Origin of the sequence: Alteromonas sp. B31-7, assembly GCF_015767655.1 — a bacterium.
In the GTDB taxonomy this organism is placed as follows: Bacteria; Pseudomonadota; Gammaproteobacteria; order Enterobacterales; family Alteromonadaceae; genus Alteromonas; species Alteromonas australica.
On the sequence record NZ_CP065233.1, the window covers coordinates 634384 to 749726 of the forward strand.

Here is a 115343-nt window from a genome sequence, read left to right on the forward strand (position 1 = left end):
TTAATTCGTTTATTTATAAAGGGTTAAGTGACTACCTTATATGGTATGAAAGTGCGCTCCAGGTACAAGCGTTAGAGTCATTACTCGCCACAGTTTCTGAGCGTGAAAATGCCATTGCGACGCGGGTAAAACAGGGCGACTTAGCACAAATAGCGCTAACAGAATTTAGGGCAAATGTACTGCAACAAACCTTATTGGTAGAAAAGCTAAAACAAAAGAGAGATGGTTATGCGCACGCGTTGTCCTACTATCTGCGAGATAGTAACGGCAACATTATTGATTTACGCCACGCCACCCTAGCCCCTAACGATATTGAATGGCCATTTTGGGTGGGAGAAGCACAGGTAAACACTTTACGTAGTCAGCTATTAGCGCACCCTACGTTGAAAAGCATGCGTTTGGCACAGTCACAAAATCAGAATAAAGTGCGATTAGCTAACAATGCTTTGTTGCCCAAGTTAGATGTTAAAGCCTCTATCGCCCAAGACTTCGGAGGGGGATCTACCACCCTTGATGATACCGAAAGTAAAGTTGGCTTGTCGTTCTCTTACCCTTTAGGCAACCGCCAGGCTAAGGCGGAGGTGACTAAAGCACAGAGCAAGAATAGGGAATTGGCGTTTAAGATAGATGCATTGCAACAAAGATTAGTTCAGTCATTCGAGCAAGCCTATACATATTGGCAACAAGCCAAACGTGTTGTGAAGCTGCAGGAAGAAAATGCAGAGTTAGCGCGGGAGTTATCGAGTATGGAACGCCAGCGATTCAATGAAGGTGATAGTGATATGTTCGTGCTAAATGCAAGAACTTCAGCAGAAATAAAAGCCCAAATGAAAGAAATTGAAGCGAGAGTCGATTTACTCAAGGCAGAGTTAACACTCTATAACGTTGCCGCGGCATTGCCTTTATATGCAAGTACCGCCGAATAACTGCGTTGTCTTATTGACTACGCGGAATGGCTATCTAATCGTAATCGCGCTATTAAAATCGTCTTCACTTAGACCAGCGGCAAGTGCGTAACCTTTTAACTTCGCGTTATCAACACCAGCATGTTGAGCAGTACTGAGGATTTTCATGACCTGTTCACGCTGTTCAACCGACTCTCGTACTGCAGTTTCTACTACCGTTTGTGCGCGGTTAGGGAAGACCGCTAATAATGCATCTACGACATACTCACCTACAAAAGGAACAGTATTGATGGCAGTTGTCATTATTTCAACTAGCTTGTTGGGATGTTCTTGAGACAAAGTTTGCACAATGCTATCTGCCGCATCAGGCTGGGTGAGTACGGCTACCCGTACTATTTCGTCTAACTCGTCAGGTGTAGCCACTGCCGCTGCTTGTACAACAAAGTCGACGTACGTAGGCTCGGCCTTAATAGCTAGCTGAACAATGTTAGGGCAAGAGCTTACTTCTTTTTCTATCGCGAGCTTAACAATCTCTTCAGTAGACGAAGGTTGGGCAGAAATTGCAGCGAAAATAATCTCGCGGTATTTGTCGGGATAATAATCTAATGCTAAATCCACAACAGAAACTACTTCCTGTGGGTAATGACCAGCAATAGAGCTAATTGCTCTGCCTACCGACATATTCTGATCCACTTGTCGTCTTAAAAACGATAGTTGGATGTCATTATTTCGTTTAGCTTGAGATGACGTTTCTAATTCTGAATCCTTTGGCGAAGCAGTTTCTGCATTCGCGGTTTGTGCAAATACGTTTGCGCTTAGGGTAAGCGCTAGCGCACAAAGCGAAAGCTGTTTATTAATACGAAACATAAAACCACCTTATAATTATTGCGTAGCCACAATATAAATACTTTTATACGACTACTACTTTATAGGAATTAACCACCCATCCTATTAGTAATTAGTCCATATTGTCTACTAATTATCACATCTGACTAGAAAGTAACCGTGTAGTTCACTTTTATCAACTTTTTCACGTATTAGGGTTGACCTTTAGTTATAGATCTCTACAATGCGCATCCGCTTCGGGGGAAAAGCAAAACAGCCAACCTTCTGAAGTTAGTCTCTACTTGCTTTATCGGCCAGTAAAGACGGGAGTTTAGAAGAAACGCTTCAGAAAATAAATTTTCAAAAAGTGTTGACAACAAAAACTTCCAGCGTATAATGCGCACCTCACTCGAACAGGGTGAGCCACTAAGAAGCAAAGCGCTTCGCGGTGAGCAAGGAAAACGAATCAACTGAGAGTAATGTTGGTCCTCCTTGCGCAGAAGTCACGACAAAAAGCGTCATGATTCTGCACGATGTTCTTTAACAATTTAGACAAGACAATCTGTGTGGGCACTCGTTAAGAGTGTCACAACGACGATTCATATTTCGATATATTTAATTGAAGAGTTTGATCATGGCTCAGATTGAACGCTGGCGGCAGGCCTAACACATGCAAGTCGAACGGTAACAGGAAGTGCTTGCACTTCGCTGACGAGTGGCGGACGGGTGAGTAATGCTTGGGAACTTGCCTTTGCGAGGGGGATAACAGTTGGAAACGACTGCTAATACCGCATAATGTCTACGGACCAAACGGGGCTTAGGCTCCGGCGCAAAGAGAGGCCCAAGTGAGATTAGCTAGTTGGTAAGGTAATGGCTTACCAAGGCAACGATCTCTAGCTGTTCTGAGAGGAAGATCAGCCACACTGGAACTGAGACACGGTCCAGACTCCTACGGGAGGCAGCAGTGGGGAATATTGCACAATGGGGGAAACCCTGATGCAGCCATGCCGCGTGTGTGAAGAAGGCCTTCGGGTTGTAAAGCACTTTCAGTTGTGAGGAAAAGTTAGTAGTTAATACCTGCTAGCCGTGACGTTAACAACAGAAGAAGCACCGGCTAACTCCGTGCCAGCAGCCGCGGTAATACGGAGGGTGCGAGCGTTAATCGGAATTACTGGGCGTAAAGCGCACGCAGGCGGTTTGTTAAGCTAGATGTGAAAGCCCCGGGCTCAACCTGGGATAGTCATTTAGAACTGGCAGACTAGAGTCTTGGAGAGGGGAGTGGAATTCCAGGTGTAGCGGTGAAATGCGTAGATATCTGGAGGAACATCAGTGGCGAAGGCGACTCCCTGGCCAAAGACTGACGCTCATGTGCGAAAGTGTGGGTAGCGAACAGGATTAGATACCCTGGTAGTCCACACCGTAAACGCTGTCTACTAGCTGTGTGTGCCTTTAAGGCTGTGCGTAGCGAAGCTAACGCGATAAGTAGACCGCCTGGGGAGTACGGCCGCAAGGTTAAAACTCAAATGAATTGACGGGGGCCCGCACAAGCGGTGGAGCATGTGGTTTAATTCGATGCAACGCGAAGAACCTTACCTACACTTGACATGCTGAGAACTTTCCAGAGATGGATTGGTGCCTTCGGGAACTCAGACACAGGTGCTGCATGGCTGTCGTCAGCTCGTGTCGTGAGATGTTGGGTTAAGTCCCGCAACGAGCGCAACCCTTGTCCTTAGTTGCCAGCCTTAAGTTGGGCACTCTAAGGAGACTGCCGGTGACAAACCGGAGGAAGGTGGGGACGACGTCAAGTCATCATGGCCCTTACGTGTAGGGCTACACACGTGCTACAATGGCATTTACAGAGGGAAGCGAGACAGTGATGTGGAGCGGACCCCTTAAAGAATGTCGTAGTCCGGATTGGAGTCTGCAACTCGACTCCATGAAGTCGGAATCGCTAGTAATCGCAGGTCAGAATACTGCGGTGAATACGTTCCCGGGCCTTGTACACACCGCCCGTCACACCATGGGAGTGGGATGCAAAAGAAGTAGTTAGTCTAACCTTCGGGAGGACGATTACCACTTTGTGTTTCATGACTGGGGTGAAGTCGTAACAAGGTAACCCTAGGGGAACCTGGGGTTGGATCACCTCCTTACCATTACGTCGAAAGACGCACTTGATGCAGTGCCTACACAGATTGTTTTGTTCGTAAATGAACAAACTTGGATACTTACGATACTCCTGAGAGTACTGTGAGTCCTCCTTGCGCAAAAGTCATGACAAAAAGCGTCATGATTTTGCACGATAGTTCTTTAACAATTTGGAAAGCTGATATTAATAGTAATCAATCAAAATTGAGTAACTGAGAAGTCGAAAGACGTACTTTTTACTCTACTTGACTTGAATTGCTTGTTATCAACATTGATTGATAGCAAGGCAATTCTTCCGATTAGCTTGTCATGCATACAACATTACCCTTGTCCGATTTCAAAAGGCGGACATGAGGCCGATACTCAAGGCTTTTTAGGGTTGTATGGTTAAGTGACGAAGCGTATACGGTGGATGCCTTGGCAGTTAGAGGCGATGAAGGACGTGTAAGTCTGCGAAAAGCTGTGGTGAGCCGACAAAATGCATTTGAGCCACAGATGTCCGAATGGGGAAACCCACCTGTTTACAGGTATCGTTACATGAATACATAGTGTAACGAGGCGAACGAGGGGAACTGAAACATCTAAGTACCCTTAGGAAAAGAAATCAAACGAGATTCCCCTAGTAGCGGCGAGCGAACGGGGAACAGCCCTTAAGCTGTTTAGTGTGTAGTGGAATCCTTTGGGAAGAGGAGCGATACAGGGTGATAGCCCCGTACACAAAGCGTGCTTTACAGTGAAATCGAGTAGGTCGGGACACGTGTTATCTTGACTGAATATGGGGGGACCATCCTCCAAGGCTAAATACTCCTAACTGACCGATAGTGAACCAGTACCGTGAGGGAAAGGCGAAAAGAACCCCTGTGAGGGGAGTGAAATAGAACCTGAAACCGTATACGTACAAGCAGTGGGAGCCCTTCGGGGTGACTGCGTACCTTTTGTATAATGGGTCAGCGACTTATATTTAGTAGCAAGGTTAAGCGAATAGCGGAGCCGTAGCGAAAGCGAGTGTTAACTGCGCGTTGAGTTGCTAGGTATAGACCCGAAACCCGGTGATCTAGCCATGAGCAGGTTGAAGGTTGAGTAACATCAACTGGAGGACCGAACCCACTAACGTTGAAAAGTTAGGGGATGACTTGTGGCTGGGGGTGAAAGGCCAATCAAACCGGGAGATAGCTGGTTCTCCCCGAAATCTATTTAGGTAGAGCCTCGGACGAATTCCATTGGGGGTAGAGCACTGTTTAAGGCTAGGGGTCATCCCGACTTACCAACCCTTTGCAAACTCCGAATACCAATGAGAACTATCCGGGAGACACACGGCGGGTGCTAACGTCCGTCGTGGAGAGGGAAACAACCCAGACCGCCAGCTAAGGTCCCAAAATATTGCTAAGTGGGAAACGATGTGGGAAGGCACAGACAGCTAGGAGGTTGGCTTAGAAGCAGCCACCCTTTAAAGAAAGCGTAATAGCTCACTAGTCGAGTCGGCCTGCGCGGAAGATGTAACGGGGCTAAGCAATATACCGAAGCTGCGGCAGCACAGTTTACTGTGCTGGGTAGGGGAGCGTTGTGTAAGTGGATGAAGGTGAGTTGTAAAGCTTGCTGGACATATCACAAGTGCGAATGCTGACATGAGTAACGATAATGGGAGTGAAAAACTCCCACGCCGGAAGACCAAGGTTTCCTGTCCCATGCTAATCAGGGCAGGGTAAGTCGGCCCCTAAGGCGAGGCAGAAATGCGTAGTCGATGGGAAACGGATTAATATTTCCGTACTTATATAATCAGTGATGGAGGGACGGAGAAGGCTAGGCAAGCTTGGCGTTGGTTGTCCAAGTGAAAGTGCGTAGACCGAGAACTTAGGTAAATCCGGGTTCTTAAAGTCGAGACACGAGACGAGCCACCAAGGTGGTGAAGTTGTTGATGCCCTGCTTCCAGGAAAAGCTTCTAAACTTATGATTATATGAACCGTACCCCAAACCGACACAGGTGGTCAGGTAGAGAATACTAAGGCGCTTGAGAGAACTCGGGTGAAGGAACTCGGCAAAATTGTACCGTAACTTCGGGAGAAGGTACGCCTCTGTGTGTGAAGACTTCGCGTCGTAAGCACATGGAGGCCGCAGTGACCAGGTGGCTGGGACTGTTTATTAAAAACACAGCACTCTGCAAACTCGTAAGAGGACGTATAGGGTGTGACACCTGCCCGGTGCCGGAAGGTTAATTGATGGGGTTAGTTTTCGGACGAAGCTCTTGATCGAAGCCCCGGTAAACGGCGGCCGTAACTATAACGGTCCTAAGGTAGCGAAATTCCTTGTCGGGTAAGTTCCGACCTGCACGAATGGTGTAACCATGGCCACGCTGTCTCCACCCGAGACTCAGTGAAATTGAAATCGCAGTGAAGATGCTGTGTACCCGCACCTAGACGGAAAGACCCCGTGAACCTTTACTACAGCTTGGCACTGAACATTGAACCTACATGTGTAGGATAGGTGGGAGGCTTTGAAGCATTGTCGCTAGATGATGTGGAGCCGTCCTTGAAATACCACCCTTGTATGTTTGATGTTCTAACATAGTTCCCTTATCGGGAATGTGGACAGTGTCTGGTGGGTAGTTTGACTGGGGCGGTCTCCTCCCAAATAGTAACGGAGGAGCACGAAGGTTAGCTAATCACGGTCGGACATCGTGAGGTTAGTGCAATGGCATAAGCTAGCTTAACTGCGAGACAGACACGTCGAGCAGGTACGAAAGTAGGTCATAGTGATCCGGTGGTTCTGTATGGAAGGGCCATCGCTCAACGGATAAAAGGTACTCCGGGGATAACAGGCTGATACCGCCCAAGAGTTCATATCGACGGCGGTGTTTGGCACCTCGATGTCGGCTCATCACATCCTGGGGCTGAAGTCGGTCCCAAGGGTATGGCTGTTCGCCATTTAAAGTGGTACGCGAGCTGGGTTTAGAACGTCGTGAGACAGTTCGGTCCCTATCTGGTGTGGGCGTTGGATGATTGATGGGAGCTGCTCCTAGTACGAGAGGACCGGAGTGGACGAACCGCTGGTGTTCGGGTTGTCATGCCAATGGCATTGCCCGGTAGCTACGTTCGGAACGGATAACCGCTGAAAGCATCTAAGCGGGAAGCCGGCCCAAAGATGAGTCATCCCTGACCTTTAAGGTCTGGAAGGGTTGTTATAGACGATGACGTTGATAGGCAGGGTGTGGAAGCGTTGTAAGGCGTTAAGCTAACCTGTACTAATTGCCCGAGAGGCTTAACCATACAACGCCTAAAAGGCTTCGTGAGAAGTTGGCGTTGTAAGCAAAGACAAGCTAAAAGCAAGATAGAGTAAAAAGTAAGTTACTCACTGATTGAATTAATATTATCTTTCCCGAATTGTTAAACAGTTATTTCTTGGCAGCCATAGCGATACGGTACCACCTGATCCCATTCCGAACTCAGAAGTGAAACGTATTAGCGCCGATGGTAGTGTGGGGTTTCCCCATGTGAGAGTAGGACACTGCCAAGTCCCTATTAGAAAAACCCGCCTTACGGCGGGTTTTTTGCTTTCTGGCGTTTAGAAATAAACCTCACCGAACATTCAAAGTCAGATGAAAGCGGTTTATTATCTGGCTACCTTTGCGGTATTATTAGCGACTACACCTTAAAAGGAATTCAACGGTCGGTGGCCGCTTATATAAGAGAGTAAGGCTTGATTGCTAAAAATTTTGTACGCATGTTGAAAGACGTTAATGCGAAAAAGAAAGCTGCTACTCAGTATTTTAATAGACTGCTGAAGAGTAATAAAAACGAAAATATAAAGCTTATTGCCGTAGCGAAGAATGAATCACCCTATTTATTAGAATGGATCTTTCATCACCTCTATTTTGGCTTTAAAGAGATTGATATCTACTATAATGGTTGTACTGACAATACTACCGATCTCATCCCCTTATTAGCAGACTTCCCCGTCAATTTTATAAACTGTGATGATACTTTCAATGGTGAAGTGCAAGCTCCACAAGTGTATGTGTATAGACAAGCATTTCATCTAACACCGAATAAAGTATTCGATGCACTCTTATTTTTGGATATTGACGAGTTTTGGGTGCCTTCCGATTTCACGCAAACAATATCTGATGTCTGTAATAATGTTGGGGCTTTCGACACGCTTTCGTTTCAATGGCGAAACAAGCTTGAGAAGCAAAGCAAATTCAAGCCAGCAATTGAGGGTGAATTTTCCTATGAGCCTCTCAGGCAGGTAAAAACACTTTATCGAACGTATGTGTCTCCTGCACAGTTAAACCCACACAACACACTGGATGAAGGTTTACGTCAGTTGTTTGAGGACGGCAGTCCTTTGGCGCCTTTAAACGATCAAAAGTCACAGGTTGAGGTAGCGGATAACGTTAAAAATGCCTATATACTTCACAGAAAAGAGCGCTCTGAATACGAGTATATAGCGATGTTGCTACGCGGCCGGCCTGTTACCCAACACGCCGAAGGGCTTCCATTAAAAGCAAATAGAGAAGGGTTCAAACCCAACTATAAGTGCGAAACCATAACCTATAGCGGTGAGGATTTTGATGCTTACCGTGCGTACATGAATCAGCATATGAATGAAAAGCGATTTACAACTTTTCAGAAAGAAGCGCAAGAACACGTGAATAACCGTTACCAATTGGTGCGTGATCTTATTGAGAACGCTGAAGTGCGTGATAAGCAACTTATTGACAGATTATTGCGAGGCGTAGAGCTTCCAGATATCTTGCTTGCTTACAATAAATTCCAAGAAGAAATGAATATAGCCAAATAGTGTATTTGCACTGCTCGGTAAAAGGTGTGACGCTATCCAAACTGAATCTGTTAAATATCTCGCTATTCGTGCAATTGAATGCGCCAGTTCAAAGAGGTTCGTATCGCTCATCTCTGAACATTTAATCAAAGAAAATTACTGCCCTTTGTTAGTATCGGCAAAGGGGCAGGAACAGCAAATTGCGGGTGCAAAACAACTCATATTTTTTGATAGCCCAGCCAATATACTTCTTGAAGAGTTTAGCGCTGCCCGTGAATCAGAAAACTACACGGGGTCTTTTTCGTCGTATTATCGTGAAACTAACACGGTCAACGCTTTCTTTAAGCACATTTCTACGTTGCTGGTGAATCACAACCAGCTATTAGTCTCTCCTGACAATTTATTCAAATCTCTTTTATTACTAGAAGACACGTTTGAACTAAGCTTTGATAAGGTGCCGTATGGGAAAGTGTTTAACGAAAATAGTACGCGGGAACTCGATGACCATACTCAACAGGAAATAGAACGGCTTTACGCTAAAGAGTATGAGGTATATCAAGCGCTAGCACGGCACTTTTCTCACCGCTGGGATGAGTTTAGACAAAGGACAAAGGCTAATTATGCCAGGTTTAGCAATGCGGTGATTCACGTTGGACCGCCAAAAACAGGTACATCGGCGATTCAATCTTGGTTAAACCAGAATCGAAAAGCATTAGGTGACAAGGAAATTGATTACCCTGCCCATGGGAGTGATTCAAATGGAATAAGTGCGGGAAACTTTGCGCAGTTAATTTCTTACACTAAATCAAAAACACCCTATTTTGATAAACAGCGCTTAGACACCTTGTTGAACAAGATGGGTAGAAAGCCTACGAGTACGGTATTGTTATCATCTGAACATTTTTACTATTTTTTGCCGTGGCTGTTCACTTATCTACCCAGCGCTCAATATATATTCTTTATTCGCCATCCTATTCCGCTATTTGAGTCAGGTTATCATCAACAAATAAAACGGCATCGACGTACTAATGAGTACCGTGCGCCTAACCAAATGTTTTTTAATAACTTGAATGTGATTAGCCATCTATCAAGAGAGTTCGGAGTCACCGTTACGTATAAGTTTTACGATCAAATAGTGCCGGGTTCCCAAGGAATTTATGAAGCCATCGCGTCTTGCTTCAAGACGTTTATTGACCCGCCTGCGGTTGACACCAAAATTAACAGTAAGTTTACCCCTGGCGCACTTACACTCATGCGCGAAGCAAATAAGTTTGCTAGCAAGAATATGCGATTTGAGCTAGACCGCTGGTTGCAATGCTATAGTGAGGGAAAACCCGACTTTTCTTTAACTTCAAAAGACGCGTTAAATAAAATAAGTCAGCACTTAATGGAGCAGGTAGAAAAGCTTACCGCTAGCGACCCTTCATTGGAACGTGAGCAATTGCTGGCATTAATTAAAAACTACCAGACATCATCGGTGGCCGAGTTAGCATCGTCCATTGATAATGTTCAATCGGTACTTCAGACGCTAAAACGAGACTATCCAGCATTAGCTTATACGCTGATAGCAGGTGCGGTGCAGAGTAAAAAGTCAGATATATTGGGTCAACACAGCGTCGTAGAGAGTCTCTATGGGAGTAGTGGCAAGCTCAAGCTGCCTTTGGCTTACTTCTTAGCGGAGAAGTGGGTAACGCTACAGGCACTAAGAAGAAAAATTCTCAAAAAAATGAAAGACTGATTGTGCTGCATTGCGGTTGAAAAGGTGCAAACACCTTTCCTTTAACTCAGCCATACCCTACCATTAGCGAATTGTTCGCGGTTCGTAAAGTTTTATGCCTTCACTACAAAATTACAGCACGTTTGGATTAGATTCTTCATGTGCGTCACTTCAGACGTTTACAGATATTCCTTCATTTTTGTCTCTTTATCGCAAAGATAAGCCGACTTATATTTTAGGCGGTGGCAGTAACTCCATTTTTACGGAGGATTTTGAAGGCACCGTATTGGTGAACAAAATTAAAGGTATTAGCCATTATGATACCGACAGCCATCACTTTTTAAGAGTGGGAGCAGGAGAGAACTGGCACAACTTTGTTACCTTGTGTATGCAAGAGAAATGGTATGGTTTTGAAAACCTCGCACTTATCCCAGGTTCCGTGGGGGCGTGCCCCATTCAAAATATTGGGGCCTATGGCCGCGAGGTCAATACGCTAATCGATACAGTGGAAGTCGTGCTCTTAGACACGGGTGAGCAACTATTGATAAACAATCATGAATGCGAATTTGGCTACCGAGATAGCATTTTTAAACATGGGTTAGCCAATAAGGTACTTATTACCCATGTAAACTTTAAATTGCCCAAAGTTTATCAACTCGATACCAGCTACGGCGAACTTGCCCAATTAAATGCCCCTACCGCAGATGATGTTTATCAAACCGTCATTTCCATCAGAAAGAGCAAATTACCCGATCCCGCCGATTTAGGGAACGCGGGGAGCTTTTTTAAAAACCCAGTGGTGAGCAAGGACGTTTTTGAAGACATTGCGATGCAATTTGATGTAGTCCCACACTTTATCGTAAATGCTGATGCTTCAGAAAGGCCTGAAAAAATAAAAATTCCAGCCGCCTGGCTTATCGATAAAGCGGGTTTTAAAGGCAAAACGTTAAATAATGTACGTTGTCACCCTACACAGCCATTGGTGTTGACGAACTTAGGTGGTGCCACCGGAGAAGATGTAATGACGATGGCTAACGATATCATAGCAAGCGTACGTGATAAGTTTGGTATTCAGCTAGAGCCAGAAGTGCGTTTAATAGGAAGCAAAGGACTTATTTCGCTATGAGACAGGCATCAAAAGCAATAAGAAAGCATATTCTCGCGTTACTGTCCGACGGACAATTTCATTCAGGCGAGACGATAGCGCAGCAAGTTGGCTTGTCACGTACTGCTGTAGCGGGTCATATTTCTCAGTTATCCGACTGGGGGTTAGATGTATTTAAAGTTAAAGGCAAAGGCTACAGACTGGAAAGAGGTTTTCCCTTGTTAAGTGCAGATCAAATTAAAAAGCATCTAGGTACAACAAAGCGTGCTGTGATTGATGTTGAGTCAGTATTGCCTTCTACCAATACTGAAATGAAAAAGCGCATCGCAAATGCACGCCATGATTTAGCCGATGGCGATGTGGTGTTTGCAGAAGTGCAAACCGCAGGGCGGGGCAGGCATGGGCGTACATGGCTAGCACCAGTAGGGGGAAGCTTAACCTTTTCTATGTACTGGTCGTTTCCCGATGGCTATCAAAGTATGGCGGGCTTATCGTTACTGGTAGGGCTCGCTGTGTGCGATGCACTCAAAGAGTTTGGCGTTAATGACGCAGAATTGAAATGGCCCAATGATATTTATTTGCAAGGTAAAAAGCTTGCGGGTGTCTTAATTGAAGTAGAAGGGCAAATTGGTGCGACCGCACATTGCGTTATTGGTGTGGGCCTAAATGTATGCATGCCAGATAATCAATATGATATTGGCCAGCCCCATAGTGACTTAGCCACCTTTTTAGGGCATACGCCCGATAGAAATGTATTGGCTGCACAAATTATTAAGTCACTTTGGACATTGTTGCCCAAATTTACCCAACAAGGGTTCACGCCGTTTGTTCCCCATTGGGAAGCGTTAGACTTGTATGCGGATAAACGTATTGTGTTACAGATGGGTGATAAGCGTTTTTCTGGTATAGACAGAGGGGTAGATGCTAGCGGTGCATTGTTAGTGGAAACACAGGATGGCATTACCCGCTTCCATGGTGGTGAGGTCAGTTTGCGTGGTAACTAGCTCAAGCTTTATTAGCGAAAATAACGTATTGCTCGTTGATATTGGCAATACGCGTATAAAATATTCTCTGCTTTGCGACACGCAACGCGAGCCTAATGGGTGTGACTCAGCCCTTTCTTTGTTTCGCTTTGTAGATTCTCAGGAAAAAATAACCCATTTATATGTGGCGTCAGTTAGAAATAAAGACTGGGTTGATGAAATATTCGCCATGTGTGAGGCCCGTGGCATTATTTTTGTAGAAAAGCACACAGAAAAAGAAGCCTTCGGCATAAAAAATAGTTACGCCAATGAGCAAAAAATGGGCGTTGATCGATGGCTTGCCATGATTTGTGCTGCAGAAAAAACAAAAAAAGCATTTTTTGTGATGGATGTGGGTACGGCTATTACGGTTGATTTTGTGGTGGGTGGTCAACATTTAGGCGGTTGGATAGTGCCAGGCTTCCAAGTCATGCGAAATGCGTTGGTGGCTTCTACCCAAAAAGTGTTCGCAAATGATGAAATTCCAACCACCTTTGGGGTTGGGACAGATACTGAAGATTGTGTGGCAACAGGGTGTCATGCTGCTCTGTATGGTGTTTATTTGAGCGCCGTTGATTATATATCAAGCAAACAAACAGATTTTGACGTTATTTTAGGGGGTGGAGACAAAAAAGTGTTTGCATTCTTAGAATCCGCTGCTAATATTCGCCCCGCTCATTTGGTGGTGCAAGGTCTTGCCCGCTACGCCAGAAAAGAACTTAGTGACTTTCTAGCGTAACCTTCTGATTGGTTGAGAAATCGGTTAGAAAAGAAAATTGAAAAATTTTCAAAAAGACACTTGCACTGAGTAAATCATTACTCTAGAATGCGCACCCACTTGATGTAGTGCCGACTTAGCTCAGTTGGTAGAGCAACTGACTTGTAATCAGTAGGTCGCCAGTTCGATTCCGGCAGTCGGCACCATCATCAATCTGGAGGGGTACCCAAGCGGTCAACGGGAGCAGACTGTAAATCTGCCGGCTCAGCCTTCGCAGGTTCGAATCCTGCCCCCTCCACCACTTTCTTATGAGGTGGCCAGAGAATTAGGATTTGCGGGCATCGTATAATGGCTATTACCTCAGCCTTCCAAGCTGATGATGCGGGTTCGATTCCCGCTGCCCGCTCCAAATCAGTGCTGATATAGCTCAGTTGGTAGAGCGCACCCTTGGTAAGGGTGAGGTCGGCAGTTCAAATCTGCCTATCAGCACCAGTTTTTCTCCCCAGCTCATGTTTGTTTAGATTTTCAAAATTTTTAATATAACTTTGCTGGGATAAGAGAAATGGCAAAAGAAAAGTTTGAACGTACGAAACCCCACGTAAACGTGGGTACTATCGGCCACGTTGACCACGGTAAAACTACGCTAACTGCAGCTATCACTACAGTTCTTTCTAAAACTTACGGCGGTTCTGCTCAGGCTTTCGATCAAATCGATAACGCGCCTGAAGAGAAAGCACGTGGTATCACCATTTCTACTTCACACGTAGAGTATGACACTCCTACTCGTCACTACGCTCACGTAGACTGCCCAGGACACGCTGATTACGTTAAAAACATGATCACCGGTGCTGCTCAGATGGACGGTGGTATCCTAGTAGTTGCTGCGACTGATGGCCCTATGCCTCAGACTCGTGAGCACATCCTACTTGGTCGTCAGGTTGGTATTCCTTACATCATCGTATTCATGAACAAATGTGACATGGTTGATGATGAAGAGCTTCTAGAGCTAGTAGAAATGGAAGTTCGTGAACTTCTTAACGAATACGAATTCCCTGGTGATGACCTTCCAGTTATCCAAGGTTCTGCGCTTAAAGCCCTTGAAGGCGACGCAGAATGGGAAAAGAAAATCATCGAGCTTGGTGAAGCGCTTGATTCATACATCCCAGAGCCAGAGCGTGCAATCGACAAGCCGTTCATTCTTCCAATTGAAGATGTTTTCTCAATCTCAGGCCGTGGTACTGTTGTAACAGGTCGTGTTGAGCAAGGTATCGTTAAAGTAGGTGAAGAAGTAGAAATCGTTGGTATCAAAGATACAACTAAGACGACTTGTACTGGTGTTGAGATGTTCCGTAAGCTTCTTGACGAAGGCCGTGCTGGTGAGAACGTTGGTGTTCTTCTACGTGGTACTAAGCGTGACGAAGTTGAACGTGGTCAAGTACTAGCTAAGCCTGGTTCAATCACGCCACACGTTAACTTCGAAGCAGAAGTATACGTACTGTCTAAAGATGAAGGTGGTCGTCATACTCCATTCTTCAAAGGTTACCGTCCACAGTTCTACTTCCGTACAACTGACGTAACTGGTGCTGTAGAGCTTCCAGAAGGCGTAGAAATGGTAATGCCTGGTGACAACCTTAAATTTAAAGTTGAGCTAATTGCTCCGATTGCGATGGAAGAAGGTCTTCGTTTCGCAATCCGTGAAGGTGGTCGTACAGTAGGTGCTGGTGTTGTATCTAAGATCCTAGACTAATCTAGACTTAGCAACACAAGCCAAAAAGCGCACTTAGGTGCGCTTTTTTTATGCCTGCGATTTAGTTCGTGAGTGTATGCCCTCCGAAACACGCCGTAAACCCATCCATGGGGGCTCCGACACCGCTTCCCTGCGGTGTAGGGTTTCAGAGGGCACAGCACTCACTCCCTTTACTCTGCGTAAAACGAAATATTATGGAAGAGGGGAGCACGCCGTAAAGCCATCATGGCGACTTCGCAGCTGCTTCCATGCAGCTGAGAGTTCTAGATTGAACACGCGCCCCCTTTTACATCTATTGAACCTGTGCGGTGAGTAAGAAACACGCCGTGGGCCCATCGCTTCTATTATATGGCAGCTCCGACACCGCGTCCCTGCGGTGTCGGGTTTCAGAGGGCACAGCACTCACTCCCTTTACTCTGCGTAAAACGAAACATTATGGAAGAGGGGAGCACGCAGTAAAGCCTTCCATGGCGGCATCAATCAGCATCCCTGCTGCGATGAGTTTTTGTTGGGGCTTCACCCCCTCCTTAAACTGCATAGTAAAAAGTTTGAGGGGGAGTAACACGCCGTGAACTCGTCCCTCTTTAGCATTAATTTACCTTATCTACTGTTTAGGCTTCTTGTAGATCGCTGCTGGCTGTGTTGTTATATTGTAACAATTGAAGGGTAGGCTCTTCCTTTTTTATTTCGTCTTCGATATGCGAGTTAAGTATGATTACGCGGCGTCAATTTATAGTGGGTTCTATGGCATTTGGTGGCTTGGCGACCAGTGCCTTCGGGAAGAAGTTAAATATGGCGTCTATGCCAATTAGCGAGGGGTACGACGCTTTGGTGTCCGACTCGGCTAAACTTCTCGACTTGCCGAAAGGTTTTAGCTATACCGTTATTTCATCATTAGGGGATGAAATGGCTGATGGTATGCATGTGCCTGATAGGGCCGATGGTATGGGCTGTCTGCCGGTGTCTAACGACATTGTTGCCCTTATTCGTAATCATGAGTTACATCCAAAGCACATTAGCGCTCAGCCTGAATCGATACAGCAGCATAAAAGTGACTTAGCCTACGATAGCTACGCAAGTGGCGTGGCTTTACCGGGTGGCACGACGACCCTTTTGTACAACACGAAAACGCAATTGGTTGAACGTGAATTTATTAGCTTGTCGGGGACTGTACGGAACTGCTCGGGTGGTATTACGCCATGGGGCACTTGGTTAACCTGTGAAGAGTCGGTAGACCGGCCTAATGGGGTTGTACAGAAAGATCATGGTTATATTTTTGAGGTGCCTGCCAGTGCAACCAGTATGGTAGAAGCAAAACCTCTTAAAGCCATGGGGCGTTTTAATCATGAAGCGGCCTGTGTAGACCCTGCTACGGGTATTGTCTATTTAACTGAGGATACGGGCGATAGTTTGCTATATCGCTTTGTTCCGAATGAATACGGGAACCTGGCGAATGGCGGTCAATTGGAAGCCTTGGTGGTAAAAGGGAAGCCTAAATTTGATACCCGTAACTGGAATGCTACAACCATGCCTCTGTCACAGTGGTTTGATGTGGAGTGGGTGGCGCTGGATAACCCCGAAAGCCCCAATAATGATTTACGAATACAAGGTTATAAGAAAGGCGCGGCCGTATTTGCCCGCGGCGAAGGGATACATTGGGGGGAAGATGAGCTTTACTTTTGCTGCACTAATGGCGGCGCCAAACAGCTAGGCCAAGTAATGCGTTTGGTGCCCTCAGAAGATGGCACACAAGACAAACTGCAATTGTTCTTAGAAAGCCAAGACAAAAACCTTTATAACTTTGGTGATAATTTAACGGTATGTCCAAATGGCCATTTATTGGTCTGTGAAGATCAATATACCGATATTGTGGATAATCACCTTCGTGGCGTTACGCCTACCGGGGAAGTCTACAATTTTGCCCGCCTACATGCGCAAACTGAACTTGCCGGCGCGTGTTTTTCTCCTGACGGAGAAACGCTATTTGTAAATACTTACTCACCTTCAAGAACGCTAGCAATAAAAGGTCCTTGGTTTAAAGCTTAATCGGCTTTGCTTCGCTTGCTATTCGCACCCCTCCCATCAAATTACAGTGAGTACTCATAAAAGGTACTCACTTATCTTGTCGTTTAACCAACGTAAATACACAACTCTTTGCTGAAATCTAGCATCTTTACTATCGATAAATTCAATCAACTTAATCATATTAAGTCGTTTTAATAGTTTTTCTGAATTATGAATAATGCTCGCATCTTATCAAGGAGAGCGAAATGAGCACAATTTTAAAAAAACTAACAATGACGAATACGCCCCGTTCATCGTTTATTCCGAATCAAACTCAATGCAACTACGCGAACAATTACTATGGCGACCAAGTATGCGTTGAAGTGAAAAGAACTATTAGTAGTGAAGTCAATAGTCTAGCTAGTCAGTCAGGAGCTGCATAATGAAAACCACCTTGTCTAAAGTCATTTTAGGCTGTGTTACAGCCGGTATGTTATCAATGGGAGTGGGCGCCGACACGCTTACTCGCCAAAACGGTGCGCCAGTAGGCGATAACCAAAACTCTCAAACAGCGGGTCCTTGGGGTCCTGTATTGCTACAAGATTCTCATTTAATTGAGAAGCTTGCAGCGTTCGACCGTGAGCGTATTCCAGAGCGTGTGGTTCACGCACGTGGTGTTGGTATTCACGGTTACTATGAAAACTATGTTGATCTATCTGACGACACCGTTGCTGCGCCTTTCCAAGGTGAAGGTAAGAAAACGGAAGTATTTGTACGCTTTTCGTCTGTCGTACACGGCCACCTTTCCCCTGAAACCTTGCGCGACCCTCGTGGTTTCGCCGTTAAGTTTTACACTGAGCAAGGTAACTGGGACTTGGTAGGTAACAACTTCCCTGTGTTCTTTATTCGCGATGCGATTAAATTTCCAGATATGGTTCACGCTTTTAAACCTTCTCCGGTAACGAACAAGCAAGATGCTAAGCGTATCTTCGACTTTTTCTCACACGTACCAGAGTCTACGCATACGTTAACGATGCTTTTCTCTGATTACGGCACGCCAGCAAGCTATCTCAATATGGATGGTTCAGGTGTGCACGCGTTTAAATTTGTCGATGACGAAGGGAATTACAAGTACGTGAAATTCACGTGGAAAGCGAACCAGTCAATTAAAAACTTCACCGCTGAAGAAGCAATGAAGATGCAAGGTATGGACTTCCAGCCACACACCACTGACGTGTATACCCGTATAGGTGAGAAAGGTGAAACAGCTTCTTGGGATTTATACTTACAAGAGCTAGAGCCGGAGCAGTTAGATGACTTCGACTTTAACCCACTTGATACCACTAAAATTTGGCCTGAGTCGCTTGTACCTGCAAAGAAAATTGGTCGCTTAGTGCTTAACCGTGTACCAGATAACTTCTTTGAAGAAACTGAACAAGCCGCCTTTGCACCAAGCAACTTAATTCCGGGTATTGAGCCGTCAGAAGACAGAATGCTGCAAGGTCGTCTGTTCTCGTATGCTGATACACAGCGCTATCGTTTAGGTGTGAATGCGTATCGCATTCCTGTAAATGCGCCTAAGAATGTTGAAATCAACAACCACGAGCAACATGGCCAGCTTCGTACAACATCAACGAACCGTGATGTTAACTACCAGCCTAGCCGTCGCTTAGACTTGAATGAAGACCCAGCATACCGTTACTCAAGCAAGCCGCTTGCAGGTATGACACAACAAATTCCTTTCTATAAGGAGCAAAACTTCAAACAAGCAGGTGAGTTTTATCGCAACCTTGATAAGCAAGGTCGTAAGAACCTAATCAACAACCTTGGCGGTGCGTTGGCATCAGTACCAGAAGAAGAAATTCGCGTCATCATCAGTGCATTTATGTACAACGCTGATAAAGACTATGGTAAGGGCGTTGCTAAGCTAGCGAAAGCACCTATGTCTAAAGTACGTCAGGCTGCGAAAGACCTGATGGAAGAGCAAGCTGCTCGTGCAGCGAAAGCGAAGAAAGTTGCTGAAAGCCTAACCGCACTCATGCAGTAATACGCTTATCTTCCTATAATAATGGGCGTGCTCTTTTGAGTGCGCCCCTTTCTTAACCCAAGCTACACATTTCACCCATGCGTTAGCGAGTTAAAAAGGTAATTAAAGATGATGTCATTATTTAAAAAGTCGTTGATTGTTTTTTCGTTTTTAATTGTCACATTTGCTAGCCAAGCAAATACCGACTTGGCGTCTTTAAAAGCGCGCTATTTTGATGCGGCTCGAGAAGGCAACCAGGCTATGCTTGAGGCATTTTACGATGCCGGGTTAGATGCTAACGTTGCAGATGAAAAAGGCTACACGGCCCTTATTTTAGCCGCATATCACGGGCATACTGATACCGTTGATTATTTAATAAATACTGCTAAGGCGAATCCTTGCCAAGAGGACAATCGCGGCAATACGGCCCTGATGGGCGCAATATTCAAAGGTCATGTTTCGGTTGCTAATCAACTGGTATTTGCAGACTGCAACATTGACGAAGAAAACGAGCAAGGCCAAACGGCACTTATGTTTGCTAGCTTGTTCGATAGGCAAGAAATCATCAATACCTTGATTGACAAAGGTGCAGATACCCACCATAAAGACAAAGCCGGTAACACGGTTGCCGATATCGCGCTATCTCAAGGTAACTACGCTTTAGCGAAAGCGCTAAAAGACGGTGAGTAACTCATCCATTAGTCGCTATTTCTCGCACTGACATACGAAAGTCATAACAACACACTAAAATTGAAATAAGCCTTTTTGATTACAGATTAAAAAGGCTTATTTTTTAGGTATCTCGTGGAGTGTGTTTCAGTATGAAATTTGATTCTATAAAGTCTAGGTTAGTTCTGATGACGCTTATTTGCGTTATTGGAATGGGCATGTTGGTGGCAAGCCAACATTATTTTACCCAGCGCCTCATTAACCTAAATCAACAGCGGGATTTACTGTTGAGGATGGGACAAGATTTACTGCAAATGCGTCGCCATGAGAAAGATTTTCTATTAAGGCACCAAGAAAGCTACTTTCATCAGTTTAATGGCCGTGCAGAAACGTTCAGCGAAAAGTTAAATACCCTTAGCCCTTTATTTGCCCAGTACCAGGTGTCGAACGACTTAGGCGGCGACCTGGCTGAAGCACTAAATGAATATCAACAGCTGTTTCGACGTGTTGTCAATCTGCAAACAGAAATAGGGTTAACCTATAACAGCGGATTATTAGGCCATCTTCACGAGCTAGAAGAAAGCCTGCTCAACGACCCTTACTTTGGGCTTGGCTCCGAGGCGTTAGTGCAACTTGATGCGGCTCGTTTAGCGCTGCGTGATTTTCAACTAACGAAAGACCAATTCCACGCTACTCACGCATTACAACTGGTAGACTATCTTAAAAGCAGAATAGATAATGGTAATGAACCGCTACGTCAGCGTATTGTGGCGTATCAACTCGCGGTGACCACATTGGTGTCTCATTATCAAGATTTAGGACTTTCCCACAATGAGGGATTACAGGGTACGTTTCGCGCTGAAGCTCACAATGTGGAGTCGCGATTGGGCAACATTGATAAAGCACTACAGCCCCTAATTACAGAACAAGAAAACAGAGTAAAGGTGTACAGCATAAGCATTGCTGTCATGACTTCTATCGTATTAATACTGGTGCTTATCAAGAGTTTTGCGACATTTCATCGCGCTTTTGCTAACTTCGTTATGTTCTTTTATCGCTGTAAGCGACAATATCAAAAAATTGATACCAGAAAGTTAGGGTTTGCTGAATTCAAATCCTTGGCAGAATTAGCCAATGAGATGGTGGAATCGCGTAAAAGTATTGAAGACCGGCTAGCAAGTGTGGAAGCCGAGCTTGCCCAGCAAACCAAAGCCAGTGCAAAGAAATAATAGGAAGTAGAATGCAATACCATGTATTAGGCAGTAGCGGCCTGAAAGTGTCTGATGTGTGTTTAGGTACCATGACCTGGGGCATACAAAATACGCAAAGTGATGCGGATGCTCAGCTCGCTATGGCGTTAGAACGGGGCGTGAATGTTATCGACACGGCGGAAATGTACCCCGTGCCACCTAACAGCGATACCTATGGCGACACAGAGCGTATTTTAGGGAACTGGCTTTCTCGTCATAGTGACAAGCGCAGTGAACTTGTTGTGATGACCAAAATAGTCGGCAGTGGGTTTACCTATATCCGTAATGGCGGTCCAATTACACGCACAGGCATTGCAACCGCGCTAGACGCCTCTTTGGCTCGGCTGAAAACAGACTACATCGATGTGTATCAATTGCATTGGCCAAACAGAAGCACACCACATTTTGGTAAGCATTGGCCCAATCGACTTACGCCAAGTCGCATTAACCGAGAGCAAGAAGTTGAAGGCATGCGCGATATTTTGCGTGGAATCAAAGCGGCTTTGGACGCAGGTAAAATTATACATTGGGGGTTATCAGACGATACCCCTTGGGGGATTCATACTTTTCTTATGCTGTGCCATGAGATGTCTGTGCCGAAACCCGTGTCTATTCAAAACGAATTTAGTTTGTTGCATCAAAAAGACTGGCCCTATCTTATTGAAATGTGCGCTATCGAAGACATTGCGTATTTACCTTGGTCGCCTTTAGCAACAGGAATGTTAAGTGGTAAGTATCAAAATGAAGCGCGCCCAGCTGGATCGCGATGGACATTGCCGCAGCGCCAAGGGCTGTTTAGAAATAAACCCCAGGCGCAAGAGGCCACCGCGCGGTATGTAAAATTAGCACAAGATGTCGGTATCACGCCGGCACAACTCGCACTGGCCTGGTGTAAGCAAGTTGATGGTGTTACTTCTACCATTATTGGTGCTACGTCAGAGGCGCAGTTGAGTGAAAATATCGATGCCTTTTCACTTCATTTAGAAGCGCCGGTATTAGATGAAATCTCTAACATCATACGCCAATATCCAGCGGGTTTTTAATTGCTTTTGGGCGTTCATTTATCTGTCATAACTTCGTCATAGTATGAGTTCTAATCTACTCGATACACTATAAAAATTATGTCAGTAACTGAAACGCCCTTTACACTTGAATCAGAGTCCCCTCAACGCAACTGGATGCGATGGTTACTTCTTGCTGCGTTAGTTTATGTGATGTTGCTTGCGGTAAGCATGATTGGCAGCGGCTTCAAAGTGGCTACCGGCGATCACGCCAAAGAGTTATTTTCATTTGCCTCCAACCCTATTATGGGGCTAATCATCGGTATGGTTGCCACGGCACTGATCCAGTCATCAAGCACAGTAACATCAATTATTGTCGGTATGGTCGCGGGTGGTTTGCCCATTACCATAGCCATCCCAATGATGATGGGGGCCAATATTGGTACCAGTATTACCAATACTCTGGTGAGCTTAGGCCATGTAGCACGTAAGGATGAATTTCAGCGCGCCTTCAATGCCGCCACTATTCACGACTTTTTCAATGTTATGTCGGTGCTTATCTTTCTGCCATTAGAAATGGCTTTTGGCGTTCTCGAATACCTGTCAGGTGCCATTGTGGCGCTACTCGATACGGGAAGTACATCGGGAATGGACGGATTCAACCCCATAAAAGCCATCACCCAACCGGCTCTTGACGTGGTATCTGGAATGTTGAGTGCCTTACCTTCCGTGTATCCCGGCGTGTTTAAGATCCTTATTGGTATTGGCCTTATTGTGCTCTCTATTACTTACATGGGTCGAATCATGAAATCGCTGATGGTGGGTAAAGCGAAAGAGATTCTGCATAGAAGTATTGGTAAAGGGCCGCTTTCAGGCATAACTTCCGGGGCGCTAATGACAGTGCTAGTTCAATCTTCCTCAACAACAACTTCGTTGGTGGTTCCTCTGGTTGGCAGTGGCATTTTAAAAGCGAAAGATATTTATCCGTTTACCCTAGGTGCTAATGTGGGTACTTGTATAACAGCGCTTATTGCTGCACTAGGTGTGGTGGGCGTTAATGCGGGGTTTGCACTGCAAATTGCCATCGTGCATTTGCTCTACAATGTGATAGGGGTCACCCTCATTTATGGTCTGCCAATGCTAAGAAACATCCCATTAGATCTTTCATATAAACTCTCCGTTATGGTGGCAGACACTAAGCTTTATGGCGTGGCCTATATCGGTGGGTTATTTTTCTGTATGCCGTTAGGTATTATTTTTGCGTCAGTGTAAATAAAGCCAAGGCGCGCCATTCACTGACGCGCCTTGTTACGTGTTTTACGACCCTGTGGTATAGCGCTTAAAACGCATATTTTGCAGAGACTTGAATGCGGTTCATATCGCCTTCTAGCCCAGATTCTACTTCTCTATGAGCATACGCATATTCAGCCCCAAAGGTGAGTACTTTCGTTGGCGAATACAATAGGTTAACCCGTGTGCTATAGGTGCTGTCTGTAACGCTGTCACCCGTTAACTCAATGTCGTTATCTGCTTCATACGCAGAAAACATAATGCTGCTGCGGGTTTTTTCGTTCCATACGTGACGGTAAGCAATGGCATATCCTGTCGAGTCGATAGCTTCTAAGTCACCGTCAGGCGTAATAACAGCGCCATTTGATGCATTTAATGCAGAATAGCGGCCCAACCCAGAGCCAGTATTAAACATAAAGCGAATATCATCGCCATTGTTTAGCATGTATTTTCCTGACACCGCCACACCCATGCTGGTCTCGTCAGCATCAATATCTGCGCCATCATCATAGGATAACTGTCGCACAAGCCCGGCAAGCTTTACGTAGCCCCAGTCTTGTTTAACGGTATAGGCCGCAATGAGATCCGGTACGGCATTATCGTCAGCCACAATTCGGCTTCCCCCACCGTTGGGAGTCACTGTGGTTTCAGGGTTCTCTAACGCAATTTGAAGCCCGCCACTGGTGTACCTCACCATGACTTGACGACCAAATGTAATACCGTCAGTCGTCCCAATGAAATCAAGAGATTCTGGTAGCGAACCCACGTCCATGAACGTGGTCCAAGTTTGACCAATAAGCCAGTTTTGATATTTGATGAAGGCATGGCGGATTCGGGGGACATAGGAGTTACTTATTCTTTCATCACCGCCGCTAGTGACGATGAAGTCGAGTTCTAGCACCCCAGTAATACTGTTCTCATCATCAACGGGAGTATTTGTGGTAAAACGAAAGCGGGATTGCTTAATGTGCGCATCAAGTTGCGTGCCTTCGTCACCACCGGAAACCGGGGTGAGTGACGGTATGTAGAAGTCTCGGCCAATACTGCCTGAGGCCAAGGAGCCCTCAGAGTAGTTGCTTATCATGGCGTCGGCTTTGACATAACCGGTAAATTTAACTTGAGTGTCTCCTACTGTGGCAGCGCTTGCGACTCCCGCACTAAGGCAAAGACTGACTGCTATCGCCGAATTTTTTATTGTAGCTTTCATCATATTATTTCCAGAAGTGTGGTTAAATGTATGTAAATGCAACGTTAACAAGGTTGATTTTGACAACCTATTCGCAGATGTGAATAGGCCAATAGTCGCATAAGACTATAGTATGATCTCCTTTGTATGGTATTGCTAAGACCAAAGTCTCATTTTTCTTTGTTGTCGAATGACTAGAGTGTGTAGCCATTATATTCGTGAATTTACCTTATTGATAATTGGAGGCAATTGAATGACTGCCAGCAAGACGTATCCTGTTCCAGAAGCCATTAAGGCATCCACACACCTTACTGCTGAAGCCTATGCTGAGATGTACACGCGCTCTGTCGAAGAGCCTGAAGCGTTTTGGGCAGAGAGTGCCAGCATGTTGGAGTGGTACAAAACGCCAGAAACCATTAAAAATACGCATTTTGGTAAAGACGACGTTTCTATTAAGTGGTTTGAAGATGGGCAGTTGAACGCGAGTTATAATTGCATCGACAGACACTTAGCCGACAACGCAAAAAAGGTGGCCTTTCACTGGGAAGGCGACGAACCAAGCGACAGCTTAGATGTGACCTACCAAGAAGTGCATTATGAAGTGTGTAAGCTTGCCAATGCCCTAAAAGACATGGGTGTTACCAAGGGCGATAGAGTGGCCATTTACATGCCTATGGTGCCAGAGGCCGCTTATGCAATGTTAGCCTGTGCCCGTATTGGCGCGGTACACTCTGTTATCTTTGGCGGCTTTTCTCCAAATGCTATTGCCGATCGTATTAACGACAGTTCGGCAAAAGTCGTGATCACCGCAGATGAAGGCCGTCGAGCAGGGCGTAGCATTCCATTAAAAGCGAACGTTGATAAAGCCTTAGCTGATGGCGCGTGCCCGTCAATTAGCCATGTGGTAGTGCATAAGCTTACGGGTGGTGATGTTAGCTGGAACCCAGATTATGACGTGTGGTGGCAAGATGCCGTTGAAGGTTGCTCAGCCCAGTGCGAACCCGAAGTGATGAACGCAGAAGATCCCCTCTTTATTCTTTACACTTCGGGCTCTACTGGCACGCCGAAAGGGGTGGTGCATACCACGGGCGGTTATTTACTTTACAGTGCCATGACGTTTAAATATGCCTTTGATTACAAAGAGAATGATATTTACTGGTGTACCGCTGACGTTGGTTGGGTAACCGGCCATAGCTACATGGTTTATGGCCCAATGGTTAATTGTGCCAGCCAAGTTTTCTTTGAAGGTGTACCTACCTATCCCGATGTTAAGCGCATAGCGCAAGTTGTGGAAAAGTATAAAGTCAACAGCCTTTACACCGCACCCACGGCAATTCGTGCGTTAATGGCACATGGCGACCTACCTGCCGAAGGCTGTGATTTATCGTCACTTAAACTGTTAGGCACCGTGGGCGAACCTATTAACCCAGAAGCGTGGGAATGGTATCACCGGGTCATTGGTGAGGGTCGTTGCCCTATTATCGATACCTGGTGGCAAACAGAAACCGGTGGTCACATGATTCTTCCGCTTCCGGGGGCGACTCCCCTTAAACCAGGTTCAGCCACGCGCCCTTTCTTTGGTATTCAGCCGGCCTTGTTTGACGCTGATGGCCGAGAACTAGACGGCGTAGCTGAGGGCAACTTGGTGATTAAAGACAGTTGGCCGGGCCAAGCGCGCACCGTATATGGAGACCATCAACGCTTTATTAATACCTACTTTAGCGCGTATGAGGGTGTTTACTTCACCGGAGATGGAGCACGCAGGGATGAGGATGATTTCTTTTGGATCACCGGCCGCGTTGATGACGTGTTAAATGTGTCTGGGCACCGTCTTGGAACTGCTGAAATTGAAAGTGCGCTGGTGGCACATCCTAAGGTGGCCGAAGCCGCGGTTGTGGGCTTCCCCCATGACATTAAAGGGCAGGGCATCTACGTTTATGTAACACCAAACGAAGGTGTAGAGGCCGATGACGCATTAACCAAAGAATTGAAAGCGTGGGTAAGGCAGGAACTTAGCCCTATTGCCACACCTGATATGATTCAGTGGTCTCGTGGGCTGCCGAAAACGCGTTCAGGAAAAATTATGCGTCGTATCTTGCGTAAGATTGCAGCTAATGAGCACGAGCAATTAGGTGATACATCGACATTGGCCGATCCCTCGGTTGTTGATACACTTATTGAAGAGAGGCTGAATAAATAGAAAACAAAGGAAATGCAATGATAACGTTGTTAATCGCCGATGATCATCCGCTGTATCGGGATGCCCTGAAAGGGTCGTTATCATTGTCCTTGCCCGCACTGACTCTTAAAGAGGCGGGAGACTTAACCACCACGGTCGATATTCTTAAGCAGGAGGATATCGACTTACTCCTTCTCGACCTGCATATGCCCGGCAGCAACGATTTGTTTGGCTTATTGCATATTCGTAAGCTTTTCCCTCATGTGCCCGTGGCCGTAGTGTCAGGTACAGAGGATAGCACTATCATATCTAAAATCATCAGTGCTGGGGCGCTGGGCTTTATCCCTAAAACCACCAGCTCTGGCAATATAGCACAGGCAGTGCAAGCTATTTTAGATGGCGATGTTTGGTTGCCTGAAGGGTTAAGTGACAGTGTTGAAGAAGTTGATGAAGCCTTTTCTCAGCTTGCCGATAATGTTGCCTCACTCACACCGTCGCAGTATAAGGTTTTATGCTATATGCGTGATGGCTTGTTAAACAAACAAATTGGATACAATTTAGATATCGCAGAAGCCACAGTGAAAGCACATGTGACGGCAATCTTTAAGAAGCTGGGTATTAACAACCGAACTCAAGCCGTGTTGATTGCCTCTCAGTTAGAATTGGAACCACCTAAGTAAAACCGTTGCAGGGTATCACATTGCCCTGACGCAGAAGCGCGCTTCACCTTCTCTTAATGAATGCTGACAGAGGCACTATGGCTTAGGTGTGCCGGTAAAATAAGGAAGGTAGGTGGCGAGTGCTTGACGGCTTTGTTCGCTTAATAACGGGTTTTCAAGTTCAATACGTTGCCTATTTTCCAATAATGCCAAGCTTTGCTTGTATACCTCTAAGGCATAGAGGCTTTGCTGTAATTCGCCTGTTTCTAAAAGTATGAGTAACCCCTTGGCTATGCGAGTGGCTAAATCTTCTCTATCTGAACTGACAAAAAAGAACATAGGGCTATCATAATGAATGACAAGGTGAGGCTCGATGGCCAAATTATCGCCAGGAGAAAGGTTATCCCATTCATTTTGTATTTCCAGCACGCTACGTGGAAACATATCAGCAAAGCCTTCAGCAACAATTCTAAACGAGGCGCGATAGGTGGTTTCCAGTACGGGTATATTGTTGTGGCGAAAAATGCGAGTATCTGGCCAATCGTAGCCTTGAACTGCCCGCATCGTTTTTAACGCTGCCAGGCTTAAGGGGTCATTAAAGCGCGTATCGTTTGCGCGGATAAATAAGGTACGCATACCGAATAAGCCGCCCATCAGTGGAATTCTAATCGCTTTATGTTGTTTTTCTCTTTCAATAGACGTGACGCTCCAGGTCACATCCAACATACTGTGTTCTAAGCTTCGTAATTGCCGCTCTTGTGCGACTTCCTGTTCGCTCACAATAAGCTCGAAGGTCCCGTATTCATCTGCTGTTGCATCGAGTGCCATAGTAAGCACCTGCTTCGCATAGGCGTATATCGGGTCTCTACCTGGGTGAACATTGGGTAAACGTAAAACGCTATGGGGTAAGTTTGAGGCTGCCTCTACCGCGGGTTCTTTTATTGTAGTGGCAAACGCTAAGTTCCCAACCACGGCACTGGTGGCAGTGATTAGCGTTGCGCTTAATACAGAAACGAGCAGGCTACGTATAAACATTACCTTTGCCTTTAGTCTTTGCTGGTGAGTAAAAAATCATGTTCAGGGTCAACGATGAAGCGACCACTCATGGCCTCTCTGCCTAACAACATCATATAGGTCATTTCTGACCTGTCAGTGAGTGTGAGCTGAATTTCCCATTCCACACCATCCATAATAATAGGGGTGACTATAACGTAACGCTTTTCACGGGTAGCCGTCGAGCTTTTTACCCGTTTTTGGCCTTCTACTTTGGCTTTACTTCTCACCACTTTATCGACGTTGTAAATATCAGGGTGAATATCAAAACTAATCCAAAGCTCTTCATCCACCTCTATCTCTTCGATATTATCAACATGCAGAGAGGAAGTGGCCGCACCAGTATCCACTCTTACGTTCAGGTCAGTAATGAACAGTGCGGGTAAATCGCACCATTCTACTGCACCTACAATTTTCTTTTGCGTCATTAAGGTATTCTCATTCAACCATGTTTTGTTCGGATGGAAGTAAGTTATCCTGAAGCCGTTCCACATGTTCAGCCACGCTATCAGGTTGCGAGAAATACGCAATGTGATAAACGGCTTCACCTTCTTGCGTTAACGGAATGTTTTGTTTTCCAATGACCACGCCTTCCGCTGGACTTTCAATACTGCTTAAAAAGGTACCAAAAGGGTCGGCAATATTAGCCAGTTTGTCGCCTTTATTCACATGATCGCCCAATTGCGCCAGATGGGTAACAAAGCCACTTTCCACCGCACGCACCCAACCGCTTTGACGCGCAATAAAGCGCTTAATATTGTGCCCTTTACTACGGCTTTTATTTAGCATGCCTAAATGCCGCATGGTATTGATAATGCCTTTAAATCCCGCACGAATGGAAAACTCGTCATACCTAAGGGCTTGCCCAGCCTCGTAAAGTAAAATTTTAACGCCGGCTTCGCTCGCCGCTTCTCTAAGGGATCCATCTCGTAACTCTGCATTCAGCAACACGGGTACGCCAAACGCCTTAGCCATCTCTAGTACGTCTGGGTCGTCTAAGTCGGCGCGAATCTGAGGTAAATTACTACGGTGAATTGCCCCTGTGTGCAGGTCTATGCCTACGTCGCATTTACTGACTACCTCTTTAAAGAACAGGTTCGCTAAACGACCGGCTAAGGAGCCTTTTTTACTGCCTGGAAAACTACGGTTTAAGTCTCGTCTGTCGGGTAAATAGCGTGACTGATTAAGTACACCGTATACATTAACCATGGGCACGGCAATTAAAGTACCGCGTAACCGAGTAATCGCGCTAGAACGAATAAGCCTGCCCACAATTTCAATGCCGTTTAATTCGTCACCGTGTATTGCGGCACTGACAAACATCACTGGGCCAGGGCGTTTTCCACGTTTAACGTATACAGGAATGCTCATGTTGGTGGCGGTATATAGCGGTGGCATTTCCAAATCAATTTTAACGGTTTCGCCAGGAGCAATAGATTGCCCCCCAATCACTAATGTATCCGTGGTCACTTAGCCTTTACCTCTTGTTTTTGTTTTAAATGGCTCAGCACTTTTTTCAATAAAATCGATAATCATGCCAGCCACATCTTTGTTGGTGGCTTTTTCAATGCCCTCAAGGCCAGGCGATGAGTTGACTTCCATGACAACAGGGCCATTGTTTGAACGCAGAATATCTACACCACAGCAGTTTAGCCCCATCGTTTTAGCCGCGTCTACCGCTGTTTTTCGTTCTGCTGGGCTTAGTCGAACTAAGCTGGCTTGGCCGCCTCGATGCAAGTTTGAACGAAACTCTCCAGGTGCGGCCTGTCGCTTCATTGCGGCCACTACTTTTCCTCCCACAACGAAACAACGAATATCACACCCGCCCGCTTCTTTAATAAATTCTTGCACCAATATGCTGGCGTTAAGCCCCATAAAAGCCTCAATAATAGATTCTGCGGCTTTGTGGGTATCTGCAAGTACAACGCCGATGCCTTGGGTGCCTTCTAATAGCTTAATCACTACCGGAGCGCCGCCTACGGTTTTAATGACATCGTCTATTTTGTCGGGGTGATGAGCAAAGCCTGTACGAGGCATGCCAATACCTTTGCGAGATAGCAATTGTAACGAACGCAGTTTATCTCGAGAGCGGCTAATGGCCACTGACTCATTTAGGCTGTACGTTCCCATCATTTCAAATTGGCGTACAACGGAGGTGCCATAGAATGTCACTGAAGCCCCAATACGTGGGATTACGGCATCATAGTGGGGCAGTTTCTTCCCCTTATAACGAACAGATGGTCTTGCACTGGTGATGTCCATGTAGCAGTGCATGGTGTCAATCACATCCACTTCGTGGCCTTTTGCAATACCCGCTTCAACAAGACGCGATGTAGAATAAAGGCGAGGGTTACGAGACAAAATCGCAATGCGCATGGTGTTATTACCTTAAAAGTTTGTTTATATCGAGATAAAGGGTAGCGCTAGTTCTAGCTAGCTTAGGTGTTAGGATGAAATTTAGCCACCTAATTTGCGCGCATAGTAATGGAGCGGAGCGGGTCTGTCCTATGAAAAATTATTGTGGTTTCGATTTTAATAATTGAATGAAGGTCAGCAAGCTTAAGCGTAGTATGCGCCGCTTTGGTTTTACTGTTTAAACCAAGGCTAGGGTAGTTTATCTTAGTACAACGAACGACAAGTACCTGGAGTAGGGAAAAGCAAATGGCATGGTGGCAAGGCGGGGTCAATTGGGTTATTGAGTATCAAAGCAATCTTATCTGGAGCCTAGTGGTACTGGTTTTTTACCTCAGTGTTTCGCGTAAACTTTTACCTAAACTTGAAACCAACATCGAGAAAACAAAATTAAAGTCGACCAGTGCTATCAAGGGGGTTTTTGCTGCAAGAGTGCTGGTGGCAACTTTATCCCTATCTTTACTGCTACTGGCATGGGGCATTGATTTTTCTGGCTTGCTGGTGCTATCAACCTCTATATTGACCGTAACGGGCGTCGCACTGTTTGCCAGTTGGTCATTGTTAAGCAACATTACCGCCTACTTTATTTTGCTTACCAATGTGGCGTATAGAAGAGGTAATTTTGTCCGTATTCTTGACGGTGACAATTATATTGAAGGCTACATCGCTGATGTGGGGCCTTTTAGTACTCGCTTGCTGACTACTGAGCGGGAAACCTTAATGTACCCGAATAATTTAATTTTGACGCGCCCTGTATTGATTAACCCCAAACAAGCATGGGGAACCATGGGCAAAGTTGGGCTAAAAAGCAGAGAAGCCGACACCGACTCAGCGCTCCCCACAGCAAAGGGACGGAAAAAGCCCACTAAGGTGTAAATTGCGCTAGCTGGCATCGCGAATAAAGCGCGTCATACTTTGAAGAAGGGCGCGCAATTTTGCAGGTTTCAATGGCTTAGCTAGGTAGTTAACGCCTTGTTCCTTACAGCGAGTCACCAAGTCTTCATCGTGGGTCGCGGTAATTAGCGCCGCAGGCAGTACGACATTTTGTGCTGTGCGTATGGCTTCAATTAATGCTAAGCCATTCTCTTCTTTTTTATGACTTAATTGATAATCCATGAGCAAAATGTGCGGCGACACAGACGCACTGATAGACATGGCATCTTGCCACGTGTTGGCCAATGACACCGAAATGCCCCACTTCTCAAGCAGCGTTTGCATTGCGTCTAAGTTTTCTTTTTGGTCGTCCACACATAGGATACGTAAGCCACTAAAGGTGGTATTTTTGGCCTTAACGAAAGCGGCTTGAATTTGCTTTTCGCCGGCATAGGGGAGGGCGAATTTGAAGACACTGCCTTTTCCTAGCGATGACGTTACCCGAATCTGGCTATTCATTTGTTCGCCTAAGCGACGCACTATGCCTAAGCCCAACCCCAACCCATGTTCACTACTTTGGTTAGTGCGGAAAAAATCATTGAAAATAGTGTCTATTTTGTCGTTTGAAATACCTATACCAGTATCGTAAACCCCTATTGTCACCTTACCTTTTTGTTTTCTTGCAATAAAAAGGACTTTGCCTTGTTGAGTGTACTTCACTGCATTGGAGAGTAGGTTTTGAGTGATTCTATATAGGAAAGTTTTATCTGCCTTTACCCTTACCGCTTGTATCCGTACGCACAGTTTCAAGCCTTTTTCTAACGCACGCATGCGCATTTCATCAATGAGCGGGGTAAGAAGTGCACGTAAATCTACATCTTCAATGTCGGGTTTCATTTCCCCTTGGTCTAACCGTGCAATATCTAACAAGGTACCAATAAGCGCCTCGCTGGACGTCACACTATGATTGAGTTTGTCTATGATACTACTCACTTGCGTCGGCAGTTCTTGCTCCTGCAGGGCCGTGATATAAAGCTTTGCTGCATTTAATGGTTGCAATACGTCGTGGCTGGCTAGGGCTAAAAACCGGGTTTTACTGGCATTGGCGTCTTCAGCCGCTTTACGTGCGCGAATAAGCTCTTTTTCAGCTTCAGAGCGACGCTCTATTTCTAATCTAAGTTCGGCGTTAATTGAGTGAACTTCTTCAGTACGTTTTTTAATACGCGCTTCCAAATCAATATTAGATTCTTCTAGCGCTTGTTGAATTTCAATGTGCCCGGTAATGTCGTTAAAGCTGGTTACAAAACCGCCACCGGGTAAGGGGTTACCCACCATTTCAATCACGCGGCCGTCTTTACGTTGACGGGTAAAGCGGTGGGAAGTGCCCGAACGTAAATGCTCTAAACGTTTCTCAACTTCTTTGTCTACATCCAGTGTGCCAAATTCACCTTGAGCCGCGTTAAAGCGAATGAGCTTTTCAATGGGCGCTCCCACCACTAACAAATCTTCCGGGTAGGTGAATAACGCCGCATAACGCTTGTTCCAAGCCACCAGATTTAGGTGTTTGTCCACCACGCTAATGCCTTGATCCATATTCTCAAGGGACGTCAAAAGCGCGGTCATATTAAACTGCATCGCTTGCGTGGTGTCGTCAAAGAAATTGATGACTTCAGTAAAGTCCATTTTTTTACCGCGCAATACGCTATCAAGTAACACCTTGGCGCTAGAGGCGCCAATCACACCTCCCAGCGCCCGTTCACAAAAGGCAAGAAAATCTTGCGTTGGGGGTTCTTCTTTGGGCAATTCGCAATGATTTAGCTGTTGATACTGGTCAAGCAATTGCGCGCATCGTCCTTCCCCCATAAACGTAGAGAGGAGGGTGATGAGGTCTGATACCGTTATATTTGTAGAGTGTTTGCTCGTGAGATTGCTTTTAACGATAGCAGGAGAGACAAACGCTTCCGCCTGAATTCTGTCTACCAATCGCTGGGGTGCTAACCATGAAAATAATATGTACATCACGGTATTCGCCGCAAGGCTTAACATGGCCCCTTGGCTAATAAGATGGTTTTGCTCTAGGCGCGACACTTGGTCGCTAACAATAGGTAACACTAGCCACAGTACCCAGATGACTAAGCCCACCATGAGGCCAGCATATACGCCATGTGCGTGGGCGCGCTTCCAGTACAAACCGCCAACAATAGCAGGCATAAGCTGGATCACTAAGGAAAAGGCGATAAGACCAATAGAGTGAAGTGAGCGGCTGGACGTCATTTGTTGATGGTACAGGTAGGCCAAAAGCAAAATAAGGCCAATCACCACACGCCGAATAAGGCGAATTTGCTTCGAATAATCCCGCTTTTCGTCTTGTGACTCTCGAAAAGCCAGGTATCTAGGCAATATGACATCATTGGTTAGCATGGTACTCAGTGTCAGTGTGGCGACGATAATCATCGCGGTAGCGGCCGATAAGCCACCAATAAATACAATCACTTGAAGCAACGCCGATTCTGAAAACATGGCTAATGATAAAACGTAAGAATCGGGCTCTACCTGACTGCCTGCAAATACCGTTTTTCCGGCAATGGCAATAATGGGAATAATCGCCGAAATAATCGTGAGATACAGAGGGAACAACCAACGGGCGGTTTTTAAGTGGCTCAGGCTCAAGTTGTCAATAATGGCTACGTGGAACTGCCGGGGTAAGCAAACTATGGCCGCGGCTGCCATGATGGTTTGCGCGATAAAGGTAAATGAACTGAACTTTGAAAGTGCGGCTTCGTTAATGAAACTTTCAAAAAGCGGGCCGGTGGCAGATTGCTTCCACGCACTGTAGCCCACCAACGCCACCAAAATAAGCGCCAGCAACTTGATCGTAGATTCAAAGGCAATAGCCAGCATTAAGCCGCGTCTATATTCGGTTACATCAGTTTGCTTAGTACCAAAATAGATGGCGAAAACAGCAATAAAAGTGGTAGCCGCAATAATAATGACATGTGAGTTGGGTTGCTGGGTAAGCAGTTGAAATGTAGAGCCAATAGCTTTTAACTGCAACGCAATATACGGAATGGTTGCCAATAGGGCGATAAGCGTGACTAACAAGGCAACCGTTTGGCGCTTACCGTAGCGGGAAGCGATAAAGTCAGAGATGGTGGTGATATGCTGTTTCTTACTGACCAAGGTTAACTTGTAGATAAATCGATAACCCAGTACATACACCAATATGGGGCCCAGCATAATAGGAAGATATATCCAGGTATCACGACTTGCCTGCCCCACCATGCCGAAAAATGTCCACGCCGTGCAATAGATGCCTAAGGCAAGAGAATAAATGGCCGGATGCGAGGTGAGTGCGCGGGCTGTAGGAGAGTTCTTGTCTCCCCAACTGGCGAGGGAAAACAGCAGAAACAAATATAAAACAGCAAGTGTTACCCAACCAAATGTCATACCTATCCTATTAACTTAAATTTCACAAGTGTTCGTTATTTATGCGCCAATTATACCTGTATCGACCATGGTCTACCTACGACCATGGTCTCATTTGGAATTCTTTCCGTCAGGTCTAGAGTATATTGCAAGCTCCTAAATGCTTGACTTTTACTGTTTTGGAAAGGGATTGCTCTACAACTTTTCAAAGCAGTAATAACGTTAACAAAGCCGAGCGTTAGTGAAATGTAAAAATACAAACAATTAATTAACCTGACATGAGGACGGAACAATGGCATTTAGAAACGATGGCGATCAAAAAGCCTATTGGAAGGAGAACCTAGGTCTCCTTGCCAAGCTTTTGGTTGTATGGTTTGTCGTGTCATTTGGTGCTGGCATTTTATTTGTCGACGCATTAAATAACATCCAATTTTTTGGCTTTAAACTGGGCTTTTGGTTCGCACAGCAAGGCTCAATTTACGTATTTGTCGCGCTTATCTTTGTTTATATGGCAAAGATGAATGCTATGGACAAGCGTTACGGCGTAGACGAGGAGTAATACGATGGACGTTCAAACTCTCACCTTTATCATAGTGGGCGCGTCTTTCGCGCTTTATATCGCCATTGCCATTTGGGCTCGCGCGGGTTCAACAAACGACTTTTACGTAGCGGGTGGCGGTGTTCCCCCAGTGATGAACGGTATGGCCACGGCGGCAGACTGGATGTCAGCTGCGTCATTTATTTCAATGGCCGGCCTCATTTCCTTTATGGGTTATGACGGCGCCGTTTACCTTATGGGGTGGACAGGCGGATATGTATTGCTTGCCCTATGTTTAGCCCCCTACCTACGTAAGTTTGGTAAATTTACTGTACCTGATTTCATAGGTGACCGCTACTACTCACAAACAGCCAGAACCGTGGCAGTATTCTGCGCGATATTTGTGTGCTTCACTTATGTGGCAGGCCAAATGCGTGGCGTAGGCGTGGTTTTCAGTCGCTTCTTAGAAGTGGACATTGTTGCCGGCGTTGTTATTGGTATGGTTATCGTGTTTTTCTACACCGTATTAGGCGGCATGAAAGGCATTACCTATACTCAGGTAGCGCAATATTGCGTAATGATATTTGCCTATATTGTTCCTGCGGTATTCATTTCTATTATGGTGACAGGACACATTCTTCCTCAAACCGGCTTTGGTGCCACCTTGGCCGATGGTTCGGGGATGCACTTGCTGCAGAAACTCGATAACTTGTCTACCGAGTTAGGGTTTCATGAATACACCTCGGGCACCAAAAGTACGATTGATGTCTTCTTTATTACCTTCGCGCTTATGGTAGGCACTGCAGGGCTTCCTCACGTCATTGTGCGCTTTTTTACTGTGCCTAGAGTTCGTGACGCCCGTAAATCTGCAGGCTATGCACTGGCGTTTATTGCCATACTTTATACCACAGCACCTTCTTTGGCAGCCTTCGCCAGAGTGAATATGATTGAAACCATTAACGGGCCAGAACTCACCGGTACCAGTTATGCCGAAGCCCCCAGCTGGATTAAAAACTGGGAACAAACGGGGCTTATCGAGTTTAACGATAAAAACGGTGATGGTGTTATGTTCTACTCGGGTGATGAGCGTAATGAAATGAAGGTCGATCGGGACATCATGGTGCTGGCGAACCCAGAAATTGCTAATCTGCCTGCTTGGGTTATCGCCTTAGTGGCTGCCGGTGGGGTTGCCGCCGCGTTGTCTACATCAGCGGGGTTACTGTTGGTTATTTCCACGTCGGTGTCTCATGACTTATTGAAACGAAACTTTGCGCCGAATATTACCGATAAAGCTGAGCTATTTTATGCAAGACTGGCAGCGGGGGTCGCCATTGTTATTGCGGGTTACTTCGGGATTAATCCCCCAGGGTTTGTGGCGCAGGTGGTCGCCTTCGCCTTCGGCTTAGCAGCGTCCAGCTTCTTCCCAGCAATTATTATGGGCATATTCAGTAAGCGAATGAATGACAAGGGCGCGATTGCAGGTATGGTGTCAGGTATTGCCTTCACTGCGGCTTACATCATTTACTTTAAGTTTATCAACCCTGCTGCGAATACCCCTGAAAACTGGTGGTTTGGTATTTCGCCAGAAGGTATTGGTACTTTGGGTATGATGGTGAATTTCTTGGTGGCCTTTGCGGTATTTAAAGCCACAGATGATGCGCCACAAGAAATTCAGGAGTTAGTGGAAAGCATTCGCTTCCCTAAAGGCTCTGGTGAAGCATCGGCTCATTAACCTAGTAGGAGAAAAAAGGGATGTCGACTATTGCACAGCAAGTTTCAGATTTTCTTGCAACATCGGCTCCCTTTGACAGCTTAGATGAGGCGGCGCGAGATAGTTTGCTTATTGGCGCCGAACTCATTTACCTCACTCAAGAAAAAGCGGCAGACGTTAAAGCGACGTCTGCCGCTTTATACCTTATTCAAAGCGGTCAATATACGGTGAAAGACAGCTTTGAGCCGAAGCGGCATGTTAGCGACGGAGACTACTTTGGTATTCACGGTTTATTAGACCGCCAAACCTACTCAATAGACATCGTGGTAGAAAGTCCGGGTTTAGTTTTTAAGTTCGCCGCTTTGCGGGTAGCGGCGCTCTTCGACAACCCCCATGTTCTTGGTTTTTTTCAAGGGTTACAGCGGAACGATTTGCAGAACCAAGCTGCGTTGTCATCAAGTTCTATGTGGTTATACAAACCACTTGGTGATGTTTTAGAAAAATTGCCCATTAGCACTGATGAAACCACGTCTATTCAGGACGCCGCCGTGTTAATGCTTAAGCACAGCGTGTCTTCATTGCTTATTACACAGCAAGAAACTCTGGTTGGAATTGTCACCGATCGTGATTTGCGCAATAGAGTAGTGGCAAAAGGACATGATAGTCGTCTCAGTGTGAGTGAGATTATGACCAAAGCGCCGGTACAAATTACTCACCAAAAAACCGTGTTCGATGCATTAGCATTAATGACGGAGAAGAACATTCATCATTTACCTATTATTAATAAGCAGACAAACGCCCCTATAGGCATGATTACCGCTACCGATATCGTGCGTCAGCAAAAAGGCAATGTATTGTTTATTATGGGCGCGCTTTCCAAAGCCGATAGCTTGTATGCGTTGACGCGACTGTCTTGGCAACTCCCTCATTATTTGTCTTCACACGCCAAACGGATGGGAGATTTTGATATTGCGGGAAAGGTACTTTCGCAGGCCACCGACATTATGACGCGAAAGCTAATTACGTTTTTCCAACAGGCCCACGGGAAAGCGCCGATGATGTTTGCGTGGTTAGTGTATGGATCGCAAGCGCGGGAAGATCAAACCCTAGGATCGGATCAGGATAATGGCCTTTTACTCGCTAAATCCCCCAATCAAACACAGGCTGAATACTTTCGGAATATGGCGAGTTACGTATGCCAAGGCCTGGCAAAATGCGGCATAAAGCTATGCAATGGTAATATCATGGCGAGTAATGACGCGCTTCGTTTACCGTTAGATAAGGCCATTGACGAAGCCAAGCAATGGATAGCTTCACCCACTAAAAGCGCCATTATGCACTTTAATATCTTTTTAGATGTGCGTTGTGCAGCAGGAGATATTGATTTGTTTCGCCAGTTGCAACAGGCGCGACAACCCTTATTGAAACAATCTGCATTCCTAGCTGCTCTTGCCAGGCATACTAACGATATCGCTGTACCTTTGTCGGTATTTCAAAAATTCGTTTACGAAAAAGATAAGCAGCGTAAAGACACCATTGATATTAAAGTGAAGGCCATCGCGCTGGTGAATAATATTGCGCGGGTATATGCCCTAGCGGGTGGTGTGCAGGTACCTTCTACCTTAGCGCGCTTAGCTGCTTTACCTCAACAGGCTGGACTTGCTAAAAAAGATGCCGACAATTTACGTGATATTTGGCTATTTTTAAATCGCTTACGGTGGCGACATCAATTAGACAATAAAGCGACTGACAGCTGTGTGTCTATAGGTTCATTGTCTTCTATCGAAAAACATCAATTAAAAGCGTCGTTAAAAGCCATTGAAAGAGCTAAACAAGCCATGGTCATGAAATTCTCTGGTGGTATGGGGTAGTGTGGTCGTTAAATTTATTGTGGCGAAAGCTATGTGGCAACGATTTGCACTTACTCAACATAGCCAGTGCGAATTTAGATTTACTGGCTGTAGATTTAGAACTCACCTCGCTGCAAGTGGAAGACGCTGAGATAACGTCAATAGGCTGGGTAGCGGGTAAAGCAAACTCGGTGATACTAGACTCCAGTTACTATCGCCTAATCAAAAGTGACGCACAGCTAGGGCAAAGCCCAATTATACACGGCCTTACGCCTGATCTACTGAATAAGGGCGAAGGTCTTAACGACGTGGTTGAAGCCCTTCGTTCTGCCATGCTGAATCATGTGCTTGTTTTTCACAATGCCATGTTAGATTTAGCGGTGTTAAACAAAATATTTGTTCGCTACCGTTTACCAAAAATAGAAGTGGTCTATTTTGATACGTTAAAGTTGGCACTGTACCTTCTAGAGAAACGACATACCCTTGTTCCACAGCGCGGTGTATCTCTTAGCCGCTGTCGCGCCCGCGCAGGTTTACCAAAAGCGCCCGCTCACAACGCACTCGATGATGCCCTTGCCACCCTTGAGCTTTGTTTTGCACAACAGCACGAGATGGGGCTCACTAAAGAGCACGCGTTTAATCGGCTCATTCACACCCACGCAATAGGCTGGTTTACCTTAGGCAAATAAACATGCCTCACTAGGTATGTTAAAACAGCAATTCACTTAAAATGAGCCCGAATAACACTATATTTACCAGTACCCCTAGCATAAAAAAGTAGCTTCGGGGACTGGGGTTTTTCTCGGTGGCAATCCCGTAATAAAGCCACATATGAACTAGCCTACTAACTGCATACACCCAACAAAGAATAGCTAAGAATAGAGGCGATACGCCGATAAACATTGACAAAATAGCTGGCAAGGTAAATTGGTGGATATTTTCTAATGAATTGTGAAAGGTGCGGTGACTACGAAAAACGAAGCTATCGTGACTAAGGTCTTCACTTACCTTTCCCGGCACATACTGACTCTGCTTCCTATGCGCTATCGCGGCCACAAGATTTTGAATAAATACAGTTAGGCAAATAAGCACAATGGCAGCAATAGAATAAATATAAGGGGAAAACAAAGTGACACTCCGATCGAATAGTAATAAAGCTAATACGGAATAACGCAAATAGGGGTTTAAAATCCGGCTAAATTTCGCTTTTCAACTCATAGGTGTTAATAAATTGTTAACTTTAGGATCTTGCCCTATACTTAAGTTCTGTTATCAGGAAGTAAGGGCATCAAATGAACCGTCTGTGTTTAGTGTTTCTGTTGTCATGCGCTTTGGTCGGGTGTGCGTCAACGTCTCCGCCTGTTGTATTAAGTCCCTATCCTGCATTGCACGATGAGTTATTTACAAGTTATGAAGCGTTTCCGGTAGAAACCGAAGAGGAGGTGTTTTATTTAAGCCCAGAAGCAAAGGCCTTTGTGGATCGCGCCACTATTATTTCCGGTGGAAGTGCCCATCATAAAAGCGTAAAGAAATTAGTATCAGCGATTTTCGATCATTCAGAAATGGGGTTGCTATATCGTAACAATGCTAATTCTACTGCTGATACCACATTTAATAATCGCGCAGCGAATTGTTTGTCTCTCTCTATTATGACCTACGCCATGGCTCAGCATGCCGGTTTTGAAGCAAAATTTTATGAAGTTGATATTCCTGAGTACTGGACCCGTAGAGAGGGTTTTAGTTTTCTGAACGGGCATATCAACCTTCGTGTTGGCATATCGAAAGATCCCACCGTTATGAATATAGGGCCGTCTTTTGCTGACGTAGATTTTGACCCACAAATGCTACGAAATCACTTTCCCCGCATTAACGTGACGAAAAAGCGTATCCTCGCCATGTTTTACAACAACAAAGGCGCTGATGCATTGATAGCAAATAGCTACACTCGGGCATACAGTTACTTTAGAGCGGCAGCGGTCCTCGCGCCCGAGTTAGAGCAAAGTTGGGTAAATTTGGGCGTCTTGTATCGTATGGTTGGTGAATTTGATTATGCCCAACAAAGCTATGATTACGCGCTCAACTTAAATGAGAATAACTTAACCGCATGGGAAAACTTAGCCATATTGCATCGACACAAAGGTGAAATGGATAAAGCGGATGAGATTAAGGTCATGGTGGATTTTCGCCGTAAAAGTAACCCTTTCTATCATTTCATTCTAGGGGAGCAAGCGCTTGAAGAAGGTCGATATGAGGAAGCACTTACCTTTTACCAACGGGCACTAAGGTTAGACAATACGAGGCACGAAGTAGTGTTTGGGATGTCTAAAGTGTATTACGCCCTTGGCGATATCTCAAGTGCCGAACGCTTTCTAAAGCGCGCTGTTCTACTGGCACCTAATGAACAAGACGAGCACAGGTATACAAGTAAACTGTCTTCTTTAGCGAATAACGAAACGTAAAAAGCCATGGAAGTTCCATGGCTTTCGCTGTGAGTTAGCATTAAAGCTAGCTTTATAGGGGGTTAGATTACCCCTAGCTCTCTTAAACGCTCTTGCAGGTAGCTGCCTGCGGTATGACGCTCAGACAGAACGACATCTGGGCGTGGGTGTAGAAACAGTGGTAGCGAAATGCGAGACTTCGTCATGTCTGCGCCATCGGGATTTACCACTCGGTGGGTGGTAGACGGGAAATAGTGGCCAGAGGCTTCTTGCAGCATATCGCCAATATTGACGATGAGATTGCCAAAGTCGCACGGTACGTCTAACCAGCTTCCATCTTTCGCCTGCACCTGAAGCCCAGGTTCATTCGATGCCGGTAAAATAGTAATTAAATTAATATCTTCATGGGCTGCAGCACGAATCGCATCAACTTCTTCATCACCACTGAGTGGTGGGTAGTGAAGTACACGAAGCAAGGTTTGATCAGAATCTTTGATCATGTCGCCTAGTGGCTGACTGTAGTGCTTGCTGACGTCTTCTGGCGAGTGTGATTCAATCCAGCTCAGTAATTCTGACGCTAAGGTGTTAGCTTCTTCATAGTACTGAGAAAGCTGAGGGCGCAAAGACTCAGGACATTGACCCCAAGGGTAATAATGGAAATACTCTTTGATGTCTTTCTTAGTAAAGCCTTTTGCTACTTCTGACACACTTTGAGGAAAAAATCCGTCCTGCTTACCTTTGTTATAGAGGTAGTCATTCTTTTCTTCACTGTCGAAGAACCCTTGCCAGTTGTCATAGATACCCTGAACAAGAGATTGTTGAATGGGGTGATTTTTTAGTACACCAAAGCCGGTTTCGCGAAGAGACTGTACAAATTCTTCCTGAGCATTTGGCGCTTTGTAATCTACAGCTACTAATTGCATAACTTTTATCCCGTAAATTTTGATTGCGGCATTATAAAGGTAGACGGGCCGCCAAAAAAGCTAGGGTGATTGATTTAAATCAATCGCCCTAATCTAAAGTTAAATAATGTAGTAAAAGTTGACTGATTAGTCTATTTTTCTCTCTATTTAACCGAGCGATAGGTAGAAGCCAGCGAGTGCTGCACTCATCAAGTTTGAGAGTGTCGCTGCAATAACTGCCTTCATGCCTAAGCGCGCAATTTCTTTTCGGCGAGTAGGTGCCATAGCGCCTATTCCACCCATCAAAATAGCGATAGAAGAGAAGTTTGCAAAACCACAAAGTGCAAAGGTGATAATGGCCTGAGATGCTTCAGATAGCTGTGATTGGTTTTCTAAAAAATTGAGGTATGCAACGAATTCGTTAACCACCATTTTTTGTCCAATAAAGCTGCCCGCAAGTTGTGCTTCTTCCCATGGTACGCCGATTGCCCATGCAAGTGGTTGAAGTACATAACCCAGGATCCCTTCAAAGGTGACATTTTCATAGCCAAATAATGCCGCAGACCAACCAATAAGGCCGTTGAACATGGCAATAAGTGCTATGAAAGCGAGAAGCATGGCACCTACATTCAGGGCAAGTGTCATACCTGATGCCGCTCCGCTAGCAGCGGCATCAAAAACATTGGCGTAGCCGGTATCTTCGGCATCTATTTCTTTTAGTTCTTCGTTAGGTTTGCTGGTTTCTGGCAAGATGATTTTCGCCATGAGCAAGCCGCCTGGCGCGGCCATAAAGCTGGCTGCAAGTAGATATTTTAGTTCTACGCCCATGCCCGCATAACCTGCCATCACTGAACCGGCAATGGAAGCCAAACCACCCACCATGACCGCAAACAACTCAGAGGTTGTCATGTGAGGTATGAAGGGGCGAACCACTAAGGGAGCTTCGGTTTGCCCCACAAAAATGTTGGCAGCCGACGACATTGACTCTGGCTGGCTTGTTTTCAACAATTTTTGTAGTGCTCCTCCAATGACCTTAATAATTAAACCCATTACTTTTAAATGGTATAGCACAGCAATCAGTGATGAGAAAAAGACAATAACCGGAAGCACGTTGAAGGCAAAGATAAAGGCGATAGATTTATCACCGATAGGGCCAAACAAGAAGTTGATACCTTCTTGACTGTAGGCAATAATATTGGCTACAAAGCGTGTCATTGAAAGCAACACTTGTTTGCCTGGCTCAGAATAAAGGACGAAAGCCCCTACAGACGCTTGAATCGCAAACGCGCCACCAACCGTACGCCAATTAATACTGCGTTTTGCTGACGACATAGCAAATGCAATGCCTAAAAGGACGGCTACGCCCAATAAACCTACCATACTTTCAATCCTTTAGAGAAGCGCCTGCTGGATGTGTGACTTGATAACATCTAGCGCTATTTGATTTTTTCCGCCTTGTGTTACTACTACATCAGCAGTAAAACGACTGGGCTCGATGAATTGGTGATACATGGGTTTAACCGTTTCCTCATATTGCTTAGCAACGGAGTCTATGGTTCTTCCTCTTTCTTTTATATCACGCATCATTCTGCGCATGAGGCAGATATCAAGAGGCGTATCTACAAAGATTTTTACGTCATACAACGGAAGTAAGTCTGAACGCGCAAGCAGCATGATCCCTTCTAAAATAATCACGGGTGCGGGGTTTAAACGTTCCGTTTCAGGTAATCGCGTATGCGTTTTAAAGCAATAATGCGGATAGTCTATAGGTTGACCTTCTCGCAACGCCTGAAGATGGGCTTTTAATAGCTCATGCTCAAACGCGTTAGGATGGTCGTAGTTATTTTTTTCCCTAGCTTCCATGGGCAAGTGATCTTGTGCGCGATAATAGTGATCTTCGCGCAACACTTGAACAGGACGGCCTTGAGCTTCAAAACCGTTAAATAAATTTTGCGTAAATAACGACTTTCCAGAACCCGAAGCTCCAGAAATGGCAATAATTAAAGGCGATTGCATAATACTATAAAGCTGATTTTATTGGTGCAAAGATACGCGTTTAGCCCTCATGAATCAATGCCATATTCACGATTATCGAGATTTTGGATCGGTCTTTGCTAGCTCAAAGCCCGAACTTCCATGTATTTTCAAGGTATTGCGAGAGACTAGCCTTTGGTTTCAAATATTTTACAAATGGTCAAAAAATAGTTAGTTTCCAATAATTTCCACATCTTCTAATGATAATTGGGTTAATGCGTAGGAATGTTGTTTGGAGCGCGACCCTTCACCCTGCGCGCGGGGCGGATAATAGCGTTCTTTTTCTACGCTATAGCCGTTAAATACCTCGTCTAATGCCGCACGAATTTCACTAAGGGTCTTATCTAAGTTGGCATTGAAGTCGGGGCGCTTGCGTTTGGTATGACCCAACTCAATTAATCTGCCGAAGGTTTTATTGGCCAATATAATTAAATCGCCAGGCACATCTTTGTGGGGGGGTAAAGCTTGTTCGGGATTCATAGCGCAGTATTTAATTAAGGCGGTATAGAAACACAAAGGTTTGTTTTGCAGTACTACCGTGGTGCCGTTCACGCTGTTACCCAAGGTTTTATCTCTTAAATTAATCACTAATTTGGGTTGCGGCGGAAGCGTGATGGTTTCACTTTCCACTGGAACCTTCACTTTTGACTGTTTTACTGCATACAAAGGCGCAACCAATAAAGCTAAGAAGAAGCTCCAAACACTGAATGACAATTGGCTATACAAAGGCATTGAGGCAAAAGTAACAGATATTTCTTGTTCAGCGTTGGTCAACAGTACTTCTTCTTCTACGCTAAATGCTTGAGAAAAAGAATCTTGTGATACGGCTTGAATAGACTTTACTCGCGCAGGGTAGTTTGTTTTTGCGAGATAACCATTTATTTCTTTCAGGTATTTTTTTACGGCGTAACTGTTAACGGGCGTTAATAGGGTTGCATTTCCAATGTCGAGAAAAGCGCTATCTAGAACTACACGGCGCTCTAGGTTATCTAATGCATGGTGTCGGCTGCCATGAGCCCCCATGAGTTGAAAAACAGCACTAATGGATTGTAGGGTGGCGAAAATGATCAGTGCGGAAATGGCCACTCTGGCGTTAAATTTATATTTTTCATCATTCATGGGTTGCGCATCCCTCTTCCAAAATTAATGTCTTGTAATAAGGACGGGGGTGAGAGTCAGAGATATCTTTCACAACCTGTTGCATGGCGCAAAAGAGGTCTGTGTTTTTGGTTTGCATTTTTAGAAACCACTGCATACCACTCACTGTTTCTTGAAGGGGCATGGCGTAATTCTTTGATAATGACTCATTGTCTTCTACGGCCCAGTAAGATGAAATGATATCAACTTCACCGGCTAATAATGCGCGTCTTAATTCTTTGTGCGAACTGTAGTAATTGATATCAACATTATTGGCACTTAATCCAAGTTCCTGCATCACCGTTTTAGGCACGATGTGGCCAGACCGGCTGCTTGGGTAATCCAATAGACCAAAGCGTTTGCCCAATAAGTACTCTTTATCGAGTACGGGCTTTTCCCGTAGCGATATAAAATAAGCACTATAATTTGGATGCGCAGCAATGCGTGTTAAGCCATATATCTCATCGGCACCAAAGGCTTCAACCACATTTTTCTTAATTAACGCTAAATCCACCACACCGTGGTTAATGTATCGAAAGGTATCGTAGTCGCTTTGCCCTATAACAATGCGAACCTCGCCATACTGCCTTTTAATGATTTTATTACTACACAAGCGATCGAGGGCCATTTGTGCAATACCATGGTCGGTAACATAAACCGAGAAAACGTCTTTATTTCCCTGCAGTTCAGTGGCGCAGGACAAAGTTTGGCCAGTAAGCGGGGGAACTTCTGGAAAATTATTTACATTAGAAAAATAGCCCGCACTGCTGCAAATAAATGCAGCAATAACGAATAATATCCACCTTCCGGTAGCAACAATTCTGACTTTTGCCAAAAAAAAGACCAAATGAATTAATGATTTGTATAGTGATTTCATCAGCTAAGGTTATTTAATGCAATAGGTAAATTTATTTTAATCATCTATGTATATGATTATCAATGGAATTATATAAGTTAACCTGAATTTGGTTAAACGCTGTTTATTAGTGCTCAATGTGCCAAGAATAGAATCCAGAAAAATAATAAATGCTTGATAATTATAATAAGTAAAACAACTTGACCACTTGGTCAAGTTAGGCTGAGGAAGGCAAGGGGACACAAGCGCTAGCCAAATAATTAAAATTGTAAGTTTTGTAATAAATTTGACATGAAGGTCAATGACAATTCATGCGATTTACGAGTTAGCAATCTCAAACGTTTTTTCATATATCAGAGGTGGTAGTAGAAAGTATTTTCTCTCTACCCCAATAAAAGAAATTTAAACAAAAAAGGGAAACACACATGAAAACATCAGCTAAGTTGAGCCGCATCGCGGCGGCTGTTGCTTTGTCGGTTGGTCTATCTACAACCGCCATGGCGCAGGTTACCTCTTCTGAACTTAACGGTCAGATACTTGCACCAAACGGCAGCCCAGCAGTAGGCACGGTAATCAAAGTTACTCACTTACCTACAGGTGCAGTAAAAACAGTTACCGTTAATAATGGTGGTACTTTCAGCCTTCGTGGTCTTCGCGTTGGTGGTCCATACACTATCGAAATCGATTCTGATGAATACGCCGATCAAACAATCAGCGACGTATACCTAGAACTAGGTGAGTCAGCGTCTATCGAGCGTTCTTTAGAAAACGCCGCTGACTACGAAAACATCGTTGTTACTGCATCTCAAGTTAGCAGCCTTTCATTCGGTCAAGTAGGCCCATCTGCCAGCTTCGACCTTTCAACCCTTGAACAGGCACCGGCAATCAACCGTGACATCACCGACATCGTACGTATCGACCCACGTATCTATGTTGACGAAGGTGGCTCAGGCGGTATTCAATGTGTTGGTAAAAGCCCACGTTTCAACAGCTTGACTGTTGACGGCGTACGCATGAACGACCTTTTTGGTCTTAACTCAAATGGCTACCCTACTGAAAGAATGCCTTTCTCTTACGACGCCATTGAAGGTGTTTCTGTTGAAATCGCACCTTTTGACGTTATTTACGGTGGCTTCTCAGCGTGTAACATCAGTGCAGTAAGTAAAACGGGTACTAACGAAGTACACGGTACTGCGTTCTATGATTACGGTAGCGACAGCCTACGCGGTGATTCACTTGAAGGTGATGATGTTAACCTAGGTTCTTATACTGAAAAGCGTTATGGCTTTAGTGTGGGTGCTCCACTAATTGAAGACACGTTATTCATCTTCGCTGCTTATGAGAAACTTGAAGGCGCAAACACCTTTGACCGTGGTGCAATTGGCACAGGTGCTATCAATGAAGTTGCCATTTCGCAAGAGCAATTAGCGCAAATTCAGTCAGTTTCTCAGTCTCTTTATAACTTTGATGCTGGCACCACGCCGCTTAGCATGCCAAACGAAGATGAAAAACTGCTTGTTAAGTTAGACTGGAACATCAATGACAGCCACCGTTTTGCTCTAACATACAATTATAACGATGGTAACAACTTCGCGGAATCTGATGGTGATTCTGATGAATTTGAGTTGTCTAGCCACTTGTACGAGCGCGGCGCAGAACTAGAATCATTTGTTGGTGTACTTTACTCTGACTGGACTGATAAGTTCTCGACTGAAATTCGTATTTCACGTACTAAACTAGATAACCTTCAACGTTCTATGTACGGTGACGGCACTCCAGGCGGAAATGATTTTGGTGAAATCAAAATTGAGCTTGGTAACGACACAGAAAGCGATGATGATGACTTAACGGTTTATTTAGGTTCTGACGATAGCCGTCAAGCAAACGACCTAGATTGGGATGCAACCAGCATCATGCTTCGTGGTAACTATTACTTCGATAATGGTCACACGTTAACCTTTGGTTACGAAAGCGATAAGCTAGAAATTTATAACCTTTTCGTTCAGCATGCTGAAACCAGTATCTTGTTTGAAAGCCTAGAAGACTTTGTTGCAGGTACAAATGCAGAAATCGAATACGGCTATGCATACTCTGGTGACCTGAATGACCGTGCAGCTGAGTGGGGTTACACTTCACACTCAACTTACGCGCAAGATGAGTTCTACCTAACAGACGATTTGAAAGTGGTTGCTGGTTTACGTTACGACTGGATCACAACGTCTGACAAGCCTGTAGAAAATGCTGAGTTCTTAGCACAAAACAACTACAGCAACACCGCTAACCTTGATGGCATTAGCTTACTTCAGCCACGTATTGGTCTTAACTATACCCTTAGCGATGATACAGAGCTTCGTGGTGGTATCGGCTTGTTCTCAGGTGGTAACCCTAACGTTTGGATGACAAACAACTACCAGAACACCAACGTGACTGGCGGTGAAGTAGACAATACTTATGCAGACTTGTTTGACGGCAGCATCACTTGGGTTAACACCGAAGACGGCGTAACAGCAGGTCCTGGTTACTCGGTTCCAGGTGACTTAGACGAAGCTATGTCGGCTGCTACAGGTAGTAACTTTGAAAGTAACAACCTAGACCCAGATTTCGAAATGCCTAGTGAGTGGAAAATCTCTGCGGGTATGACGCATATCAACGAAGAAGACTACGTATTCAATCTTGATTTATTAGTAAGTGTTACTCAAGATCAAGCCATGATTAAGTACTTAGGCATTGAAGAAGTAGGTTTCACTGACGATGGTTACATTGATTACGACAGAAACGGTTACGGTTCACTTGAACTAACTAACTCTGACGAAACATCAACGTCTTACTCATTGACTGCGACCATGAATAAATCATGGGACAACGGTATCTCTGTTGTGACTGGTTATAACTACAGCCACGCTGAAGATGTACAGCCAATGACAAGCTCAGTAGCGTTTTCAAACTACCAATACAGAGCGTTCACTAATCCAAATGAAGAAGTGTCTTCACTTTCTGATTGGAATATTGAACACCGCTTCACATTGGATTTACGTTACACCACGTCGTTCTTTGATGGCTTAGATACTACTTTCTCTGCCTTTGCTGTTGCGCAATCTGGACGTCCTTACAGTCTTGTTTACTCAAAAGACGATGGCAACGGTATCTTTGGTTTCACTCCGTACTTGGATAGCGGAAGTGTACTTCCTATGGGTACAGAGCGTAACGAAGAATCTAGCCCTTGGTGGGCGAAGGTAGATATTGCTGTTCGTCAAGATATTCCAGCGTTCCACGCAGACCATACTGCACAAGTATCATTTGTGATTGATAACTTCACAAACATGCTGAACGATGATTGGGGTATTCTTGAAGAAGCATCATTCAACACAGTTACTATTGGTTCTACCAATGCTACGCCACGCCAGGGTGATGCGTCACTTTGGGAAATGCGTGTAGGTGTTAACTACCGCTTCTAATCAAATGATTTAAACCATTTGTAGTGTTAGGCGCCACTTTCCTTTATGGGGGTGGCGCTTTTTTTCGTCTGCTGTTTACCTTAGTTCGTTAGTTTCTCGTCGCATCCTCGTACTTATACTGATCCTATTTCTATCCCTTCACGAAACAACTCATACTGAAATTGTTCATACAGAGCTAAGGAGTTCATATGTCTAAGTCGATGTTGATGGTCATGACATCTCATGAGTTGATGGGTGATACTGGAAAAAAAACGGGAATGTGGCTTGAAGAGTTCGCTTCACCTTATTATGCCTTTAAGGACGCAGGTTACTCGATTACCTTGGCGTCTCCTATGGGTGGGCAGGTACCAATAGACCCTAATAGTTTAGAAGATGACGCCATGACCGACGATGCTATTCGATACACGAAAGATGAACTAGCGCGTAGTGCAATGGCGGCAACGATTCCATTGGAAGATGTGAGAGCCGAAGAATTTGATGCGGTATTTTATCCGGGCGGTCACGGCCCCTTATGGGATCTTTCTGACAATGCGCACTCAATTAAACTGATTGAAGACACTATTGCGTCGGGCAAGCCGGTTGGTGCCGTATGCCACGCACCTATTGTACTAAAAGACGTAAAAGCCGCGGATGGTGAGTTGCTAGTGAAGGGTAAATCAGTCACTGGCTTCACGAACAGCGAAGAAGATGCCATGGGGTTAACCGATGTTGTGCCTTATTTGGTGGAAGATGAACTGGTGAAAAGCGGTGGTAAGTTCGAAAAAGCGGATAATTTCGCAGTGAAAGTGTGTACCGATGGCTTGCTTGTTACCGGACAAAACCCGCCATCTTCACGCCCCGCGGCGGATGCATTAATCGCGCTATTAAACTAGCTAAATTGAGTTAAGTTAGTTCGGGCAAAGAAAAGGCCGCCCATACTGGCGGCCTCAGATTGATGATAAACCCCTCTTTTTTCGGAGGGGTTTATTTTTTCTAGCAGCCGAAGGCTGCGATCGCGATATTTTTTAATAAGGCGTTTTTGTTTTAGTGTTGAGCTCTTAGAGGGCAATAAGTGAGTCATTTACTCGATTAGCGGGTTTGCGAGCGAGATTTGAGGGTATTTAGGCTTATACAGCCTTGGCTAAGGCCATTTTCTTCATGTTTTGACATGCAGCGGCTAGCAGACACTGCATCGAGACCTTACTGAGTCCGCGATAGCGACAGTATCGATGTCCGTGGTGTTGTTTTGCATCTGCGAAGCTTCGTTCTACCGTTTCAGCTCGCCTTCGATATTGCTTCTTCCCCCATTCACTTAATCTGACTTCGTTTGCGTTCTCGACACTCTTCTGCCAGACATGGCGCGTTATAACTTTTGTGTGATTCTTACTGTTTGTACATTGCTTACGAACGGGACAGCTTATGCATTGCTTCGCATCAGAGTGATACTGGCGGTAGCCTTCGCGGTTAGTGGTGTTGTAAGCAATAACCTGGCCTTGGGGGCATGTGTATGTATCAGATTCTGTGTCGTATACATACTCGCGTTTAGCGAAGTAGCCTTTCTTTTTCGTAGGGCGACGATACCCCATTACACCAATCAGTTGTCGCGCTTCGAGGTGATGACACACCGCGGCGGTGAAGTAGCCCGCGTCGAGACCAACGGCAATATGGTTGAGTTTGAAGGTGTCTCTAGCTCTATCAATACGCGCAATGATAGGTTGGCTATCGTGAACATTTCCTGGTGTCGCGTGTGTATCAACGATAATACCGTGACGCCCATCTACGATGCGATGGTCTAGGTAGAAAAGCCCTTGGGCTTCTCATCGCGCACCATAAAACCACTATCAGGGTCAGTGCGGCTGACTTTCGTAGGCTTCGTGCAAGGCTTGTCTTCCTTACACTTCAGGGGCTTTTTCCCTCTAACTCCCTGTCTTTGGTTACTGCTTCGTTTAGCTGTTCCACATAAGCTGACGGTGTCACCTTCAAGTCTTTTATGTCGAAGCGTTTCTTGTTGGCGTTCGCTTTTAAGTGCGTGCTATCGGCAAACAAACTCTTACCACCAATGAGTCCTTGCTTCATGGCCTGACGCACAATGTTGTCGAAGATAACCTGATAGATATCGCTGTCTTTAAAACGCTTGATGCGGTTTTGACTCAGCGTGGAATGGTGAATCACATCTTCCGTCAATCCCATACCTAAGAACCAGCGATACGCCACATTTACTTGTATCTCTTTAATGAGGCGTCGCTCACTACTGATACCAAATAAATAACCGAGAAACAGAATTTTAAAAAAGCGTACGGGGTCAACCGAAGGGCGACCGTTATTCTGACAATATAGATGAGCCACCTCATCGCGGATAAACTCAAAATCTATCGCCATATCAATTAAACGAACCAAGTGGTCTTCTGGTACCAGTTCATTGATATATACGGTTTCAAACTCGTATTGTTGTGGGGACTTTGGGGTTAGCATGGTGAACACTCCGAATTTCACTATGCCTATTAGATCAAAGCCCCAGACTTTCGTCTAGGGCTTTTTCAACAGTCTGAGGCCGCCCATACTGGCGGCCTTGTTTTTTTACCATAGATTCCGAGGCTTTAGAAACTCGCTTGTACTTTGAAATTCAAGGTACGACCTAGCGGATCATACAAGCCATCGTCGTAGCCACGCCATTCACCTGGATCGAATTCAACAAGCTCGTCCGTTAAGTTGTTCACACCTGCAGTTACTTTCACGTTGTCATTCACTTGATAGGATACTGTGACATTGTGTTTAAAGTAGTTATCTGCGAATTCATAGTAGGTGTAGTATTCATCACCGTGAGAACCAATGAATAGCGTACGCCATGACGCTGTCCATTTGTCACCGTCGTTCCAGTCTAGCGTAATATTACCGCGGTTATCTGGGAAGAAAAGCTCTCCTGCATAGTCAATTCCTTCTTCCTCATAACTAAATACGTGAGAATATTCTAGGTTAACACCGAAATCCCCGATAGAAGTAGGCAGGTTATAGTTGGCTGTAAAATCTAACCCGCTTGTGGTGACTTGTGCATAGTTGATGTAGCCCGACGTGATAGACACAATTTGGCCTGAACTATTGCGCTCAATGTTAGACGATGTCCCGTCGGTATCTACGGCAATTAAGTCGTCAACATCGATAGACTCGATTTTGTTCTCGTAGTCGTACTGATAGTATGACAGCTCAAGTGACAAGTTATCCGTAGCATCATAAACCACACCAAAGGTTAATGATTCAGAGTTTTCAGGTTCAAGGTCTGGGTTGCCACCGTAGTAAGTCAGATGTTGCTGTGTGGTTGAACAGTAACTTGTATCTGATTCAGCATAACCTAAGGTATCACAGTAGTAAGTGTCGTAGGCAGACGGGAAACCATAGGAAATAGTGGCAAACATTTCGCTCATGGTAGGGGTTCTAAATGCTTCACCCCAGCTTGCACGAAGCAATAAGTCTTCTGTTGGACGCCATGAAACGCCGAGTTTTGGCACTGTGTCAGAGAACTCTGCGGTTGAGATGTCTTCGCCAGTATCACCTTCTAACTCGTAGCCGTCGTAACGCAGTGCAGCTGACAGCTCCACTTCATAGGGTAGGGTAACGGCTAACTCAGTGTAATACGATTGGCGTTCACGGCTTGCGTAAACGTCGTCGCCACCAGAGCCACCAGAAATGATACCTAATCCAGACTCAGGGTCTGAAATTTGCTCAAAGTCTAAGTAAGAGTACTCAGCCCCGAAGACAGCACTAATGCTAATATGCTCATTAGAGTATATTTCGCCTGAAATACTGGCATCAATAATGTCACGTTGCTGTGTAGACTGATAAGTACCTGTGTGATCTGCCGTAGCAAGGAGCTCTGCATTATAAGTTTCCCAATCTTCTACGCTAAGCCCTTGAACATTGAATAGATCTAATTCTTCAGAATCAATAAGGTCTTGTACGACGGTATCGTTAACCAGGTTATAGTTAAACACTTCTTCTTTAGCGTTGGTACGCTGATAATAAACCTGCCAATCCCATTCACTACTGCCAAGCTCTACATAACCCTCTAAACCCGCAACTGCTTCAAAGGTGGTTTTTTCTGTGGTGGTATCGCGGGTACCTAGGCTTGTTGTACGGAAATAAATGCTACCATCTTCATCATAGGGATTCATGGCATTGTCTGCATCAATGGTTAATGTTGAAGTAGACACTGGGGTGGCAGCGTAGCGTGTGTCGGTAGAGGTTTGAAGTGCTGAAAAGCGGCTCACAAAATGTAAGTTATCAGAAATATCGTATTCAATTTTGGTCAAAAGAGAGTTTTTCTCTGATGCGCCATACAGCCATGTAGAGTTACCGTAATAGTAACCGCAACGGTCGCCCACGTTTACCGTATCATCTACTTCACCGCACAGCTCTTCGTTAAACTGTAGAGTAGAACTGCCTGACGCTAAAAAGTTGGCTACGGGGCTAAACGTTGAATAGCTAGTACCAGCGTACTCACCATTTACTGCCACATCGGTCACTTCTTGGGTATTCGCGTGTTCTGCAATAAATACGATGCTGCCTTTATCGTTAGTGACACCTGCAGCCATGTTAAATTGGTTACTGTTACCGCCATCTACACCCGGATCTTCGAAGGTATAGCCAAGTTCAACACCATCAAATTCACTTTTGGTAATGATGTTGATTACACCTGCAACCGCGTCAGACCCGTAAATTGCTGATGCACCGTCCCGTAGAATTTCAATGCGCTCTACGATGCTCATAGGAATCATCGACATGTCCGATGAGGAACCACCGTCGTATCCTAGGCCCGGTAAACGTCGCCCATCCATCAATACTAAGGTGGCGCCAGCCCCTAGACCACGTAAGTTTACTTCGCTGGATGCTGATGCACCGCTGCCATAACCCGACTGACCTCTAAAAGAGCCAAAGGTGTTTATGGAGCTATTTCTTAAAACGTCTGCAACCGTAGTATCACCTGATAGCTCGATAGACTCGGCGGTGATAACAGTTACCGGTGAAACCGCTTCTAAATCTACTCGCTTAATACGTGAACCCGTTACCTGAATTCTTTCTGTTGGCTCGGTTTCTTCGTTGTCTTCAATTGTCTGCGCGCTAACCTGCGGCATAGTAAGCAGACTTGCAGAACCCGCAATTAATAGACCTTTTCTGACGCCTAAACTAAGCTTTTTAATATCGAACATTTTAATTCCCCTTTTGAACAACTTGCTGCCAATTAAATTAGCGTTGCTCTTATTAGTTTTATTTTTCGACAGATGTGATTTGTCGAGAGAATTAAGCACTTGGTCGAGGTGTTTGGCAATTGGTCACTAATGTTTATTACACATTACTTTCCATATTTTCTAAATTCTTACAAAGTTTACGGGAACAGTAGTATATTTTGTGCTCGTCAAACTCTTTGACTTAGTTGATCTGAAAGGTAAGTGCATGCTTACTATTTCGAGGAGTATGAAGTGTTTTCTTGATGGGAAAATCTCTTTGCGTGAACTTTACGCGCGTTTGCAGAAAACTTGTAGATGGCTATGTTACATTTTAGTCGTGTGTTAGAAAATTTGTATCTCCCTGGTACAAGTTCCTTTGCCGCTAATATTTATTAGCGGCTTTTTTTGATTTAAATTTAATTTATACATTCCGTTCAAATTAAATTTAAACGCATTATACATTTTCAAATAAATCTTCAACACGTTGTCTTAGTTCTTCTATTTGAGTGACATCTGCGGGTGCAATAAAAATAGTGTCGTCACCGGCTATGGTGCCTAGTACCCCATCTTTTTTACTGAGTGAATCTAGTAAACGAGCAATAAGTTGTGCAGCTCCTGGACTGGTTCGAATAATGACCATCACATTATTGTGCACAATATCTAATACCAACTGTTTAAGCGGGCTTTTTGCCGTTGGCATGCCTAACTCTGGGGGCAAACAATACACCATGTCGCCGCGCGCATTTCGGGTACGAACAGCGCCAAACTTACTGAGCATACGAGATATTTTAGATTGGCTTATATTATCGAAGCCTTGTGCTTTTAGTGCTTCAACAATGTCGCCTTGCGAACCGTAACTTTCCGCTTTTAAAATCTCTTTGAAGGCTTTTATTAATTGTTCTTGCTTTACGTTAGCCATAATGTCCTTTTTGCGTCGTTAGGATAATTTTAAATCTAATTTTTATTAGCATATATTGTGCCCCACAGGTACACTTTACGCAATTTGTTTGCATAACCATGCATGATAATGAATATCGGTGTGAAATCGTCTTAAAACTCAGTAATAAGACGATCCGATGATTGAGTTTTCCCCCGCGTTGCATTAGTGTGACGTTCCGTTTAAATACGTGAAGTAATCCCATAGGAGAAATGGTATGAAAGTAGCCGTGTTAGGTGCTGCCGGTGGTATTGGTCAGGCGCTGTCTTTGTTGTTAAAAACGCAATTGCCAGCAGGTTCAGATTTAGCGCTTTACGACGTAGCGCCAGTTGTTCCTGGTGTAGCCGTTGATTTGAGCCACATCCCCACTGCGGTAAAAGTAACCGGTCACGGTAAAGATGACCTAGCTGGTGCACTAACTGGAGCAGACGTTGTTCTTATTCCAGCAGGTATGCCTCGTAAGCCAGGTATGGATCGTTCAGATCTGTTCAACATCAACGCCGGCATTGTTAAAAACCTTATTGAAGGTGTCGCTGATAACTGCCCTGATGCGTGTGTTGGCATCATCACTAACCCTGTTAACACAACTGTTGCTATTGCTGCTGAAACGCTAAAAGCAAAAGGCGTTTACAACAAAAACAAACTTTTTGGTGTAACAACGCTTGATGTTATCCGCGCTGAAACCTTTGTTGCTGAGCTTAAAGGTGTAGACGTATCTTCTGTGCACGTACCGGTAATCGGTGGTCACTCTGGGACTACAATCCTTCCGCTTCTTTCACAAGTTGAAGGCGTTGAGTTCACAGACGAAGAAGTGTCTAGCCTAACAACGCGTATCCAAAACGCGGGTACTGAAGTGGTTGAAGCGAAAGCGGGCGGCGGCTCTGCAACCCTATCTATGGGTCAAGCAGCGGCACGTTTCTGTTTGTCTCTTGTATCTGCAATGCAGGGCGAGAATGTAGTTGAGTACACTTATGTACAAACTGACGACAGCGACGACGCAGCATTCTTTGCACACCCAGTTCGCTTAGGCGCAAACGGTGTTGAAGAAATCTTGCCTTACGGCGAGCTAAGCGCGTTTGAAGAAAAAGCGAAAAGCGACATGCTTGAAGGCCTACGTGGCGACATCAAGCTAGGCGTTGACTTCGTAAACGGCTAATAGTGCCCTTGGCGGGTTAGCCTGAAAAGGCAATCAAAACGTAGGCCCGCCGTGAATACGTCCCTGTAGGCTTCGCCACCGCATCCATGCGGTGGAGAGCCTACATTTTAATTACCTTCCCAGTCTTTACACCAACATGCGATCTTATCGGACCTCATTACTCTAGAGAGTAGAAAGACTGTTACGACCTTACGTATCCAGCCTTTTTTGTTACATCCATGTCGGCTTCGCCACCGCATCCCTGCGCGGGCTCTTGGAAAAGTTAAAGCCTACTTATCAAAGTCGTTCCAATTCAAAACACCTCAATAAATCAGTCACTGAAGTTATTTTAGAAAAAAGACAGTCTGTTACGACCTTACGTATCCAGCTATCAGCTTTCCTGTATTGTCCTTTATTAGTGTTTGGTCTTTTTTTTGGGGGGGAAGGAGGTACTCTTACTTAACTGATTGGAATGACATAAGTTTAAAAAGGACGTGCTATGACTGACATGTTAAGAAGTGGGGAATTGCCAATGTATATGTTGGTGTTACCCATTGTTCATTTTATTGTTTTAATAGGGATTATGGCCTTAGCTAAGGAGAAAAGCCGCTCTAAGCTTACGGCGTTCATATTGGGTATGATCCCTTTCTTCAATACCTTTGTTCTGCTCGTTTATGTGGGTCTTCCCGTTAAACAACATCGTGGCGCTTAACAAGCGCCAGTTATCCTTTTATTTAAACCATAATCATCTTCCCCTCATTAACACATTTTTGAGCAAATGCTTTTTGTTTGAGTTTATGCTCTTTTGCTGGTAAATGCCGTACTATAGTCTACGCTTTTGAAACGCATTTATATCAAGCTGTAGGGTTAAAGGAATGCGTATCTTTTCGTTGTAGTGAATATTCTTATTAATAAAAACAGGCATTAAGTAAGAGGAAGTAATATGAGCAATGCAAAGTTAGGTGATGTCAATGATTCGGTAAAAAAATGCCCGGTCATGCATGGTGGTATGACTGCCACAGGCACAACAGTCATGGACTGGTGGCCAGAAGCCTTAAACTTAGACATTCTGCATCAGCACGATACCAAGACTAACCCTATGGGTGAAGACTTCAACTATCGTGAAGAAGTCAAAAAATTAGATTTTCAGGCACTGAAAAAAGACGTTACAGACCTAATGACCGACTCGCAGCCTTGGTGGCCGGCGGATTGGGGCCATTACGGCGGTTTGATGATTCGTATGTCGTGGCACGCGGCTGGTTCTTATCGCATTGCCGATGGTAGAGGTGGTGCATCTACCGGCAACCAGCGTTTTGCGCCGCTTAATTCGTGGCCAGACAACGTTAACTTAGATAAAGCCCGTCGCTTACTTTGGCCTATTAAAAAGAAATATGGCAACAAACTGAGCTGGGCGGATTTATTTGTTCTTGCGGGTACAATCGCCTATGAAAGTATGGGCCTTAAAACCTATGGGTTTGCGTTTGGGCGTGAAGACATCTGGCACCCCGAAAAGGACGTATACTGGGGGGCAGAAAAAGAATGGTTAGCACCCAGTGATGAACGTTATGAAGACGTGGAAAGCGCAGAGACAATGGAAAACCCATTGGCCGCTGTGCAGATGGGCCTTATTTACGTAAACCCTGAAGGCGTTAACGGTAAGCCGGACCCACTTAAAACCGCTGCCCATGTACGCGAAACCTTTGCACGTATGGCAATGAACGACGAAGAAACCGTTGCGTTAGCAGCCGGTGGTCACACGGTAGGTAAGTGTCACGGTAACGGCAGTGCGGAAGCATTAGGGCCCGATCCAGAAGGTGCGGGTATTGAAGAAGCGGGTCTTGGCTGGATGAACCATGAAAGCCGCAGCATTGGCCGCGATACGGTATCAAGTGGTATTGAAGGGGCATGGACGACCCATCCTACTCAATGGGATAACGGTTATTTTCATTTGTTGCTTAATTACGATTGGGAATTGAAAAAGTCGCCAGCCGGTGCTGAGCAGTGGGAGCCAATCAACATTAAGGAAGAAGATAAGCCTGTTGATGTAGAAGACCCATCAAAGCGCTATAACCCTATCATGACTGATGCTGATATGGCGATGAAGATGGATCCGGAATATCGCAAAATTTCTGAGAAGTTTTACAACGATCATGAGTACTTCAGTGAAGTATTTGCCCGTGCGTGGTTTAAGTTAACTCACCGTGACCTTGGCCCTAAAGTACGTTACATAGGCCCAGATGTACCGGAAGAAACACTGATTTGGCAAGATCCTGTGCCAGCTGGCAGTACGTCTTATGACGTGGATGCGTTAAAAGCAAAAATTGCGGACTCTGGTTTGAGCATAGGTGAAATGGTTGCCACTGCCTGGGACAGTGCTCGCACGTTCCGTGGTTCAGACCTACGGGGTGGTGCTAATGGTGCGCGTATTCGTTTAGCGCCGCAAAAAGACTGGGAAGGCAATGAGCCTGCGCGTTTAAACAAGGTATTGGAAGTGTTGGCGCCCCTTGCTGAACAAGCAGGCGCTAGCTTGGCGGATACTATTGTACTTGCAGGTAATGTGGGTATTGAAAAAGCGATTAAAGCAGCGGGCTTTAGTGAAAGTGTGCCGTTTGCGGCAGGCCGCGGAGACGCCACCGATGAAATGACGGACGCCGAGTCTTTTGCGCCTCTAGAACCATTAGCAGACGGTTTCAGAAATTATCTGCAAAAGGACTATGTGGTTAAACCTGAAGAGATGATGCTAGATAAAGCACAACTATTGGGCTTAACGGCAAAAGAAATGACGGTGCTGGTGGGCGGTATGCGTATGCTAGGTACTAACTTTGACGGTACCAAACATGGTGAGTTTTCCGATAGCGTTGGCGCACTCACCACGGATTTCTTCGTTAATCTTACTGATATGAAGTACACTTGGAAGCCGACGGGTAAAAATAGCTATGCTATTGTTGATAGAGCATCTGGTGATGAAGTTTATACTGCAACGCGCTTCGACCTAGTGTTTGGTTCAAACTCTGTGCTGCGCGCTTACGCTGAGCTATACGCGCAAGATGATAGCAAAGAGAAGTTTGTGAAAGACTTTGTGGCGGCATGGACAAAAGTCATGAACGCCGACCGTTTTGATTTAACCTGTTAATAGCTATTAAAACCCGCTATATACAGCGCTTTAAATAAAAAGCCCGCTTCAATTGAAGCGGGCTTTTTCATTCTCCAAGGCACTTAAGACAATGCCTTATTGGTAAGTATCACGTACTAGCCTGTGTTTCGCATACCAATGGCGATACCGGCAATGGTAACCATCATGGCGCGTTCTAGACTGGTGTTTTGTGCGTCATCACCGGCTTTACGGATACGATCTAGAAGTTCGATTTGCAGGTAATGAAGTGGTTGAAGGTACGCTGCACGTATCTCCATCGACTCTTTCCCCTGCGGGTCGTTTTTCATTATGTCGTCTTCGCCAGTGATTGCCAGCAGCGATGAAATACTTTCTTTAAGCTCGCTACGCAGCGCTTCACCGAAGTGCTTAAGTTCTTTTGGCACTAAACGCTCATCATAGGCTTCACTGATGCGCGGATCGGCTTTATGGAACACCATGTCTAGCATAGAAAGGCGCGAACGATAGAACGGCCATTCGCTGAACATCTCGTTGACCACTTTCTCGTTTTCTGGTGTTTTAACGCTATCAATAGCGCGCATCACCCCTAACCAACTAGGAAGTACTAGGCGGGTTTGTGCCCAAGCGAAAATCCAAGGAATAGCACGTAGGCTTTCAATACCGCCTTGCGGCTTACGCTTCGCAGGACGACTACCCAATGGCAGTTTACCTAACTCTTGCTCTGGCGTTGCGACGCGGAAGTAAGGCACAAATTCTTCATCGTGACGTACGGTAGCGCGGTAATTGTCTCGACCTTGTGCTGCCATAGTAGTGATAAGCTCACGCCATTCTTCTTTTGGCGCCGGAGGCGGAAATAACATGGCTTCAATAATGGCACTAGCATAGATGCCTAGGCTTCGCTTCGCCAGTTTTGGCATACCGAACTTATAGCGAATGGTTTCGCCCTGTTCTGTTACGCGGAAACCGCCTTCTAGTGAGCCCGGAGGCTGTGAGTAAATTGCCGCGTGTGCAGGCAAGCCACCACGACCAATAGTACCACCACGCCCATGGAACAAAGTCAGAGACACATCATATTCTTCGGCAATAGCAACAAGGGCTTCTTGCGACTGATATTGGGCCCAACCAGCGGCTAGCGCACCGGCATCTTTCGCTGAGTCAGAGTAACCAATCATGACGAACTGGCGACCCTTCACGTAACCGCGATACCAGTCAATAGACAGTAGCTTACGCATGACGTCAGGCGAGTTGTTTAAATCGTCCAGGGTTTCAAACAATGGTGCTACTGGCATTGGCCAATCTACACCGCTTTCTTGAAGAAGAAGTTGAACCGCCATGACATCAGATGGCTCACTGGCCATTGAGATAATGTAAATACCAAAACCGTGTTTACTGTGCTTGGCAATGACTTTACAGGTATCAAGCACTTCTTTGACATCGTCAGACGCTTCCCATTGTGCAGGGAATAGCGGACGTTTTGAGCCTAGTTCGCGAAGTAAGAAGGCTTGCTTGTCAGCCTCGCTCCACTGGGCGTAGTCGCCAAGTCCGAGGTAACGGGTTAGTTCACTGAAAACGTCGGCGTGACGCTCTGAGTCTTGGCGTACGTCAAGACGTAGAAGGTGAATACCAAATACGCGTGCGCGACGGATAGTGTCTAACAATAGGCCATTGGCGACCACTTGCATACCGCAATCAAGTAATGACTGGTAGCAAAGCATCAAAGGTTCGATTAGCTCATCGTCGCTCTCAACCCAGTTCGAAGTATCTGGGTTTTTACCTGCAAGGTAATCGCTAATACCATCACGGGTAGTCACAAACTTGCTGACCAACGGTCGTAACAGGGCGCGGTAGGGTTCGTTTGCATCGCCTACTTTGGCGCGTAGTTCATCGTTGCAATCGTACATTGAAAGTTCAACTTGCAAACGATCAAGGTCAATCGCGAATAGTTTAGCCGCGCGCTTTCTTGCTAGCAGCAATACTTGCTCGGTCACTTTTGAGGTAACAAATGGATTACCGTCGCGGTCACCACCCATCCAAGAACTGAACTGCACGGGTGAAGAATCTAGCGGCAGTGAAATCTGGTAGTCTTCATTTAAGCGGCTATCTAACTCGCGCATGAAGTCAGGAACCGCTTCCCATAACGAGTTTTCTATAACAGAGAAACCCCAGCGGGCTTCGTCTACCGGGGTAGGGCGAACCGAACGGATTTCTTCTGTATGCCAAGCCTGCGCGATTAAATCGGCAATTCGGGTTTCAACTTTTTTACGCTCAACATCGCTAAGCGATTCTTGATGAACCGCTTGTAAGCAGTTAGCCAATTCCTTGTGCTTATGAATGAGTGTGCGGCGAGTCACTTCGGTGGGGTGAGCCGTCAACACTAAGTCGATGTTCAGTTTCCCGACAGCTTCTTGTACTTTATCCTTAGTAAGTTCCGCTTTATCTAAGTGCTCGAAAAGCGTGTCGATAGAGGCATCAACATTCATTGCTGCATTATATTCCTGCTCAGCAATGTTGCCCAAGTTTAAGAACTGCGCGAAAGCGCGACCCACAGTTAATAAGTCGCTGTCGGTCATGGTTTTGAAAGTTTCTTTCAGTTCTTCGCTGCACGCAGCGTCACCTTGATAGGATGCGCGGCCATCTTTTCGAATCTTTTCAATTCGATTTAACCACTCATCTCCCAATTGGTTTTTGATGGTTTCACCAAGGGTTTTTCCAAGGTAGCGAACGGTATCTTTTAGTTCAGCATCGTAGTGTGTTTGCATGCTTTCCTCCCAATTATATGGCGATAACCATACTGTTTCCTTTACAACTTGTCTAACCTCTTTAAGTTATAATTTACAACATTTTGATAGTTTTGCCCCCTCTTTAACATTGCGCAAAGCAAGATAAATTAGGGTGTGATACACTCTTGCACCGGAAAATGCAGAAACAAAACCGTGATGCGCGGGTTGTTTAAAATTTGCACTGCATTTGTAATTTACTTTCAGGAGTTCTTGTGACTGATACATTCAATACAGTAGAAACCCAAGCAAGTTACGGCATTGGTTTTCAAATGGGTCAACAATTGCAATCAAATCCTTTCGAAGGCCTTGCTATAGACGCAGTGGTAGCAGGATTAAAAGACGCATTTGGTGGGCAAGCACCACAAGTTGACAACGATACCCTTCGTGACGCGTTTGGTGAAATTCATAAGCGTATGCAAGCTGAAAAAGAAGAAGCGAGCAAAGCGGTGATTGAAGAAGGGGCTAAATTCCTGGAAGAAAACGCTAAGCGTGACGGCATTACTGTGACAGAATCTGGTCTTCAGTATGAAGTCGTTGCTAAAGGTGACGGTGAGAAGCCAGTTCCAGCGAGTACTGTGCGTGTTCATTATCATGGTACCCTAATCGATGGTACTACCTTTGACAGCTCTTACGAGCGTGGTCAACCTGCAGAATTCCCTGTAGGCGGTGTGATTAAAGGTTGGACTGAAGCGCTTCAACTTATGGAAGTCGGTGCTAAGTACCGTTTATACGTTCCCCATGAACTTGCCTATGGCGAGCAAGGTGCTGGTGCAGCTATCGCGCCTTACAGCACACTAATTTTTGATGTTGAGCTTCTCGACATCTTAGGCTAGTTCAGAACTGAAAAGCACAGGCATAGCGCTGTGCTTTTCTCTTCTTTCCCTTTTGTATTACGCACTTTTCACTTCCTTCCTTTTTTCTTTTTTAGTTACCGATAAAGCATATTCATTGGGTGTGCGTTTGCGTTATGCTAATGCAATTCATCTCAACCCATCTGCTCCGAGTTGTTATCACCGGCATGGGCATTACAATAGTGCCACGCTAAATAAGGAAAATTATTATGGTAATCAAGCCTAAAGTGAGAGGCTTCATATGTACTAACGCTCATCCAGTGGGGTGTGCAAAATCGGTTGAAGAACAAATTGCTTACGTTAAATCAAAGGGTGACTTAGGCGCAGGTCCTAAAAATGTCTTGGTTGTCGGTAGTTCTACTGGCTATGGTTTGGCGTCGCGTATTACCTCGGCGTTTGGTTACGGTGCTAACACCTTAGGTGTGTGTTTTGAAAAAGCGCCAACAGAACGCAAAACCGGCACAGCGGGTTGGTATAATACAGCGGCTTTTCACGACCAAGCCAAAGCCGAAGGCGTCTATGCTCAGACCATTAACGGTGATGCGTTTTCAGATGAAATTAAACATCAAGCAATCGAGAAAATAAAAGCCGACATGGGCAAGGTTGACTTGGTCATTTATAGCTTAGCATCGCCACGCAGAACCGACCCTGAAACGGGTGTTACTTACAAGTCGACACTTAAACCAGTAGGCCAAGCGTACACAACAAAAACCTATGACACTGACAAAGATAAAGTGCATGAAGTGTCACTTGAACCTGCCAACGACGACGAAATTCTCAACACCATTAAAGTGATGGGTGGAGAAGACTGGGAACGTTGGATGGATTTCCTAAGGGATGCTGGTGTTTTAGCAGAAGGCTGCAAAACAACGGCCTATACCTACATTGGTAAGGAACTTACATGGCCTATTTATGGCCAAGCTACCATAGGCAAAGCGAAAGAAGATCTCGATCGTGCTGCTGCCGCTATTATTGGTAAAAATAGCGATTTATTGGTTCAAGCGAATGTGAGTTCATTAAAGGCACTAGTGACCCAAGCCAGTTCAGCCATTCCGGTTATGCCACTTTACATCTCGCTTATTTATAAAGTGATGAAAGAAGAGGGTACCCACGAGGGGTGTATCGAGCAGATATATGGGCTGTTTAGCCAATGTCTGTTTGGCGACTCAGCCACCCTTGACGAGGCCAATCGTTATCGCATGGATGGAAAAGAAACCAACGATGCCACGCAAGCTAAAATTAAAGTGTTGTGGGATCAGGTTACGCAAGAAAATTTCCATGAGCTAAGTGATTACGAAGGCTATCATCATGAGTTTTTGAAGTTATTTGGCTTTGATATAGACGGTGTTGACTACGAGCAAGATCTAGACCCTATGGTGAGTTGGTAGTTAAAACTGACAAAAAAATAATGAGATTATGTCAAGCCGTCTTTGTGACGGCTTTTTTATGACTTTTGCGACAATTAAATCCTCTCAGATTTACATTAAATTGTAGAAAAATTTGGCTTTATCTGTGATTTGCGTGGCACAAAGCCTAATGTTAATGCTAAAATCCCGAAATTAAGTAGGGGGCTGTTCGTCTTCTACTCAACAATAGTGATTAATGCGCTGAAAAAACAATAATTATTACGTGCAATTTTTTAACTGTTGATCATAAAAAGAACAGCGAAGTGCGTCGCTAACTTAGGTGCTAACTTTTACAGTTTCATAACAGGCTGGCTGTAATAACGAATTTTGGCACCATCAATCTTATAAATATAAAAAGGTGTAGTACATCTGTTAAAAGTACGCTTTTGCATGCTAGCAGGCGAGGATTCTTGCGGTCATGCAAAAGGGTATTTCTATTAGAGTAGTGCGATTACATATGATAAAAATCAAGAAAGGTCTCGACCTCCCAATTGAGGGAGCGCCCAAGCAGGAGATTGCTGATGCATCTTCTGCAACGCGCGTTGCCGTTCTGGGAGAAGAATATGTGGGTATGCGCCCTACCATGCACGTCCAAGTTGGCGATGTAGTGAAGAAAGGTCAGGTGCTTTTTGAAGACAAAAAGAACCCTGGCGTTAAATTCACTGCCCCGACTGCGGGTGAAGTGGTAGAGGTTAACCGTGGTGCAAAACGTGTTCTTCAGTCTGTAGTAGTCAAAACCAGTGGCAGTGATGCTGTTGCGTTTGACAAAATTGCAGCTGACCAGATTGCGAGTGCAACACGCGAGCAACTTCAGTCAATCCTTGTAGAGTCTGGCATGTGGACTGCGTTCCGTACGCGTCCATTTAGCAAATCTCCAGCGCTAGATTCTGTTCCAAGTTCAATTTTTGTGACAGCAATGGATACCAATCCATTAGCGGCAGATCCTGCTGTTATCATTGCTGAGCGCCAAGACGATTTTGTAAATGGTCTTAAAGCGTTAACGCAATTGAGTGGTGGCAAAACTTACGTATGTAAGGCAGCGGGGTCATCGGTAGCAACCGGCGACGCGGCAGTTGATGTAGAAGAATTTGGCGGTCCACACCCTGCGGGCCTACCAGGTACGCACATTCACTTCCTAGATGCAGCTGGCATGAACAAAACGGTTTGGCATGTTAATTACCAAGACGTTATGGCGATTGGTGCTTTGCTCACGACCGGTGAGTTAGATAACCGTCGTGTTATTTCGCTAGCGGGTCCAGCGGCAACTAACCCACGCTTAGTGCGCACGGTTTTAGGTGCAGACCTAACCGAGCTTACTGCCAACGAGTGTGTAGAAGGTGACGTACGTGTTGTATCTGGTTCTGTACTTAACGGTACAACAGCCCAGGGCGTTCATGGCTTCCTAGGTCGTTTCCACACCCAAGTTTCATTATTAAAAGAAGGTCGCGAGAAAAAATTGTTCGGTTGGATCATGCCTGGTTCGAACCAACACTCAGTGACTCGTGCTTACTTAGGTCATCTAAGTGGTAGCAAGAAATTCGATATGACAACAACAACCAATGGTTCCGAACGCTCTATGGTTCCAATTGGTAATTACGAACGCGTTATGCCCCTAGATATCATTCCTACGCTTCTGCTTAGGGACCTGATTTCTGGTGATACTGACGGTGCTCAGACGTTGGGTTGTTTAGAGTTGGACGAAGAAGATTTGGCACTGTGTACCTACGTATGCCCTGGCAAATACAACTATGGTCCTATTTTACGCGACTGTTTGACCACGATAGAGAAAGAGGGTTAAGTCATGGGTTTAAAAGCGTATTTAGAAAAAATTGAGCCGGATTTTGAGCCGGGTGGTAAGCATGAAAAGTGGTACGCGCTTTACGAAGCGGCGGCGACCATTTTTTATACGCCAGGTAAGGTAAACAAAGCGAACACGCACGTGCGTGACAGCATTGACCTTAAACGCATCATGATCATGGTATGGATGGCAACATTCCCAGCGATGTTCTTTGGTATGTACAACATTGGTCTTCAAGCGCAAGACGCGATTACCATGGGCGCAGGTACACTACCTGACACATGGCAAGCCGGTCTTTTCACTGCATTAGGCGGTGACTTAACCAATGCGGGCATGCTAGGCCTATTCTTTTACGGTGCTTGTTTCTGGTTACCTATCTACGCAGTCACGTTTGCGGTGGGTGGTTTCTGGGAAGTCCTATTCGCTTCTGTGCGTAAGCATGAAGTAAACGAAGGTTTCTTCGTAACATCGGTACTTTTTGCACTCACCCTTCCCGCCACTATTCCTTTATGGCAAGTAGCACTAGGTATTACCTTCGGTGTGGTTATTGCGAAAGAAGTCTTCGGTGGAACAGGTCGTAACTTCCTTAACCCAGCACTGTCTGGTCGTGCGTTCTTATACTTTGCTTACCCTGCACAAATTTCGGGTGACCAAGTATGGGTAGCGGCAGATGGTTACTCAGGTGCAACGTCTCTTAGCCAAGCTGCTTGGGGCAACCTAGACTACGCTGATATGACGCAGTGGATGGACAGCTTTATCGGTACCATCGCGGGCTCAGCAGGTGAGGTATCTACCCTTGCTATTATCCTTGGTGGCTTGTTCATCATGTACATGCGTATAGCAAGTTGGCGCATTGTTGCAGGCGTGGCCATCGGTGTCGCGTTCTTCGCAACACTGCTAAACCTCATTGGTAGTGACACTAACCCCATGTTTGCAATGCCTGCGCATTGGCACTTTGTTGTGGGTGGTCTTGCTTTTGGTATGTTCTTTATGGCGACAGACCCAGTGTCAGCGTCATTCACTAACCAAGGTAAGTGGGCTTACGGTATCTTCATTGGTTTCATGACGGTACTAATCCGCGTCCTAAACCCTGCCTTCCCGGAAGGTGTGATGCTAGCAATACTATTTGCTAACTTGTGGGCGCCACTGTTCGACTATTTTGTCGCACAAAGCAATATCAAGCGGAGGGTAGCACGTGTCGGCTAAGAAAGAATCTTTAGGCAAAACTATCGGCGTAGTTGTTGCCGTATGTTTAGTTTGTTCAATTGTTGTTTCTGGCGCGGCTGTTGGCCTTCGCTCATTGCAGCAAACAAACGCAGCTCTTGATAAAAAGAGCAATATTCTTAATGCAGCAGGCCTATACGAAGTAGGCATGAGCAATAGCGTCATCGAAAGCACGTACAGCGAGCGAGTAGAACAGCGCTACGTTAATCTTGATGAAGGTACGTTTGTCGACGCACCTAAGCCAGATTACGATATGTATAAAGCGGCCAAAGAAACAGAGTACAGCACTAAGGTAACTAGCAGTAATGTAGGCTTCCAACGTCGTCCAAATGTGGCGAGTGTTTACTTAGTACGTGACGATGCAGGAGATGTTTCTCGTATCATCCTTCCTGTACACGGTAGCGGTCTTTGGGACCTTATGTACGGTTTCTTAGCGGTAGACGCAGACGGCCAAACGGTTCGCGAGCTTATTTACTATCAGCAAAAAGAAACGCCAGGATTAGGTGGTGAAGTGCAAAACCCTGCTTGGCAGGACAAATGGGACGGCAAAGAGCTTTACGAGAATGGCGAAGTGGCTATTCGCGTAGTGAAAAATGCTAACCCAAGCAATCCTCACACTATCGATGCGCTTTCAGGTGCTACCCTAACCAGTAACGGTGTTGAAAACACCATTCGTTATTGGGTAGGTGAGCAAGGCTTCGGCCAGTTCCTGAAGAACCAAGCATGGCGTTCATAAGGGAAGTCTCATGGCAGATACTAAAGAAATGAAAAAGGCCCTCTTTGGGCCAATCCTGGACAACAACCCTATCGCCCTTCAGGTATTGGGTATTTGTTCAGCACTGGCAATTACCACTAAGCTGGAAACAGCCTTGGTAATGTCGCTTGCGCTGACTAGCGTTGTAGCGTTCTCAAACTTGTTTATTTCACTTATTCGTAACCAGATTCCTTCTAGTGTGCGAATTATTATCCAGATGACCATTATTGCGTCTTTGGTAATTGTTGTTGACCAAATTCTAAAAGCGTATTCGTATGAAATATCGAAGCAGCTTTCGGTGTTCGTTGGCCTGATTATTACCAACTGTATTGTAATGGGTCGTGCAGAAGCCTACGCCATGAAGAGCCCACCTTTGATGAGCTTCCTTGATGGTATTGGTAACGGCTTGGGTTACTCTTTCATTCTAATTGTTATTGGCACAATTAAAGAGCTATTTGGTTTCGGTACTATTTTAGGTTTCGAAATCCTACCATTAGTTCAAAACGGTGGTTGGTATCAAGGTAACGGTTTGCTAATCCTACCTTTCAGCTCATTCTTCTTAATTGGCGGTATGGTGTGGTTCATCCGTACAATCCGTCCAGAACAAGTAGAGCCTAAGGAGTAAGTCGTGGAACATTATTTATCATTATTTGTTCGCTCAATTTTTGTTGAGAACATGGCGTTGTCACTTTTCTTGGGTATGTGTACCTTCCTAGCGGTATCTAAGAAAGTAAAGACTGCTATGGGTCTTGGTGTTGCCGTTATCGTGGTATTGGGTATTTCTGTACCGGTTAACCAAGTTATTTATGTCAACATTCTTGCTCCAGGCGCATTAGCATGGGCAGGTTTCCCTGAAGCTAACCTTAGCTTCCTTAACTTCCTAACGTTTATCGGTGTTATCGCGGCATTGGTACAGATCCTAGAGATGAGCTTAGATAAGTTCTTCCCTGCGTTATATAACGCACTAGGTATCTTCCTTCCGCTTATCACCGTTAACTGTGCGATTTTTGGTGGTGTAGCATTCGCGGTTCAGCGTGAATACAACTTTACCGAAAGCATTGTTTACGGCATAGGTAGTGGTATGGGCTGGGCACTAGCCATTGTGTTGCTAGCGGCAGTACGTGAAAAGCTGAAGTATGCTGATATGCCTGATGGCGTTCGTGGTCTGGGTTCTGTATTCATGATCGCTGGCCTTATGGCGCTCGGCTTCCAGTCATTCACTGGTATTCAGCTGTAATAGAGCTCGGGAGCATATAAATGAATAACGTAGAAATATTTCTTGGCGTCGGCATGTTCATTGCCATTGTATTGGCGCTAGTATTTATCATCATGTTTGCCAAGTCTAAGTTGGTACCAAGTGGTGATGTAACCATCACTATTAACGGTGACCCAGACAAGGCAATTAAAACTGCACCGGGCGGTAAGCTTCTTGGTGCACTGGCTGACGCAGGTTACTTCGTATCATCTGCATGTGGTGGCGGTGGCTCATGTGGCCAGTGTCGTGTCGACGTACACTCAGGTGGTGGTGAAATTCTACCTACTGAACTCGACCACATCACGAAAGGTGAAGCGCGCGAAGGTTGCCGTCTTTCATGTCAGGTTGCGATTAAGCAAGACATGGAAATCGAACTTGAAGAGTCGGTATTTGGTGTTAAGAAATGGGATTGTGAAGTTATCTCTAACGATAACAAAGCGACTTTCATCAAAGAGCTTAAGCTTAAAATTCCTAACGGTGAAAGCGTACCTTTCCGTGCCGGTGGTTACATTCAAATTGAAGCGCCAGCGCACCACGTTAAGTACAAAGACTTCGAAATTCCAGAAGAGTATCGTGGCGATTGGGAGCGTTTCGGCTTCTTCGACATCGAGTCTAAAGTAGACGAAGAAACCATTCGTGCTTACTCAATGGCAAACTACCCAGAAGAAGAAGGCATTATTATGTTGAACGTGCGTATTGCTACGCCGCCACCTAATAACCTAAGCCTACCTGCTGGTAAAATGTCATCGTACATTTGGAGCCTGAAAGAAGGTGACAAAGCGACGATCTCTGGTCCATTCGGTGAATTCTTCGCGAAAGAAACTGAAAATGAAATGGTCTTCGTAGGTGGTGGTGCAGGTATGGCCCCAATGCGTTCACACATTTTCGATCAGCTTCGTCGCTTGAAGTCTAACCGTAAGATGAGCTTCTGGTACGGTGCACGTTCACTTCGTGAAATGTTCTATACAGAAGATTTCGACGAGTTAGCAGCAGAAAACGATAACTTTGAGTGGCATGTAGCCCTGTCAGATCCTCAACCGGAGGACAACTGGGAAGGTTACACAGGGTTCATTCACCAAGTACTTCTAGAGAACTACTTGAAAGATCACCCTGCACCAGAAGACTGTGAGTTCTACATGTGTGGACCACCTATGATGAACGCGGCCGTTATCAACATGCTGAAAGATTTGGGTGTTGAAGACGAAAACATCATGCTAGATGACTTCGGTGGTTAATCTACCAAGCTAAAACAGTTATTAAGCATATTAAAAGGGGCGCAAGCCCCTTTTTTGTTGAAGTAAAATGTCCAGCTTAGATAATAGACATATAACTTTGTGCAAAGAGAAGTAAGGATAATAACGTGATCCGTTTTGCAATTAGAATTTTTCTCGCCTTTTTTGCAATAGGTATTTTATTCCTAGCAAGTTGCAGTGAAAAAGGTCAGCCTGTGGTGCACCTACAAGGGCAAACCATGGGAACCACCTACAATGTCAAATATCTTGTAGATGAAGCGCCTGTAGAGGGGTTACAGGCTGAAATTGATGCCCGTCTTGTTGAAGTAAATAAGATGATGTCTACTTACGACCCGACGTCGGAATTATCGCGTTTTAATCAGTATCGTTATACCGATAATTTTGAGGTATCACCGGACACCCTATTTGTTATTAATGAAGCGCTGCGCTTGGCGAATTTAAGTGGCGGTGTACTTGATGTTACTGTAGGGCCATTGGTGAACTTGTGGGGTTTTGGCCCAACCAAACGACCAGAGAAAGTACCAAGCCAAGGGGAAATCGACGAAATTAGAGATTACGTGGGTTATCAGAAACTTTCTACCACACCAACGGGTCTTAAGAAGAGCCACCCCATGTTATATGTGGATTTGTCTACCATTGCTAAAGGTTTTGGCGTTGACGAAGTGGCAGAGATACTGGAAAAACGTGGCATTGAAAATTACTTGGTAGAAATAGGTGGTGAAATGCGCGTGAAAGGAGAACGTGGCGACGGCAGCGAGTGGCTTATTGCTATTGAAAAGCCGGTCACTACTGAACGCGCGGTGCAAAAAGTGGTGTCTATTGGTGAAAATGCGGTGGCTACATCAGGAGACTATCGTAACTACTACGAAGAAGATGGCGTACGTTATTCACATTTAATTGACCCTACTACGGGAAAACCCATCTCTCACAACTTGGTGTCGGTAACCGTTGTTCATCCTTCTTCAATGACGTCAGATGGTTTGGCTACCGCATTTAATGTGATGGGGTGGGAAGAGGCGATTGCGGTTGCCGAGCAAGAACAACTTGCGGTATTCCTAATTCGTCGTACCGAAGACGGATTTGAAGAGTATGCATCACCAGAATTTGATAAACTGGTTACAGTTCATAATTAGGGGGTAGCGATGTCTACATTTATTCTTGCCTTTGGTTTCTTTTTAGTGATGGTATTAGCCATGGCTGTGGGCTACCTAGTTCAAAGAAAATCTATTTCTGGTAGTTGTGGTGGCCTAGGTGCGCTAGGGATTGAAAAAGCCTGCGACTGTCCAGAACCGTGTGACCGCAAAAAGTCGCGTATGGAAAAAGAAGAAGCCCGCCAGAAAAAGCTAAACGAGTGGAAGCAAAACCAAATTTTGTAATGCTTCGCCTTTCGTTGGCTTAAGATCTAAAAGCGCTGTTTGATACTCATCGACAGCGCTTTTTGTTGATGAGTATATCTATAAGTTCTTTAATGTTGAGGCTTATTGAAGCTGCCGAATAATGTCCATTGATTGATGAAGGACCCTACTAATTCTAATACCATGTTTGAACTTTCTAAAAACGATAACGTGCTTATTTACTTGGTTGAAATGTGATTGTTCGAGCCATTTGATAAATCCTGTAAGTAAGTTGCTTACAATATAGCTCAATCGTTTTACACTCTCAATTATGCCTTAATTTAATTGAGCGCTAATTAGCGTTTAATTTGCATTATTTGTACTTTTCATAAAGACGTTAATTATGTGTGTGAGCCTTTAATTCTATCTAGAGTCCACAAGGAGATAGTGTAATTCAACGTTATTAGTAATATACTGTCTTTTTGTACAGTTTTACGTTTAAAGCTAAAGAATGAAGGCGGACAATGCGAAAAATTATCCACGTCGACATGGATTGTTTTTACGCCGCAGTTGAAATGCGCGACAACCCTGCCTTGCGCGATATTCCCATTGCCATTGGTGGCAGTGCCGACCGTCGTGGGGTTATCTCTACCTGTAATTATCCCGCCCGCAAATTTGGTGTACGTTCGGCCATGGCTACCGCGTATGCGTTAAAGTTGTGCCCCAATCTTACTTTAGTGAAAGGGCGCATGGAGGTGTATGCCGCTGAGTCGCAAAAAATACGTAAGATTTTTGCTGACTATACTGACCTTATTGAGCCCTTATCATTAGACGAAGCTTACCTAGATGTTACCAACAGTGAGTTTTGTGGGGGCAGTGCTACGTTAATTGCCGAAGAGATACGCGCGCGTATTCAAAACGAATTAGGTCTTACTGCTTCTGCCGGCGTGGCCCCCTGCAAGTTTGTGGCAAAAGTGGCCAGTGACGAAAACAAACCCGACGGCATCTGCGTGATCACGCCAGATAAGCTAGACACATTCGTACGAGAAATGCCCCTCAAAAAAATTCCGGGCGTGGGCAAAGTCACCATGCAAAAGCTGCAGCGCATGGGGTTGAATACTTGCAATGACGTTAGGCAATACCCTTTCGAGCGCATTCAAAAAGAGCTTGGAAAATTCGGTAGCGTGTTGTGGGAACGTGCTCACGGCATAGACGAGCGTGAACTGTCGGTATCACGTGAGCGCAAGTCTATCGGCGTGGAGCGCACGTTAAATGAAGACATACATACCTTCGAGCAGTGCATCGACTTCTTGCCCCACTTGTTTGAAAAGCTTCAAGAGCGAATGGATAATCACAAAAAGCGAACGGGCAAACCGGTACGCATTCGCACGCAGGGCGTGAAGCTTAAGTTCAATGACTTCCAGCTAACCACGGTTGAACATCGTTATGGGGCGTTGGATGAAAATTATTTCCATACCCTAATGGAAGAGGCCTTTGAGCGCGCAAAAGGCCGAGGCATTCGTTTGGTAGGCTTGCACATAGGGCTAGCAGTCAACCAAAGCACCCAGCAGCTTATTTTGCCTTTCGAAGACGTTTAATTAGGCTGTGTTACACGTATACTTGTTATTTTTAAAGCGCTTCCTTTCAAGGGATAATATGAATACCAAACAACTTAAAACCCCCGGTCGTTACAAGCACTACAAAGGCAGCTTGTATGACGTGTATGAAGTGGCTACCCATTCAGAAAATGAAACTAAGCTGGTTGTGTATCGACCTTGCTATGGGGAAAAGGCGTTATGGGTTCGCCCTCTAGAAATGTTCTTTGATACAGTAGAACGAGACGGTATTGCCCAACTTCGCTTTGAATATGTGGGCGCAATACCTGATGATGAAAAAATGATCTAATAGTGAAATTAACCCATAGTGAAATTGGTCTTAATTCAAACAAGCCCTACACAAGGAAATAATAATGAAAACTGTCCCAGGTTCTAAAAACATGCTCATGGCTGCGTTGTTCGCCATTGCCCCATTTGCATTCTCAGCCGTTAACACAGCAGTAGCGCAAGACCAATTTGCTGATGTAGAAGTGAAAGCCACAGCGATTAAAGGCTCGGTGCACATGTTAACGGGAATGGGCGGCAACATTGGAGTATCGGCAGGCGACGATGGTATATTGATTATTGATGATCAGTTTGCGCCACTGGCAGAAAAAATTGCCGCGCAACTAGGCCAGTTGGGAAATAATGCGCCTAAGTATGTGATCAATACCCATTATCATGGCGATCATACTGGCTCCAATGCGTTTTTTCACAGCCACAAAGGCGCCACTATTTTAGCGCACGAGAATGTGCGAATTCGTTTGGCTAATGATGAAAAAGTGAAGCCCGAAGCTTTGCCTGCTATCACCTATGAAGACGGCATTAAAATACACTTTAATGGCGAAACCCTTCACGTTATGCACTTAGAAGTTGGGCATACCGACGGTGATAGCGTAGTGTGGTTTGAACAGCCTAATGTAATGCATACCGGTGATTTGTTTTTCAACGGCATGTTTCCTTACATCGACCAAGGTGCCGGCGGTAATGTAGAAGGCTACATGGAATCGGTAACGCAATTACTTAAAAAAATTGACGATGACACCGTTATTATCCCTGGCCACGGTAAACTTAGCTATAAAGCGGAATATAAGCGTTTTCTCGCAATGATAGACGAGACTTTCAACTATGTTAAAGCGCTAAAACAGGAAGGTAAAACCCTCGATGAAGTCAAAGCCCTAGGCCTTGAGGAAAAATGGGCAGATTGGAGCTGGAATTTTATTACCGAAGAGAAGTGGATAACTACACTCTATACCGATGCTTAAAAACCACGCTGCTTTTAATATTGAATAAATGGGCAGGGGAGTCTTCTTTACTGCCCTGCCATTTACTTAAAATGGCACTATCACCGGGTCTTTGGGCACCAGATTAAAGTGCACCAATTCTAAGTGCCGAATCTGCCAGATGTCTGCTAAGCGGTTTCCCGTATTTTAAGCTCAAAGGGTAAAACTTGGCTCGCTTGTTCAACGTCTTCGCCTTCAATTAGCGCTATCAATGATTCGGTTGCCATTTCCGCCATTTCACGGCGTGGGACTGAAACTGTTGTTAGGGCAGGGTAAATTGAACGTGAAAAACTCAGGTTGTTGAAACCGCAGATATCGATATCCTTGCCGGGCTTGATACCTCGCCTATTGCATTCCATTACCGCGCCGGCAGCAAGCTCATCACTCACAAAAAATAGCGCATCAGTATCGGGCCATTTATGTAACGTTTCTGCGAGCAGCTCTGCGCCAGCTTGAAATGAGGCATCAGCTATAGAGGAGAGATATCGCTCGGCAGATAGCCCTGCACTGTTAAGCGCGGATTCCCAACCCTGTTTTCGCAATATTGCTCGCCAATCTAAAAACAATGAGCAAAAAGCAATATTGCGGCGTCCTTTGTCGATGAGATGTTGGGTCATGGACTGTGCTGCTAATGCGTTATTTACCCCATAGTTAATATCAAAAGGCTCGCTAGAAATATCCATTATTTCGGCGACAGGTGTCCCTGTGGCTAACAGCATTTTTCGCGTTTCTGCAGTGTGACGCGTCGATGTAAGAATAAAGCCACTCACGTTCTGCTGAATGTAAGACTCGACAGTGCGCTCTTCCCCAAGCTCGGTATAGGTCGAATCACCAATCATAAGTGCATAATTTGCTTTATCGGCAACGGCCTTCACGCCTAACATCACATCGTTAAACACATTGTTGCCAAAAGACGGAAGCAATAACGCAATGGTTCTATTATTGTCGGAGCAGAGCGATTGAGCGGCGCGGTTCGGAATATAGTTTAGCTCTCGAGCAGCCTTTTTGATCTTATTGGCGAGTGATTTTGAGACGCCACTGGCGTTATTAAGCGCACGGGAAACAGTAGTTTTGTGGACCCCAAGGTGATTGGCTACGTCTGATATCTTCGTGCGTGACTTTTTTACCTTATTCATTCTTTAATCTTTTAACGTTCTGCTAGTTTCGATAACCCGCGCGGGCAGGAGTGTTAATGTCGCGGGTCTTACATCGATACCAAAGGGCGAATAAAGTCTTCCGCTTGTTTAGATACACACTCGAGCGACTGCGTCACATCAATAATGAATGCGTTTTCTTTAGAAGGAAGCTCTAATGCTGCAAACTGACTCTCGAGCATAGCATCACCGTTAAAAAAATGCTCCCGTTGTTTTAATCGCTCACTTAGCACGGACTGTGAAGCATGAAGATAAATAAAGTGGCAGTGAGAAGCGATGTCTTTAGTCAGCACGTCACGATAGGCTGAGCGAAGCGCTGAACAGCTTATAACCACGTTCCGGTCGGCGAGAATGTGTTGCTTGGCAATCATGTTCAACGTAACTAACCATTCCCATCTGTCGGCATCTTGCAGTGGTATACCGGAAGACATTTTTTCTACGTTGGCCTCGCTGTGGTAACGATCTCCTTCCTCGAAAGGCATGTCAAAACGTTCGGCTAAATGCTGGCTCAGTGTCGATTTTCCCGTCCCTGAAACTCCCGAAACGAAAAATACATGGCGGTGGGTCATAAATTTATTTCTCACATTACAGTTCAGGAGTAGATCAGGAGTGAGTCATTTTGTCTCCATTTTATTGATGAATATTAGTTTGGAAACCGGTTGCGTTCAAGGGGTGATTATAATAATGTTACTAAAAGGTTTTTTTGAGTTAATAACTATTTAACATCGACGGGGCTTATCAACTTAGCTCTTAAAGATAGTGAGCAATTCCCACATTATGGCAGGGTCAACATGATGACATTGTCACTAACAGGTACCAGAGAGCACATATGACCGATACCTTCTCCCTTCTTTTTGTCGCTATTTGCAGCATTGTACTTCTCACCTATTTAGTTGTAGTGAGAAAAATGCATGCTTTTATCGCGATCCTCGTGGCAGCGGCATTTGTCGGCCTTGGTACGGGAATGCGAGGGGCCGACGTGCTGGCTTCAATGCAATCAGGTATGGGCAATACGCTGGGATTTGTAGCGACCATTGTTGGTCTTGGCGCTATGTTCGGGCAGTTCTTAGAAGAATCCGGCGGCATTGATAGGCTTTCGCAAACTATCAACAATAAATTTGGTGATAAGAATAGCCAGTGGGCGGTTGTGCTAACGGGGTTTCTTGTTGCTATACCCGTTTTCTTTGAAGTGGGGCTTATCATATTAATGCCTCTTATTTACTCGTTAGCAAAGAAATCAGGAAAGTCGCTTATTTATTATGGCATCCCACTCACCGCTGGACTCGCTGTTACTCACGCCTTTATTCCTCCAACACCTGGGCCTGTCGCGGTGGCGTCAATTTTAGGGGCGGATATTGGCTTAGTCATTTTGTTCGGCTTTGTCGTTGGTGTTCCTTGTGCCTGTTTAGCCGGCCCAATTTACGCGACATTTTTAGCAAAACGCCTGCACGTACCGGTTCCAAGCCATATCATTGAAGCTTCACATAAAAAGCCACAAGCGCTCCCCAGCTTTCGTTCAGTTGCGGCGCTACTGACATTTCCGCTCGTGGCTATTCTGGTGGGTACGTTGGCAAAGTTCACGCTTTCCGAAGGTGTCTTGAAAGAGGCGTTGCTATTTATTGGTCATCCCTTCATTGCGCTTACTATTGCAACCATTGCCTGCTTTAAAGTGCTAGGGAAGAAACAAGGCCTATCAAGGGAACAAATTAGAAACATTGCTTCTAGAGGATTAGAGCCGGTTGCCTTAGTCATTCTGGTAACAGGCGCGGGTGGCATGTTTAAACAAGTGCTCATCGACTCTGGAGCGGGACAGGCCTTTGCCGATGTTGTCGCATTGTCGCCGCTTCCACCCTTGGCTGCGGGGTTTCTCATCGCAATTTCGGTAAGAATTATTCAAGGCTCGGCTACGGTGGCCATGTTAACGGCGGCAGGTTTAATGGGTCCTGTCGTGCAGGAGTTGGCGTTTTCACCCTCAGTACTCGCCCTAATGACCATTGCGATTGCGGCGGGGGCTACGGCCATGTCTCACGTGAACGATACGGGGTTTTGGATCGTAAACCGTTATTTTGATATTTCCGTGAAAGACACGTTTGTGTCTTGGACGTGTATGGCAACCCTAATAGGGTTTATTGGGCTTTTTCTCGTACTCGTAATTGGTTTATTTGTCTAACGTCAAAAGTGGCGCAAACAAGCTTTGTTTTTCTGTGGCCACTGGTTTCATTATTTATATTTAAATGGTTGTAACTAGGAGTCAACATTAGAAGCATTATTACTGAACGTCTGTATATAAAGCTGCTCTACTTTGTCTCTTGCCCATTGGGTTTTGCGAAGAAACTTCAGCGATGATTTGATAGAAGGGTCGTTATTAAAACAGTTTATTTTTATTCTATAGTACAAGCCTTCCCACCCGTAATAGTCGTGTAATTGAGTCACTATTTTTTCTAAGGTAAGCCCGTGTAATGGGTTGTTTGGTTGCTGTTCTGACATAGACATTGTCCACAGTAAATTGTTACCGCAACTTTAGCATATTATTCGTTACCTTCCTCCATAAGGCCATTAAATTCACTGTCTGAAACCATAATAGTTGAACCCTTTTTCGATTCGAACACAACTTGTACAAAATTTATCTGTTTGTCGATAAGAGTGTCATGAATTTTCTTAATACGTTGTTCGTGTTGCCGACAAGGCGCGCATGCATCGTAATTACCAAAGCGAACCAAAACAATGGTGTATTCAGCACTTGTGTATTGATACCCCTCTGGCATAAAGGGGGTAAGCATTTCTTTTTCTTCTTTTGAGTCTTCTATCGGCGGTCGCTTTTCAAGGTACTTCACAATATTTTTTGCCAGTCCCTTTTCTTTAAATATTAATTCGCCTGCGTCATTAAACACATAGTGAACAGGTGAAAAGTTACCTAGCCCAGAGGCGTTCATTTTTTCACCAGGAAAACGGGTGACAAACTCCTCAGCGTAGGAAAACGTGGAATGAATACCGGTGACTATAAGTATAAAGTAAAAATAAAATTTCATGTTGATAGTCCTAAGTTAATGATAGCCAAGCGTTACGCTTAATTGAGTGAGTGCCTTTTAATAGCAGGGCTAATACAGCAAAGAGAGAAACACTGATAAAGCACAAACATACGAAAACCGCCTGCGCCATATTGGCGTATAAGTCTGGCCAGCGTAGCAGAGTGATAGCGATCATTATCGCTACAATGGGGGTACTGACAGCCATATAAGTGAGAGTGTTTGATGAAGCCACGTGGTGGGGCAATGCGCCAAGGTTTAGCCGTAACGCAATCTCTCGACGTGATTTTTTCAATATCAATTGAATGCTATTAATAGAGAAAACGGTCGTCGTCACCAACAACACGACGGTGACTAACAAAGATAGACTAATGAGGGCTAACTGTGGGGCTTCTTGTTTATCGATTAAGTCTGAAATACGCAGGAGTTTGGGGTTGGAAAGTGATGTGTCTATCTGCTGTAGGCCGTTTTCAACAGCATTTAAAATGTTACTTGCACTTGCATCACTTCTTATCAGCAAGCTCTCAAACCCCGTTAGCGTGGGCGTGATTCTATAGACCAAGGGCGGGACCTTGTTATCTTTGCTTTGAAAGTGGACGTTGGCGACCACACCAACCACATTTAATGTAAACTTCTCTCCCTCGGTGGTAAACCCTACCAAATGAAGGCCTGCTAGGTCCTTGCCGTTAAAAATACTTTGGTAGAGCTGTTCGTTTATTACAACATCCTTGAAGCTTCCCCAGTGTAGTTGGCTACCTTTGATTAATTGAATATCAGCAAGGTTGAAAAAATCAGGTGATACTGATGCAGAAAGTACTTGAGGGTTGTTGCCGCCTCCTAATGGCTGCATTGAAGGTGTATACAAATTTGTGTAAGACGTATTGCCTAACATAAATGGCATATTGGTTAGCGCAGAGCCTGAAATTTCTGGTTGTTGGTCAAGGCCATTTAAAAAGAGCTGTGGCAGATTGTTAGTGTAAAAAGTGTCGCCAAATCTTGGGCGATCAAAGTGCACAATATACAAGCCTTCAGGGTTGTAACCGCGCTCAATATGGAAGTACGCATATTGCTTTTGCAGTACCTCAACGGCTTTGGCCAGGCTAAGCGCACTGAGGCCTACCATAATACTAAGGATAACAAAGGTTTGAAATTTTTGCGCCACGGTGGCTGTTGCCCCTCTCCCTAGTGTGTTGCCAAGGAACGTAGCTTGAACGGCAAAAAGTAATATTGATAGCGCGGTTAACAAAACAAATACAGCTGCGCATATTTTTAATACAAGGCTCCAACTAAGGTGATTAAATGCAACTGTCTCGGAGATGACAAAGGTAACCAGCTTTCCAGTTGCAGGCAACAAAAGAAGAACGAACAAAAGCAAGAGTGCAAAGGAAAGGCTGGTTTCCAATGCAAATTGCCATTTTATGTGGGCGTTTCTGGCACCTAAATGCTGGCGTAAAGTAACTTCGTTTTGCCTAGCTTCATTGTTATTTAGAACATAGCTTAAAAAAGCGATGAAGCTAAATACAAATAAAATTGAGAACAGTTGGATGAGCCGAAATAAGCGAGCTTGAATTTTTTTGTAGGCGGAAAAACTGACTCCGAATGCGTCAGAAAGTTTGAGCTTTTCCCCATCGAACATGAGCAAGCTTTCGCTAAAATATTGGCTAAACTGTGTCATGTCATCATCAGAAAAGCTGGTGTTACTGACTAAATAAGACATGACGTCGGGGCTAAGGCTGCTTAAGTTTGAACTGGTTAACTTGGGTAAAAACGCAAAAGGTACAATAATGTCTGCCCTATCTTGCTGCCTAAAGCCTAAGAAGTTTTCAGGCATGATGGCATCGATGGTCGCTGTGTGTTCATTAATGGTAAGTGTGCGGCCAATGACAGGCTTTTGCTGCATTTGGTCACGCCAAAAACGATAGCTTATGGCGACATGTAAGTTACTGTCGGGTGAAGGGTACTCAAGATTAGTCAGGTGGCCTTTTAACGGCCTTATGCCCAACTCAAGATAGCTTCCCGATACAAAACTCGCTTGTACGTCTGTGGGGGCAGGTAAATTAACTTTTAACCACTGACTTTTCTCGTACATAACGTTGTAGCGATATCCGGGTACCTTTTCTTCAGCAAGATAGTAAGGGAGCGGCGTGTCGGTTTGCTCATACAAATAACGCACTTGTTGCACGCCGTTTAGCTCATCTACACCTAAATAAGTAGGGGTTTGGTAAGCTTGTTTAATGATAGATGCTTGGATGAAAAACGTGAGAGGAAGCGCAAGGAGTATTAACGACAACCAAAAAGAGACGCTGCGCTTATTTTGCAGCCACCAATTCAGCGTTAAATCTAAATTTAACTTAACTGCACTGAAGAACATGCGAAGCGTCCTGCCTTTGTGTCACTAACATGCCATCTCGTATAACAAGTTGGCGTTTTGCTTTTAAGGCAAAATTTTCATCATGGGTTATCAAACAGATAGTTCGCCCTTCTACATTTAGTTTTTCAAGAATAGAAAACACCACTTGTGCATTATGACTGTCTAAATTTCCCGTCGGCTCGTCGGCGAGTAGCAAAGAGGGTTCATTAACAATAGCTCTGGCAATGGCAATGCGTTGCTGTTGTCCGCCAGATAGCTGGTTAGGATAACGGTCGATGTAATCTTCCATATCTACCTGACGTAGGGCGTTAAGTGCCTTTTCTCTGTACAATTTTCGTGGTGTGTTTGCATCGTAGGTTAGTGGCAAGCACACATTATGGAAAACACTTAAATGTCCCAATAAATTAAAGTTTTGGAAAATGAGGCCAATTTCTTGGTTTTTGAGTTTCGCTTTTGACCGCTCAGTAATCTGCGCCACGTTGGTATCAAACAGATAGTAGTGCCCACTTGAAGGCGAGTTAATCAGGCCGATAATCGACATCAGTGTACTTTTCCCAGAACCTGAAGTGCCTACAATTGCCGTATAGTCGCCCTCCATCAAAGAGAAAGACACGTTATTCAATGCTAATTGCGTGGTGTTCTGGTAGCAGTAATTCACTTCCTCAAAGCGTATTATTTCGCTCATTATCCCCTCGTTTAATCAAAGAAAGTCGACGATGTCGTATTGGGCACAAGTACTATCTGTTCCCCGTGGTTTAAACCTGGCGTGAGAAAGAGGTTGTCTTGGTCTGCACTTATAATAGTAATGTCTGTGCTGACTCTTTCGCCATTAACCAGTCGATACACTCTCCATTGTTCCGAATGGGAGTATTCTTTTGGTTTGTTGACAAAAGCAATATGCGTGATAGATGAGCTCGTGATAGCGGCTTCAATAGATTGCCCCATGCTCATCCACGAGGGTAGATTTTGTGGCAACTTTACCCTGACCATGACAGCGCCATCCCTAACGATAGGGTCAATAAAGTCTACCGTGCCTTCCACTTCACCGTTAGGTGACTTTATGGTTGCCACGGCATTAAGATCTATTTTAAACCCCAAGTATTGTGGAATAGCAATGTCAGCAGCAAGTGCTTTGTCATTAACGATTTCAAGTACTCTGTTTCCCACCGAAATGGCTTCACCTTGTGCCAATTCAAGTTCTTTTACGACACCATCAATGGGAGACGTAATGGTGAGCGCATCAATACGGGATTTAAAATAAGCAACTTTTTCTTCGGCTGCTTTTCGTTTAGCTTGCAATGCTGCGTTTTGGCTTGCGTACCCCTTCTTGTAGGCATTGTAGCGCTGCAATAAATTTGAAACGTCCATTTCTGCTCGTTCTACTTTTAACTTCAGTTGCTCGAACTTGACCGCGGATATAATGCCGTATTCTCTTAGCTTTTGGTTCGCATCTACCTCTAGGCGTTGACCTTTTAACTCAGAGCGCGCTTTGGCCAAGTCGGAAGCTATCGCGTCTAACTCTAGTGCTAGCTGACTTTGCTCATAAGCGACTGACGCAAAAATGTCATCGGCTTCAAACTGCACTTCTTTAAACTCTCTAAAGAGTTCAGGGTTGGCAATTTTTATTAAAGGTTCACCAACTTGCACTCTGTAACCTTGGCTAACATATACCTGCTCGATAAACCCACTTTCTGTGGATGAAAGTACATAGCGTTCTGGCGCAAATACTTTTCCATTACCTCTTGCTTGAGCTGGTTGCTCAGCTACCGACACCGTTAACTGGGCGTCAGGAACCATGTTATTGTTAATGAAGGTGAAACCTATTACGGTGAGGGTGAGCAAGGAAAGTAGAAGCGTTATCCAAAATATTCTACTTCTTTTGGTTCGGAAATAATCAGACTTGGTTTCTATGATATTTTGCATCTGTACGCACCTCTCATAAAACGCTTTCAATCACTGCTTAATATTGAAAGAGATTAACACTTTCGTGAGTTTTAATAATCAAATGGCGGGGCTGAGGGTCAGAAATACAAATGATGACTTTTACACAACGCCCTTGCGAGTCGCTTTGGTTGGTCTCATAACATGCAGCAAAAGTAAAAAATGATGCGGAGGCCATTAAGCTTCCTATAATAAGCTTCTTAGCTAATTTTGAATTGAGGGGGGGGATACATTCATAAAATTTTCCTTGTTAAATGTTGTCGCGTCCAGATGCAATTTAAATATATACATCTCAATATCTCATAGTCAAGTAAATTCATACACTGTTAAGTAAACCTGTAAAATCCAAATAATTTTGTTGGTTAGCTATCTATCTCAGCCTGCTCTAGCCACTTTAAGTGGGCTAAGGGATAACCTAAGAAGAACTTCTCTCGGGCAAGGATAATTCGGGTTTCAATACGCTTTATCCCTAGCGCACCTTGCTCACTCAGTGAGTCGCACGCTTTGTTTAGCGCAGCTATATCAGCAAAGCAACTGAATGATACGTAGTCTACGTTACCGGTAACTTGCATGCAGTCCATAAATTGTGGAATCGCATTAATGGCTGCTAAAAATTGCCGCTTGCTGGCCGCGCTGTTGTCGTGCAGGGTAAAATCTACATAGGCAAATATGTGTTCGCACATGGCCTCTAAGTTTACGTCGGCATGAAACGTGCGAAAGTATCCTGCCTCTTTCAATGCTTTTACTCGCTGAAAACAAGCACTAGGAGACAAATTTACGCGCCCCGCGAGTTCCACGTTCGTTAAGTCGGCTTGCAAATGCAAAATGGCCAATATCTTCTTATTGTAGCTATCAAGGCGAATAATCTTCTTCATGGTGATGTCGTTAAGAAATTATATTTTTCATAGCATACCAAAGATAATGGCGCGTGCGCCCCATTTCGATTGACCTGCCATGGCAGTGATGGAATGAATTGAGGTGGAAAGCAATGAAAATGCAGTAATTTGATTCGCTTAATAAGCAAAAGAACAAAATATTATTTTGCATGAATGCTGCACACTAAGATGAAGCTAACAGCAATGCGGTATTCATTGGGCAAAAGGAAGCAAAAGGGTGACAAAAGAATCTATGCAGCATAAAAACGATTACGCATTGGAGCCCGTGCCCGACAGCGAACAAACCCATGGTTGGGCGGTAGGGATGGTGAACGGGTCACTGGCCTTCGCCGTTCCGGGGTTAATAACCGGCATTGAGATAGGCCAAGCGCTAGGTTTTTACAAGAGCGTCGCTGCCTTTTTAGTGGGCGGGCTCATATTAGCCCTACTAGGCAGCTGTACTGCCATCGTTGGGCGTAGCAATCGATTTACCTCGTACCTAACGCTGAAATTCGTCTTCGGTACATGGGGCGCAAAAATAGTGTCCTTTTGTTTCGTGTTGTCGCTACTGGGTTGGTATGGCGTCAATCTCGACCTCTTCGCTTACGCCACCAATGCGCTTTTAACGGATTACATGAATGTAACGCTCAACAATACCGCTATTGAATGGGGCGGAAGCGTTGTCATCGTTATGACGACCCTATATGGCTTCCACCGTATAGAACGCCTAGCGGCATATCTGGTTCCCGTAATGGCAATAGTGACAGCGCTCTTACTCGCTAAAAGCGTTATTGCCATGGAGCATTTAACCGCGCCGGTGCCTTCAATGAGCTTCGGTACCGCGGTTTCGGCGGTGGTGGGTAGTTTCATTGTGTCTATTGTTCTCATGCCTGACTTAACGCGTTTTTGTCGTAAAAAGCATGATGCGGTTATTGCATCTTTCCTTCCGTTTTTTGTGTTAAGTAGCTTTGTGTACATCGCTGCATCCTTGGCTGCTAATGTGTTCTTAACCGCAGATATATTAACTCTTATGGTAAAGGTGGGTCTGGGGTTAGCCGCGTTGCTTTTATTGCTTTGCTCCAGCTGGCTAACCAATGTGCTTAACCTATACAGTGCGGCTTTAGGCACCGCCGCGGTGGGAAATTCCACCAAGCAGCATGTGCTAATAATAGGGTTGGGGATATTAGGTGTTGTGGCATCATCCCTGAACCTGCTGGATAACTTCTCCGACTTTTTGTTCTCCCTATCTATTCTTTTTACCCCTGTAGCGGCCATATATTGTGCTGACTTTTTTATACTTAGGCAGTCTGCCTTGTATTGCCAAGAAGAACGCATTCCTTCTTTCAATGTTGTTGCCTTGCTTGCCTGGGGACTGGGCGTAGCATTTAGCATATACAGTGGCTATATCACATTTACCATTACCCCCATTCATGCCATCGATGCCTTAGTGGTGTCTTTTTTAAGTTATCTCGTGTTAGCGAAAGTTCACACCCGCTTGTTTGTTCCTAAGGAGTCAATATGAAACAGCTGTCATTGGCCGATATGCAGGATTTATTGCTTGGTTGTACCATTTTAGGCACAGGCGGGGGCGGAGAAATGAGCGAAGGTCTCGCGTTGTTAGAAGACGTTTATCATAAAGGCTTGCCGGTTACACTAGTCAGTTTGCAGGAGGCCCCTGACGACGCCATGGTATGTACCCCGTATTTACTGGGTGCGTTAGATTTAAGCGAAAAGCGACAACCAAAGTACCAACGATTGCCGCAAAGTGAAGCGCCTGCTATTTGTGCGGCTTATTCTCGTTTAGAACAGCATTTAAACACCACATTTTATGGCACCCTTTGCTGTGAAATGGGCGGTTCGAATACGGCTGTCGCTTTTTATACTGCCGCGCTAAATGGCGGCGTGGTGATTGATGCTGATCCCGCGGGGCGTGCAGTGCCTGAAATCACCCATTCTACATACTATCTCAACAACCTACCTGCAGCGCCTATTGTGGCTGCAAACACCTTCGATGAAGTCTTCATTGTTGAACATGTAAAAGATGACTTACGTGCCGAGCAACTTATGCGAGCCTTATGTCAGGAAAGTGCGAACGATATTGCTTGTATCGACCATGCCATGAAGGTAAAAGATATCAAGCACGCCGTCATTGAGGGCACCTTGAGCAAAGCATGGAAACTAGGTGTTACCGCAAGACAAGCGCAACAAAAGGGACGGGATGTAGCCTCAAGCATAGCGCTAATGGGGAACGGTTTTGTGAGTTTCCGTGGCGATATCGAGCATTTTTCTTTTGATACGCAAGCTGGCTTTACGGTGGGGGACGTGAAAATATCAGGCACAGGCAAGTTTGCCCACCACTGTTATACCCTTGCGGTCAAAAATGAAAACCTTGTGGCTTATTTCGACGGTGAACTAGACGTTACCATTCCGGACTTAATTTGTGTTATCGATACTGAAACTGGGCTACCTGTTACTAACCCTCATTATCATAAGGGGCAATCGGTGGCGGTGATTATTTTACCAGCGCCTACAGAATTCACTACGCCACGTGGTTTGTCGGTATTCGGGCCAGCCTATGCCGGTGTTGATGCGCCATACCGGCCGGCAAGCCCTCGCAACGTGGCCTAGGCTTTACCGGTAGAGAAAGTTACTGCCATACACCATCATAGGGAATGTGTGGCTGTTTTTTCACTAACCGGCGTGCACAAATTGCAAACAACACTGCTAAACACGTGGCAACGATGCTTACCCCTACGTCTATGGTATGGGAAAGGCTGGTTTGCCAATACACGCAGCTTATGGCAATGCAGCCAAGTGCAAGTAAAACCAAGAGGTATAAGCTATGGATGGCGGCACGAATAGGCGTGACGCAAAAACTGTAAACCACCGCAAAGATAAACCCTACGTAGTAGGCTAGATGCTGATAAAACTGAATGTCATTTTGGGAGTAGGAGGCTTGTTTTGCGGCTATAACCGACAGGCCAATGCCGATAAATGTGCCCGCGCACACGCCTACGGTCAATCGCGATAAAACACGCACAGAGACAGGCTGTTTGACTGCCTGACTCGTGGACATTTTCTTACGGCGAGACTCTATCCAAATAATGTTTCCACTTAAAAACAATAAGCATCCGCTTAGTCCCATCGCAAAATAAATCCAATGAATAAAGCTTCCACCAAAACCGCCAAAATGCAGCGTAAAGAAACTGTTTACCACTTTGCCAGGTATGCCTGAAACTGAAGGAAGCATAGCAGTGTATCCCGCTGAGGCAGTGTAGGGGTCGGTCACCCAGTAGGCATAATAGGGCCCCCGTATAATTTCTCCTACAAGCTCTCCACCCATAATCAACCGTGCGCGTGGGGTGCCTAACCCGGAAAAGTTAAGTTCGGTTAACTTAAAATCAGGCTCTGTGGCGGTGATCTTATCTTCTAGCACAGATATTGAGAGCAAATTCTCAATGCCTCTGTCTGCCTCGATAGGCGCCGGTCGGTTAAACATGGGCTTGTCTTGATACACCGCAGTTTGCAGGCCCCCATACAATATATCGTGATAAGCGAAAACAAAGGTGGTAACGGCAATGATAATATGAAAGGGCAAGGCAGAAATGCCCAATATATTGTGGAAGTCTACCCAGAAGCGTTTGCCTTTTTTATTCTTACGTAATGCAAACAAATCTTTAACCCAGGTAGGGAGAAAAATGACCAAGCCTGACACAATGGCGACAAAATACAATACGCAAACAATACCCATGACATAGATTCCTACAGCGTCATGCTCATCGCCGCCCGGAATACCTGCGGTTCGGTGTAAGTGGTCAAGAAAGTCGCCTATTTCGCTTAGCGAGGTACTACGACTGATGAGTGCCCCGTCGTTATCTAACGATGCTTGCCAATAGGTATGCTGGTGGGTGTCTTCATCTTCAATAACCCATTGCACCGGTGCGTGCTTTGGCATGGCATTGGGCAAGTAAACCGACAATTGCGCTGAGGCTTCCGGATGCGCTTGCAGTACCTTTTTTATTAGGGTGTCGTATTGCGTTTCAGCAATCGGGGGAAGCGTGTGCTCTTGATGAAGTGCCCACGTATTCAACGGCGCTTTGAACATGGTAAAGGCACCAGCAACAAAGCAAATATAAAGCAGTAAGCCAGATAAAATCCCAGTCCAAATATGGATGTTTTGGTAATTTTTGTAGTTTTCTAATTTCATAAGTTAGCGGATAACCTGCAGTAAGCCATATTCAATAACCACCACAATGGAAAGTACGAATAAGGTACGTCGTGGCCGGTGGGTAAAATAAATAAGGGCGATGAGTAACAGCCAAATTGGCGTTATCCACCACATCATAAATTGTGACTTTACGTCTAAGGGCGTGTTACCAAGGAAAGCAAAGCTCACCAGTCCACTGGTGAATAGGCCTAGAGGTAAACCGACCACGACAGCGCCAATGCTTTTTAGCCACCAATGTGGCATGTGCACCAGGTAACTGTCACTTCGTTTTAGTGAGGAACCCGCGCCTTTGAGCGCCGTTTGGGGCTTTTCGAAACGATGTATTAAGGGTAATAAGCTTAATGAGAGCATGTACAAGGTGATGACAGTGTAAATGGCAGCGGGAACAGAAAAAACAAAGGTAAATACCCATGTGGATGCAAGCGCGAAAAGCCCGCTAAGTAAGGCACCCGTCTTCGCTTTGTAAAAACGTGAGGGAAGCCATTGCTGATTAGGGCAACCAAGATAAAAGATGGCACTGGCAACAACGCACATCATTAAGCCTATTCCCAAGGCTATCATGGGCGTACTCCTTATTGGGTTGATTAAAACGCCTTATGAAAAAACCGAATTAGAATAGGCTCACAATGCATTAATGTAAATAAAAATGATTGTTATTTGTATGTGAATAATATTCTTAAGTGTTTTTAGTATTGCTTAACCGATCGTTTCCCATCAATTGCGCATTGAAACGCAGAAGTTGCTTGTTTATGCTTGCGATAGGTTCAATGATGAAAGAGTTTATTGTGTGTGAATTACTTGGCATGAGCGCCAATACACCAACTGATTTATGTTTTAGCTTTACTGGCTTAACCCGTCGTGGTGGCGAAACAGGCCCGCATAAAGACGGCTGGGGAATGGCTTTTTACGAAGGTAAAGGGGTTCGTTTATTCCACGATCCTGAACCCTGTGCAACCTCTAAAATTGCAGAGTTTGTTTCTCACCTACCCATTAAAAGTAGAACGGCGATATGTCATATTCGCCAAGCCAATGTGGGCAATATTAACCTTGCTAATACGCACCCATTTACCCGTGAAATGTGGGGCAAGTATTGGGTGTTTGCCCACAATGGGCAGCTGCCTAATTTTGTTCCACAAGAAGGCATGTACGAGGCCGTTGGTGATACCGACAGCGAAGCCATGTTCTGCGACTTAATGAATCAGGTGCGTCAGCGTTTACCCCGGGATGCCATGCCGCAACAATTGGCCGATGCGTTAGTGGCCATTGCTAAAAGTTACGCAGAGCAGGGTGTATTCAATTGCTTATTAAGCAATGGCGACTGGTTGTTTTCATTTTGTAGCACCAAAATGGCGAGCATTACCCGCCGAGCCCCATTTGGCCCAGCCTGCCTGAGCGACGTGGAAGTAGAAATAGATTTTGCCGCTGAGACCACACCCAACGATGTGGTGAGTATCATTGCCACTGCGCCACTTACCCATGACGAACAATGGGATATTTACGAGCGTGGTGAATGGAAGCTATGGCAGCAAGGCGAGGTAATTGCCAGCGGTAAAGTGGATGTTCCCGAACATAAACAAGAGGAAGCTATGAGTGCTCCCGACCCTTCACTTCACGAAGGTAATGCAGAATCTAACACTAACTAGTCCCCCCCTGTCTGGTTTTAAGCTTCCCTAAGTGTGCGCGATTCAGGGAAGGATTCAGATGGCCTCTCATGTTATTTTCAAACACATAGGGGCGCTGCCAAACATGGTATTAACATGTATCAGATTTAATTTATGTAGCAGTGCTGGGCGTAATGCTGTCAGGGATGAACTTAGATGATGTTTATTTTGTGTCCGCCATTCCATGATAGGAGCCTCAGCAATGACGTTGACCCGTTTGTTAGTGTTAGCCCTTATGAGTATTTCGTTGGTAGGTTGTTCTGGAGGCGAAGACGATAGTCAGTCTCCTGAGCCTATAGCGTCCATACCTGAAACGCCAGAACCCGAAACGCCAGAACCCGAAACGCCAGAGCCTGAAATCCCAGAACCCGAAACCCCAGAGCCCGAAACCCCAGAGCCTGAAACCCCAGAGCCTGAAACCCCAGAGCCTGAAACCCCAGAGCCTGAAACCCCAGAGCCTGAAACCCCAGAGCCTGAAACCCCAGAACCTGAAACCCCAGAGCCTGAAACCCCAGAGCCTGAAACCCCAGAGCCTCCTCCTCCAACAATACTTACTGGGGTCTTTGAAAATGTTACTGGAATAGGCTATCGAACCTCAAGTGGGTTAACCGGTGTCACGACTGAAGTGGGCGAGTTCAGCTATGAAGAAGGTGACACCATCACTTTTTATCATGAATCAGTGACATTAGGGCAACTTAGCGCTAGACCCACCATTTCTTCTTTTGAGTTTTCTAATCCGCTGCTTGTGAATCATTTTCTCGCGACGCTCGATAGCGATGGTAATCCCACTAATGGTATTACTGTGTCATCACAAGACTTGCAGAGCTCTCAATATTTCCAAACTGTCTATCAAAGCAGTGATACTACCGAAGTTAATCTCGATACTTTGAATGAAGACTCCAGTACCTATTGGAAACTCGTCGCTGCGCGCTTTAGCGCAGGAAGCGGTATCAACGAACTAGATGTCCTTTATCAGCAAGCACATATTACCAGCCTAACGAGCATAGGGTTATTTTCTCGTTATATGCAATATCTCAACGGCGACTATAGCATTAACACAAGCCGTTTTTCAGACGTCATTGGTATTGCTCAAACGCACAAGAGCAATATTAATCATCGGATAGAGCGCTATGTTTACTCCAGTATGTTTATGCAACTGCGCGCGGGATTATCGGTGAAGTTTTCTGAAGACATAGAAGGTTTTGATATCGCACAAAGCGGTTGGAAGGCGCATGTCGAGGATCAGCTGAAATATGCGGAAGGGCTAAAGTTAGCGCTAAAAGGCTTGATCGACAAAGAGAGTATTATGGGTATGGCACTAAAAGAGTTAGTTTCCATTACCATTGAATCGGGTGCCGATAAAGTACAATCAGGCCTTCCAGATGGAGGAAAAACAGCTGTCGATTACCTAGCGGATAACCTTATAGATTGTATTAATAAAACCGCCTTTCCGAGCAAAGATAGCCTCGATGAAAAACTGAGAGCATGTGCGTTAGATATGCTGGGAAATAGTGCAGAGCATCTGTCGGATCAACTTGCACTTATTATCCTTGAGTCAGATCCTGTAGTGAGCGCGATTGTCGATGACATGGGTCAGCTCGCGAGCGACCTTACTACCATTTATAACGACTGTAAGATCACCAAAGGTAAGGTTATCGACTGTGCGTTTTCTGTAAGTAGTGTGGCATATAAAAACGTGGCTTCTCTTGTGGGCAGTGGCTACTACATGACGCAGTTAAGTCGAGCGAGTAAGGAGTATGTGGTACTCGATACCGCTTATACTCTATTAGAGTTGCAAAGCCATCTGCCCTTGAGAGGAATACTCGCTTACCTTGATATTGAGGCGGCGTACTATGCTATGCCTGCAGAGCAACGATTGTCTTTTCTACTTCAGGAGGCACATTTAGCCTACCATGAAGATACCCATTACGCTGATTCACTCTCAAACAAACAATTAACGGCAGCGGTAACGGCTTACACCACATTAAGGCAACAGTTTGATACAGAAATTAGCAAGCTAAAATCGGCCAGTCAGTTGCAACGGTTTTACGTATACGACAATGATAATAATGTCACTGGTGTGAGTCTTGAGGCTATTGATCTTTATGCGTCTAGGCTACTGACTGCGGAAATAGAATCCGTTGCATTTACGCCAAATTCAGAAGGCAGTGAAGGTGTGCTTTCGGTATGTTTAAACCTTCAAAATAGTGGGCTACACCCTATATCCGTGCAACTCACTACTATTGATGTGATTGGTCTAGATAACACTGCCTTTGTCACTAACATTGACTCCCATACTAATTTGTTAGCCAAAAACAGTGTGAACAATAAACAGGCATGTTATAGCGCAGAAGTTAAGGCTGATAAGCTTACGATTGTTGAAAAGCCGTTTCTGGTTAAGGCCAATGTGAACTACCAAGTACAAGGGTTTGGGCAGTCAAAGCATCTAGTCGTATATGACGGTTTTGACGGACAGAGGGTGAGAGACTCTCTGGGTAAGCAGGATCTGATCATTGCGGAAACCCGTTTTCATGAAGGAGATATATACGTAAAAGCGCATTTCGGCATAGGGGGAGATACAGTTGATGATTACGATGACTATCAGGTGACGTGGGAAGCAGAAAATGCCACGGTAGCAGTACTCGATAATCGTTCAGCCAAAATCACGCCTGAGGGCGTCTATACTTCGGTTACAGCCACCGCGTTGCACATGGATAGCAACACGTTATTTGCACAACGCACACAAACTCTTATCGCCCGCGAGCCGGCAAATGCGACCCTAAATGTTGTGGTTGAACGTTACAGTATGCCGTCAAACTCAGTGCTATTTATTGAGCCAATTGTTACCGGTGGTATAAGCCCTTACTTTTATACATGGGGAAGTGCAGATAATGTTGATATAGAAGATAAGTTTGATGGGATAGTAAAGGTAATCAGTCATGAAGTGGACGCACTTACCCAACTTACATTACCGTTAACTGTAACCGATAGCAGCAATAATTCCGTTACTATTGATGTAGAAATAGACGTGCTTGCGGCAAGGCGTAACTTAGTTTCGTTTGATTATCGCGCTGATAAGCCAGTTAACGGTTCGGCTATTGCCTTCACCGAAAGCTACGACAAGCAGTGGCGTTTGGTCAATCTTTCGGGAAGAAGCTTAGAGAACATTGAATTCGTTCTCGACCCGCTTTCTACACACAGCGCCCTTTCTGATACCCATGCCATCCAACCAGTGTCAACGTGGCCAGCGAATGAAACATTAGACATTCACTTGCCACTTTACAACGGCGAAGGGAATGATGGGACGATGCACACCGCTAAGTGGTTTATTCAGGCTAATGGTGCCCCAGTTTATTATTCTAATGGCGTAAAAGCATGGATTGACTACAAGTTGTATAGCGATGAAAACGAGGGTGTTGACATCGATTTGCCAGAAAAAGTTGCGCCTGGCGAAAGCTTTTCGTTGACGGTAGAGACGGCTTATCCGGCTACCGCTGTATTAGTAGAACACTCGGAGTTTAATGTCATTCCACTGCGCTCATCGCATGGTAACACCGTATGGCAAACCGACGTGGCGATTACTTCAAGGGGAGAGCATGCGCTTACTGTTACCCTGTTAAGTCACTCAGATACCTACGAGGTGCAGCATGCCGTTTCTATCGAAGTGGGTGATAAACGCCCCAGTATATTGAAGGCACTTTCTCTAAATCACGAAAGCGATGGCATTCGAGTGACATGGAAAGAAGCGTCAGGCGAGGTAAGCACCTATGAAATTTATCGCTCCACCGAGGAAGGCAGCAAAGGGAGCAAAATTGCCGATAGTAATAGTGTGACGTTTCTAGATAAATCGGTAGTAAACGGCAGTACTTATTATTACATAGTATCTGCATGCAATGAGCACGGTTGCAGTGATACAGAACAGTCATCGATGGCGCGTGCTACTGCGCCTGTGCTCGATGGCGGGGTAAACTTAGGCACCACTGACACAAGTATTACAGCAAGCTGGCGCGAGGCCACGGGCGAAGTGAGCTATTACGCACTGTACCGTTCTACTGCCAGTGGCACCAAAGGTTCACAGGTGTACAGTGGTGACGATCGCAGCTATGAAGATACCGATGTGGCGGTGGGTACCACTTACTACTACACCGCATCGGCATGTAATGACTATGGTTGTGCCGACTCAGACCAACACTATATTGAAATTAAGGGCCAAGCGCCTGTGCTCGATGGCGGGGTAAACTTAGGCACCACTGACACAAGTATTACAGCAAGCTGGCGCGAGGCCACAGGCGAAGTGAGCTATTACGCGCTGTACCGTTCTACTGCCAGTGGCACCAAAGGTTCACAGGTATACAGTGGAGCATCGCGCAGCTATGAAGATACCGATGTGGCGGTGGGTACCACTTACTACTACACCGCATCGGCATGTAATGACTATGGTTGCGCCGACTCAGACCAACACTATATTGAGATTAAGGGGCAAGCGCCTGTGCTCGATGGCGGGGTAAACTTAGGCACCACTGACACAGGTATTACAGCAAGCTGGCGCGAGGCCACGGGCGAAGTGAGCTATTACGCACTGTACCGTTCTACTGCCAGTGGCACCAAAGGTTCACAAGTATACAGTGGAGCATCGCGCAGCTATGAAGATACCGATGTGGCGGTGGGTACCACTTACTACTACACCGCATCGGCATGTAATGACTACGGTTGTGCCGACTCTGACCAACACTATATTGAAATTAAGGGCCAAGCGCCTGTGCTCGATGGCGGGGTAAACTTAGGCACCACTGACACAAGTATTACAGCAAGCTGGCGCGAGGCAACGGGCGAAGTGAGTTATTACGCACTGTACCGTTCTACTGCCAGTGGCACCAAAGGTTCACAGGTGTACAGTGGTGACGATCGCAGCTATGAAGATACCGATGTGGCGGTGGGTACCACTTACTACTACACCGCATCGGCATGTAATGACTATGGTTGCGACAACTCAGACCAACACTATATTGAAATTAAGGGCCAAGCGCCTGTGCTCGATGGCGGGGTAAACTTAGGCACCACTGACACAAGTATTACAGCGAGCTGGCGCGAGGCAACGGGAACGGTTAGTTATTACGCACTGTACCGTTCTACTGCCAGTGGCACCAAAGGTTCACAGGTGTACAGTGGTGACGATCGCAGCTATGAAGATACCGATGTGGCGGTGGGTACCGCTTACTACTACACCGCATCGGCATGTAATGACTATGGTTGCGAAGACTCCGATCAACACTTTATTCAAAGAATGTGAAGTATCAGTCGAAAGTCATAACTGTCACGTAATTGTCACCGTACTGTAATTGACTTCTATCCTTACATATCTGAATATCCATATATTACAAATTTCATATGTGACTTGCCGGGGCATACGTTAATGCTCCGCAGTTCTATGATGTTTCAATTATAAATGGACGGGTATGAAAAAGTGGTTAGGGTTTAAGTACGGCGCATTTTTTGTTGTGCTTTTCGGTATTAGCTCATTATGCGCGATCGCTCCACTTACCAGCCATGCCCAAGGGTTTACTGTTGAAGGTGAAATTAGAGGCAGATACGAAAACCTAGACGGCCAATTTAGGGCCGGCGAGGAAGGGAGCGACGAGGTGCTACTTTTTCGCACTCTACTCCATGGGAAGTACCGTTATGAAAACATCACGATAGGCGTAGAAATTCAAGACAGTCGCAGTTATTGGGGAGATGACAGTACCCCCTTGTCTAGCAGCTTCGTGAATACCGCTGATGTACTGCAGGCTTATGTTGCTTTTTCGGGGCTGCCTAGTCTGCTTAGCTATGTGCAACCTCAAACCCACTCCCGGCATACGCTCACTGTAGGAAGGCAAACGGTGTCTATTGGATCGAAGCGGCAAATAGAGCGGGTAAGCTACGCCAATGTCATTAAAAGCTACACAGGTATTTATTCCCAGACGACCACCGACAGTAGTAATGAACTTCATGCCTTTTATGTGGTGCCGATTGAACGATTGGTCGATGACAAAGATGAGGTACTATCTAATCATTGGCAAGCAGATAAAGAGCAATGGGGGCGACGCATATGGGGTATTCATTATCGTCACGCAGATACACTACCTTCACTCGTTTCAAATTTATGGACGGAAGCATTTGTATACGGCTTCGATGAACAAGACCGGCACCATACCCCAACCCCGAATCGTCACTATCTCACCTCGGGTTTTCGGATTTTTCGTAAACACAAACCTCAGCAATGGAACCTCGATATCGAAGCTGCCCATCGACAAGGTAGCCGGCATAGCAGCAGTGACGTGATAGACAACGAAGATTTGGCCGTGAGCGCGAACATGTTATTGTTTCGTGTGGGTTACACCTTTAATCACTGGCTAAACCCTAACTTAGCCTTTCAGCACTATTACACCAGTGGCGATGATAACCCTAATGATAACCGCTATGGTCAGTTTGAACGGTTATTTGGCGGCAGGCGCACCGACTTAAACAATACTTCTATTCATGGGCCGTTAACACCTGCAAACCTAACGGCGACAGGGTTTCGCGTTGAGTTTCGCCCAAATGCAAACTGGGATGGAAGGGTTCATTATTCTGCCGCTACCTTGTCGTCAAACACAGATAGCTTTGTTATCGGTAAATACCAAGATTCGTCTGGCCAAAGCGGTGATGATATTGGCCACACAGTGGATTCCCGTATCCGTTTTTGGACAGACGATAAAACATGGATGTTCGATGCAGGTTTCTCGCTATTGTTCGCGGGCAATTACCTTGAGTCGTTACGAGCGCAAGAGGGTCTGCCTACCTCCACCACCCGCTTCGGTTACGTGCAATTGAGCTATCAATTTTAGTCAATGCAACGTTGCTTCGATTGTTCAAACGTAGAGCGACTATACGTTAAGGGTCTCTACAATCAACGACTGAATTTTTTGATAGCGTAGTGGCAACGAACGGTGGGGTGTTTTCACAAAGTAAAGAGGTTCGGCAACATCGTTTGTGGCGGGGTATATTGTTAAACTTTCAGTGGCGTTGGCAAAGCTATCAAGTACTTTAATGGGCAGTACGGTAAAGCCCAGCCCTTTGCTTACGGGCAATAAAATTTGAGACAGTTGATTAATGTAACCACGCTTTAGCAACCGATTAGGATCTAATTGCATTAGGGCTTGCTCGCCCGAGTGGCTAAAGTAAAGTTTTAGATAGTGCATGGCGTCGGGGTGGTTAATCAACCCAAGCGATAGCAAGATATCGGCAATGTCTTTCTCTTCGCTACTTGCAGTATTATTATCAGCACTATTATCAGAACTATTCGTACTTAAATTACCAAGAGCACCTTTGGGCAATACAAGCCCCAACGATTCGCTACCGATCTTTTCAGACGAAAACAATTCTTCATCCGGTTGTTGCGTGACGATGCCTAATTCTAGAGTAGATGCGTGGATGCTATTGAGTATGGTTCGGTTTGGCGCAACTTCTAGATGTATACTCAAACTCGGATGGGCAACCTGTAGCTCAATAAGTACAGGGTACAAACGCTGAGCCAACGCACCCGAGCAACCAATTACACACTGTCCTTCGTAGGGCGCATCAAACTTTAAGCTTTCTATGAGTGCCTGTTCATGCTTACTCAAGCTTTGCGCATAGTCGTAAACCCGTTGCCCTTGTTCAGTTAGCTCTATACCTTTACCTAGGCGAATGACTAACTCGCAGCCACAGGCTTCTTCCAATTTTTTTATGTGTTGGCTCACACCGGGCTGCGTCATAAATCGTTGTTCTGCGGTACGGGTAAAATTCCCCGTTTCTACTAGCACTTTGAACGTATCAAGCCACTGTGGATTTAGCATGGTATAAATTTAAATTATGGATTTGAGAATTAATCATAATTTCTAGCATTTGCTTTGTCTAGTTACTATACGTGCATACTTTACATCGAGGAGATAAAGATGACTGAAGCAGTTAACACCCCTTATCCACGTACGTTTTCGCACATTGGTATTTCGGTTCCAGACCTTGATGCCGCAGTTAAATTTTACACTGAAGTACTAGGCTGGTACTTAATTATGAAGCCCACTGAGATTGTTGAAGATGATTCCGCCATTGGCGAGATGTGCACCGACGTATTTGGTGCAGGTTGGGATAAGTTCCGTATTGCTCACCTTTCAACGGGCGACCGTGTAGGTGTAGAAATCTTCGAGTTTAAAAATCAGGAAAACCCTGAAAATAACTTCGAATACTGGAAAACTGGCGTGTTCCATTTCTGTGTTCAAGACCCAGATGTTGAAGGCTTGGCAGAAAAGATTGTAGAAGCGGGTGGTAAGAAACGCATGAAAGCACCGCGTTATTACTACCCTGGCGAGAAGCCTTACCGCATGATTTACATGGAAGACCCGTTTGGCAACATTCTAGAAATTTATAGTCACAGCTATGAACTTCATTACGCCAGCGGTGCCTACCAATAGGTAATGGGAATAGAAAGAGGCGAGTAGAACACTCGCCTTTTTTAATGGGCAGGAAAGCTATTCTATTGGCACTTCTATTAGCACTTAACCCCATTGCCCCGCAACATAAGGATTGCTGGCTTTTTCTTTTTCTACCGTGGTAGTAGGGCCATGACCAGGATAAATCACCATATCGTCAGGCAGCGTTAAAATATTCGCGTTTATTGAATCGATTAGCTGTTGATGATTTCCCTGAGGGAAATCAGTGCGCCCAATCGAGCCTGCAAAAATCACATCACCCACTATAACCTTGTTACTCGTTCGCTCCACCAGAACCACATGGCCAGGGGTATGTCCCGGACAGTGCAGCACCTCAAGCGTTAGCTCGCCAACTGAAATGGTATCTTTGTCATTCAACCATTGGTTAGGCACAAAGGGCGTGGCAGGGGGAAAGCCAAACATTTGGCTTTGCTGCATAAGGGCATCTAGCCAAAACTTGTCCCCCAGATGTGGCCCTATTATCGGCACATCGTAATGTTTAGCCAGTTCGACGGTGCCACCTACATGGTCTAAGTGACCGTGGGTAAGAATGATTTTTTCAATAGTGACCTGATGATCCGACGCCGCAGAGATGAGTTTCTGTATATCTCCGCCGGGGTCAACAAATGCCCCCCGTTTACTACCTGCGTCCCAAATAAGCGAGCAGTTTTGAGCAAATGGCGTAACCGGTATAACTACAATTTCCAAAGCGTTTCCTCCCAACAACGGCTATTTCGAATAGACGTTTTTGCCAGCTATGTAAGTCGCCTGCACTTGGGTTTTCCAAATGTCTTTTTCATCAATGTTAAAGATGTCCTGATCAACCAGTATAAAGTCAGCCCATTTGCCCGGCGTAAGTGTGCCAAGCGTATCTTCCATATGTCCCGCGTAGGCGGCATCTAACGTAAAACCCCTAAATGCTTGGTCTAAAGTGAGCGCTTCATGGGCATACCAACCTTTTACTGGCTGGTTGTTGCGATCTTGTCGAGTAACTGCGGCATGCAAGCCATAAAATGGGTTTGCCAGTTCGACAGGAAAATCTGAGCCTAATGGCAAAGGAATGCCTGATTCAAGTAAAGTTTGCCACGCATACGCGCCTTTCATCCTGTCTTTACCAATGCGATCTTCCGCCATATTTTTATCACTGGTGGCGTGGGTAGGTTGCATCGATGGCAACACGTCTAACTCGGCAAAACGAGCAAGATCTTCAGGGGCGATAACTTGCGCATGTTCTATACGGTGGCGTAACGCATTGCCGCCAATTTTCTCAAATGTTGCCTCATATTCGTTTAATGCAACATGATTGGCCTTATCGCCAATGGCGTGGTAATTCAACTGAAAACCAGCACCAATCACTGTGGTAAATAAGGGGGCCATGTCTTGTGGTTGGGTGAGCAACAGGCCATGCTGATGAGGCGCATCAGAATAGGGCGAAAGCAATGCTGCTCCGCGACTGCCTAGCGCGCCATCGCCATAGGCCTTCACTGAGCGAATAGACAGAAAGTCCTCTTTGTCTCGTATTGGCCCGTTTGCCAGTAGCGTTTTAAGATCAGGGTCCGTCGCACTGATCATGGCGTATATGCGTACCGGTAAATCTCCCTCAACCGCCTCTTTTAAATAGAAGTCATAAACTTCTCTGTTTACGCCAGCATCGTGCATTGCGGTAACTCCATTTGCAAGTAAGTGCTCACCTGCAGCATGAAGTTGCTGTTCGTATATTTCACTGCTCGCTGACGGTAAATAAGCTTCAATCAATGCTGCTGCATTATCAATAAACACACCAGTGGGATTGCCGTCTGAGTCTTTAAGAATTTCACCACCCACAGGGGACGGCGTGTCTTTGGTAATGCCAGCAAGTGCCATTGCTTTGCTGTTTACCCATGCAGCGTGGCCATCAACTCGCGTAAGAAATACGGGGCGATCTGACACGACGTTGTCTAAGTCTTGGGCGCGAGGAAAGGCTCTATCCGACCATAATTCCTGATTCCAACCTCGCCCAGTTATCCAATCCTGTGTGGTATTGGCAAAGGCATAATCTGCCACCATGCTGGCTGCATGCTTTGCACTTTTGCTGTCGCGCAAATTCACTTCCAAAAGGTTTGCGCCTAACCCTAGCAAATGGCCATGGGCATCAATGAGGCCTGGCAACATCACTTTCCCTTCACCGTCAATAACCTCGTCGATATGATGATTATCGGGCTGAACATCCAGCGCCAGCACCTTGCCTTCTTCTATAACCATATTGGTAAAGCTTATGCGCTTGCCAGCTTCATCAAGGGTGTAGCCCTTAACGTTATTGACCAGGGTGGCAGCGTGGCCGTCGGCTAAGCAAAATAGCGACGCCGCAATGGTTAAGCGCGCAACTAAGGGGGTAAAAAATGTCGTTTTCATCATTCTTCTTCTTCGTTATCGTCCAGGGTTAATATAGGTGGCTGAAGTAAAAAGTCACGTTCCCAAATTTTACTCATGGTGGCTTGACTGATGTTTCCACCCGACAACATCACCAATGCAGTTTTACCCGGCTCTGTATTAGCAGCCCAAGAGGCCACTGCGGCCATAGACATCGCGCAGGTGGGTTCCACATGGAGTTTTAACAAGTGTTGCAGCCATTGTGTCCAATAAGCAATTTGTAACTCATCTACTTCATAAAAGTCAGTTAATTGCTGTAGAAAACCGAAAGTAATATCGCCTACGCTCGGTGTGGCAGCACCATCAGCTAGGGTTTGCGGAGGATGTTCTAACGCCACAATTTCCCCTCGCTGTAAAGACATAGATGCATCGTTTGCCGCGGCAGGTTCGGCGCCATAAACCCCCGCGTTGGGGTGCAGAGCTTGGGTGGCAATTAAAGTGCCAGATAGCAAGCCTCCGCCACCACAGGGGGCAAATACCGCATCAAGGTGATCTATTTCGTTGAGCGCTTCAAGGGCTGCGGTGCCTTGCCCTGCAATAATATCGGGGTGATTAAAAGGAGGGATCCACAAGGTGTCGGGATCTTCTGCTGCGTGGGCCACGGCAGCGTCGGCTTCTAATCGTGTGGGGTAAAGCTTCAGCTCTGCCCCATAACTTTGGGTAGCTGCCGCTTTCACGGGGGAAATGGTTTCACTGGCGAAAATAGTGGCTTTAATGCCAAATAGGGTAGCGGCATAGGCCACCGCTTGAGCGTGATTACCAGAACTGTTCGCCACTACCACTTGGGGGAGTTGGCCTTGCTCTTTTAATTTTGCCAGAACATTAATGGCTCCGCGAAGCTTAAATGCGCCTACGGTCTGTAAGCATTCTGCTTTAAACAAAATACGATGCCCCATCCAACTATTGAGTAAGTGAGACTCAAGAAGGGGAGTGTGCTTAACATGCGCCTGAATGCGGGCGGCAGCCGCCTCGACGTCAGCAAATTCTACTGAAGGTGTGTTTTCTGTCATTGTGTATAGGTAGTTAGACGTTTTTGTGTTTATACCCTAGCACCGATCGATGGCGACGAAAATTCATAATTTATTCATATTTATACTTTAGTCTTGCCTCTCATTGACTGGGAGAAGTCGTCATGCACAAAAGAATCAGCCACCGCGTATATGCCTTACCGGTAATCCTATTTGTACTATTAGCTATTTTTTTTGCATTAGCTGGCGTGTATCTAGAGAGGGATGAAAGTAGCGCACGGATTTCTAAAGCGCAGTCGGTGGCTGAGCAAGTAAAAATAAGCTTAGAGGTCTTTTCGAACGAACGTATTCAGGCCATGGTTAATCTCATGCGAACTTGGCCTACCTTTGAACCAAACCAAGTGGATTGGTTTAATGCGCAAGCGGTTTCGCTGATGGGCATGCAACGGGGGTTTAGCTCGTTGACCTTCGCTAACGACGAAGGGGTGATTGAATGGGTCGCGACACCAGAAGCTGGTTCTAAAACGCGGCTTTCAACGGCGTTAATCGGCCAGCCTTTGGCGGCAACAGGTTTGACCATCCCAGTACTCTCAGAGCAATTTTCCAGTACGCTTATTTATTCGCCAAGTACGCATCATCATCACATTTTAGTGGGCAGAGCGATTAGCCCGCAAGAGCCTGAGCATGGCTACATTGTGGCTGGATTCGATGTTCAAACCATCCTTGGTGTCATGCTAGGTGAGCTGGTTGGCCCTCAGTTTAACTTCGATTTAATCAGTGACGGAGATGTGTTGTTTTCCAGCGGTCAGCTAATAGAAGACGGCACCATAGTGAGTACCGAGGCATTCCCCTTTATTGATCGCCAGTTTTCGCTATCGATGCAATCGCAGGTTAATGCCTATAAACCAGGAAAACTGGTAACGATTATTGGTATATTCATGGCTGCACTCGCCAGCTGGATATTTCACAAACAACTCAAAGGTGCGGTGCACCTTTCTCTTAGCCAGCAGCGCTACCTTACCGCAAGTGAAGCGGCATTGGATGCAATGTTAATTTACCAGCCGGAAGGAAATAACTACCGCTTGGTAGAAGCTAACCGCTACAGTCGATTTTTGTTTCGAGGCGCCTTTGAAAAACTCAGTAAAATGAGCCTTAAGGCGCAGCTTGTCTATCTGGGTTTAGAAGACAGTTGCCAAAAGGTAGATGAGGTGGCTGAGACCGGTACACCCTATGAGAGTTACGCTGCAATCACCACCGATAAAGTTGCGCCAGACTGGATTAAAATCCAAGTAGTGAAAGCAGGGAATAACATAGCCTTAACGGTTCGGGATGTAACCGAGAGGTTTAAAGCGCAACAAGAACTAAAGCAAAGTGAAGAACGTTACAAGCGTCTAGTCGATGGGATGCACCGACATTTCGTGTATACCAAAACCCGCGATCATAAGTTTATTTATGTCAGTGCTGGAATAGAAACGATATTAGGTTTTAGTCCTAGTCATTTTTGTACCAACGAAGTTCGCCTCGTAAAGCAAGTGCCTGATGAAACCTTGAGTATCCGTAAAACCATCATGCGTGGCGAAAAACCTGAACCTTATCTTGTTAACTATGCCGGTGCGCAAGGCGAAGAGCATGTGCTCGAATTTTCCGATACCCCCATTTTAGATGACGATGGTCAGCTTATTGCCGTTGAGGGGATAGCAAGAGATGTAACCAAAGAACAGGCGCTTCAAGCTGAAGTGATATTTCAGGCAAATCACGATCAGCTAACGGGGTTAATGAACCGCTATGCCTTTGATAATCAACTTCGGGTGCTTATCGAGGAAATTGGCGACGAGAAAGCGTTGTTACCTGAAGACAGTAAAGTGACGCCACTTTATGCGCAGGCAGATAGCGTCACAAATACCAGTGTTATGTGTTTTATTGATATGGACCGCTTTAAGCTGGTTAACGATAGTTGTGGCCACCCCGCTGGAGATAAACTACTAAAAGAAGTATCAGGTATTTTTAAACAACACGTTGATGAAAGCGACTTGCTGGCCCGCATTGGTGGCGATGAATTTTGTATTATTTATCGCGGCCAAACCATCGACAGTGTGAAGGCGAAATTAGACAAGCTGTTGCTGGCGGTGTCTAGTTACCGGTTTGTGTATGATGACAAATTGTTTTTTGTCGGCGCTAGTATCGGCGTGATTGAAATAGGGGCGAAATCCACCAGTGCCGCAGAGCTTATTAAGGCGGCAGATAATGCCTGTTATCGAGCCAAGCATTTAGGGCGAAACCGATACTTTATTTTTCATGCTAGCGATGAACAAGCATGTTTAAACAAGCACGAAAACGATGTGCTTCATACTCTGCACAAGGCGCTTCAATATGATGGATTTGAGTTGTATAGCCAAGCCATTATGCCGTTATCAGACACCTTCACGAAAATAACTGGGCAGCTTGAGCATTATGAAATCCTCCTACGTTTAACGGGTAGCGATGGCAGCTTAATCAGTCCTGGACTATTTATTCCGTTAGCCGAGCGCCACGGGCTAATGAACAAGGTGGACATGTGGGTCGTGGATAATACGCTTAAGGTGTTGGAGTCAAACCCTGCCCATGTGGACAAATTAGGTAAAGTCGCCATTAACCTATCGGGCATTACCCTGGGCGATGAAATGACATTGCTTAAAATAACCCAGCGTATGCAGAGTACCTGTATTCCGGCAGAAAAAATCTGTTTTGAAATCACTGAAACCACAGCCGTGACTAATTTAAACGCTGCCAAGCATTTCATTTCGACACTAAGAGAGTTGGGATGCAGCTTTGCGTTGGACGACTTTGGGGCCGGTATGTCGTCGTTTACTTACCTGAAAAACCTTGATGTAGACTACGTTAAAATTGACGGTTCCTTTGTGAGAAATATTGCTCACGATCCTATTGATCATGCTACAGTAACCGCGATTAATAATATTGCGCATAGCATGGGCAAGCAAACTGTTGCTGAATTTGTGGTAGACAGTGCAACCTCCGATGTACTCAAAGAGCTTCGAGTAGACTTCGGCCAAGGGTTTGCGCTAGACAAGCCAAAGCCTTTGGCGCACCGTGTTCAATGGCGCGTTAAATTAGCGTCTGTATAGGAGTGAGTAATGGGACTTTTTGATACGTTATTGGGTAACGCCAGTGAAACCAGCGCAGAAGCGGTGAATGAAGAGCTTATGCCGATTTTAGCGGCCAATGAATCTGTCACGGCAGCCTTTAAGCTGGTACGGGATTTAAGCGTGTTTACGAACAAGCGTTTAATCTTAATCGACAAGCAGGGCTTAACTGGACGTAAGGTTAATTACCATTCCATACCCTACAAGTCGATTACGCAATTTGTGGTAGAAACCGCCGGCCATTTCGATACCGATGCAGAGCTGAAAATTTGGCTTTCAGGCAAAGCGGATGCGATTGAAATTGAACTTAGCGCTTCATCGGCACAAGAGGTTCAGCGTAATCTGGCTACCCAATTATTTGCGTAAGTGTGAACAGAAAAGTGAATGAAAAAAGGGCGATGTAAACATACATCGCCCTTTTTGATGAAACGCCGAGTTACCTAGCAGGTCACCCTATAGCTATTTCGACGGTTGCAGGTTGCGATCGAAGAAGTTGGTAATCGTCTTGTAAAGATGTATACCGGTTTGTTTGCCTCGAATGCTGTGTTTCTTACCTACATAATCCATGGTTTCAAAAGGTATAGCCATGTCTTGTAAGTGCTTGTAAAGCATTGTGGAGTGGGTAAACAATACATTGTCATCAGCCATTCCATGATAAATCAGCAAGTCGCCTTTCAGGTCTTTTGCATAGGGGAATACAGACGATGCCGTGTATGCCTCATCATCCGTTTTTGGGTTGCCCATATAGCGTTCAGTGTAATGGGTATCATATAAACGCCAATCGGTCACTGGCGCCCCCGATACACCTGCCGCAAAGTAATCACCCGCTTTGAACATGCTCATTAATGTCATGTAGCCGCCATAGCTATGGCCATGAACACCCACACGTTCAGCGTCAACAAAGGGAAGGGTACGTAAAAACTTCACGCCTGCCACTTGGTCTTCTACTTCGATAAATCCCATTTTCTTATAAATAGGATCTTCAAAACCTTTACCACGATAATTTGAACCACGGTTATCTAAGGTAAAGACAACATAGCCTTTATCTACCCAATGCTGCATCAGCAGCCCACGGTTACCGGCCCAACTGTTGGTGACCACTTGCGCGTGAGGGCCGCCATACAGATACACAATAACAGGATGCTTTTTCTGAGGGTGTTGAATGGCACTTTCAGGTTTGAACAAACGATATTGCAGCGTAGCACCGTCTTCTGTGGTGATTTCACCAAATTCAGGGGCTGTCCAGCTCTCTTTATAGGCATAAAGCGGGTGGCCTTTTTCAACGCGATTCTCTTCAAGCCAGGTAATGCGCTTACCCGTTGCGTCATTTAAGCTCACCTGAGGGGGAGAGTTAATGGTAGAAAAGCGATCGATAAAAATAGAAGCGTCTTTACTGAACGTGGCACTGTGATAGGCACCAAGTTCTGTGACGCGATCAATGTCGCCACCGGTAAGGGGGACGCTATAAACATGGCTCTCAAGCGGTGTATCTTTGCGCCCAGAGAAAAACAGGCGCTGCGACTTGGTGTCAATGGCTTTTACGCTATCAACAACCCAATCCCCTTTCGTCAATTGCTTAACCAGATTACCTTTGTTGTCATACAGGTATAAGTGCTTAAAGCCGTCTTTCTCTGAGGCCCAAATAAACTGTGACGTGTCTTTTAGGAAATAAAGGTCATCATGTAAGTTAACCCAGGTGTCACTGGTTTCAGTGAGTAATACACGTTGGGATTTGTCGGTAACATCAAAGGCTCGCAGTTCAAGGGTTTGTTGATCACGGGCTTGCCATTGGTAGGTAAAGGTTGTGCTATTTGGCATCCATTTTCCACGTGCTAAATAGATATCCTTGTCTTCACCTAAATCAACCCAGGTACGTTCATTACTCTGCAGGTTTTGAATCGCCAGTTCGATGAGCACGTTTGGGGTACCCGCCTTAGGGTACTTTTGTTGAATAAGCTTGATGTCGTCTGCGTAAATTTCAGAACGAGTAATCACATCTACCGGGGTTTCATCTACTTTAGTAAATGCAATGTAGGTTTCGTCTGGTGACCACCAATAACCGGTCATTCTGCCCATTTCTTCTTGAGCAACAAATTCGGCCATACCGAATTTAATGTTGCCACCACCTTCTGTGGTAATGGCTTTTTCTTCGCCAGATTTAATGTTTTTTACATAAAGGTTTTGATCGCGAATGAACGAGATATAATTGCCTTTAGGCGATAACTTAATGTCGGTTTCAAAGGCATCTGTATCAAGCAGTTGCTCTGCGCCCTTTTCGCCGAGTTTGTGGTAATAAACATCACCACCTAGCGGAAACAGTAGCGCAGTACCATCGTCAGACCATTGATAACTGACGATACCGCTTCCGGATAAACGCATACGTTCGCGGCGGGCTTTTTCCTCATCAGAGAGGATCTCTTCGCCACTTTGTAAATCGTTAGAATTAAACAGCATGCGAGTTTCGCCACTATCGATATGGTATTCCCATAAGTCGAGGCGCTCGTAGTCTGATGCTTTACCTTTTAAAAAGGTCACACGCTCGCCATCAGGCGATACTTTTAGTGCACGAGGGGCGTTACCGTCTAGCGATGGAGAAGAGAAAATGCGCTCAATAGTGAGCGTTTCTGCATGTAAAACAGTAGAGAGCATAGCGGCTCCAATAAAAAGGGCTTTTTTCATTTTTATCTGCATATTTTATCTGTCGAAGGTTTGATTGTAGAGAAACTATTACATGATACAAGGTAGGAAGCATGAAATCTGCAATGGTGCTGGGGGCGACAGGTTTGGTCGGTCAAAGATTAGTCAATTTATTGTTGCACGATAATCGCTACAGCGAAGTCACCTGTTTAGTGAGAAGGCCTTTAAGCGCGTCGGCTTTTCACGACCCGCACAATAAATTGCGGCCAGTGGTTATCGACTTTGAGATGCTGCAAGACTACCAGGGTTATTTTAGCGTCAATCATGTGTATTGCTGTTTAGGCACCACACTCAAAGCGGCAGGCTCCAAGTCGGCTTTTAGAAAAGTAGATTTTGAATATGTTCATATTGCCGCGCAACTGACACGCGCTCAACGGGCGAATAGCTTTGTGTGGATTTCTTCTGTGGGCGCCGATGCTAAAAGTCGTCATTTTTATTTACGGGTAAAGGGCGAGCTAGAAAATGCCATTATGGGGATGTCGCAACTGCCCAATGCCTCGGCAGTTAGGCCATCGCTACTGCTAGGCGCACGAGAAGACAGTCGCTTTCTTGAAGATATTGCCCAAAAAACCGCGCCTATTTGGCAACATGTTTTGCAGGGGACGCTAAAAAAATATCGCCCAGTAAAACCCGAGGATGTCGCCCACAATATGGTGGCGTTACAGGCGTGGCAATGAGACCGTCCTGTCGGTGAAAGGGTCATTGAACAGCAAACAATGAAATATGAATAACAAAGGGGTGGGTTCGATGCTCGCAAGCAAACTATTTGAGTGTAGTGACAGTGTTTAGATGTAAGCAGTTTGCGGTGCAACAAGATAAGTGCGCCATGAAAGTCAGTACTGACAGTATGATATTGGGGAGTTGGGTCGAGGTAGGCCAGGCACAAACCATGTTGGATATTGGCACAGGCACGGGCATTTTGGCGTTAATGCTGGCGCAAAAAAGTGCTGACCGTGCTCATATCATGGCTATTGATATTGACGAAGATGCCGCTATGCAAGCACAAGAAAACGTCAAGAACGGTCCATGGCCAAACAAGATTGATGTGATTTGCGGAGACATTAATGCCGCCATAGCGTCTCGTTTCGACCTGATTGTGAGTAACCCCCCGTATTTTGAAACGCCCGCAGCGCCAACACAGGCGTATCAAACTCAAGCCGTTAATAGGCAGGTGGCACGTCAATTTAGCCACCTTTCGCCAGCATCATTATTTTCAAGGGTCGCTGAATTGCTAAGCCCTGAAGGGCGATTTTATTGCCTTTATCCCTCTGAAAGTGAAACTGACATTGTTGAAACTGGCGCAAGGCACCACCTTTTTGCCCAGCGTATTATGCAGGTTCAGCATAGTGAAACCTCTTCGCCCTATGTAAATGGGTATATGTTTAGTAAAAATGATAGCCAGGTAGATATTCGCAGAGAAACGTTAGTTATTCGTCAGGCTAACAATCAGTATACCCCCCAGTTCAAATCCTTGTGCCAAGGGTTCTACTTGTCTTTCTAGGTATCACGTAAAATGAGAACAGCTTAATGATGATTATTGCCGAAGCGTTTGGTGCTATTGCACTGGTACTTAATTTTATTGGATACCGTCAAAACCATGTTGATAGGTACCTACTTATTTCTGCTATTGCTTTAGCCGCGCTCAGTGTTCATTTCTATTTACTCGGTGCAATGGCTGCAAGTGTTGGAACAGGCTTGGCGAGTATTAGAAACCTCATAGCGCTAAAAAATAGAAGTACGTATATCTTGGTGTTTTTCGTTTTCGCGAATATCGCCTTCCTGTTATATGAATGGTTTTACTTGAATCATGGGGCAATAATCTTAGTTGCCTATGCTTCGTCGCTGATTTTTACGGTAGGGTCAATTGTCATTCGAGACACAGTCACCATCAGAAAGTACTTTTTACTGGCGGAATTCCTTGGCCTCATTTACGCCATTTCAGTGGGAAGTATATTCGGCACGCTTTTCAACATCAGTAATTTAATCAGTATTGTGACGAAATTGCGTAGCAACACCACTACTTAAGGCGGTGTTGAATGCCGGCCAATGAAGTATCGTGTACGAAGCAACAAGGTCGCGGGTGGGATTTGTCTTGCGGTGGGGCACTTAAGGTGGCGACAACCACCAGTGCGGCGTATAGGGTATTTCTCATTTTTGGCTCCAGTGAACATCTGAGCCTGGAACCGTTTTCAACATGGATTTCCAGACACACCGAATAGTACGATCTGACCAAAAATCAAACTAGTAAACAAGAGATACTTTGGTATAAACCCCCATACGAAAAAAGCCGCCCTAAGGCAGCTTTTTATGAGAGATATGAGTAAGTGGCTAGCTCTTTTTCACTAGCACAGATACTTTTTCGATACCTGCTATTTTAACTTGGTTCATAACTTCAACCACGGTACCGTGCTCGGTATCTTCGTCTGCTTGAATAGCCGCAGAATCGGTGTTGTTTTCAGCAAGATACGTTTGCGTATTTGCTACAACACGACGAACATCTACCTCACGTCCGCCCATCATAATTGTGCCATCGGCAGTAATACGAATAGACAACGCTTTTGAAGGCTTGTCGTTTTTAGCTTGGTTATCTTCTGGACGATTTACATCTAACCCTTTTTCTTTCACGAACGAGGTCGTTACGATGAAGAAAATCAACATGATGAACACGATGTCCAACATGGGGGTCATATCAATCTGAGCCTCGTCTTCAGTCGAGGTATGCTTTTTTCTTTTCATCTCGTCTTCTTTCTTCTGTTACGTTCGAGCGCTTTAGTATACTGGTTGTTACAAAAATAAACAGGGTTTTGTAAAAATCAGCAGGCTCATTAACACTTGTTGCTGGAAAATTGCTCAGTTTCACGGTAATAAAACAACAAACTAGGTTTGTTTGCGTGAAATGGCCACACCTAATTGGTAAAAATACAACATTAGTGCTTCGTTCAACACTATACGCAAATTACCATGAGGATAAATGCCAAGTCTAGCTTCCGTTGATTTTTTTGTTCCTTGCACAAGAAACGCGTTTTTAATCTCGTGATCTTGCACGCAGGCCTCAAAAGCGCGAGCAGCCATCTCTTGAGGCATAGCATAATAATACATTTTTAACGCGCGATCAGCCTCTACTGATCGAACAAAATAGTCATTTGGCTTATTTTGATCTAAAAATAACTTGGAGAAACAATTGCTTAACCGTCTATTTAGGGGGTGATCAATAAGATCTGCGTTATCAAGCCAGGCGTGTGATGCAAAGTCGCCGGATCCTATACCGGTAAACATCCGCGGGGCAATATAGTGATCAAAGGCATGAAACCACTCGTGAGCTAAAGCGCCTGCTCCCGCATTTTTTGCCAGTGCCAATTGACGTTTAGCGCTATTATAGTGTGCGCTACTGTTTTTTTGCCCGCCACTGCCAAAGGCAAGCGACAAAGATCCGTTCAGTGAAATGACTTGTTCATTTACATTCAGTATTGCGGCTAAGTCGTATAAAGCGTCAAAGAACAGATTGGCTGCTATTTGTTGCTCTTCACGGGTCACCCAGCGGCCCACGGTAATCGTGGAAAAGTTAAATAACTTACGAATGTCTTGAAAGCTAACGTCTGCGCCGTCTCGGTGACTAGGGCCGTTACGATAAAACCCTTGGTGTAATCTGCCTTGGTTCAATATTAATCCGCAAGTTCTAGAAGTAACTGTTCACACCAATCGGCAATGCGCTGCTCAGATTGAGCATATTGGTTTTCGTCATCAAGCGATAAGCCAACAAATTGGCTTTTGTCTTCTGTCAGGGCTTTAGACTCTGCGAATTCGTAGCCTTGATTAGGCCAGTATCCAATAATGCGACAATCCATAGGAGCAATGGCATCGTGCAGCATACCTAGTGCGTCTTGGAACCAATCACCATAGCCTAGCTGGTCACCCAAGCCAAACAGGGCGATGATTTTTCCAGATAAATCGAGGCGATAAACGTCGTCCCAATGTGACTCCCAATCTTCTTGAAGTTCACCAAAATCCCAGGTCGAGATACCAAATAATACCACATCGAATTCGTGTGTTTTTGATAGGTTAACGTCTTTGATGTTATGCATTTCAACCAGATCATCGTCGAATAAAGCATTTAACTGGGCTTGGATCTTTTCTGCTGCCATTTCGGTGTAGCATGTGGTTGAGCCGTAAAAAATACCAATGGACAATGCTTTATCACTCATGACGTACCTCGTTGTCGCTAACTAATCGTCTTTAATGGGGGGGAATTCTACCTCTTTCCCACTGCTCAACAAAGCCTTGCAGATGACTTCTTGATGTTTATCTGACAATTTAAGTATGCCAATGGCACAACCATTGTAGAGTTCTCCGCTGCCTTGTGAGGGGGCTCGTGCTTTTACCGACATATTGCGACGGCGAGTAAATAAGTTAAGTAACGAGGAAGAGCCGTAAAACATGCGATTTAAACGGTCTAGCCAGCGGATAAGCCCCTCGGGGAAGGCGTTTTTCAATCCACTGCAGGTGAACTGAGTAATGTGAGGGCTATTGCGCCTAAAGCGTAGCCGTACATCATAAACAAAGGAGTAGTGTACGTCGCCGGACAAAATAATGAATTCAGGCGGGGTTTTATAATGACGAAAAATGTTAAGTATAACGTTGGCAGTGCCTTTATGTGCCATCCAGTTTTCTGCATCAACGGTAAGCGCTTTACCAAAAAAGGTGAACACTTTTTGAATTGCCTCAATGAATTTCACACCGTAAATGGGGGCGGCTGACACTACAATGACGGCTTCTTTTCCAATAATACCGTGTTGAAATTCACACAGGGCTTCCCAATCCATTAATCCGGAGGGTTTATTCATACTTGATTCCGAGCGCCAACGTTGAGTGCGGGTATCCATGACGGCAACCGGTGGCGTGGTGTCTACGGTGTAATCCCAATGCTCAAAGTCAAGAAGTGCATCGATAAGCGCGTTTTGGGAAGTAATACTTTGGGTTGCAAAATGCTGTTTAGCTTGCTTAATCAGGTGCGTATAGGCGCCGGGCAAATTGCCCCAACCCTGACATAACAAGTAACCAATGAGGGCATTACCCACCATGCGTTTAGAAAAAGGGTTGTTATACACTTCTTGTTCCCAACCCCGGGTTAAGTTCCAGTCGTCAGTGACATCGTGATCGTCAAAAATCATGTAAACCGGGGTGTGAGCCATTGCTCGTCTTACCTGGGGTAAGGTGGTGACAAAGCCCTCTAAAATTTGCTGTTCTTTTTTAAATACAGCTAAATGCGCGGGGCTAATTCCGACGTCACTTATTTTGATACGCGCCCATAAAAGGGGTGACCAAACTAATAGATACATCGCCATAACTTCCGCACAACTAATGAGGTGGTTTTGTGCATTCACTGAGGTGAAAATGGGTTTTTTCTTGGCGCCGAAAAAAAGCGAAGATAGCGCCGTGTTAGTGGCAATTTGTGGCAGAAGCTGTTCTCGTTCGTAGAAACAATGGGGATGCGAGGCTAATTCGCTGGAATGAGAAATCTGCGCGCCTTCAAGTTCTTCCTCTGTAATACCTAGCAATGCTATAACTTGATGAATGGCTTGCAACATGGGGCCGGCTACGTCATCAGCATAGATTTGATCGCCAGTCATAAGCAGCAAATCAGGCCGCTCTTTCTCGTTGTCAAAGCTGTTGGCGATAAGGGTGTCCACTTGCGCCAGCGCATCACTTCCATCGTAATGGGGTTTACGACAAGAGCCATGAAGTATGGTGGTAGGTGTTTTTGTATAAACGAAATTCAAATGCTGTTGTCTAGGGTACAGCAATGCCTGGCATTCTTTCTGCCACTTAGCTTGTAAGGCTTCATCGTGAAAATGTAGCGCGTAATGCACGGGGCAACCCGAGATAAAGGCTTCTTCACTGGAAAACGAGAGTAAGGTGATAAAGGCGTGCGTGCCAACTTGCACATATTCACACTGAGTTTGCCCTTTTATCGTGTTTTGTTGTTGCGATAACGACAGGGTGATGCTTGGTGCGTCTTGGGTCACCAACCATATGTGACACGCATTTTCTGAAACACGTCTTACAATTGGCCCAGCAATGACCGCAGGTAAAGAATGAATAGAAATAACTAACTCCTGTCACATTGATGTTAACGCATTGCTTTACCTTACTCTTTTTTGGAATTAAACGGTATGCCAGATATACTCGGTTACAAATTTTTCACGGGACTCCCATTTATGTATAAACGATTAGTTGTTTCTCTTTTTATTAGCCTGTCTTTGTTTGCTTGTAGTGAAAGTAAGCCACCCATCATCGTACAGCAGGAAAGTGAAAGCATCGTTTCTCACGGTAAGTGGATTTTGGATGAGAATGGTCAGGTTATGGCTGACCCACAAACGTCTGGCTTAATTGCGTTTCAAGGTCAATTAGTGTCAATTTCCGATGGCAGTGCATTAGAAGCGCAACAGCGCAAATTACATTTTATCGCGCCAGATTCAGCAACGTTAACCGGGTCTAGCAATAGCTTTAGTTTGTCTTCACGGGTAAAACGCAGTTGCTTTAATGCCTACCTGACGAATGCG

General features: G+C 45.3%; 88 protein-coding genes, 4 tRNA genes, 3 rRNA genes and 1 pseudogene (2 of these 96 only partly in view). 59 read left to right on the forward strand and 37 right to left on the reverse strand.

Annotated elements, in window-relative coordinates:
• On the forward strand, nucleotides 1-926 hold the 3' portion of the coding sequence (locus tag IUA53_RS02760; protein ID WP_231401242.1) for a TolC family protein. The gene continues 529 nt to the left of window position 1, outside the view; the window shows 926 of its 1455 coding nt (coding positions 530-1455); its start codon lies off the left edge, out of view; it ends in the stop codon at nucleotides 924-926.
• A gap of 30 nt (nucleotides 927-956) precedes the next feature.
• Here IUA53_RS02760 and IUA53_RS02765 read toward each other — a convergent pair whose 3' ends face one another.
• The gene (locus tag IUA53_RS02765; RefSeq protein WP_196898302.1) at nucleotides 957-1772 is read right to left on the reverse strand and encodes a hypothetical protein; all 816 of its coding nucleotides are present in this window, start codon (nucleotides 1770-1772) and stop codon (nucleotides 957-959) included.
• 574 nt (nucleotides 1773-2346) lie between these two features.
• Here IUA53_RS02765 and IUA53_RS02770 point away from each other — a divergent pair.
• The 19 genes from IUA53_RS02770 (at nucleotide 2347) to IUA53_RS02860 (ending at nucleotide 23182) form a co-directional block, all read left to right on the forward strand.
• A 16S ribosomal RNA gene (locus IUA53_RS02770) occupies nucleotides 2347-3880 on the forward strand.
• Between the two features lie 380 nt (nucleotides 3881-4260).
• Nucleotides 4261-7138, forward strand: a 23S ribosomal RNA gene (locus IUA53_RS02775).
• A gap of 131 nt (nucleotides 7139-7269) precedes the next feature.
• A 5S ribosomal RNA gene (gene rrf, locus IUA53_RS02780) occupies nucleotides 7270-7385 on the forward strand.
• Together the 16S, 23S and 5S rRNA genes form the textbook arrangement of a ribosomal RNA operon.
• Nucleotides 7386-7568: 183 nt before the next feature.
• Entirely contained in the window at nucleotides 7569-8672 is a 1104-nt protein-coding gene (locus tag IUA53_RS02785) for a glycosyltransferase family 2 protein (RefSeq protein WP_196898304.1), read from the forward strand.
• Nucleotides 8673-8817: 145 nt separating this feature from the next.
• Nucleotides 8818-10389 carry a hypothetical protein gene (locus IUA53_RS02790; protein WP_196898306.1) on the forward strand — a complete coding sequence of 524 codons (1572 nt, stop codon included), beginning with the start codon at nucleotides 8818-8820 and terminating at the stop codon, nucleotides 10387-10389.
• A gap of 94 nt (nucleotides 10390-10483) precedes the next feature.
• Nucleotides 10484-11494 (forward strand): UDP-N-acetylmuramate dehydrogenase, encoded by a 1011-nt coding sequence (gene murB, locus IUA53_RS02795; RefSeq protein WP_196898308.1) that lies wholly within the window; start codon nucleotides 10484-10486, stop codon nucleotides 11492-11494.
• Nucleotides 11491-12477 carry a bifunctional biotin--[acetyl-CoA-carboxylase] ligase/biotin operon repressor BirA gene (gene birA / locus IUA53_RS02800; protein ID WP_196898310.1) on the forward strand — a complete coding sequence of 329 codons (987 nt, stop codon included), beginning with the start codon at nucleotides 11491-11493 and terminating at the stop codon, nucleotides 12475-12477. The genes murB and birA overlap by 4 nt, the downstream gene beginning before the upstream one ends.
• Nucleotides 12467-13234, forward strand: coding sequence for a type III pantothenate kinase (locus tag IUA53_RS02805; protein ID WP_231401243.1), 768 nt, complete (start codon nucleotides 12467-12469; stop codon nucleotides 13232-13234). The genes birA and IUA53_RS02805 overlap by 11 nt, the downstream gene beginning before the upstream one ends.
• 109 nt (nucleotides 13235-13343) lie before the next feature.
• Nucleotides 13344-13419: transfer RNA gene (locus IUA53_RS02810), tRNA-Thr, on the forward strand.
• A gap of 10 nt (nucleotides 13420-13429) precedes the next feature.
• Nucleotides 13430-13514: transfer RNA gene (locus IUA53_RS02815), tRNA-Tyr, on the forward strand.
• A 33-nt stretch (nucleotides 13515-13547) separates the two neighbouring features.
• Nucleotides 13548-13622: transfer RNA gene (locus IUA53_RS02820), tRNA-Gly, on the forward strand.
• A 7-nt stretch (nucleotides 13623-13629) separates the two neighbouring features.
• Nucleotides 13630-13705 (forward strand) — tRNA-Thr (locus IUA53_RS02825).
• Between the two features lie 70 nt (nucleotides 13706-13775).
• Nucleotides 13776-14960 (forward strand): elongation factor Tu, encoded by a 1185-nt coding sequence (gene tuf / locus IUA53_RS02830; RefSeq protein ID WP_014980400.1) that lies wholly within the window; start codon nucleotides 13776-13778, stop codon nucleotides 14958-14960.
• 711 nt (nucleotides 14961-15671) lie between these two features.
• Nucleotides 15672-17006, forward strand: a complete 1335-nt coding sequence (locus IUA53_RS02835; protein WP_196898312.1) for an alkaline phosphatase PhoX — start codon at nucleotides 15672-15674, stop codon at nucleotides 17004-17006.
• Between the two features lie 400 nt (nucleotides 17007-17406).
• On the forward strand, nucleotides 17407-19011 hold the full coding sequence (locus IUA53_RS02840; protein WP_196898314.1) for a catalase: 1605 nt from the start codon (nucleotides 17407-17409) through the stop codon (nucleotides 19009-19011).
• Between the two features lie 111 nt (nucleotides 19012-19122).
• Entirely contained in the window at nucleotides 19123-19680 is a 558-nt protein-coding gene (locus IUA53_RS02845) for an ankyrin repeat domain-containing protein (RefSeq protein WP_082052992.1), read from the forward strand.
• Nucleotides 19681-19811: 131 nt separating this feature from the next.
• Nucleotides 19812-20888: a chemotaxis protein gene (locus tag IUA53_RS02850; protein WP_196898316.1), complete on the forward strand. Its 1077-nt coding sequence runs from the start codon at nucleotides 19812-19814 to the stop codon at nucleotides 20886-20888.
• An 11-nt stretch (nucleotides 20889-20899) separates the two neighbouring features.
• A complete protein-coding gene (locus tag IUA53_RS02855; RefSeq protein WP_196898318.1) occupies nucleotides 20900-21952 on the forward strand; it encodes an aldo/keto reductase in 1053 nt (350 codons plus the stop codon).
• A gap of 78 nt (nucleotides 21953-22030) precedes the next feature.
• Nucleotides 22031-23182 (forward strand): Na/Pi symporter, encoded by a 1152-nt coding sequence (locus IUA53_RS02860; RefSeq protein WP_196898320.1) that lies wholly within the window; start codon nucleotides 22031-22033, stop codon nucleotides 23180-23182.
• A gap of 67 nt (nucleotides 23183-23249) precedes the next feature.
• Here IUA53_RS02860 and IUA53_RS02865 read toward each other — a convergent pair whose 3' ends face one another.
• On the reverse strand, nucleotides 23250-24407 hold the full coding sequence (locus tag IUA53_RS02865; protein WP_044059078.1) for a DcaP family trimeric outer membrane transporter: 1158 nt from the start codon (nucleotides 24405-24407) through the stop codon (nucleotides 23250-23252).
• A gap of 232 nt (nucleotides 24408-24639) precedes the next feature.
• Between IUA53_RS02865 and acs the strand changes: the two genes are divergently transcribed.
• Both acs and IUA53_RS02875 read left to right on the forward strand, forming a co-directional pair.
• Nucleotides 24640-26586: an acetate--CoA ligase gene (gene acs / locus IUA53_RS02870; RefSeq protein ID WP_044058171.1), complete on the forward strand. Its 1947-nt coding sequence runs from the start codon at nucleotides 24640-24642 to the stop codon at nucleotides 26584-26586.
• A gap of 17 nt (nucleotides 26587-26603) precedes the next feature.
• Nucleotides 26604-27245: a response regulator gene (locus IUA53_RS02875; protein WP_044448728.1), complete on the forward strand. Its 642-nt coding sequence runs from the start codon at nucleotides 26604-26606 to the stop codon at nucleotides 27243-27245.
• Nucleotides 27246-27320: 75 nt separating this feature from the next.
• Here the strand turns inward: IUA53_RS02875 and IUA53_RS02880 are convergent, their stop codons facing one another.
• Genes IUA53_RS02880 through rimK form a run of 4 tightly spaced genes read right to left on the reverse strand, consistent with a single transcriptional unit; the run spans nucleotide 27321 to nucleotide 30653 of the window.
• Nucleotides 27321-28259, reverse strand: coding sequence for an amino acid ABC transporter substrate-binding protein (locus tag IUA53_RS02880; protein WP_231401244.1), 939 nt, complete (start codon nucleotides 28257-28259; stop codon nucleotides 27321-27323).
• An 11-nt stretch (nucleotides 28260-28270) separates the two neighbouring features.
• The gene (locus IUA53_RS02885; RefSeq protein ID WP_044058169.1) at nucleotides 28271-28705 is read right to left on the reverse strand and encodes an ATP-dependent zinc protease family protein; all 435 of its coding nucleotides are present in this window, start codon (nucleotides 28703-28705) and stop codon (nucleotides 28271-28273) included.
• Nucleotides 28706-28715: 10 nt separating this feature from the next.
• Nucleotides 28716-29747, reverse strand: a complete 1032-nt coding sequence (locus IUA53_RS02890; protein WP_196898322.1) for a succinylglutamate desuccinylase/aspartoacylase family protein — start codon at nucleotides 29745-29747, stop codon at nucleotides 28716-28718.
• Nucleotides 29748-30653: a 30S ribosomal protein S6--L-glutamate ligase gene (rimK, locus tag IUA53_RS02895; protein ID WP_044058167.1), complete on the reverse strand. Its 906-nt coding sequence runs from the start codon at nucleotides 30651-30653 to the stop codon at nucleotides 29748-29750.
• Nucleotides 30654-30938: 285 nt separating this feature from the next.
• On the opposite strand from rimK, the gene IUA53_RS02900 reads away from it, so the two are divergent.
• Nucleotides 30939-31565, forward strand: a complete 627-nt coding sequence (locus IUA53_RS02900) for a mechanosensitive ion channel family protein (protein WP_044448724.1) — start codon at nucleotides 30939-30941, stop codon at nucleotides 31563-31565.
• A gap of 6 nt (nucleotides 31566-31571) precedes the next feature.
• Here the strand turns inward: IUA53_RS02900 and IUA53_RS02905 are convergent, their stop codons facing one another.
• Nucleotides 31572-35009 (reverse strand): PAS domain-containing hybrid sensor histidine kinase/response regulator, encoded by a 3438-nt coding sequence (locus IUA53_RS02905; protein WP_044058165.1) that lies wholly within the window; start codon nucleotides 35007-35009, stop codon nucleotides 31572-31574.
• A 271-nt stretch (nucleotides 35010-35280) separates the two neighbouring features.
• On the opposite strand from IUA53_RS02905, the gene IUA53_RS02910 reads away from it, so the two are divergent.
• From IUA53_RS02910 to IUA53_RS02925, 4 genes are read left to right on the forward strand one after another with little or no spacing between them, the layout of a single operon-like run.
• Nucleotides 35281-35547 (forward strand): DUF4212 domain-containing protein, encoded by a 267-nt coding sequence (locus tag IUA53_RS02910; RefSeq protein ID WP_044058164.1) that lies wholly within the window; start codon nucleotides 35281-35283, stop codon nucleotides 35545-35547.
• A gap of 4 nt (nucleotides 35548-35551) precedes the next feature.
• On the forward strand, nucleotides 35552-37258 hold the full coding sequence (locus IUA53_RS02915) for a sodium:solute symporter family protein (RefSeq protein ID WP_044058163.1): 1707 nt from the start codon (nucleotides 35552-35554) through the stop codon (nucleotides 37256-37258).
• 20 nt (nucleotides 37259-37278) lie between these two features.
• Nucleotides 37279-39108, forward strand: coding sequence for a DUF294 nucleotidyltransferase-like domain-containing protein (locus IUA53_RS02920; protein ID WP_196898324.1), 1830 nt, complete (start codon nucleotides 37279-37281; stop codon nucleotides 39106-39108).
• Nucleotides 39108-39776, forward strand: coding sequence for a 3'-5' exonuclease (locus IUA53_RS02925; protein ID WP_231401245.1), 669 nt, complete (start codon nucleotides 39108-39110; stop codon nucleotides 39774-39776). Before IUA53_RS02920 ends, IUA53_RS02925 begins: the two co-directional genes overlap by 1 nt.
• Before the next feature lie 19 nt (nucleotides 39777-39795).
• Here IUA53_RS02925 and IUA53_RS02930 read toward each other — a convergent pair whose 3' ends face one another.
• On the reverse strand, nucleotides 39796-40215 hold the full coding sequence (locus IUA53_RS02930) for an MAPEG family protein (RefSeq protein WP_044448720.1): 420 nt from the start codon (nucleotides 40213-40215) through the stop codon (nucleotides 39796-39798).
• A 164-nt stretch (nucleotides 40216-40379) separates the two neighbouring features.
• On the opposite strand from IUA53_RS02930, the gene IUA53_RS02935 reads away from it, so the two are divergent.
• A complete protein-coding gene (locus tag IUA53_RS02935; RefSeq protein WP_044448719.1) occupies nucleotides 40380-41546 on the forward strand; it encodes a tetratricopeptide repeat protein in 1167 nt (388 codons plus the stop codon).
• 62 nt (nucleotides 41547-41608) lie between these two features.
• Here IUA53_RS02935 and IUA53_RS02940 read toward each other — a convergent pair whose 3' ends face one another.
• The 5 genes from IUA53_RS02940 to IUA53_RS02960 form a co-directional block, all read right to left on the reverse strand.
• Nucleotides 41609-42448 (reverse strand): isopenicillin N synthase family dioxygenase, encoded by an 840-nt coding sequence (locus tag IUA53_RS02940; RefSeq protein ID WP_044058160.1) that lies wholly within the window; start codon nucleotides 42446-42448, stop codon nucleotides 41609-41611.
• 147 nt (nucleotides 42449-42595) lie between these two features.
• The gene (locus IUA53_RS02945; RefSeq protein ID WP_044058159.1) at nucleotides 42596-43807 is read right to left on the reverse strand and encodes a NupC/NupG family nucleoside CNT transporter; all 1212 of its coding nucleotides are present in this window, start codon (nucleotides 43805-43807) and stop codon (nucleotides 42596-42598) included.
• 12 nt (nucleotides 43808-43819) lie between these two features.
• Nucleotides 43820-44443 (reverse strand): uridine kinase, encoded by a 624-nt coding sequence (gene udk, locus IUA53_RS02950; RefSeq protein WP_044058158.1) that lies wholly within the window; start codon nucleotides 44441-44443, stop codon nucleotides 43820-43822.
• A 189-nt stretch (nucleotides 44444-44632) separates the two neighbouring features.
• Entirely contained in the window at nucleotides 44633-45580 is a 948-nt protein-coding gene (locus IUA53_RS02955; RefSeq protein ID WP_044448718.1) for a hypothetical protein, read from the reverse strand.
• The gene (locus tag IUA53_RS02960) at nucleotides 45573-46433 is read right to left on the reverse strand and encodes an ABC transporter substrate-binding protein (RefSeq protein WP_231401246.1); all 861 of its coding nucleotides are present in this window, start codon (nucleotides 46431-46433) and stop codon (nucleotides 45573-45575) included. Before IUA53_RS02960 ends, IUA53_RS02955 begins: the two co-directional genes overlap by 8 nt.
• Before the next feature lie 446 nt (nucleotides 46434-46879).
• Between IUA53_RS02960 and IUA53_RS02965 the strand changes: the two genes are divergently transcribed.
• Nucleotides 46880-49909 (forward strand): TonB-dependent receptor, encoded by a 3030-nt coding sequence (locus IUA53_RS02965; protein ID WP_044448716.1) that lies wholly within the window; start codon nucleotides 46880-46882, stop codon nucleotides 49907-49909.
• A 188-nt stretch (nucleotides 49910-50097) separates the two neighbouring features.
• Complete coding sequence (locus IUA53_RS02970) at nucleotides 50098-50781, forward strand: type 1 glutamine amidotransferase domain-containing protein (protein ID WP_196898326.1); 684 nt, start codon at nucleotides 50098-50100, stop codon at nucleotides 50779-50781.
• A gap of 234 nt (nucleotides 50782-51015) precedes the next feature.
• On the opposite strand, the pseudogene IUA53_RS02975 reads toward IUA53_RS02970, so the two are convergent.
• The 3 genes and pseudogenes from IUA53_RS02975 to argR all read right to left on the reverse strand — a co-directional run bounded on the left by IUA53_RS02975 (nucleotide 51016) and on the right by argR (nucleotide 56026).
• Nucleotides 51016-52360: pseudogene (locus tag IUA53_RS02975) on the reverse strand (IS1182 family transposase).
• 125 nt (nucleotides 52361-52485) lie between these two features.
• On the reverse strand, nucleotides 52486-55089 hold the full coding sequence (locus tag IUA53_RS02980; protein WP_196898328.1) for a TonB-dependent receptor: 2604 nt from the start codon (nucleotides 55087-55089) through the stop codon (nucleotides 52486-52488).
• Nucleotides 55090-55561: 472 nt separating this feature from the next.
• Nucleotides 55562-56026, reverse strand: a complete 465-nt coding sequence (argR, locus tag IUA53_RS02985) for a transcriptional regulator ArgR (RefSeq protein ID WP_044058152.1) — start codon at nucleotides 56024-56026, stop codon at nucleotides 55562-55564.
• A gap of 235 nt (nucleotides 56027-56261) precedes the next feature.
• On the opposite strand from argR, the gene mdh reads away from it, so the two are divergent.
• From mdh to katG, 3 genes are all read left to right on the forward strand, one after another.
• Nucleotides 56262-57200 carry a malate dehydrogenase gene (gene mdh, locus IUA53_RS02990; protein WP_196898330.1) on the forward strand — a complete coding sequence of 313 codons (939 nt, stop codon included), beginning with the start codon at nucleotides 56262-56264 and terminating at the stop codon, nucleotides 57198-57200.
• A gap of 478 nt (nucleotides 57201-57678) precedes the next feature.
• Entirely contained in the window at nucleotides 57679-57891 is a 213-nt protein-coding gene (locus tag IUA53_RS02995) for a hypothetical protein (protein WP_044058150.1), read from the forward strand.
• A 231-nt stretch (nucleotides 57892-58122) separates the two neighbouring features.
• Complete coding sequence (katG, locus tag IUA53_RS03000; protein WP_196898332.1) at nucleotides 58123-60312, forward strand: catalase/peroxidase HPI; 2190 nt, start codon at nucleotides 58123-58125, stop codon at nucleotides 60310-60312.
• Between the two features lie 116 nt (nucleotides 60313-60428).
• Here katG and ppc read toward each other — a convergent pair whose 3' ends face one another.
• Nucleotides 60429-63050 carry a phosphoenolpyruvate carboxylase gene (gene ppc / locus IUA53_RS03005; protein ID WP_044058148.1) on the reverse strand — a complete coding sequence of 874 codons (2622 nt, stop codon included), beginning with the start codon at nucleotides 63048-63050 and terminating at the stop codon, nucleotides 60429-60431.
• A 233-nt stretch (nucleotides 63051-63283) separates the two neighbouring features.
• On the opposite strand from ppc, the gene IUA53_RS03010 reads away from it, so the two are divergent.
• The 13 genes from IUA53_RS03010 (at nucleotide 63284) to IUA53_RS03070 (ending at nucleotide 75806) form a co-directional block, all read left to right on the forward strand.
• Nucleotides 63284-63904, forward strand: a complete 621-nt coding sequence (locus IUA53_RS03010; protein ID WP_044058147.1) for an FKBP-type peptidyl-prolyl cis-trans isomerase — start codon at nucleotides 63284-63286, stop codon at nucleotides 63902-63904.
• A 227-nt stretch (nucleotides 63905-64131) separates the two neighbouring features.
• A complete protein-coding gene (fabV, locus tag IUA53_RS03015; protein WP_196898334.1) occupies nucleotides 64132-65310 on the forward strand; it encodes an enoyl-ACP reductase FabV in 1179 nt (392 codons plus the stop codon).
• Between the two features lie 475 nt (nucleotides 65311-65785).
• A complete protein-coding gene (locus tag IUA53_RS03020; RefSeq protein WP_044059075.1) occupies nucleotides 65786-67126 on the forward strand; it encodes a Na(+)-translocating NADH-quinone reductase subunit A in 1341 nt (446 codons plus the stop codon).
• A gap of 3 nt (nucleotides 67127-67129) precedes the next feature.
• Nucleotides 67130-68332 (forward strand): NADH:ubiquinone reductase (Na(+)-transporting) subunit B, encoded by a 1203-nt coding sequence (locus IUA53_RS03025; RefSeq protein ID WP_044058145.1) that lies wholly within the window; start codon nucleotides 67130-67132, stop codon nucleotides 68330-68332.
• Nucleotides 68322-69086: a Na(+)-translocating NADH-quinone reductase subunit C gene (locus IUA53_RS03030; protein ID WP_044058144.1), complete on the forward strand. Its 765-nt coding sequence runs from the start codon at nucleotides 68322-68324 to the stop codon at nucleotides 69084-69086. Before IUA53_RS03025 ends, IUA53_RS03030 begins: the two co-directional genes overlap by 11 nt.
• Nucleotides 69087-69096: 10 nt before the next feature.
• Nucleotides 69097-69729 (forward strand): NADH:ubiquinone reductase (Na(+)-transporting) subunit D, encoded by a 633-nt coding sequence (locus IUA53_RS03035; protein ID WP_044058143.1) that lies wholly within the window; start codon nucleotides 69097-69099, stop codon nucleotides 69727-69729.
• Between the two features lie 3 nt (nucleotides 69730-69732).
• A complete protein-coding gene (gene nqrE, locus IUA53_RS03040) occupies nucleotides 69733-70341 on the forward strand; it encodes an NADH:ubiquinone reductase (Na(+)-transporting) subunit E (RefSeq protein ID WP_196898336.1) in 609 nt (202 codons plus the stop codon).
• A gap of 20 nt (nucleotides 70342-70361) precedes the next feature.
• The gene (gene nqrF, locus IUA53_RS03045) at nucleotides 70362-71594 is read left to right on the forward strand and encodes an NADH:ubiquinone reductase (Na(+)-transporting) subunit F (protein ID WP_044058141.1); all 1233 of its coding nucleotides are present in this window, start codon (nucleotides 70362-70364) and stop codon (nucleotides 71592-71594) included.
• A gap of 125 nt (nucleotides 71595-71719) precedes the next feature.
• Nucleotides 71720-72745 (forward strand): FAD:protein FMN transferase, encoded by a 1026-nt coding sequence (locus tag IUA53_RS03050; protein ID WP_196898338.1) that lies wholly within the window; start codon nucleotides 71720-71722, stop codon nucleotides 72743-72745.
• 9 nt (nucleotides 72746-72754) lie between these two features.
• Nucleotides 72755-72988 carry a (Na+)-NQR maturation NqrM gene (gene nqrM, locus IUA53_RS03055; protein WP_044058139.1) on the forward strand — a complete coding sequence of 78 codons (234 nt, stop codon included), beginning with the start codon at nucleotides 72755-72757 and terminating at the stop codon, nucleotides 72986-72988.
• Nucleotides 72989-73470: 482 nt separating this feature from the next.
• A complete protein-coding gene (gene dinB, locus IUA53_RS03060) occupies nucleotides 73471-74544 on the forward strand; it encodes a DNA polymerase IV (protein WP_044448704.1) in 1074 nt (357 codons plus the stop codon).
• A gap of 58 nt (nucleotides 74545-74602) precedes the next feature.
• Complete coding sequence (locus IUA53_RS03065; protein WP_196898340.1) at nucleotides 74603-74851, forward strand: DUF1653 domain-containing protein; 249 nt, start codon at nucleotides 74603-74605, stop codon at nucleotides 74849-74851.
• A gap of 64 nt (nucleotides 74852-74915) precedes the next feature.
• Nucleotides 74916-75806, forward strand: a complete 891-nt coding sequence (locus IUA53_RS03070) for an MBL fold metallo-hydrolase (RefSeq protein WP_196898342.1) — start codon at nucleotides 74916-74918, stop codon at nucleotides 75804-75806.
• Between the two features lie 146 nt (nucleotides 75807-75952).
• On the opposite strand, the gene IUA53_RS03075 is transcribed toward IUA53_RS03070, so the two are convergent.
• Both IUA53_RS03075 and IUA53_RS03080 read right to left on the reverse strand, forming a co-directional pair.
• Nucleotides 75953-76960, reverse strand: a complete 1008-nt coding sequence (locus IUA53_RS03075) for a LacI family DNA-binding transcriptional regulator (protein ID WP_044448698.1) — start codon at nucleotides 76958-76960, stop codon at nucleotides 75953-75955.
• Nucleotides 76961-77028: 68 nt separating this feature from the next.
• Nucleotides 77029-77547 carry a gluconokinase gene (locus IUA53_RS03080; RefSeq protein WP_044058134.1) on the reverse strand — a complete coding sequence of 173 codons (519 nt, stop codon included), beginning with the start codon at nucleotides 77545-77547 and terminating at the stop codon, nucleotides 77029-77031.
• 260 nt (nucleotides 77548-77807) lie between these two features.
• Here IUA53_RS03080 and IUA53_RS03085 point away from each other — a divergent pair, with 260 nt between their 5' ends.
• Nucleotides 77808-79148, forward strand: a complete 1341-nt coding sequence (locus tag IUA53_RS03085; RefSeq protein WP_196898344.1) for a GntP family permease — start codon at nucleotides 77808-77810, stop codon at nucleotides 79146-79148.
• 74 nt (nucleotides 79149-79222) lie between these two features.
• On the opposite strand, the gene IUA53_RS03090 is transcribed toward IUA53_RS03085, so the two are convergent.
• The 6 genes from IUA53_RS03090 to IUA53_RS03115 form a co-directional block, all read right to left on the reverse strand.
• A complete protein-coding gene (locus tag IUA53_RS03090) occupies nucleotides 79223-79465 on the reverse strand; it encodes a VF530 family DNA-binding protein (protein ID WP_044059074.1) in 243 nt (80 codons plus the stop codon).
• A 41-nt stretch (nucleotides 79466-79506) separates the two neighbouring features.
• Nucleotides 79507-80007, reverse strand: a complete 501-nt coding sequence (locus IUA53_RS03095; protein ID WP_196898346.1) for a hypothetical protein — start codon at nucleotides 80005-80007, stop codon at nucleotides 79507-79509.
• A gap of 10 nt (nucleotides 80008-80017) precedes the next feature.
• A complete protein-coding gene (locus IUA53_RS03100; protein ID WP_196898348.1) occupies nucleotides 80018-82375 on the reverse strand; it encodes an FtsX-like permease family protein in 2358 nt (785 codons plus the stop codon).
• Nucleotides 82356-83060 carry an ABC transporter ATP-binding protein gene (locus tag IUA53_RS03105; protein ID WP_231401247.1) on the reverse strand — a complete coding sequence of 235 codons (705 nt, stop codon included), beginning with the start codon at nucleotides 83058-83060 and terminating at the stop codon, nucleotides 82356-82358. Before IUA53_RS03105 ends, IUA53_RS03100 begins: the two co-directional genes overlap by 20 nt.
• Nucleotides 83061-83071: 11 nt before the next feature.
• Complete coding sequence (locus tag IUA53_RS03110; RefSeq protein ID WP_196898350.1) at nucleotides 83072-84298, reverse strand: HlyD family secretion protein; 1227 nt, start codon at nucleotides 84296-84298, stop codon at nucleotides 83072-83074.
• A 380-nt stretch (nucleotides 84299-84678) separates the two neighbouring features.
• A complete protein-coding gene (locus IUA53_RS03115) occupies nucleotides 84679-85191 on the reverse strand; it encodes an Lrp/AsnC family transcriptional regulator (protein ID WP_196898352.1) in 513 nt (170 codons plus the stop codon).
• A 238-nt stretch (nucleotides 85192-85429) separates the two neighbouring features.
• Here IUA53_RS03115 and IUA53_RS03120 point away from each other — a divergent pair, with 238 nt between their 5' ends.
• A complete protein-coding gene (locus IUA53_RS03120) occupies nucleotides 85430-86713 on the forward strand; it encodes a purine-cytosine permease family protein (RefSeq protein WP_231401248.1) in 1284 nt (427 codons plus the stop codon).
• On the forward strand, nucleotides 86710-87819 hold the full coding sequence (locus tag IUA53_RS03125) for a DUF917 domain-containing protein (protein WP_196898354.1): 1110 nt from the start codon (nucleotides 86710-86712) through the stop codon (nucleotides 87817-87819). The genes IUA53_RS03120 and IUA53_RS03125 overlap by 4 nt, the downstream gene beginning before the upstream one ends.
• A 19-nt stretch (nucleotides 87820-87838) precedes the next feature.
• Here the strand turns inward: IUA53_RS03125 and IUA53_RS03130 are convergent, their stop codons facing one another.
• A complete protein-coding gene (locus IUA53_RS03130; RefSeq protein ID WP_196898355.1) occupies nucleotides 87839-89398 on the reverse strand; it encodes a PepSY-associated TM helix domain-containing protein in 1560 nt (519 codons plus the stop codon).
• Nucleotides 89399-89401: 3 nt separating this feature from the next.
• Nucleotides 89402-89980: a hypothetical protein gene (locus IUA53_RS03135; protein ID WP_044448679.1), complete on the reverse strand. Its 579-nt coding sequence runs from the start codon at nucleotides 89978-89980 to the stop codon at nucleotides 89402-89404.
• Between the two features lie 224 nt (nucleotides 89981-90204).
• Between IUA53_RS03135 and IUA53_RS03140 the strand changes: the two genes are divergently transcribed.
• From IUA53_RS03140 to IUA53_RS03150, 3 genes are all read left to right on the forward strand, one after another.
• The gene (locus IUA53_RS03140; protein ID WP_196899423.1) at nucleotides 90205-91062 is read left to right on the forward strand and encodes a class II glutamine amidotransferase; all 858 of its coding nucleotides are present in this window, start codon (nucleotides 90205-90207) and stop codon (nucleotides 91060-91062) included.
• Nucleotides 91063-91282: 220 nt separating this feature from the next.
• Nucleotides 91283-96370, forward strand: coding sequence for a fibronectin type III domain-containing protein (locus tag IUA53_RS03145; RefSeq protein ID WP_196898357.1), 5088 nt, complete (start codon nucleotides 91283-91285; stop codon nucleotides 96368-96370).
• 166 nt (nucleotides 96371-96536) lie between these two features.
• The gene (locus IUA53_RS03150; RefSeq protein WP_196898359.1) at nucleotides 96537-97946 is read left to right on the forward strand and encodes an alginate export family protein; all 1410 of its coding nucleotides are present in this window, start codon (nucleotides 96537-96539) and stop codon (nucleotides 97944-97946) included.
• 39 nt (nucleotides 97947-97985) lie between these two features.
• Here the strand turns inward: IUA53_RS03150 and IUA53_RS03155 are convergent, their stop codons facing one another.
• Nucleotides 97986-98936 carry a LysR family transcriptional regulator gene (locus tag IUA53_RS03155; RefSeq protein WP_196898361.1) on the reverse strand — a complete coding sequence of 317 codons (951 nt, stop codon included), beginning with the start codon at nucleotides 98934-98936 and terminating at the stop codon, nucleotides 97986-97988.
• 99 nt (nucleotides 98937-99035) lie between these two features.
• On the opposite strand from IUA53_RS03155, the gene IUA53_RS03160 reads away from it, so the two are divergent.
• A complete protein-coding gene (locus tag IUA53_RS03160; protein WP_013782605.1) occupies nucleotides 99036-99551 on the forward strand; it encodes a lactoylglutathione lyase family protein in 516 nt (171 codons plus the stop codon).
• An 84-nt stretch (nucleotides 99552-99635) separates the two neighbouring features.
• Here the strand turns inward: IUA53_RS03160 and IUA53_RS03165 are convergent, their stop codons facing one another.
• From IUA53_RS03165 to IUA53_RS03175, 3 genes are read right to left on the reverse strand one after another with little or no spacing between them, the layout of a single operon-like run.
• Entirely contained in the window at nucleotides 99636-100277 is a 642-nt protein-coding gene (locus IUA53_RS03165; protein WP_044448670.1) for an MBL fold metallo-hydrolase, read from the reverse strand.
• 21 nt (nucleotides 100278-100298) lie between these two features.
• On the reverse strand, nucleotides 100299-101963 hold the full coding sequence (locus tag IUA53_RS03170; RefSeq protein ID WP_156141799.1) for an amidohydrolase: 1665 nt from the start codon (nucleotides 101961-101963) through the stop codon (nucleotides 100299-100301).
• Complete coding sequence (locus IUA53_RS03175; RefSeq protein WP_044448668.1) at nucleotides 101960-102988, reverse strand: serine/threonine dehydratase; 1029 nt, start codon at nucleotides 102986-102988, stop codon at nucleotides 101960-101962. Before IUA53_RS03175 ends, IUA53_RS03170 begins: the two co-directional genes overlap by 4 nt.
• A 122-nt stretch (nucleotides 102989-103110) precedes the next feature.
• Between IUA53_RS03175 and IUA53_RS03180 the strand changes: the two genes are divergently transcribed.
• Together IUA53_RS03180 and IUA53_RS03185 are read left to right on the forward strand one after the other, a co-directional pair.
• On the forward strand, nucleotides 103111-106068 hold the full coding sequence (locus IUA53_RS03180; RefSeq protein WP_044448665.1) for a sensor domain-containing protein: 2958 nt from the start codon (nucleotides 103111-103113) through the stop codon (nucleotides 106066-106068).
• Nucleotides 106069-106077: 9 nt separating this feature from the next.
• Nucleotides 106078-106452: a PH domain-containing protein gene (locus IUA53_RS03185; protein WP_044058119.1), complete on the forward strand. Its 375-nt coding sequence runs from the start codon at nucleotides 106078-106080 to the stop codon at nucleotides 106450-106452.
• A gap of 93 nt (nucleotides 106453-106545) precedes the next feature.
• Here IUA53_RS03185 and IUA53_RS03190 read toward each other — a convergent pair whose 3' ends face one another.
• Nucleotides 106546-108765 carry a S9 family peptidase gene (locus tag IUA53_RS03190; RefSeq protein ID WP_196898363.1) on the reverse strand — a complete coding sequence of 740 codons (2220 nt, stop codon included), beginning with the start codon at nucleotides 108763-108765 and terminating at the stop codon, nucleotides 106546-106548.
• Between the two features lie 71 nt (nucleotides 108766-108836).
• Between IUA53_RS03190 and IUA53_RS03195 the strand changes: the two genes are divergently transcribed.
• From IUA53_RS03195 to IUA53_RS03205, 3 genes are all read left to right on the forward strand, one after another.
• A complete protein-coding gene (locus IUA53_RS03195; protein WP_044448662.1) occupies nucleotides 108837-109460 on the forward strand; it encodes an NAD(P)H-binding protein in 624 nt (207 codons plus the stop codon).
• Between the two features lie 128 nt (nucleotides 109461-109588).
• A complete protein-coding gene (locus IUA53_RS03200; protein ID WP_052806722.1) occupies nucleotides 109589-110284 on the forward strand; it encodes a tRNA1(Val) (adenine(37)-N6)-methyltransferase in 696 nt (231 codons plus the stop codon).
• A 26-nt stretch (nucleotides 110285-110310) separates the two neighbouring features.
• Complete coding sequence (locus IUA53_RS03205) at nucleotides 110311-110808, forward strand: YgjV family protein (protein ID WP_044058117.1); 498 nt, start codon at nucleotides 110311-110313, stop codon at nucleotides 110806-110808.
• Here the strand turns inward: IUA53_RS03205 and IUA53_RS20340 are convergent.
• From IUA53_RS20340 to IUA53_RS03225, 5 genes are all read right to left on the reverse strand, one after another.
• Complete coding sequence (locus tag IUA53_RS20340) at nucleotides 110801-110935, reverse strand: hypothetical protein (protein WP_269748613.1); 135 nt, start codon at nucleotides 110933-110935, stop codon at nucleotides 110801-110803. The two genes, IUA53_RS03205 and IUA53_RS20340, sit on opposite strands and share 8 nt — an antisense overlap.
• A gap of 176 nt (nucleotides 110936-111111) precedes the next feature.
• Entirely contained in the window at nucleotides 111112-111519 is a 408-nt protein-coding gene (locus IUA53_RS03210) for an ExbD/TolR family protein (RefSeq protein ID WP_044058116.1), read from the reverse strand.
• A gap of 141 nt (nucleotides 111520-111660) precedes the next feature.
• Entirely contained in the window at nucleotides 111661-112446 is a 786-nt protein-coding gene (locus tag IUA53_RS03215; protein WP_081869522.1) for a CLCA_X family protein, read from the reverse strand.
• A complete protein-coding gene (gene fldB / locus IUA53_RS03220) occupies nucleotides 112446-112985 on the reverse strand; it encodes a flavodoxin FldB (protein WP_196898365.1) in 540 nt (179 codons plus the stop codon). Before fldB ends, IUA53_RS03215 begins: the two co-directional genes overlap by 1 nt.
• A gap of 21 nt (nucleotides 112986-113006) precedes the next feature.
• On the reverse strand, nucleotides 113007-114815 hold the full coding sequence (locus IUA53_RS03225) for an alkaline phosphatase family protein (RefSeq protein ID WP_231401307.1): 1809 nt from the start codon (nucleotides 114813-114815) through the stop codon (nucleotides 113007-113009).
• 183 nt (nucleotides 114816-114998) lie between these two features.
• Between IUA53_RS03225 and IUA53_RS03230 the strand changes: the two genes are divergently transcribed.
• Nucleotides 114999-115343, forward strand: the 5' portion of a protein-coding gene (locus IUA53_RS03230; protein WP_196898367.1) for a hypothetical protein. Its footprint extends 777 nt past the window's final position; only the first 345 of its 1122 coding nucleotides appear in the window; the start codon lies at nucleotides 114999-115001; its stop codon lies beyond the right edge, outside the window.

Excerpts from the sequence above, each read along its gene's own strand:
- rimK (WP_044058167.1), bottom strand. The coding sequence starts at position 30,653 with ATGCGCATTGCGATTTTGTCTCGTAACCCTCGCCTTTATTCTACATCG.
- tuf (WP_014980400.1), top strand. The coding sequence starts at position 13,776 with ATGGCAAAAGAAAAGTTTGAACGTACGAAACCCCACGTAAACGTGGGT.
- IUA53_RS02970 (WP_196898326.1), top strand. The coding sequence starts at position 50,098 with ATGTCTAAGTCGATGTTGATGGTCATGACATCTCATGAGTTGATGGGT.
- fldB (WP_196898365.1), bottom strand. The coding sequence starts at position 112,985 with ATGAGTGATAAAGCATTGTCCATTGGTATTTTTTACGGCTCAACCACA.
- IUA53_RS02920 (WP_196898324.1), top strand. The coding sequence starts at position 37,279 with ATGTCGACTATTGCACAGCAAGTTTCAGATTTTCTTGCAACATCGGCT.
- IUA53_RS02980 (WP_196898328.1), bottom strand. The coding sequence starts at position 55,089 with ATGTTCGATATTAAAAAGCTTAGTTTAGGCGTCAGAAAAGGTCTATTA.
- IUA53_RS03090 (WP_044059074.1), bottom strand. The coding sequence starts at position 79,465 with ATGTCAGAACAGCAACCAAACAACCCATTACACGGGCTTACCTTAGAA.
- IUA53_RS02910 (WP_044058164.1), top strand. The coding sequence starts at position 35,281 with ATGGCATTTAGAAACGATGGCGATCAAAAAGCCTATTGGAAGGAGAAC.
- IUA53_RS02865 (WP_044059078.1), bottom strand. The coding sequence starts at position 24,407 with ATGAAAGCTACAATAAAAAATTCGGCGATAGCAGTCAGTCTTTGCCTT.
- IUA53_RS03145 (WP_196898357.1), top strand. The coding sequence starts at position 91,283 with ATGACGTTGACCCGTTTGTTAGTGTTAGCCCTTATGAGTATTTCGTTG.
- IUA53_RS03190 (WP_196898363.1), bottom strand. The coding sequence starts at position 108,765 with ATGAAAAAAGCCCTTTTTATTGGAGCCGCTATGCTCTCTACTGTTTTA.
- IUA53_RS03135 (WP_044448679.1), bottom strand. The coding sequence starts at position 89,980 with ATGATAGCCTTGGGAATAGGCTTAATGATGTGCGTTGTTGCCAGTGCC.
- IUA53_RS03035 (WP_044058143.1), top strand. The coding sequence starts at position 69,097 with ATGGCAGATACTAAAGAAATGAAAAAGGCCCTCTTTGGGCCAATCCTG.
- IUA53_RS03025 (WP_044058145.1), top strand. The coding sequence starts at position 67,130 with ATGGGTTTAAAAGCGTATTTAGAAAAAATTGAGCCGGATTTTGAGCCG.
- IUA53_RS02935 (WP_044448719.1), top strand. The coding sequence starts at position 40,380 with ATGAACCGTCTGTGTTTAGTGTTTCTGTTGTCATGCGCTTTGGTCGGG.
- IUA53_RS03065 (WP_196898340.1), top strand. The coding sequence starts at position 74,603 with ATGAATACCAAACAACTTAAAACCCCCGGTCGTTACAAGCACTACAAA.
- IUA53_RS02835 (WP_196898312.1), top strand. The coding sequence starts at position 15,672 with ATGATTACGCGGCGTCAATTTATAGTGGGTTCTATGGCATTTGGTGGC.
- IUA53_RS03130 (WP_196898355.1), bottom strand. The coding sequence starts at position 89,398 with ATGAAATTAGAAAACTACAAAAATTACCAAAACATCCATATTTGGACT.
- IUA53_RS03210 (WP_044058116.1), bottom strand. The coding sequence starts at position 111,519 with ATGAAAAGAAAAAAGCATACCTCGACTGAAGACGAGGCTCAGATTGAT.
- IUA53_RS03080 (WP_044058134.1), bottom strand. The coding sequence starts at position 77,547 with ATGACCCACCGCCATGTATTTTTCGTTTCGGGAGTTTCAGGGACGGGA.
- ppc (WP_044058148.1), bottom strand. The coding sequence starts at position 63,050 with ATGCAAACACACTACGATGCTGAACTAAAAGATACCGTTCGCTACCTT.
- IUA53_RS02995 (WP_044058150.1), top strand. The coding sequence starts at position 57,679 with ATGACTGACATGTTAAGAAGTGGGGAATTGCCAATGTATATGTTGGTG.
- acs (WP_044058171.1), top strand. The coding sequence starts at position 24,640 with ATGACTGCCAGCAAGACGTATCCTGTTCCAGAAGCCATTAAGGCATCC.
- IUA53_RS03110 (WP_196898350.1), bottom strand. The coding sequence starts at position 84,298 with ATGCAAAATATCATAGAAACCAAGTCTGATTATTTCCGAACCAAAAGA.
- IUA53_RS02915 (WP_044058163.1), top strand. The coding sequence starts at position 35,552 with ATGGACGTTCAAACTCTCACCTTTATCATAGTGGGCGCGTCTTTCGCG.
- IUA53_RS03125 (WP_196898354.1), top strand. The coding sequence starts at position 86,710 with ATGAAACAGCTGTCATTGGCCGATATGCAGGATTTATTGCTTGGTTGT.
- IUA53_RS02840 (WP_196898314.1), top strand. The coding sequence starts at position 17,407 with ATGAAAACCACCTTGTCTAAAGTCATTTTAGGCTGTGTTACAGCCGGT.
- IUA53_RS03095 (WP_196898346.1), bottom strand. The coding sequence starts at position 80,007 with ATGAAATTTTATTTTTACTTTATACTTATAGTCACCGGTATTCATTCC.
- IUA53_RS03180 (WP_044448665.1), top strand. The coding sequence starts at position 103,111 with ATGCACAAAAGAATCAGCCACCGCGTATATGCCTTACCGGTAATCCTA.
- IUA53_RS02955 (WP_044448718.1), bottom strand. The coding sequence starts at position 45,580 with ATGAATGATGAAAAATATAAATTTAACGCCAGAGTGGCCATTTCCGCA.
- IUA53_RS02845 (WP_082052992.1), top strand. The coding sequence starts at position 19,123 with ATGTCATTATTTAAAAAGTCGTTGATTGTTTTTTCGTTTTTAATTGTC.
- IUA53_RS02850 (WP_196898316.1), top strand. The coding sequence starts at position 19,812 with ATGAAATTTGATTCTATAAAGTCTAGGTTAGTTCTGATGACGCTTATT.
- dinB (WP_044448704.1), top strand. The coding sequence starts at position 73,471 with ATGCGAAAAATTATCCACGTCGACATGGATTGTTTTTACGCCGCAGTT.
- IUA53_RS03075 (WP_044448698.1), bottom strand. The coding sequence starts at position 76,960 with ATGAATAAGGTAAAAAAGTCACGCACGAAGATATCAGACGTAGCCAAT.
- katG (WP_196898332.1), top strand. The coding sequence starts at position 58,123 with ATGAGCAATGCAAAGTTAGGTGATGTCAATGATTCGGTAAAAAAATGC.
- IUA53_RS02860 (WP_196898320.1), top strand. The coding sequence starts at position 22,031 with ATGTCAGTAACTGAAACGCCCTTTACACTTGAATCAGAGTCCCCTCAA.
- fabV (WP_196898334.1), top strand. The coding sequence starts at position 64,132 with ATGGTAATCAAGCCTAAAGTGAGAGGCTTCATATGTACTAACGCTCAT.
- IUA53_RS02855 (WP_196898318.1), top strand. The coding sequence starts at position 20,900 with ATGCAATACCATGTATTAGGCAGTAGCGGCCTGAAAGTGTCTGATGTG.
- IUA53_RS03205 (WP_044058117.1), top strand. The coding sequence starts at position 110,311 with ATGATGATTATTGCCGAAGCGTTTGGTGCTATTGCACTGGTACTTAAT.
- IUA53_RS03160 (WP_013782605.1), top strand. The coding sequence starts at position 99,036 with ATGACTGAAGCAGTTAACACCCCTTATCCACGTACGTTTTCGCACATT.
- mdh (WP_196898330.1), top strand. The coding sequence starts at position 56,262 with ATGAAAGTAGCCGTGTTAGGTGCTGCCGGTGGTATTGGTCAGGCGCTG.
- IUA53_RS02880 (WP_231401244.1), bottom strand. The coding sequence starts at position 28,259 with ATGTTTATACGTAGCCTGCTCGTTTCTGTATTAAGCGCAACGCTAATC.
- udk (WP_044058158.1), bottom strand. The coding sequence starts at position 44,443 with ATGCAATCGCCTTTAATTATTGCCATTTCTGGAGCTTCGGGTTCTGGA.
- IUA53_RS03195 (WP_044448662.1), top strand. The coding sequence starts at position 108,837 with ATGAAATCTGCAATGGTGCTGGGGGCGACAGGTTTGGTCGGTCAAAGA.
- IUA53_RS03155 (WP_196898361.1), bottom strand. The coding sequence starts at position 98,936 with ATGCTAAATCCACAGTGGCTTGATACGTTCAAAGTGCTAGTAGAAACG.
- IUA53_RS03185 (WP_044058119.1), top strand. The coding sequence starts at position 106,078 with ATGGGACTTTTTGATACGTTATTGGGTAACGCCAGTGAAACCAGCGCA.
- nqrM (WP_044058139.1), top strand. The coding sequence starts at position 72,755 with ATGTCTACATTTATTCTTGCCTTTGGTTTCTTTTTAGTGATGGTATTA.
- IUA53_RS02905 (WP_044058165.1), bottom strand. The coding sequence starts at position 35,009 with ATGACATTTGGTTGGGTAACACTTGCTGTTTTATATTTGTTTCTGCTG.
- birA (WP_196898310.1), top strand. The coding sequence starts at position 11,491 with ATGAGACAGGCATCAAAAGCAATAAGAAAGCATATTCTCGCGTTACTG.
- IUA53_RS03100 (WP_196898348.1), bottom strand. The coding sequence starts at position 82,375 with ATGTTCTTCAGTGCAGTTAAGTTAAATTTAGATTTAACGCTGAATTGG.
- IUA53_RS02900 (WP_044448724.1), top strand. The coding sequence starts at position 30,939 with ATGGCATGGTGGCAAGGCGGGGTCAATTGGGTTATTGAGTATCAAAGC.
- IUA53_RS20340 (WP_269748613.1), bottom strand. The coding sequence starts at position 110,935 with ATGAGAAATACCCTATACGCCGCACTGGTGGTTGTCGCCACCTTAAGT.
- nqrF (WP_044058141.1), top strand. The coding sequence starts at position 70,362 with ATGAATAACGTAGAAATATTTCTTGGCGTCGGCATGTTCATTGCCATT.
- IUA53_RS02945 (WP_044058159.1), bottom strand. The coding sequence starts at position 43,807 with ATGGTAGGTTTATTGGGCGTAGCCGTCCTTTTAGGCATTGCATTTGCT.
- IUA53_RS03105 (WP_231401247.1), bottom strand. The coding sequence starts at position 83,060 with ATGAGCGAAATAATACGCTTTGAGGAAGTGAATTACTGCTACCAGAAC.
- argR (WP_044058152.1), bottom strand. The coding sequence starts at position 56,026 with ATGGCTAACGTAAAGCAAGAACAATTAATAAAAGCCTTCAAAGAGATT.
- IUA53_RS02965 (WP_044448716.1), top strand. The coding sequence starts at position 46,880 with ATGAAAACATCAGCTAAGTTGAGCCGCATCGCGGCGGCTGTTGCTTTG.
- IUA53_RS03085 (WP_196898344.1), top strand. The coding sequence starts at position 77,808 with ATGACCGATACCTTCTCCCTTCTTTTTGTCGCTATTTGCAGCATTGTA.
- IUA53_RS03175 (WP_044448668.1), bottom strand. The coding sequence starts at position 102,988 with ATGACAGAAAACACACCTTCAGTAGAATTTGCTGACGTCGAGGCGGCT.
- IUA53_RS03020 (WP_044059075.1), top strand. The coding sequence starts at position 65,786 with ATGATAAAAATCAAGAAAGGTCTCGACCTCCCAATTGAGGGAGCGCCC.
- IUA53_RS03115 (WP_196898352.1), bottom strand. The coding sequence starts at position 85,191 with ATGAAGAAGATTATTCGCCTTGATAGCTACAATAAGAAGATATTGGCC.
- IUA53_RS02875 (WP_044448728.1), top strand. The coding sequence starts at position 26,604 with ATGATAACGTTGTTAATCGCCGATGATCATCCGCTGTATCGGGATGCC.
- IUA53_RS02885 (WP_044058169.1), bottom strand. The coding sequence starts at position 28,705 with ATGACGCAAAAGAAAATTGTAGGTGCAGTAGAATGGTGCGATTTACCC.
- IUA53_RS03070 (WP_196898342.1), top strand. The coding sequence starts at position 74,916 with ATGAAAACTGTCCCAGGTTCTAAAAACATGCTCATGGCTGCGTTGTTC.
- IUA53_RS02765 (WP_196898302.1), bottom strand. The coding sequence starts at position 1,772 with ATGTTTCGTATTAATAAACAGCTTTCGCTTTGTGCGCTAGCGCTTACC.
- murB (WP_196898308.1), top strand. The coding sequence starts at position 10,484 with ATGCCTTCACTACAAAATTACAGCACGTTTGGATTAGATTCTTCATGT.
- IUA53_RS03170 (WP_156141799.1), bottom strand. The coding sequence starts at position 101,963 with ATGATGAAAACGACATTTTTTACCCCCTTAGTTGCGCGCTTAACCATT.
- IUA53_RS02940 (WP_044058160.1), bottom strand. The coding sequence starts at position 42,448 with ATGCAATTAGTAGCTGTAGATTACAAAGCGCCAAATGCTCAGGAAGAA.
- IUA53_RS03150 (WP_196898359.1), top strand. The coding sequence starts at position 96,537 with ATGAAAAAGTGGTTAGGGTTTAAGTACGGCGCATTTTTTGTTGTGCTT.